Source organism: Microcoleus sp. D3_18_C4 (assembly GCF_036702355.1).
Taxonomy (GTDB): domain Bacteria; phylum Cyanobacteriota; class Cyanobacteriia; order Cyanobacteriales; family Microcoleaceae; genus Microcoleus.
The window spans coordinates 1-115,343 of sequence record NZ_JAUBTF010000015.1 but is presented as its reverse complement, the minus strand read 5'-3'; the positions used below and the strand labels follow the sequence as shown (position 1 = coordinate 115,343).

94 protein-coding genes and 2 pseudogenes (1 of these 96 running past the window's edge) are annotated in these 115,343 nt (G+C 45.1%); 47 read left to right on the top strand and 49 right to left on the bottom strand.

The features are described from left to right. Positions 1–230: the 5' end (the start) of a lipoyl(octanoyl) transferase LipB gene (lipB, locus tag QUA90_RS10455; RefSeq protein ID WP_333445329.1), read on the bottom strand. The gene continues 451 nt to the left of window position 1, outside the view; 230 of the gene's 681 nt are visible here — the first part of the coding sequence; it begins with the start codon at positions 228–230; its stop codon lies beyond the left edge, outside the window. A gap of 151 nt (positions 231–381) precedes the next feature. Between lipB and hpf the strand changes: the two genes are divergently transcribed. Beyond that, a complete protein-coding gene (gene hpf / locus QUA90_RS10450) occupies positions 382–1,035 on the top strand; it encodes a ribosome hibernation-promoting factor, HPF/YfiA family (RefSeq protein ID WP_333084202.1) in 654 nt (217 codons plus the stop codon). 453 nt (positions 1,036–1,488) lie between these two features. Next, entirely contained in the window at positions 1,489–1,920 is a 432-nt protein-coding gene (locus QUA90_RS10445) for a hypothetical protein (RefSeq protein ID WP_333445327.1), read from the top strand. A gap of 843 nt (positions 1,921–2,763) precedes the next feature. Here the strand turns inward: QUA90_RS10445 and QUA90_RS10440 are convergent. From QUA90_RS10440 to QUA90_RS10430, 3 genes are all read right to left on the bottom strand, one after another. Beyond that, complete coding sequence (locus tag QUA90_RS10440; RefSeq protein ID WP_333240128.1) at positions 2,764–3,222, bottom strand: peroxiredoxin; 459 nt, start codon at positions 3,220–3,222, stop codon at positions 2,764–2,766. Positions 3,223–3,513: 291 nt separating this feature from the next. Next, on the bottom strand, positions 3,514–4,410 hold the full coding sequence (locus tag QUA90_RS10435; RefSeq protein ID WP_333326183.1) for a metal ABC transporter permease: 897 nt from the start codon (positions 4,408–4,410) through the stop codon (positions 3,514–3,516). Between the two features lie 140 nt (positions 4,411–4,550). Then, positions 4,551–5,360, bottom strand: coding sequence for a metal ABC transporter ATP-binding protein (locus QUA90_RS10430; protein ID WP_333445325.1), 810 nt, complete (start codon positions 5,358–5,360; stop codon positions 4,551–4,553). A 102-nt stretch (positions 5,361–5,462) separates the two neighbouring features. Between QUA90_RS10430 and QUA90_RS10425 the strand changes: the two genes are divergently transcribed. After that, positions 5,463–6,698 (top strand): metal ABC transporter substrate-binding protein, encoded by a 1,236-nt coding sequence (locus QUA90_RS10425; RefSeq protein ID WP_445300099.1) that lies wholly within the window; start codon positions 5,463–5,465, stop codon positions 6,696–6,698. Between the two features lie 187 nt (positions 6,699–6,885). Here the strand turns inward: QUA90_RS10425 and QUA90_RS10420 are convergent, their stop codons facing one another. Genes QUA90_RS10420 through QUA90_RS10410 form a run of 3 tightly spaced genes read right to left on the bottom strand, consistent with a single transcriptional unit; the run spans position 6,886 to position 13,863 of the window. Next, on the bottom strand, positions 6,886–10,545 hold the full coding sequence (locus tag QUA90_RS10420; RefSeq protein ID WP_333445323.1) for a helicase-related protein: 3,660 nt from the start codon (positions 10,543–10,545) through the stop codon (positions 6,886–6,888). Next, complete coding sequence (locus QUA90_RS10415; RefSeq protein WP_333445321.1) at positions 10,542–13,580, bottom strand: hypothetical protein; 3,039 nt, start codon at positions 13,578–13,580, stop codon at positions 10,542–10,544. The genes QUA90_RS10420 and QUA90_RS10415 overlap by 4 nt, the downstream gene beginning before the upstream one ends. Before the next feature lie 13 nt (positions 13,581–13,593). Further along, positions 13,594–13,863 (bottom strand): YciI family protein, encoded by a 270-nt coding sequence (locus QUA90_RS10410; protein WP_333326192.1) that lies wholly within the window; start codon positions 13,861–13,863, stop codon positions 13,594–13,596. A gap of 163 nt (positions 13,864–14,026) precedes the next feature. On the opposite strand from QUA90_RS10410, the gene QUA90_RS10405 reads away from it, so the two are divergent. Then, on the top strand, positions 14,027–14,599 hold the full coding sequence (locus tag QUA90_RS10405) for a Uma2 family endonuclease (protein ID WP_333389776.1): 573 nt from the start codon (positions 14,027–14,029) through the stop codon (positions 14,597–14,599). A 258-nt stretch (positions 14,600–14,857) separates the two neighbouring features. On the opposite strand, the gene pheT is transcribed toward QUA90_RS10405, so the two are convergent. Next, positions 14,858–17,302 (bottom strand): phenylalanine--tRNA ligase subunit beta, encoded by a 2,445-nt coding sequence (gene pheT, locus QUA90_RS10400; protein ID WP_333445319.1) that lies wholly within the window; start codon positions 17,300–17,302, stop codon positions 14,858–14,860. Between the two features lie 533 nt (positions 17,303–17,835). On the opposite strand from pheT, the gene QUA90_RS10395 reads away from it, so the two are divergent. The 4 genes from QUA90_RS10395 (at position 17,836) to QUA90_RS10380 (ending at position 25,518) form a co-directional block, all read left to right on the top strand. Then, positions 17,836–19,467 carry a serine/threonine-protein kinase gene (locus QUA90_RS10395; protein WP_333326198.1) on the top strand — a complete coding sequence of 544 codons (1,632 nt, stop codon included), beginning with the start codon at positions 17,836–17,838 and terminating at the stop codon, positions 19,465–19,467. A gap of 230 nt (positions 19,468–19,697) precedes the next feature. Further along, positions 19,698–22,871, top strand: coding sequence for an MASE1 domain-containing protein (locus QUA90_RS10390; protein ID WP_333445317.1), 3,174 nt, complete (start codon positions 19,698–19,700; stop codon positions 22,869–22,871). 27 nt (positions 22,872–22,898) lie between these two features. Beyond that, on the top strand, positions 22,899–24,707 hold the full coding sequence (locus QUA90_RS10385; RefSeq protein ID WP_333326200.1) for a PAS domain-containing sensor histidine kinase: 1,809 nt from the start codon (positions 22,899–22,901) through the stop codon (positions 24,705–24,707). A 313-nt stretch (positions 24,708–25,020) separates the two neighbouring features. After that, entirely contained in the window at positions 25,021–25,518 is a 498-nt protein-coding gene (locus QUA90_RS10380) for a hypothetical protein (protein WP_333445315.1), read from the top strand. Between the two features lie 123 nt (positions 25,519–25,641). On the opposite strand, the gene QUA90_RS10375 is transcribed toward QUA90_RS10380, so the two are convergent. Next, positions 25,642–26,133: a WbuC family cupin fold metalloprotein gene (locus QUA90_RS10375; protein WP_333063677.1), complete on the bottom strand. Its 492-nt coding sequence runs from the start codon at positions 26,131–26,133 to the stop codon at positions 25,642–25,644. A 76-nt stretch (positions 26,134–26,209) separates the two neighbouring features. Here QUA90_RS10375 and QUA90_RS10370 point away from each other — a divergent pair, with 76 nt between their 5' ends. Then, positions 26,210–27,433: a tetratricopeptide repeat protein gene (locus tag QUA90_RS10370; RefSeq protein WP_333326207.1), complete on the top strand. Its 1,224-nt coding sequence runs from the start codon at positions 26,210–26,212 to the stop codon at positions 27,431–27,433. A gap of 131 nt (positions 27,434–27,564) precedes the next feature. On the opposite strand, the gene QUA90_RS10365 is transcribed toward QUA90_RS10370, so the two are convergent. Next, positions 27,565–28,437, bottom strand: coding sequence for an S-methyl-5'-thioadenosine phosphorylase (locus QUA90_RS10365; RefSeq protein WP_333326209.1), 873 nt, complete (start codon positions 28,435–28,437; stop codon positions 27,565–27,567). 209 nt (positions 28,438–28,646) lie between these two features. Between QUA90_RS10365 and QUA90_RS10360 the strand changes: the two genes are divergently transcribed. Continuing rightward, positions 28,647–28,853: a hypothetical protein gene (locus tag QUA90_RS10360; protein ID WP_015177188.1), complete on the top strand. Its 207-nt coding sequence runs from the start codon at positions 28,647–28,649 to the stop codon at positions 28,851–28,853. A 144-nt stretch (positions 28,854–28,997) separates the two neighbouring features. Here the strand turns inward: QUA90_RS10360 and QUA90_RS10355 are convergent, their stop codons facing one another. The 5 genes from QUA90_RS10355 to QUA90_RS10335 all read right to left on the bottom strand — a co-directional run bounded on the left by QUA90_RS10355 (position 28,998) and on the right by QUA90_RS10335 (position 32,445). Continuing rightward, complete coding sequence (locus QUA90_RS10355; RefSeq protein ID WP_333445313.1) at positions 28,998–29,837, bottom strand: Tab2/Atab2 family RNA-binding protein; 840 nt, start codon at positions 29,835–29,837, stop codon at positions 28,998–29,000. 269 nt (positions 29,838–30,106) lie between these two features. Next, positions 30,107–31,312, bottom strand: coding sequence for an adenylate/guanylate cyclase domain-containing protein (locus tag QUA90_RS10350; RefSeq protein ID WP_333326212.1), 1,206 nt, complete (start codon positions 31,310–31,312; stop codon positions 30,107–30,109). A gap of 21 nt (positions 31,313–31,333) precedes the next feature. Next, on the bottom strand, positions 31,334–31,876 hold the full coding sequence (locus QUA90_RS10345; protein ID WP_333326214.1) for a peroxidase-related enzyme: 543 nt from the start codon (positions 31,874–31,876) through the stop codon (positions 31,334–31,336). A 96-nt stretch (positions 31,877–31,972) separates the two neighbouring features. Beyond that, positions 31,973–32,200, bottom strand: a complete 228-nt coding sequence (locus tag QUA90_RS10340) for a hypothetical protein (protein WP_333326216.1) — start codon at positions 32,198–32,200, stop codon at positions 31,973–31,975. A gap of 32 nt (positions 32,201–32,232) precedes the next feature. Then, the gene (locus QUA90_RS10335; RefSeq protein WP_333326218.1) at positions 32,233–32,445 is read right to left on the bottom strand and encodes a hypothetical protein; all 213 of its coding nucleotides are present in this window, start codon (positions 32,443–32,445) and stop codon (positions 32,233–32,235) included. Between the two features lie 16 nt (positions 32,446–32,461). Here QUA90_RS10335 and QUA90_RS10330 point away from each other — a divergent pair, with 16 nt between their 5' ends. Beyond that, a complete protein-coding gene (locus QUA90_RS10330) occupies positions 32,462–33,739 on the top strand; it encodes a valine--pyruvate transaminase (protein ID WP_333445310.1) in 1,278 nt (425 codons plus the stop codon). A gap of 247 nt (positions 33,740–33,986) precedes the next feature. On the opposite strand, the gene QUA90_RS10325 is transcribed toward QUA90_RS10330, so the two are convergent. The 5 genes from QUA90_RS10325 to QUA90_RS10305 form a co-directional block, all read right to left on the bottom strand. After that, positions 33,987–36,158 (bottom strand): caspase family protein, encoded by a 2,172-nt coding sequence (locus tag QUA90_RS10325; protein ID WP_333445308.1) that lies wholly within the window; start codon positions 36,156–36,158, stop codon positions 33,987–33,989. Positions 36,159–36,365: 207 nt separating this feature from the next. Next, the gene (gene sat, locus QUA90_RS10320) at positions 36,366–37,547 is read right to left on the bottom strand and encodes a sulfate adenylyltransferase (protein ID WP_333389752.1); all 1,182 of its coding nucleotides are present in this window, start codon (positions 37,545–37,547) and stop codon (positions 36,366–36,368) included. A 162-nt stretch (positions 37,548–37,709) separates the two neighbouring features. Next, positions 37,710–38,780 (bottom strand): DUF6745 domain-containing protein, encoded by a 1,071-nt coding sequence (locus QUA90_RS10315; RefSeq protein ID WP_333389750.1) that lies wholly within the window; start codon positions 38,778–38,780, stop codon positions 37,710–37,712. A gap of 126 nt (positions 38,781–38,906) precedes the next feature. Further along, a complete protein-coding gene (locus QUA90_RS10310) occupies positions 38,907–39,506 on the bottom strand; it encodes a hypothetical protein (RefSeq protein WP_333445306.1) in 600 nt (199 codons plus the stop codon). A 335-nt stretch (positions 39,507–39,841) separates the two neighbouring features. Further along, positions 39,842–41,314, bottom strand: coding sequence for a site-2 protease family protein (locus QUA90_RS10305; RefSeq protein WP_333389839.1), 1,473 nt, complete (start codon positions 41,312–41,314; stop codon positions 39,842–39,844). Between the two features lie 33 nt (positions 41,315–41,347). Between QUA90_RS10305 and QUA90_RS10300 the strand changes: the two genes are divergently transcribed. From QUA90_RS10300 to QUA90_RS10285, 4 genes are all read left to right on the top strand, one after another. Next, complete coding sequence (locus tag QUA90_RS10300) at positions 41,348–42,022, top strand: MBL fold metallo-hydrolase (protein WP_333389837.1); 675 nt, start codon at positions 41,348–41,350, stop codon at positions 42,020–42,022. A 138-nt stretch (positions 42,023–42,160) separates the two neighbouring features. After that, entirely contained in the window at positions 42,161–42,721 is a 561-nt protein-coding gene (locus QUA90_RS10295; protein WP_333240075.1) for a sugar O-acetyltransferase, read from the top strand. A gap of 302 nt (positions 42,722–43,023) precedes the next feature. Then, entirely contained in the window at positions 43,024–43,488 is a 465-nt protein-coding gene (locus tag QUA90_RS10290; protein ID WP_333036242.1) for a hypothetical protein, read from the top strand. Positions 43,489–44,276: 788 nt separating this feature from the next. After that, positions 44,277–46,592, top strand: a complete 2,316-nt coding sequence (locus QUA90_RS10285) for a cache domain-containing protein (RefSeq protein ID WP_333445304.1) — start codon at positions 44,277–44,279, stop codon at positions 46,590–46,592. Between the two features lie 277 nt (positions 46,593–46,869). Here QUA90_RS10285 and QUA90_RS10280 read toward each other — a convergent pair whose 3' ends face one another. Beyond that, positions 46,870–47,469: a cytochrome b/b6 domain-containing protein gene (locus tag QUA90_RS10280; protein ID WP_333326241.1), complete on the bottom strand. Its 600-nt coding sequence runs from the start codon at positions 47,467–47,469 to the stop codon at positions 46,870–46,872. A 197-nt stretch (positions 47,470–47,666) separates the two neighbouring features. Here QUA90_RS10280 and QUA90_RS10275 point away from each other — a divergent pair, with 197 nt between their 5' ends. Then, complete coding sequence (locus QUA90_RS10275) at positions 47,667–48,248, top strand: manganese efflux pump MntP family protein (protein WP_333445302.1); 582 nt, start codon at positions 47,667–47,669, stop codon at positions 48,246–48,248. A gap of 179 nt (positions 48,249–48,427) precedes the next feature. Further along, on the top strand, positions 48,428–48,982 hold the full coding sequence (locus QUA90_RS10270; RefSeq protein ID WP_333445300.1) for a glutathione S-transferase family protein: 555 nt from the start codon (positions 48,428–48,430) through the stop codon (positions 48,980–48,982). Positions 48,983–49,153: 171 nt separating this feature from the next. Here the strand turns inward: QUA90_RS10270 and QUA90_RS10265 are convergent, their stop codons facing one another. From QUA90_RS10265 to QUA90_RS10255, 3 genes are all read right to left on the bottom strand, one after another. Next, positions 49,154–49,291 (bottom strand): photosystem II reaction center protein K, encoded by a 138-nt coding sequence (locus QUA90_RS10265; RefSeq protein ID WP_006634808.1) that lies wholly within the window; start codon positions 49,289–49,291, stop codon positions 49,154–49,156. A gap of 60 nt (positions 49,292–49,351) precedes the next feature. Then, entirely contained in the window at positions 49,352–50,482 is a 1,131-nt protein-coding gene (tgt, locus tag QUA90_RS10260; protein WP_333326248.1) for a tRNA guanosine(34) transglycosylase Tgt, read from the bottom strand. A gap of 228 nt (positions 50,483–50,710) precedes the next feature. Beyond that, entirely contained in the window at positions 50,711–51,160 is a 450-nt protein-coding gene (locus QUA90_RS10255; RefSeq protein ID WP_333085519.1) for a hypothetical protein, read from the bottom strand. A 259-nt stretch (positions 51,161–51,419) separates the two neighbouring features. Here QUA90_RS10255 and cobS point away from each other — a divergent pair, with 259 nt between their 5' ends. After that, positions 51,420–52,217, top strand: coding sequence for an adenosylcobinamide-GDP ribazoletransferase (cobS, locus tag QUA90_RS10250; RefSeq protein ID WP_242722367.1), 798 nt, complete (start codon positions 51,420–51,422; stop codon positions 52,215–52,217). Here cobS and QUA90_RS10245 read toward each other — a convergent pair. After that, positions 52,214–52,840, bottom strand: coding sequence for a hypothetical protein (locus QUA90_RS10245; RefSeq protein WP_333445298.1), 627 nt, complete (start codon positions 52,838–52,840; stop codon positions 52,214–52,216). The genes cobS and QUA90_RS10245 overlap by 4 nt on opposite strands. Before the next feature lie 662 nt (positions 52,841–53,502). Continuing rightward, the gene (locus QUA90_RS10240; RefSeq protein ID WP_333445297.1) at positions 53,503–55,251 is read right to left on the bottom strand and encodes a hypothetical protein; all 1,749 of its coding nucleotides are present in this window, start codon (positions 55,249–55,251) and stop codon (positions 53,503–53,505) included. A gap of 376 nt (positions 55,252–55,627) precedes the next feature. Between QUA90_RS10240 and QUA90_RS10235 the strand changes: the two genes are divergently transcribed. Both QUA90_RS10235 and QUA90_RS10230 read left to right on the top strand, forming a co-directional pair. Continuing rightward, entirely contained in the window at positions 55,628–55,858 is a 231-nt protein-coding gene (locus QUA90_RS10235; protein ID WP_333326252.1) for a hypothetical protein, read from the top strand. Positions 55,859–55,908: 50 nt separating this feature from the next. Beyond that, positions 55,909–56,121: a hypothetical protein gene (locus tag QUA90_RS10230; protein WP_333085419.1), complete on the top strand. Its 213-nt coding sequence runs from the start codon at positions 55,909–55,911 to the stop codon at positions 56,119–56,121. 1,060 nt (positions 56,122–57,181) lie between these two features. On the opposite strand, the gene QUA90_RS10225 is transcribed toward QUA90_RS10230, so the two are convergent. The 4 genes from QUA90_RS10225 to QUA90_RS10210 all read right to left on the bottom strand — a co-directional run bounded on the left by QUA90_RS10225 (position 57,182) and on the right by QUA90_RS10210 (position 59,996). Then, a complete protein-coding gene (locus QUA90_RS10225; RefSeq protein WP_333085418.1) occupies positions 57,182–57,583 on the bottom strand; it encodes an MgtC/SapB family protein in 402 nt (133 codons plus the stop codon). Positions 57,584–57,686: 103 nt separating this feature from the next. Next, complete coding sequence (locus tag QUA90_RS10220; protein ID WP_333160827.1) at positions 57,687–58,343, bottom strand: hypothetical protein; 657 nt, start codon at positions 58,341–58,343, stop codon at positions 57,687–57,689. 258 nt (positions 58,344–58,601) lie between these two features. Beyond that, positions 58,602–59,567, bottom strand: coding sequence for a BadF/BadG/BcrA/BcrD ATPase family protein (locus tag QUA90_RS10215; RefSeq protein ID WP_333445295.1), 966 nt, complete (start codon positions 59,565–59,567; stop codon positions 58,602–58,604). A 72-nt stretch (positions 59,568–59,639) separates the two neighbouring features. Continuing rightward, positions 59,640–59,996, bottom strand: coding sequence for a zinc ribbon domain-containing protein (locus QUA90_RS10210; protein ID WP_333326258.1), 357 nt, complete (start codon positions 59,994–59,996; stop codon positions 59,640–59,642). Between QUA90_RS10210 and QUA90_RS10205 the strand changes: the two genes are divergently transcribed. The 3 genes from QUA90_RS10205 (at position 59,907) to QUA90_RS10195 (ending at position 61,407) form a co-directional block, all read left to right on the top strand. Further along, positions 59,907–60,113, top strand: coding sequence for a hypothetical protein (locus QUA90_RS10205; protein ID WP_333326337.1), 207 nt, complete (start codon positions 59,907–59,909; stop codon positions 60,111–60,113). The genes QUA90_RS10210 and QUA90_RS10205 overlap by 90 nt on opposite strands. Positions 60,114–60,212: 99 nt before the next feature. Then, positions 60,213–60,539 (top strand): phasin family protein, encoded by a 327-nt coding sequence (locus QUA90_RS10200; protein WP_333053835.1) that lies wholly within the window; start codon positions 60,213–60,215, stop codon positions 60,537–60,539. A gap of 280 nt (positions 60,540–60,819) precedes the next feature. Next, complete coding sequence (locus tag QUA90_RS10195; protein WP_333311117.1) at positions 60,820–61,407, top strand: FKBP-type peptidyl-prolyl cis-trans isomerase; 588 nt, start codon at positions 60,820–60,822, stop codon at positions 61,405–61,407. A gap of 92 nt (positions 61,408–61,499) precedes the next feature. Here QUA90_RS10195 and dnaB read toward each other — a convergent pair whose 3' ends face one another. From dnaB to QUA90_RS10180, 3 genes are all read right to left on the bottom strand, one after another. After that, entirely contained in the window at positions 61,500–62,825 is a 1,326-nt protein-coding gene (gene dnaB, locus QUA90_RS10190) for a replicative DNA helicase (RefSeq protein ID WP_333162856.1), read from the bottom strand. Between the two features lie 199 nt (positions 62,826–63,024). Beyond that, positions 63,025–63,483, bottom strand: coding sequence for a 50S ribosomal protein L9 (rplI, locus tag QUA90_RS10185; RefSeq protein WP_006634794.1), 459 nt, complete (start codon positions 63,481–63,483; stop codon positions 63,025–63,027). Between the two features lie 255 nt (positions 63,484–63,738). Then, on the bottom strand, positions 63,739–68,838 hold the full coding sequence (locus QUA90_RS10180; protein ID WP_333445293.1) for a PAS domain-containing protein: 5,100 nt from the start codon (positions 68,836–68,838) through the stop codon (positions 63,739–63,741). 619 nt (positions 68,839–69,457) lie between these two features. Between QUA90_RS10180 and QUA90_RS10175 the strand changes: the two genes are divergently transcribed. Beyond that, entirely contained in the window at positions 69,458–70,297 is an 840-nt protein-coding gene (locus QUA90_RS10175) for a glycosyltransferase (RefSeq protein WP_333445291.1), read from the top strand. Between the two features lie 94 nt (positions 70,298–70,391). On the opposite strand, the gene gloB is transcribed toward QUA90_RS10175, so the two are convergent. After that, the gene (gloB, locus tag QUA90_RS10170) at positions 70,392–71,165 is read right to left on the bottom strand and encodes a hydroxyacylglutathione hydrolase (protein WP_333445289.1); all 774 of its coding nucleotides are present in this window, start codon (positions 71,163–71,165) and stop codon (positions 70,392–70,394) included. 629 nt (positions 71,166–71,794) lie between these two features. Here gloB and galE (QUA90_RS10165) point away from each other — a divergent pair. From galE (QUA90_RS10165) to QUA90_RS10095, 15 genes and pseudogenes are all read left to right on the top strand, one after another. Further along, positions 71,795–72,793 (top strand): UDP-glucose 4-epimerase GalE, encoded by a 999-nt coding sequence (galE, locus tag QUA90_RS10165; protein ID WP_333326270.1) that lies wholly within the window; start codon positions 71,795–71,797, stop codon positions 72,791–72,793. 196 nt (positions 72,794–72,989) lie between these two features. Then, positions 72,990–73,634 (top strand): hypothetical protein, encoded by a 645-nt coding sequence (locus tag QUA90_RS10160; protein ID WP_333445287.1) that lies wholly within the window; start codon positions 72,990–72,992, stop codon positions 73,632–73,634. Positions 73,635–73,808: 174 nt separating this feature from the next. After that, complete coding sequence (locus QUA90_RS10155) at positions 73,809–74,237, top strand: hypothetical protein (protein ID WP_333445285.1); 429 nt, start codon at positions 73,809–73,811, stop codon at positions 74,235–74,237. 16 nt (positions 74,238–74,253) lie between these two features. Further along, the gene (locus QUA90_RS10150; RefSeq protein ID WP_333391116.1) at positions 74,254–74,538 is read left to right on the top strand and encodes a hypothetical protein; all 285 of its coding nucleotides are present in this window, start codon (positions 74,254–74,256) and stop codon (positions 74,536–74,538) included. Then, positions 74,445–75,080 (top strand): annotated as a pseudogene (galE, locus tag QUA90_RS10145) (UDP-glucose 4-epimerase GalE); the annotation flags it as partial. The gene QUA90_RS10150 and the pseudogene galE (QUA90_RS10145), both read left to right, overlap by 94 nt. 188 nt (positions 75,081–75,268) lie before the next feature. Next, positions 75,269–76,111, top strand: a complete 843-nt coding sequence (locus QUA90_RS10140) for an alpha-1,2-fucosyltransferase (protein ID WP_333445283.1) — start codon at positions 75,269–75,271, stop codon at positions 76,109–76,111. 24 nt (positions 76,112–76,135) lie between these two features. Next, entirely contained in the window at positions 76,136–76,972 is an 837-nt protein-coding gene (locus tag QUA90_RS10135) for a hypothetical protein (RefSeq protein ID WP_333445281.1), read from the top strand. 281 nt (positions 76,973–77,253) lie between these two features. After that, positions 77,254–78,405 carry a glycosyltransferase family 4 protein gene (locus QUA90_RS10130; protein WP_333326282.1) on the top strand — a complete coding sequence of 384 codons (1,152 nt, stop codon included), beginning with the start codon at positions 77,254–77,256 and terminating at the stop codon, positions 78,403–78,405. Positions 78,406–78,497: 92 nt separating this feature from the next. After that, positions 78,498–80,501: an ABC transporter ATP-binding protein gene (locus QUA90_RS10125; RefSeq protein WP_333326284.1), complete on the top strand. Its 2,004-nt coding sequence runs from the start codon at positions 78,498–78,500 to the stop codon at positions 80,499–80,501. Between the two features lie 84 nt (positions 80,502–80,585). Next, the gene (locus QUA90_RS10120; protein WP_333445279.1) at positions 80,586–81,785 is read left to right on the top strand and encodes a glycosyltransferase family 4 protein; all 1,200 of its coding nucleotides are present in this window, start codon (positions 80,586–80,588) and stop codon (positions 81,783–81,785) included. Between the two features lie 118 nt (positions 81,786–81,903). Next, entirely contained in the window at positions 81,904–82,878 is a 975-nt protein-coding gene (locus QUA90_RS10115) for a glycosyltransferase family 10 domain-containing protein (protein ID WP_333445277.1), read from the top strand. A gap of 130 nt (positions 82,879–83,008) precedes the next feature. Beyond that, a complete protein-coding gene (locus QUA90_RS10110; RefSeq protein WP_333445275.1) occupies positions 83,009–84,043 on the top strand; it encodes a DUF2278 family protein in 1,035 nt (344 codons plus the stop codon). Between the two features lie 205 nt (positions 84,044–84,248). Then, the gene (locus QUA90_RS10105) at positions 84,249–85,223 is read left to right on the top strand and encodes an Npun_R2821/Npun_R2822 family protein (RefSeq protein ID WP_333389817.1); all 975 of its coding nucleotides are present in this window, start codon (positions 84,249–84,251) and stop codon (positions 85,221–85,223) included. After that, complete coding sequence (locus tag QUA90_RS10100; protein WP_333445273.1) at positions 85,220–86,152, top strand: Npun_R2821/Npun_R2822 family protein; 933 nt, start codon at positions 85,220–85,222, stop codon at positions 86,150–86,152. The genes QUA90_RS10105 and QUA90_RS10100 overlap by 4 nt, the downstream gene beginning before the upstream one ends. Positions 86,153–86,316: 164 nt before the next feature. Further along, a complete protein-coding gene (locus QUA90_RS10095; RefSeq protein WP_333389813.1) occupies positions 86,317–88,215 on the top strand; it encodes an Npun_R2821/Npun_R2822 family protein in 1,899 nt (632 codons plus the stop codon). Between the two features lie 128 nt (positions 88,216–88,343). On the opposite strand, the gene QUA90_RS10090 is transcribed toward QUA90_RS10095, so the two are convergent. From QUA90_RS10090 to QUA90_RS10075, 4 genes are all read right to left on the bottom strand, one after another. Continuing rightward, positions 88,344–89,294: an NAD-dependent epimerase/dehydratase family protein gene (locus QUA90_RS10090; RefSeq protein WP_333389811.1), complete on the bottom strand. Its 951-nt coding sequence runs from the start codon at positions 89,292–89,294 to the stop codon at positions 88,344–88,346. Positions 89,295–89,465: 171 nt separating this feature from the next. Next, positions 89,466–89,840, bottom strand: a complete 375-nt coding sequence (locus QUA90_RS10085; protein WP_333084848.1) for a hypothetical protein — start codon at positions 89,838–89,840, stop codon at positions 89,466–89,468. A 163-nt stretch (positions 89,841–90,003) separates the two neighbouring features. After that, on the bottom strand, positions 90,004–91,680 hold the full coding sequence (locus QUA90_RS10080; protein ID WP_333326299.1) for an AarF/ABC1/UbiB kinase family protein: 1,677 nt from the start codon (positions 91,678–91,680) through the stop codon (positions 90,004–90,006). Positions 91,681–92,097: 417 nt separating this feature from the next. Next, positions 92,098–93,255 (bottom strand): DegT/DnrJ/EryC1/StrS family aminotransferase, encoded by a 1,158-nt coding sequence (locus QUA90_RS10075; protein ID WP_333389809.1) that lies wholly within the window; start codon positions 93,253–93,255, stop codon positions 92,098–92,100. Between the two features lie 127 nt (positions 93,256–93,382). Between QUA90_RS10075 and QUA90_RS10070 the strand changes: the two genes are divergently transcribed. Then, on the top strand, positions 93,383–94,162 hold the full coding sequence (locus tag QUA90_RS10070; RefSeq protein WP_333326303.1) for an ABC transporter permease: 780 nt from the start codon (positions 93,383–93,385) through the stop codon (positions 94,160–94,162). Between the two features lie 206 nt (positions 94,163–94,368). Then, positions 94,369–95,007, top strand: a pseudogene (locus QUA90_RS10065) (Uma2 family endonuclease). A gap of 59 nt (positions 95,008–95,066) precedes the next feature. Here QUA90_RS10065 and QUA90_RS10060 read toward each other — a convergent pair. From QUA90_RS10060 to QUA90_RS10040, 5 genes are all read right to left on the bottom strand, one after another. After that, positions 95,067–96,956: a hypothetical protein gene (locus QUA90_RS10060; protein WP_333445270.1), complete on the bottom strand. Its 1,890-nt coding sequence runs from the start codon at positions 96,954–96,956 to the stop codon at positions 95,067–95,069. Positions 96,957–97,115: 159 nt separating this feature from the next. Beyond that, positions 97,116–97,790, bottom strand: coding sequence for a nitroreductase family protein (locus QUA90_RS10055; RefSeq protein WP_333084832.1), 675 nt, complete (start codon positions 97,788–97,790; stop codon positions 97,116–97,118). 127 nt (positions 97,791–97,917) lie between these two features. Continuing rightward, the gene (locus QUA90_RS10050; protein ID WP_333084831.1) at positions 97,918–98,901 is read right to left on the bottom strand and encodes a GntR family transcriptional regulator; all 984 of its coding nucleotides are present in this window, start codon (positions 98,899–98,901) and stop codon (positions 97,918–97,920) included. 208 nt (positions 98,902–99,109) lie between these two features. Continuing rightward, positions 99,110–100,672, bottom strand: coding sequence for an adenylate/guanylate cyclase domain-containing protein (locus tag QUA90_RS10045; RefSeq protein ID WP_333445268.1), 1,563 nt, complete (start codon positions 100,670–100,672; stop codon positions 99,110–99,112). 184 nt (positions 100,673–100,856) lie between these two features. Further along, a complete protein-coding gene (locus QUA90_RS10040; RefSeq protein WP_333445266.1) occupies positions 100,857–102,245 on the bottom strand; it encodes an aminopeptidase P family protein in 1,389 nt (462 codons plus the stop codon). A 396-nt stretch (positions 102,246–102,641) separates the two neighbouring features. Here QUA90_RS10040 and QUA90_RS10035 point away from each other — a divergent pair, with 396 nt between their 5' ends. Together QUA90_RS10035 and QUA90_RS10030 are read left to right on the top strand one after the other, a co-directional pair. Then, positions 102,642–103,085 (top strand): DUF4332 domain-containing protein, encoded by a 444-nt coding sequence (locus tag QUA90_RS10035; protein WP_333208691.1) that lies wholly within the window; start codon positions 102,642–102,644, stop codon positions 103,083–103,085. A gap of 96 nt (positions 103,086–103,181) precedes the next feature. Continuing rightward, positions 103,182–103,541, top strand: coding sequence for a Spx/MgsR family RNA polymerase-binding regulatory protein (locus tag QUA90_RS10030; protein ID WP_333326311.1), 360 nt, complete (start codon positions 103,182–103,184; stop codon positions 103,539–103,541). Between the two features lie 2 nt (positions 103,542–103,543). On the opposite strand, the gene QUA90_RS10025 is transcribed toward QUA90_RS10030, so the two are convergent. The 3 genes from QUA90_RS10025 to QUA90_RS10015 all read right to left on the bottom strand — a co-directional run bounded on the left by QUA90_RS10025 (position 103,544) and on the right by QUA90_RS10015 (position 106,390). Next, on the bottom strand, positions 103,544–103,960 hold the full coding sequence (locus tag QUA90_RS10025; protein ID WP_333326313.1) for a GNAT family N-acetyltransferase: 417 nt from the start codon (positions 103,958–103,960) through the stop codon (positions 103,544–103,546). A 105-nt stretch (positions 103,961–104,065) separates the two neighbouring features. After that, positions 104,066–104,665, bottom strand: coding sequence for a Uma2 family endonuclease (locus QUA90_RS10020; protein WP_333326315.1), 600 nt, complete (start codon positions 104,663–104,665; stop codon positions 104,066–104,068). Positions 104,666–104,818: 153 nt separating this feature from the next. Next, positions 104,819–106,390 carry an NAD(P)H-quinone oxidoreductase subunit N gene (locus tag QUA90_RS10015; RefSeq protein WP_333326317.1) on the bottom strand — a complete coding sequence of 524 codons (1,572 nt, stop codon included), beginning with the start codon at positions 106,388–106,390 and terminating at the stop codon, positions 104,819–104,821. A 41-nt stretch (positions 106,391–106,431) separates the two neighbouring features. Here QUA90_RS10015 and QUA90_RS10010 point away from each other — a divergent pair, with 41 nt between their 5' ends. From QUA90_RS10010 to QUA90_RS09995, 4 genes are all read left to right on the top strand, one after another. After that, complete coding sequence (locus QUA90_RS10010) at positions 106,432–106,641, top strand: hypothetical protein (RefSeq protein ID WP_333326319.1); 210 nt, start codon at positions 106,432–106,434, stop codon at positions 106,639–106,641. Between the two features lie 265 nt (positions 106,642–106,906). Further along, positions 106,907–107,899, top strand: a complete 993-nt coding sequence (locus QUA90_RS10005; protein ID WP_333326321.1) for an ABC transporter substrate-binding protein — start codon at positions 106,907–106,909, stop codon at positions 107,897–107,899. Beyond that, positions 107,896–109,992, top strand: a complete 2,097-nt coding sequence (locus QUA90_RS10000) for a SpoIIE family protein phosphatase (protein ID WP_333445263.1) — start codon at positions 107,896–107,898, stop codon at positions 109,990–109,992. The genes QUA90_RS10005 and QUA90_RS10000 overlap by 4 nt, the downstream gene beginning before the upstream one ends. Positions 109,993–110,142: 150 nt before the next feature. Beyond that, positions 110,143–110,244 carry a helix-turn-helix domain-containing protein gene (locus tag QUA90_RS09995; RefSeq protein ID WP_333445358.1) on the top strand — a complete coding sequence of 34 codons (102 nt, stop codon included), beginning with the start codon at positions 110,143–110,145 and terminating at the stop codon, positions 110,242–110,244. Between the two features lie 69 nt (positions 110,245–110,313). On the opposite strand, the gene QUA90_RS09990 is transcribed toward QUA90_RS09995, so the two are convergent. The 3 genes from QUA90_RS09990 to QUA90_RS09980 form a co-directional block, all read right to left on the bottom strand. Further along, positions 110,314–111,327, bottom strand: coding sequence for a poly(ethylene terephthalate) hydrolase family protein (locus QUA90_RS09990; RefSeq protein ID WP_333445261.1), 1,014 nt, complete (start codon positions 111,325–111,327; stop codon positions 110,314–110,316). Between the two features lie 222 nt (positions 111,328–111,549). Next, positions 111,550–112,926 (bottom strand): response regulator, encoded by a 1,377-nt coding sequence (locus QUA90_RS09985; RefSeq protein WP_333445259.1) that lies wholly within the window; start codon positions 112,924–112,926, stop codon positions 111,550–111,552. Next, the coding region (locus QUA90_RS09980) for a PAS domain S-box protein (protein ID WP_333445257.1) at positions 112,923–115,343 on the bottom strand (2,421 nt) is incomplete at its 5' end. The genes QUA90_RS09985 and QUA90_RS09980, both read right to left, overlap by 4 nt.

Genomic DNA, 115,343 nt, shown 5'->3' with positions numbered 1-115,343 from the left:
CCAGTTTGACTTGGGTCAAATTTCAGAAATTCCAGCTTTGCTCCCAGTCCCAAAGTGTAAACCGGCGGATGTTCCAGCAAAATCAGGACATCTGGTAAATCTGGTTTGTCGCGGCGGTCTTGCACGAGTTTTTGCTGGATTTCCCAAGCTTGGGAGTAGGGAACTTGTCCCCAATTGAGGAGCAAGCAGGGTTGTGCATTTAGTTGTTGAGGGATGAGAGGAGAAACCATGCAAAAAATCAATAGTATTTTTACGGAATATTGGCCTAGCTTAAATCAAGAATTGTCAACATATAATAAAAGATTTGGAAGATAAGTGTTTTCGAGAATACATAGTGCTACTGTATAAAATATACCCAAGTTACAGAAGGGAGGGAGCTCTATGAAGCTTGTTATCCAGGGTAAAAATATAGAAATCACCGATGCGATTCGCGAGTACGTCAATCAAAAGGTGGAAAAGGCAGTTAGCCATTTTCAAACTTTGACGACAGAAGTGGACATACATCTATCGGTGGCTCGTAACCCCAGGATCAATCCTAAGCAGACTGCTGAGGTGACAATTTATGCTAACGGCAGCGTGATTCGGGCTGAGGAAAGCACGGAAAGCCTGTATGCCAGCATAGATTTGGTTGCCGACAAGATAGCTCGTCAACTGCGGAAATTTAAGGAAAAACGTCACGACAACAAGACCCAGAGTAGTGCCAAAACGGTTACGGTAGTTGAGGAACATCCTGTAGTAGCGGATCTGATTGGCGATCGAACTCCCGAACTTCCTGCTGAGGTGGTACGGACTAAGTATTTTGCTATGCCTCCAATGACGGTGCAAGAAGCTTTGGAACAATTGCAGATTATCGATCACGATTTCTATATGTTCCGTAATGCGGAAACAGGCGAAATTAACGTACTCTACGAACGAAAGACTCACGGTGGCTATGGAGTTATCCAACCCCGCCACAGCAACGGTAACGGTAATAGCAAAAATGGCAAAACTGCCGAAAGCGCTACATCTGAAAAATCGAGTGTTGCGAAAAGCTAGATAATTGCTGAGTGCTAATTGTTAATGGCTGCAAGTCGTTAGCAAAAAAGGACTAAAGTCCTTACTACGAACCACGAGTTTTTAGTAAGGACTTTAGTCCTTTATTGTTTTTTAGAGAATCAGCACTGAGGTGTTCACTACGAACAAGTGGTAAAATCTTTCTTTACCAGCTAGCTGTATCTCGCGACTAAATCTTTCGCTGCTTGTCGGTGTTTTTCTACCAAACTCGGCGGGGAAAGCACTTGGGGGCTATCCATATATCTTTGCACCCACAGACTGAATTTGTTCAGGGAGCGATGGGGCAAATCTATCTGATAATTAACATACAGCAGCTTGCCAAAACTGTCCCTGGGCCCTTCCTTAATTTTTTGTCGCTGCTGTCGCCGATCTCCCTCTAGACTCCTTGCGCGGTCTGGGGTGTAGAATGGAGGTGAAACTAATTGAATGGAATGTATGCGGAAGTTAGTTTTCTCAGATACAGAAATGTTTTATCGTGAGCTAAAGACAGCCTTGGAGCAAAGTGAGCAAGTTGAAGTTATTACAGACTACGAGCGATATTCAGACCTTCCAGAGAAGTTAAAAACCATTTTTGAGTTACACAAGAACAAATCGGGAGAGTGGGTAAATATAGCTACAGGCGCATTCATCCCTTATTCTGCTGGGGTTACTACAATTAACTACTCTGCCCTCTATATTTTTGCTGGTGCAGGTGCAGGTGCTATTCTTGGATTTATAGTTGGTGGCCCTGTTGGAGCAGCAGTTGGCGGTGGTATCGGAGCCATAGTTGGAACTGTTGCTGTTGTGACATCAAGCGGAAGGCATCATGTAGATATAGAAATTGATGTGAATGGTAAACTCCGGCTTAAGATTAGCCCAATCCATTGAACAACGCGACACTCCTTACTCGCTGGGGAAACTAATTGAATGGGAAGTTTGTTAACTCTGGGGTCAAGTTTGATAATCTGTGTTGGTGCTCCCCACTCGCTGGGGAAACTAATTGGATGGAAACTGACCTGCATCGGCGCAAGGGTCGCACCAAATTTGTTGGCCCAACTCCCCACTCGCTGGCGAAACTAATTGAATGGAAACGCGTCGCCTGCACGACGAACTGCACATCACCCGCCTCCCCACTCGCTGGGGAAACTAATTGAATGGAAACTTAAAAAAGCAGCCAAGGTTTCCATCTTGACTGCTTTCAATTTTCCCATTCACTAGAAAAATACATGACTTACACACTCATACTAAAGAAACCGGGTTTTTTACCTAATAGGTGGGTTCCCAGCAAGGATTTTCGTAAAAAAACCCGGTTTCTGACTTCTCCTGCATCCTGGACTAAACTAATTGAACAGACACTCCCTACAAAAGCAAATCCAACAGCAATATAAACCCTGTCAATATATACTTTTTTTTGACTTTTGCTACAAACATTAACCTAACTCCTGGCCGGGCACGGCAATGCCGTTTCCCTACGGATGAGAACATCTAATTTCTATGTATCAATATTTTTCAGAATTAGTATAATATTTTCTCCTGTCAATCAAGCATCCCAGTCTCAGTCCAATATTCTTCAATAGACTTGAGCTAAAAAAGAGCGATTTATCAAAGCCTGTAAACAATAGATTGCGATTTCCGCGCCAATATCGAAGAAACCGGGTTTTTTAGATAATCTGCTAGATACAGCAAATCATTTTCGTAAAAAAAACCGATTTCTGGCCACCCGCGCGCCATCTAACTTTTGATGGTTTCTAAAGTTTTGAGTGCTTCTGCAACGTGTGCTTTGAAGTCTAACATGGAGTCAAAAATATGCTTGACAATGCCTTCTTTGTCAATGACATAAGTTACTCTACCGGGCATAATCCACAGTGTAGCTGGAACTCCATATAATTGCCGCACTTTGTTGCCAGTATCGCTCAGCAGTGTAAAGGGTAGCTGATATTTTGCCGAAAATTGCTGGTGCGATTGTTGCGAATCTTCGCTAATTCCTATGACTTCTGCACCTGCGTCTTTGAAGACTTCGTAACTATCTCGAAAAGCGCAAGCTTGGGTGGTGCATCCGGGTGTGTCGTCTTTGGGGTAAAAGTAGACTATGACGTTTTTTTTACCTTTAAAATCTTTGAGGCTGACTGATGTGCCAGTTTGAGATGGTAAGGTAAAATCGGGTGCGGTGTCTCCTACTTTGACGGTCATGTTTTTTTAACTTAGTAGAGCTGTTTGCGTGAAAATTTAACTTTTGTTATTGTACTGTCTTTTGTGACGAATAGTTCGTAGGTGCGATCGCCCGCTGCGACAGCCTCCCAGTTTTGCTTTCTCGCACTCAAACAAAAAACCCCTTTTGGCAACATCGGAATGATGTCGGCAATTCACAGTTACGCGGATTAATTCGAGAGGCTTTTTTGAACCGCAGATGAACGCTGATTAACGCAGATTGTTATTGAAAATTGGAGGGGCGGCCCTGAATCGTTAACACAAAGTTAATTGTTATCGGCCTTTAGTTAAATTTTTTAATTCCCGCCAGATTGGAGGAATTTGACCGGAGTGTGTGCGGGGCTGGGTGAGGATTCCTTGAGTCGGACTGAACAGCAAGGATAGCACAAAGAATCCAGATGCAACTAAAACTATTGCGGGCCCGGATGGCAAGTTATAAAAGTAGCTGAGATACATTCCGCTAATGCTGGAAATAACTCCGATTATTGCGCCTAAAATCATGACTTGGTGCAGGCGAGTGACTAGGAGATAGGCGGTACTTGCGGGTGTAATTAATAGGGACAAGACTAGCACTACGCCAACGGCTTTGAGGCTGGCAACTATGGTGAGGGCGATGAGTACCATCAATCCGAAGTTGAGCAGGTTTACTGGCAAACCTGTGGCTTGCGCTCCTAATGGATCGAATGTGTAAAATAGCAGTTCTTTGTAAAAGACTACTACAACTAATAAGACTACGGCGACTATGACGGCTGTGTCGATCGCATCTTCAGCCGTAACGCCGAGGATATTGCCGAAAAGAAAGTGGTTGAGGTCGATTTTGTTGTCTTTTTGGACGATCGTAATTAAGGTGATGCCGAGGGCGAAAAACGCTGAAAATACGATGCCCATTGCGGCGTCTTCTTTGATTGTCGATCGAGCTTTGATCCAAGCTATGATTACTGTACTCAAAACTCCGGCAATGAAAGCGCCGATAAAAATATTTGCTCCGAGGATAAATGCGATCGCCAATCCGGGCAAAACCGAGTGGCTGATGGCGTCTCCAAGCAAGGCCAGGCGCTGTACCATTAGGTAGCTGCCGACGATCGCGCAGACGATGCCGACGAGAATGGCAATTATGAGCGATCGCTGCATGAATCCGTACTGCAACGGCTCAATTAAGGTTTGTATCATAAAATTATAAAATCACAGTTAACGAATGACTAACAATCAAAGCAACCGGGTTTAATGGGAGATTGATCGTTGCCAAACCCAATATTACCCAAGAAACTGGCTTCAAAACCGTAACTCGTAGATTAATGACTGTTAGCTAATTAAGCGGCTTGTCCGGCAAAAAACATTACTTGTCCGCCGTAGGCGCGGTAAAGGTTTTCTTGGGTTAGCACTTCTTGGCGGGAACCAGCGGCAATCAATTCTGTATTCAGCAAAATTAAATCGTCAAAATTGGTAATTGATTCGCCTAAGTCGTGGTTGACTACTAAGACGATTTTTCCGGCATTTGCTAGTTGGTGGAAGATGTCAAAAATGATATTTTGAGTTTTTTGGTCAACGCCGACAAACGGCTCGTCAAAGCAGAAAATAGCGGCTTCTTGGGCTAATGCTCTCGCTAGAAATACTCGCTGTTGCTGTCCGCCGGAAAGTTGTCCGATCGGTCTGTCTTTGTAAGCACTCATGCCTACTCTTTCTAAGGCATCGGCAGCGGTGCGGCGGCTAGCTGCGGAGAAGCGGCGAAACCATCCGGCTTTTCTGACTCTTCCCATCATCACGACATCCCAAACGGTGGCGGGATAGTTCCAGTCAATTTGCGATCGCTGGGGCACGTAGGCTACTGTTTCGAGTCGATCGGCGATCGCTTCCTCGCCCCAGGTAACTGTGCCGCGATTTGCCGGAATTAAGCCCAACATTGCTTTAATCAGCGTGCTTTTGCCGGCACCGTTGGGCCCAATAATACCCGTCAGCCTTCCCGGTTTGACGGAAAGATTGATATCTCTGAGTGCCTCTACCGTGCGGTAGTTTACTGCTAAGTGCTTAACAGTGATAATTTCAGTGTCGGTAGCGCTGTCTTTGAGGTGGCAAACCATTTTAGACCAAGGATTCTCGTTGGGGAAGGCGGCGGTATTCATTGCGGTGACTCTATCTCCTTTTTATTAAGTTTACTGTAAAAATGAAAAGAATATGAAATCATCGGTAAATAGGAATAATCGGGAACGCACCAGAGGTAGATAATGCGACAGTCCAAGCTGGAAACCCCTCAAACTATAGGTTTGGCGGCGAAAATCTCAAGTCGGTTAAAACTCATATCTTCCACAATTCTCAATAACAGGCAAGATGCCTGTTCCACAAAGAGTGAGTTTTCTGGTGGGGTGGGCATCCTGCCCGCCCAGACAAGGGTTATTGAGAATGGTGTCAGATGTGAATTAAAAGCGAGTGCAATTGTGAAGCAATCCTATAAAGGAGAGTTTAGCAGTGAGTCGGCGATTGAAACCTCCCGCCCTGGATTGAACAAGTCCAAAGTATTTTTTATCAGAACTATTGCCTGCGGCATTTTGACTTTGGGCTTATTTAGTTGTACTCAAACCCAGGGCGATCGCCTCTCTCCACAGGCAGATGCTAAACCCAAGGTAGTTGCTACTAGCACAATTATTGAGGATTTGACCGATCGAGTAGCGGGTGGCGAAGTTCAGCTAACAGGAATTTTGCAGCCGGGAACCGATCCTCACGTTTACGAACCTGTACCAAAAGATTCTCAAGCTTTAGAACAAGCTAACTTAATTTTATATAACGGTTACAATTTGGAACCGGGATTAATTAGGATGATGAATGCCGCCGGAATTAAGGCGCGGAAATTAGCAGTGGGGGAAGTTGTCAAGCCTTTGCTACTGAATAAAGAAGGCAATACCGTACCCGATCCGCACGTTTGGGGAAATGTGGAAAATGTAGTTCAAATGGTGGAAGCCATTCGGGATGCGCTAATCGAACTATCGCCGGAAGATCGGGAGAAGTTTACGCAGAATGCTGTGAAACTTACTGAAGAGTTAAAACGTTTGGATAGTTGGATAGAACAAGAGATTAAAACCATCCCCGAAAATAAGCGCGCATTAGTAACAACTCACGATGCTTTTCAATATTACAGCCGCGCCTACGGATTGGGAAGTGCGGGAAGTTTGATCGGGATTAGTACGGAGGAACAGCCAAGCGCTCAAACGGTGCAGAAGTTAGTAGAATCCGTGAAAGCTGCAGGCGTTCCTGCTATTTTTGCCGAGACTACAATTAACCCGCAACTGATTAGAACAGTGGCGGAGGAAGCGGGGGTGAAATTGGCGGCGCAGCAACTTTATTCGGATTCGATTGGGGCCCCCGGAAGCGAGGGCGATTCTTATGTGAAAATGATGTCTGCTAATACTCGCACCATCGTCGAAGCTTTGGGGGGAAAATACACGCCGTTTGAAGTTAGCAAGTAGCAAGTATGGTGCCCCGGAAGAGTTTTATTTTCTCTGCGGGGTGACAGCTAGCTGACGCAGCCTACAAGTTTCAGTAGACTTGCATTGCATAAGTCTTTGATTTGTACAGAAACCGCAGATGCAAGGCAGATAAACGCAGATAAACGCAGATAAGTTCAGGATAGGAAAGCTTGGGAATGCAAGAGGTCTAGTTTACCTGCTTCGACAAAATTAAATTGAGCACGTTTAATTCGTTGGAACTTAAAAGATATTTATCTGTAAAAATCTTTTCTCGACTTTGCTCTAAACTGTAGCTTCTAAACACAATAAATGGGAAATCTCGATACTTGTGTCCGATCGGCATTACACTATCTACAGGGTAGATCGATCGCACATAAGCCGACAAAATATCCCGAAACCGCCTATCTTCCGGTTCTTCCAGCCTGCTGTCAGCAAAATACTCTTTCATTTCCTCAGCGCTGACAAAAGCAAACAGCGGTATGGCATAATAGCGATCGAACTGCTGACTCTGCTCTTCAAAATACTGAGTTTTCTCCACATCGCTGTTGAGAAACTGCAAAAGCTCGATCGCACCTCCTGTAATGGCCGATATTACATTCTCCGGGGACGAATCGCTATCCCTAATTAGACGCATTTTGTGCAGCAACTTCTTTTCTAGACATTCCTTGATTTCTCGATGAAGCCGTATCTGGTATGTTTCTACCAAAGTGCGATCGGCTAGAGGTACGATCAACAAACTACCGCAAACATGACCGAGTTCTAAATTATCATAGCTCAACAAACCATCCAGCGGATTACACTTCTCCAAAAACTTACGATTAAAATCCTCCCGCATTTCCAGATAGGAATCGCCCTTTTTACGAGACTTATCAGAATTTGTCAAAACAAACTCCCCGCGACCCAAAAGCTGTTCCAGGCTCGTATAAACCTCCTTAAACAACATATTTCCTCGCTGGCTCTCGCTCTTTAATGTTTTAATTAGAGCCGCCATTTTGCTGCTAAAAGTATCCCCGACTGCGGAAACCGACTTACCGCCGATGGGAATCATCAAAAACTTTTCCCTACCTAAATAACCGTATCCCGAAATCCGCGTCATCACCGCCGTCTTCAGAATTAGCAATAAATTCAACAAACTCAATTTGCTTTCTTGCAGGGAAAGTGCCGCATCATCAGCGTAATAAACTGCGGTATCAGATAGGTAAAAAACCAATTCTTTGTCTTCACCATCAAGGGTTTTACCGTTGTCATATTCTCCGCGTCCCCGATAAATCACCTGTATGACTTCCATCAGATTTTTCTCAATCTGGAAGTGAGCAATATCAACTAAAATATGCTTAGTTTTCGGGAAAGAAAGTCCACGACTTCCCGATGCAGTCATAAAGATTACTTTAGCTGTATTTTTGTATTCCTGTATTTTTTCTTTCTCATCTTCCGAGATATTCGCGTGAATTTCCAGATAATCGGTGAAAGGCTCAAAAATTTCGCGACTATCTTTAATTTTTTCAATTAATTCGGCTAATCTTTGCTTGTTTTGAATATATACTATAATTTGTTCCACACCGGGGATGGCTAATCGGTGGTTGATATCCTCAATTATTTCAGACTGTACCCGCTTTACTAAATTAGTATTCTGTTTTAAAGGCGCATTTTCACTGTATTTAACAGTTTCGACAAATACCTTATAAGTTATCTCTAAACTGCGCGCCGGGTAGGAATTCGCATTAATCACCTTTGCAGCTAGATTGTTAAATTTAAAAGGAATAACTTGTAAAGGTTGAATTTCTTCCGAATCTTTCGCTAACTTTTTAAAATAGATTTTGTCCGGTTCCGGTGACGTGTTATCAAGGTGTTGTTTAATGACATCAGTGTCAACTATCGAAGCATCTGCGACAATAATTTTAGTATTAAAGCCATGTTCCCGCTTGTGTAACTCATGTTTTTTGACAATCTTGGCAATTCCGGCTAAAAACTCAACGCCACCATCATCTCCCGTAATTTCATCTATCATAATGAAAATATGTTTGATGCGACTGGATATTTCTTGCATCTTAGCGGGAATGACCCGTTTGTCCCGTTTATTGTAAGTATCTTGAAATATTTTTTCTAAATGCTCTAGGGTATTTTGTCGGTTTTCTTTCATCTTCACCGATTGAATAGAAACGGTAGCTACGATATTACTAGATACCCGCTCATTTATCAGCGCGTATATACCTTCGCAAATGCTCTTGAGCACTCCATTTCCTTTGGAATTAACGGGTTTAATTACTGTTTCTCCCTTTTTTTCAAGTTCTGATTGATGATATTCCGTCCTCTTAATTTCTGAATCATCCTTGAGGAAGCGAACAGTTTTTTTTGTCAAATCTTCGCGATATTTATTCGATGCGTACTTGACGGTACAGTGTCCTGAATTGCTTTTGATGATATCGGCGTTAGTGTTGATACAAAATAATCGATCGTCGCACAGCAAACGAGTATTTTCATCTTTGAATTTTTCGATAATATCCAAGTTTACTTGCTTGCGGGGACTGACGTATAGGAATAAGAAACCGTCGTCGATATGGCTTTTGAGGAATTTGGCGATCGCAGTTGTTTTCCCAATTCCCGGATTCCCCGTCAAAAAGATATAAGTTTCATCAGATTGAAGCGCTTTCACAATCAATTCAGCGTGAGCATTTCGCAGGTCTAATCCGCGAGAAATTTGCAAGTCATCTGCCAGTTTATCTGATATAATATCTATGGAATTAACAAAATCGTCTATCCGTTCTGTATGAGGTACAGGTTCAGTGACATTTTTTCCAATTCCCAACAAAGAATCAACAAACTTTCGGCCGTCTTTGAAACTGCGAGCCGCGTTGAGTTGAATAACCTTTAAAACTTCGGTGCGAGCATCGCTAATCTCTTTACCTTTCGCTTCATTCTGGTAAATTTGGGAACAAGTTGCTAATAAGTTAATTTTGTCCTGGCGTAGGGAAATAGCGCTAATATTGCGATCGCCATAACCAACCACATTAAACAAAACCTCAGCATCACTTGAAATTATACCAGTTTGTTGTAGAAATCCATAGAAACTGTGAGCGTAGCTACCAGCCTGAATCAGCTTAGCGCTTTCCTTATCCTTATACTTAAAAGCTGTAAAAAAGCGTTTTAAATCCTCCGAGAAATCCACACCTAAAGTGCTGGTATCCATCCGCAGATTAGAAAACACGCTTTTCGATCGCAAATAGCTAATTTCCCTCATCAAATATTTTCGTATCACCTCTATTTCATTGATATCCTCCGGTTTTGGAGCTAGCGTCGGAGAAAACACAGACAAATCAACGCAGAGAATTCTAAAATCATTTCCATACTGTAACAGCATCAGCGTATCAGCCTGCAAAAACTCACCCTTTTTCGAGTAGCAGCGGATGTACGAGTTAATCTCATCATCTGATAAACTAAGTTTGGCAGTTTTTAACTGAGACAATAACTCTTTAAACGCTTCTTTATCACCCTTGTTATAGGTTCTGATACTGTTAGCATCACTAAAACTGCACTGACAATACACTATTTTCAACCGCTGCAAATTCCAGCCAGTAGATTTCACGTACTCCCGGAAAAAATTCAACCCACCCAAAAAGCCTTTTTGGACAAAGAACAAACTCCATTTTTCAACGATTTCAGCATCTAAACTAGCCAGGAGATTCGCTTCTCTAACGATTTCCGCCGTCATCTTCGGCAATTTGAGCCTCTGCAAATCCAGACGGTAGGCATCACCAAAATTGTGACTTAAATTTTCCCCCTGAATATATGCGAGAATCCCGATATTGAAGCCTACCTCAAACAGCCGCCCAAAATCTTCACTTATCATAATTGTGTACTTCCCTTAGTGACATTTAATACTTCTCTTACCTTATTCAAAAAAGCCAGGGAGTTAAACTCAGCATTCCCGCGCGGATGACTAAACACAGATACAGCACCAACGGATTCATCGCCGATAATCTGCTCGTAGGGGTCAAGTTTAAAACTCAGATCTTTTTTGCGAGCTTCATAGCGATAAAAGTGAAAAATTGTTAAATAATGTAGCAAAGTATCTTTAATTGCACCGTCGTAAATTAACCCTTGGTGAAGGTCTTGATCGTCCAGAATACCGTCGTATATATGCAACAAAGTAGAGTAGGAAATCACACCGTTATAAAAGTTTTTTTCCTCCTTTACCTTAAGCCCGTTAAACAAGTTAAAAAACATCACAGCTTGTTGACTGGTATCTGCAAACAAGCTCGAAAGCTCCATAGCATCCTGAATGTAAAAAGGTTTTCCCTTATCACCTAGGAAACTGCGGACATAGTATTTATCAAAAAACATCGGATAAATTTTGATATCTCGTCGCTCTCCTTTCAAAGTTCGGAGCAATTTTTTTGACATAAAAGACAATTCCTCGTCTTCCTCAGTCTTTGTAATATGCAGCGTACTCATGTAAGGTGCTTGCGAAATATATGCGAAATTCCGATATCCTTGCTGATAAAGCTGACTCATTGCATCTTCAAGGATTAACGGCTCAGTATAAAGGCGGCTGACACTGTAATTTTCGGAAAAAGTTTTCAGCACTTTGACTTCAATTGCATCATCTTCGAGGCGATTAATCCCGATAGCTTCTCCGATTAAACTAGCTGTTCTTTGGAAGCGGTTTTTATTACTTTTTTTAGCATCACTGTCGCGACTGGAAACAACAATGATTGCTAAATTATCCAACTCTGGAGATAACTTCACATTGTTAAATTTAAACCTTTTCGGTAGAATTGAATACATTGAACTCAAACCGTTATGAACTTTGTAACTATTGGGATATTCTCTAATACGAAATCCCTGAGAAGTTGAGCGTTGTTTTTCACTCAAAATGTGACATAATGTTTTGGAAACGTTAGCCATAAATTTTTCAGAGACCGAAGGGTATTTTTCGTCACCTTCATGGAGCCTCACCATCGGAATAAATAAGTTTTTTGCAGTATTTTCGAGTAAAACTCTCAGGCAGATATAAGACAGCAGCAACATGGTAAATTTATACACAAAAGCCGCTGCAGGTAGTAAACCTTTATCACCGCTGTCTAGTCGTTTGTCGTCATAAGGAAACAACACTAATTTTGTTGTTAAAAAATGCTGGTTGTATATTTTTCTAGAACGATCGGCTTTAGGTGCTGAAAGCATTGGCAAAATATCGACACCTTTGATATTGTATTCCATGCTGAAATTTTGGCGTTCATCAGTAGGAAAATAGCGGACATCTTCGATAGTAATATTTATCGGTAGCTGACAGATGGCTGTTTCATCAACACTAGGCTGTTCGACGACAATATAATGTAGTGTCTGCTTGTAATTTCGATCCAGAACTTCATTAAAAAATTTATCATTATTCAAAATATTTTCAATGTCTTCTAACAGACCTATTTTGAGGTTTACGTGTCGCGTTTCTGTACGGGTTGGCAAAATTGTTTGGCGTTCGAGAAAGCCTTTCAGCATTCTTTTAAGATGGTTAATTTTATGTTTAACATTAACCTCCTTAAAGCGTGTAACAAAATTTCGGAAAAGTCTTTTTTTGATTTCCTCATTATCACGATTTAATACATCTTTCATGAGTTGCTCAAAAGCCGGAATAGGATTAAATTCAAGTTCCAATTCTGGGTTGTAATTTTGCGATCCTGGAGTGTGGGGAGATGCAAACACACAGTGATACAAAAATGCTATTTTTAACACTTTGCGGACGAAGGTTTCGGTATTAGCATCTTCGGTAAGTTCTGCTTTGTGTTCTTCACTATCGGGATTTAGCAGATTCAAATGATATTCAAATACGTCCTTTCCACCGCGCGCTTGAACTGGGTTGTCCAATTTTAGTTTGAGACCAAAGATAAATTTACGTTCGTTCCGATGATTGTCCGTGCTTTCTCCCAAGTAACCTTCTACAAGAGGAATAATTGGCAGCGCATCTAAAAATTCCGAGCGCGCAAAAATTTCTCTGTAATTAACTCTAACACCAGCATAATTTGCAGCATACTCGCCATCGGCTTTACTGCTGTCGTTGATGTAATCTTCTATCAATCTGAGACGACGAATCAAATCTTTTAAATAGATGATTCCTACAGTATCTGTGCTGCTAGCAGTGATGTGTTCCAGCAGATACTCCAAATAAGTAATCTTGGCTTCTTTGTTAATTTTTCCTAGGGTTTCTTTGTCTACCAGTCGGATCAATTTATGAAAATCCGAGTATTCATTATTAACCATCTCATCAAGACGATGGTTAAGTTCTTGCTTATCGTCGCTATTCTCGGCATTTTCCCTAATATAGTTTTCTAAACCCTCCTTTAGCTGTTGTTGAAAAATATCCGTGTTTCGTACAGCAATAGTCAATTTATGCAGTTTTAAAGTCCCAGGACTTGCAGATATCTGGCGTTCCAAAGTTAGCTTTTCTTTTTCTAACGAAGTGTGGCGAGTACCAAAATCGTATTTGAGACCTAACTTTTTGCCGTCTCCCTGAAAAGAGGATGAATCTAAAGGACTGATTAAGCTAGCGACAAACTTTTCAATTGAAGTATTGTGTGGGAGCAATTTAGATGCTAAGTGCTGCCGCAAACACTCTTTAATCTGCCTGACTCGATCGCCAAAAAGCTCCTCAACTTCTGGCGGGAAATTGACAGTGGCAGCATCTGCTTGACGTTCAAAGGAACCCAAGGGTGTCCGCACTTGCATTTTTGCAACATCAGCAGCAATGGCATCAATATCGACGATCAGACGGCGGCGGTCATCTGATATATTAAACGGATTGTTTCCCTGCAAAACTTCTAAAATCTTTGCCAGCAAATCGCCATAGTCAACTGGAACTAAATCGCTGTCATCCAATCTTAAGATGTTCACCCTGTTAACCCCTTCAAAAAGCTTGAATCCACTCTTTCACGTCGTACTCAGTCCAAACCCCATTTACCCAATAAGGATCGGCTTCCACCAATTGTCGCACCTGCGCCTCATCTTCAGCTTCGTAAATTGCAAAAACTTTTGTTAAATCTTTCGTTGGCCCGATCGTACTTAACACACCCGATTCCTTCTGCTTAGCCAATCCTGCTAAATGAGCGTCTCGAAAGGGAGTGCGTTTTTCGAGAACGTCTTCGCAGTAACTTCCCCACATCACATATTTGGTCACGGTTTTGAGCCTTGGATAAATTTGTTTAAAAATAATTGTACAATAAGAGTAGCAGGATTTGACGAGTTTTTTTAGGATAAAATTGATTAACCGCAGAGGGCGCAGAGGTCGCTGAGGAAGAGAGGGAAGAAGAGAGAGGTTTGTTAGAAAGAAGGAGGTTACTATGACTTTATTAGATATTCGGCTGCTGACAGTTGAAGAATATGACCGGATGACGGAAATTGGTATTTTTGACGAAGATGAACGGGTAGAATTACTAGCAGGGCAGATAGTAAAGATGGCAGCGAAAGGAACAGCACACGGTGCGGCGATTGCGCGCACGAAGGTATTACTGGATAACCGTTTAGGAGAACAGATTTTGGTGCGGCTGCAAGACCCGGTTCGGATGAATAATTACTCGCAACCTGAACCGGATCTTTCTGTAGTTATACCAGATCCACTTTACTATGAAGACCACCATCCAATTCCTTCAGAAATTTATCTGATTATTGAAGTTGCGGATACTACGCTGAGAACGGATTGCGGGATTAAAGCGAAAATTTATGCTGAGTCGGGAATTACTGATTATTGGGTTTTGGATGTGAATAATCGGCAACTCCACGTTTTTCAAGAACCGAGTCAGGATGGTTATCAAAGTCGGGTGATTCTTGCGGATGGTGATAGTATTTCTCTTTTGCGGTTTCCTGATTGTTCTTTTTTTGTGCGGGAGATGTTGCGGCCCTTGGTGTCAATTTAAGGCTTTTTCCCTGAGTCCGGCAGGGGTTGAAACCCCCGCCTCAAAGCTGAAGTCCTCTCAAGAGGACTGAAGAGTTCATTAGTTAGCAATTATGCACTTTAGAGGGTTTTATTGCAAAAATTTGAGATTCTTCGCTTTGCTCAAAATGGCAAATTTACCTTGTAATCCGTAAGTCTTGTTAGTCCTCTTTAGAGGACTTTAGCTTTTAGCCAGGGAATTCATTCCCTGGCGGCCTCCATTGGTGAGTGACGGCCTATTTTAGCTTCTCAAACTAACGCCGAATTTCTCAACTAAAACATCGCGAACTTTTTGTTGGGCTGGTTCGACATCGGTTTCGCTCAAAGTTCGATCGCCCGCGCGGTAAACTAACCGAAAAGCCAAACTCCGCTGTCCCGCCGGCACGTTGTCGCCCCGATATTCGTCAAACAGTTCCACCGAATCCAGCAAACTACCCGCCGCCTTTTTCATCGCACTCTGCATCTCAACAACGGGAACTTCAACCGGTGCGAAAAATGCAATGTCTCTGTCAGAAGCGGGGAAACTCGAATAACCCGCGAATTTGCGAGTTAAGTTGTTCGATCGCCCTAACTCACCCAACAGCACGGCCAAATCTAATTGAAACACGTAAACCTGCTCAGGCAAATCCTTTTCTTGCTGCAATTGCGGGTGCAACTGTCCAAAAACTCCTAAATGTTTTCCGTTTAACGATAACGCAGCCGTGCGGCCCGGATGCAAGCGTGTATTCGAGGAATCGCTTTGATATTCTACCGACAAACCCAACTCCTGAAACGCGCTTTCCAAGATACCTTTTGCCTCAAACCAAGTCAAAGGTTGATCGCGCCCTCCCTGCTGCCATTTCCACACAGTCGGATCGCCGCCAATAATCCCCGCAACTGCATCGGCTTCCTTCATTGCATCCCCATCTTTCCAGAAAATGCGGCCGACTTCAAAACCGTTTAGCGCCCCATTTCCCTGTTCCAAATTGTACTGGAAAGCATCAATCAAACCCGACAGCATTTCTGTCCGCAAAGCCGAATACTCCACAAACAGCGGATTCGCCAGCACAACCTGATTGTCTCCCTCAGTTTTCACCAAAGAATAGTGCATCAACTCCGTCAACCCGGCCGCCCGAAAAGCCGATCGCACATTCCGAATTGCCGCATATTCCGGCGACAGATAACCCGGTTCCGTTTTACTAGGCAAAGTATCGCAGAAATTGTCATAACCGTGGAGTCTGGCAGCTTCTTCAATTAAGTCAATTTCCCTTTCTAAATCCCGGTAGCGGTAAGGAGGAACAGTCACATTCCAAACCCGCTCTTTTTCCGTTGGAACAACTTCGCATCCCAAGGCTGTGAGAATATTTTTCACCTCTTCCGGTTCCAGATATTTAGAACCGCCCGTTTCTCCTCTTTTCAACTGCCCTAAAACCAGATTAACTCGGTCTAAACGCAATTCGAGCGATCGCGAAAAACTCAAATCCTCGCCCGAACGCGACGTTTTCTGCACCGTCGCAGTGCCTCCAGCCAACTCCAAAATTAGGGCGACAGCGCGGTTGCAAGCAGTCGTCAAAGCCGCCTGATTCACCCCCCGCTCGTAGCGGATCGATGCCTCGCTCCGCAGGCCTTGAGCGCGCGCAGAACGGCGAATCGTTGCCTGGTCAAAAATCGCTGCTTCCAAGACTAAATTTTGCGTTCCTTCGTGAACTTCCGTGTCTTCGCCGCCCATTACCCCAGCTAAGGCAACAGGTTTGTCGCTAGCAGTAATTAACAGGTTTTGTGCTTGCAAATTGCGGTTTTGTCCGTCCAAGGTTTTGAAGGATTCCCCTGATGAAGCAAAGCGGACGCCGATGTTGATATCTTGAGTACCAGTGAAAGATTGTAGGCGATCGCGATCGAAAGCGTGCAGTGGCTGACCCCATTCCAATAAAATGTAATTAGTCACGTCAACCACATTATTGATCGGTCGCACTCCCGCCGCCTGCAACCGCTGCTGCAACCAAGCTGGAGAAGCAGCAATTTTCACACCTTCAATTGCCGTGCCGATGTAAATCGGGCATCCTTGCGGTTCCGATATTTCTACTGCCAAACCAGGACTTTCTTTGCCCTCAATCGCAACACCATTCGCTGCGGGAATTCTCAAACTCGCCCCAGTCAGCGCCGCCACTTCCCGCGCTACACCCACCATGCTCAAAGCGTCAGCCCGGTTGGCAGTTGCTGTTAAGTCTAAAATCACGTCATCTAAACCCAAAAGCGGGCGAATATCGCTGCCCAATTCGGGGTTTTCTAACTCGAAAATGTGAATCCCGGCTGACTCTTTAGATAGTCCCAATTCCGCCAGAGAGCAAATCATTCCTTCGGAAGGAACGCCCCGCAATTTAGCAGGTTTAATCTTTAAATCAATAGTCGATAAATAAGTGCCAACAACAGCGACAGGCACATAAATCTCTGCCCTAGCGTTCGGTGCGCCACAAACAATATTCAAAGCTTCTGAAGAGCCCACATCCACTTGACAAACTCTCAATTTGTCTGCATTCGGATGCTGTTCGCAGGCGATGATTTTGCCCAAAACTACGCCGTTTGCCCACGGGCGGCGGTCTTCAATTTCTTCAACTTCAAACCCAGCCATTGTCAGGGTTTCGGCTAATTCTTCCGGGGATATCGCCACATCCACCAATTCCCGGAGCCACTTTAGAGATATACGCATAATTTAGTCAGTAGTTAGTTGTCAGTGCTCGGTAGTTATTAGTCAAAAATCGTAGCCTGTCAGCACCGACTTTTGAGTCCCAGAATTTATTCTGGAAAGCTTTTCATAGCATACTAATTTAATTTTGTCAATACTGTTACGGTACACATCAGCAAAAACGAGGGATCTGCCCAAAGATAGATGTCTATTGGGGGATGAGTAGCATTCTCATTCAGAGAATGAGGTATGCTAGAGACATCTAAAAACGCAAAAAGCACTTAAGTTTAGAAAGACTTTACACAAAAAAGCACAACTTTAGCAAGTCTTTAAACTATCTTCAAGGATAATCAACCGAAAACACTCAAACCAACGAGATAATCAAAATAGGGAAAAGATATCGGCTTAAAAGACTTAGGTGCAATTCCAATTCGCGATCGAAGGCACGGCTTGCCGAAAACTGATAGATTAGTATGTCTACCAGAAGCAGGAACAGGCTATTTGTGCAGTCGAGCGACGCTGACAAGATCAGAACAACATAGGCAAACTCAATCAATATGAGCTACTGCGTAAATCCGGGCTGTCCCCATCCTCAAAACCCTGCTGACTCTATTCTTCAGTGTCAGACTTGCGGTGCGCGGTTATTGCTGCGCGCTCGCTACCGAGTCATTGAACCGTTAGGACAAGGAGGTTTTGGAGCTACATTTCTGGCAAAAGACATCTCATTGCCCGGTCAACCGAGTTGTGTAGTCAAGCAACTGCGACCCAGTAGTTCGTCGCCGCGAGTTTTAGAGATGGCGCGGGAATTATTCAAGCGAGAGGCGAAAACCCTCGGCCAACTGGGCGACCACCCGCAAGTACCGAGGCTACTAGACTATTTTGAAACAGAACAGCAATTTTACTTAGTTCAAGAGTATGTTAAAGGCTCGACTTTGAAACAAGAAGTCAAGCACTCAGGCCGTTTCAACGAATCGGATGTTAAAAATTTTCTATTAGAAATTCTGCCAGTAGTGCAATATATCCACAGCCAAGGAGTAATTCACCGAGACATCAAACCCGCAAATATTATTCGCCGAGTTCAAGACGGCCACTTAGTTCTGATTGACTTCGGAGCGGTAAAAGACCAAGTTAGTCAAACAATATTATTAGACCCCGCCGACCAAAGCGCCAACACGAAATTTTCAGTCGGCACATTTAGTTTTGCCCCCCCGGAACAAATGGCGCTGCGGCCGATATTTGCCAGCGACATCTACGCGGTGGGCATGACTTGCTTGTACTTGCTGACAGGAAAATCGCCCAAGGATTTAGATTTTGATGGAGTAACCGGCGAAATTGTTTGGCAGCCCCACGTTCAGGTAAGCCCAAATTTTGCGCGGATTCTCGAAAAAATGCTCAAGCCGATGGTTGGGCACCGCTTCCAATCGGCAGCAGATGTCCTCAGAGCTCTCTCTGGCCAATTTGAAGACCCAAGTCTTGTGGATGGCTTGGCAACTCAATTCAACGGCTCTTCTCGTACAGTTGAAGAACCGACAATATTTAATGACGAGGGTTCTTCGTGGTCACCGCCGAGGAGCAAAATCAATGAAGATTTGCGATCGAACCACACCCGCGCTGGTAGAACTTCCTTCAGCCAATCTGGGAACACGGGGATGCAGCCCAGAGTTTCCCGTACTCTGGCTGAGTCCGGCAGAACTTTCGGAACGGTTGGACATTCTAGCGACAATTTAGCAGTGTCAAAGCTATCGAAAGTTGCTCCTAAATGGGACACCAACAGCTTGCGAGCGGCATATTTTAAAGGCAAGCGCGATTTTGCTGACTGCGAACTGTCTGGCCTGCAACTGCAAAAATTGCAGTTAGCGGGGGGGAATTTTTATCAGGCTAGGTTGGTGAAGGCCAATTTGCAAGCAGCGGATTTGTCGGGCGCGAATTTGGGTCACGCGAGGTTAATTCAGGCAAATTTGCGAGATGCTAATTTGACTGAGGCTTATTGCAGCACTGCCAATTTTGAAGGCGCGGATTTCCGAGGTGCTGACTTGACGGGGGCTTATTTGACTAAGGCGAATTTGCGGGGAGCCAATTTGTGCGGGGCGAATCTTACCAACGCTACAGTTTCTGATGAACAACTGGCAATGGCAAAGACCAATTGGCTTACTATTAAGCCGGATGGTAAGCGGAGTTTTGGATTTTAAGAAGTCATTAGTCATTGGTCATTAGTCATTGGTCATTAGTCATTAGTCAGTAGTCATTAGTTAGTGGGTAGCTGCTACGAATAACAACAGTCAACAGTCAACAGTCAACAGTCAACAGTCAACAGTCAACTCCCCCTCCCCCAGTCAGGTGAGTCGTCAGGAGGAAGCTCGATCGCCCCAAAGCCGCCTAAATTAAAAACTAGGAATGGAGGATTCGATCGCACCTAAACATGAAACTGCTCAACCCCCGCACTCGAACGCTTCTGTACACCGGCATCCTGGCGCTGGCCTACTTTGTTACCGGAAAACTCGCAGTGTCGATGCTGGGACTGGTGAAAGCCGAACCCTCCCCCGTGTGGCCGCCCGCCGGTATTGCTCTAGCGGCACTGCTACTGCAAGGACGACGGATGTGGCCAGGAATTGTCCTCGGTTCGGTGCTGTTAAACTCTACCGGCGGTATACCGTCGGCTGTCATTGCCACATCGGCCTTTAGCGTCACCCTGCAAGCGCTGGCTGGAGAGGCTTTGCTGACTTGGAGCGGATTTTCTACCAAACTCGATCGATTGCGAGATGTTCTGGCTTTAGTGGCGGGCGCTGTCATCGGGTCTACTTTGGTCGGTTCTATCCTCGGCAACTTGGGTACGTGCATTTTTGGTTGGGCTCAGTGGAGCAATTTCTCTCGGAACTGGTGGACTACGTGGCTCGGAGACGGCATGGGAATTTTGATTGTGACGCCTGTGCTGCTGACTTTGAACCACGCCGTTAACAGTTTTAAATTTCCACTAAAACTTAGATGTTTCACTATTCTCAATTACTTGTTTAGGAACAGGCATATTGCCTGTTCCACAAGAGATGAATTTGATTGTGTAACAGGCATATTGCCTGTTATTGAAAAGGGTGTAACAGGTGAGGAAAAATCTCGAATTATTTCAAGTTTAAAAGCATTTTTTAACTGGAACAATAACCAATCACAAGTTACAAATTATTCAAGCAAATGGTCTGCAAGTGAAAACCGATATAATCTTCTATTTTTAATTATTAATTATTCAGAAATAGCGCTCTGGCTGACTCTCTTGCTGAGTGTGAGCTGGCTGTTTTTTTGCTCAAAAACACAAGCGGCGATCGCTCAGTATCCGCTGGAGTATCTGCCTTTTCCTCTGATAGTTTGGGCTGCCCTGCGGTTTCAATCGGCGGGAGCGATTTTTGCTTATTCGATCGTCTCTTACATCGCGATTTGGGGAGCAGTGCAGGGAGGTGGCCCGTTTTTGGCCAAAAGCGATAATCTCAAACAAGCGGTTTTATTTTTACAAGCTTTTACCGGTACGATCGCCCTTGTGGCTCTGATGTTGGCTGCCGCCGTAGCAGAACGCCAGCAAGCGCTGGTGGAGGTGCGCCGCACGGCGGCCATGCTGCGCGATCGCGAAGCTAGTTTAGCCAACGCTCAGCGCATCGCTCAGTTGGGAAATTGGGATTTAAATTGCGCCACCCTCACAGCAACTGACAACTCCGAAGAATCCGCAGAACATCATATATCCAATATCGAATTGCGGTGGTCAAACGAACTTTACCGCCTCTTGGGTTTTGCTCCGGGAACTGTCAAACCCACACCAGAAGTTTTTTTGCAGGCTGTACATCCAGAAGACCGAGAATTGGTGGCGCGATCGCAGCGCCAAGCTATGTTTGAGCGCACACCCTATTGCATTAACTACCGAATTGTGCTATCAGATGGCTCCGAACGCACTGTCTGCGAACAGTCGGCCATTCAGTCAGGGGCGATCGCCGCCACAGTTCAAGACGTTACCGAACGCCACCGCGCGGAAACCGCTTTGCGGGCGTCCTCCGATCGCGATCGCTTGCTCTCAGAAATCGCCCTGCGAATTCGCAACTCCCTCGACCTCGAAGAAATTCTCAACACTACTGTTGCCGAAGTCCGGCAATTTTTCAAGGCAGACCGCGCTTTCATCGGTATTGTGGACGCGGAGGGGGTAAATCTTCCTAACCCGGTATACGGTAAGGTTGTGGCCGAGTCTGTGGATGCCCAATGCCGTTCTCTTTTGGGATGGGTACTCGCTGACGAGAATCACCTCGAAAGCCAGAAAACTTTTTATGCTAACAACCGTGTCCGAACTATCTCCGATACTGCTAGCGTTCAACTCAACGTTCCTATTGCCCAATTGTACAGCGACTATCAAATTAGAGCGACGTTAAATGTGCCGATCGTCCTGGGCGATGAATTGTTCGGGATCTTGGCCGTCAACCAGTGCTCGGGGCCGCGCCAGTGGCAGGAATTTGAAATTGATTTGTTGGAAAAACTCGCTACCCAAGTGGCGATCGCTCTACAGCAAGCCCAACTTTTGCAGCAGGTAAAAGCTCTCAATGCCAACTTGGAATCTCAAGTCGAGGAACGCACCCGCCAACTACAGCAAAAAATGCACGAGTTGCAAGAAAGCAATCGGCTGAAAGACCTATTTTTGCACGCAGTTTCTCACAATCTCCGCACTCCTGTTATGGGAATGTTAATACTGTTGAAAAATTTGCTCAACAAATCGGCATCTGATTCTCTACAAGATGTTCCGGTTTCTCGATCGATTTTGCAGCGCATCGTTCAAGCGAGCGAACACCAGTTGACTATGGTGAATTCCCTGCTCGACGCTCACGCTAGCGAGGTGAAAGGTATTGTTCTCAATACTGTACCGCTAGATTTGCCGTCTTTAGCTTCAGCTATTGTTGCCGATTTAGAACCGATGCTGGCCAAAAATCAAGCAACTTTGACTCAGGAAATCCCGGCGGATTTGCCACAAGTCAAGGCCGACAGCAAACACTTGCAGCGGGTGCTAGAAAATCTGTTGACTAATGCTATTAAACACAATCCTCCGGGAGTCAACATCAATTTTAAAGCCGAGGTAATTGCAGTTGAAAAAGCGCTAAGTTATGAAGAAAATTCCCAGGCTTTAACATCTCAAACTACTCAGATCGCCCGCTGTATCGCTAACGGGATATCTGCTGCGGGCGATCGTCCTAGGATCGGCGAGACCACCCAGAAAAATCAGGAAACCGTGGCCAAATTCAACCTCGACGGCAGTTGCAAAATGCCCCGCTATCAGGGTCAAATTGGCAATAGCGGCAGCAAATTGCCCGGAGTCACCGTAAAAATGGTTCGCTGTACTGTAACAGATAATGGAGTGGGAATCAGCGCCAAACAGCGGGAATCTCTATTTGAACTTTACGTTCACGACCCTAATAGCCGACAATTAACAGGGCTGGGTTTGGGCTTGTACCTCTCCAAGCAAATTATCAAAGCTCACGGCGGCGAAATCGGCGTCGAAAGCACTCCCGGCGGTGGCTCGACTTTCTGGTTTTCGCTACCTGCTGTCAATTCGGACGATCGATCTTTCTCAATCTAAAATCTAAAATCTAAAATCTAAAATGGTATGAACTCTTTGGGCAAGGCAAAATCTGTTCAGGCGTTAACGGTTTACGAGGTGTGGCGCGATCGCTTCCTCCGAGATCGGCTGCGCCCTGCTGTCGGAATTGCCATCTTTTTTGCCTTCACAATAACGATCTATTTTCTGGGCGAAAGATTCTTCGCTCGCCAGGAGTTTAAAAGTGTTTATTTGTACACGAGCGCTGCTGTAGAATTGGGTTTGTTGACCTGTTTTGTGTTGCAGAAAACATCCTTCGGACAGCGCTATCCCGGTTTGCTCTTTTTGGGTTTTTCGTGGTCGCTGACGGTAGTTGTACAGGTTGGGCTAGCTGTCGCACAAGCCGGGGAATTACCAATTTTTACCTGGATTTTAGCGTTTCTGATCCAAGCTACGCTGATGCCCGTCCGCTGGCGCCTCCACCTGATCTCTCAACTCGGCGTTTTGTGTTGCCACGTCGGGATAAATTTGGTTTTAAATCTAAGTTTGGCTAAGTATACTCCTTTTAAGTTGACCGGGTTGTACTTATATTTGTTTTGGATTTGTTTGATTTGCGATTTGTCGGTTTATTGGTACGAATGTCTGCAACGGAAAGAGTTTAGTACCAGGCGTGAGTTGGAATCTGCTTACCAGCAGTTGGAGGTGGCGGAGGCGAAGTACCGCAGCATTTTTGAGAATGCGGGTGAGGGAATTTTTCAAAGCACTCCCGATGGCCGTTATATTACTGCAAATCCAGCTTTGGCGAGGATTTACGGCTGCGATTCCCCGGAAGAAGTGACGGCAAAGTTTACTGATATTGAACGACAGTTGTACGTCGATCCGGCTCGCAGAAATGAGTTTTTGCGATCGATCGAGGAAAGCGGCACAGTATCGGATTTTGAATCTAAAATTTACCGCTCAGACGGCAGTATTGTCTGGATTTCCGAGAAGGCGCGGGCGGTACGGGACAGCAGCGGCGCCGTGCTTTATTATGAGGGTTTAATTGAGGATATCACGCAGCGCAAACAGGCACAAGAATCGCTGCGGCTGTTTATTCACGCTCTTTCTCACGACTTGCGAAACCCGGTAGCGGGAATGTTAATGGTGCTGAAAAATTGGCAGACGAAACCTGGGGATTCGATCGCAATTCCCCGTTCTATTTTGGAGCGGATGATTCAAGGTAGCGAGCAGCAATTGCGCTTGATAAATTCGCTGTTGGAAGTTCACGCCGGGGAATTGCGTGGTTTGGTTTTGCACTGCGAATCGGTTAATTTGAGGGCGATAGTTGAAGCTGCTGCGACAGATTTGGAGCCTTTGATGAAGGAGGGTAAAGCTACTTTTAAAAATTTGGTGCCGGATGATTTGCCAGCCGTGAATGCGGACAAAACTCAGTTGTGGCGCGTCTTCTCTAATTTAATAGCTAATGCTTTGAAACACAATTTTCCGGGATTGAATTTAACAGTTTCGGCTCAAGTAATTAATGCGGAAAAATTAACTATAAATCAAAGCACAGCAAAACAAAACATCGACAAATTACCGATTACCAATCCACAATCCCCCATTACCAATTCCCAATCCCCAATCCCCAATCCCGGAAGTAGGATGATTTACTGTACCGTGGAAGATGACGGGGCGGGAATCTTGCCGGAACAGTGCGAACATCTTTTTGACCTTTACGTTAGGGGCGATCGATCCCGACACTCGGTTGGTTTGGGTTTGGGTCTCTATCTTTGTCGGCAAATTATTGGTGCTCACGGCGGCCAAATTGGGGTAATTAGCACTCCCGGTGCTGGGGCAAGTTTTTGGTTTACTTTGCCGCTGGCTGAGAATTTCCGGTGATTTTTTTGTATTTTTAATTACATTTAATCTAGCAATCTTGCCAGATCTTTAGAACGTTATTAATTGCTGAAACCCTTGCGAAATATGCTCTTCCTTCTGCCTGCGGCTATACTTTTGTTGTGCCGTCGCAGGTGCTTTTTGAGTGGCTCAAGCCAAATAAGTCGATCGGACTATTTCGATCGGACTATTGATATTAATTTAAAATCATGGTATACTTCGCAAAAGTTTTTAAAGGAAAAATAAATTTCCGATCTTCACATTTTCTTTAGAAACATCATTTAATCTAGAAAATCTCTAAAACTAGATAAAAAATATGCAATTTATGTTTATCGAGCAAAGCTCAGAAAATACAGCTAAAGACGATGCAGCTAAGTACGACTTAGCTAAATATAACGAGCGGTCGTTCTCAACTTTAATTCGGACGCTCCGTCTCTCCCAAGGTTACTTTTCTTTCGTTTTAGTTAACTGCAACTCGCTGGCTTTGCGGCAGCAAATAGTCGATCGGCTGCAAGTAAATTGTCCCGTGAAACCGCAGCAACTGTTTTTGCCCGAATCGGCGACAACTCTCTACAGGACAATCGCTGCCGAAATAGAGGGGGAACAGCCTCCAGCTTTAATGCTCCTCGGTTTGGAATCAGTGGAGGCGATCGATCGATTGCTCGTTTCTACCAACCTACTATGCAGCGAATTCAGCAAAACATTTTCGTTTCCCCTCGTATTTTGGGTGACGGATGAGCTCCTGAGAAAAATCATTCGCACCGCCCCGGATTTATACAATCGGATGACGACAATTAGATTCATCAGTCATTAGTAATCAGCCGATCGATTTTAGATTTTAGATTTTAGATTTTAGATTTTTAACAGTCAACATTCAACAGTGAACAGTTAACAGTCAACAGTTAACAGTCAACAGTTAATAGTCAACAGTCATTAGTCAAGTGTTAAATTCGGCTTCCCAAATCAGGACTAATTCTCGCGCCGCCGCAGTTCCCTCAGCAGGAAAACCTGCCAAAAAGTCTTTATCCGCCCCCACGTCGTAAGGCCCTTCCTTAAACTCCAAAATCACAGTATCCTGTGTCAAAGCTACTAACGTGTGAATAGTCCCCTCTGGCAGTTCGACAGCGCGAGTCGGGCCGGCCGCGCTGACTCGCAAGGATCGCAGGATTTGACCGTTTTCGTTCAAAATAACAATACCGACTTCTCCTTGAATCACCACAAAAAACTCAAAACCGTTAACTGCAGGCGGGCGGAGGTGTTGGTGAGGGCGGACGTAAGTGCCTGGTTGCAGCACGTTGACAAACCGCTGCACTTTTTCAGACAAATCATGGAAATTGTAGTTTTGTCGCTGGCGGGGACTGCGGCGGGAGGAAGCGGCAACTTCGTCTAGCAATTCTTGCGTCAGCAATTTGATCGGAGGGGACTGCACAACAGATATCCTGTATTTAATAGTTTTTGAACAAATGGGCTAGTCTGGGATCATCGTTATCAGCATCTCTTGACACATGGAAATCGCAACTCAGGTGCGTATCACTAAGGCAATGCGTTTGTCAAGTATCTTTAGAAAAAGTATTAGCCCGATCGCCCTTTTGACTATTCTAGTCTGCGCCAGTAGCGTTTTTGCATCTGAACCGACGGCGGCAATGTTACTTCAGCAGGAATTCCCACAGCAGCAACTTAAAGAAGAAATTCGCGATCGAGTTCAAGAAGAAGTTGACATTGCTTTCGGGCGCACGGCGGTACTGCTTAACGGACTGGTAATTGCCCTAACTTTGTTTCCGACAGCAGCCGGAGTCGGGGTTTGGTTTCTATTGAGAAAATTGTCCAAGCAGACAACAATTGCTCGCCAAGAAATTGAAAGTCTCCATTACGATACAATCTCTCAATTAAAACTATTAATTTCCGACGCTGAAACTATCTTAGGCGAAATTCAACACCAAAATCACTCGGCAGAGGCAGAAACAGACCTTTTATTCCCAGATGCCCAAATTCAAGAATTTGCTCCGGTTAACTATGGCAATTACCAACAGTTATTGACCGCCGGCGACTATGCTAAACAGGGAGATGCTTGTTTCTTTGAAAACCGTTATCAAGATGCGATCGCAGCTTACGATCAGGCCCTGCAAATTCAGCCGGATTTAGCCGATACTTGGAATAACCGAGGAGTAGTGCTCACGAGAATGCAGCGATATCCAGAGGCGATCGCTTCTTACGAACAAGCTACTACAATTCGCCCCAATTATCCCGATGCTTGGAACAATCGAGGCGTGGTATTGTTGGAGTTGCAGAAGTACCAGGAGGCGATCGACTGTTACGAACAAGCAATTCAAGCCAAACCCGATTATGCCGATGCTTGGAACAACCGAGGCGTTGCTTTTTCCAAAATGCAGGAGTACGAACAAGCAGTAATTTCTTACAATCAAGCCCTACAAGTTAAAAATGATTATACTGACGCTTGGAACAATCGAGGCGTTGCACTCTCCAAATTGCAAAAATACGAAGCTGCGATCGCTTCCTACGACAATGCTGCTAAAATCCGACCTGACTTTTACAGAATTTGGTACAACAAAGCCCGATGTTATGCCCTACAAGGTAAAATTGAATTAGCAATTGAAAATTTAAAGCGCGCCCTCAATCTCAATCCGAATGTGTGTAAAGAGTTGGCAAAAAGTGAAGCTGATTTAGAAAAAATTCGCGAACACGATGCGTTCAAGCAGTTGATAAGTTAATCCTTCAAAAATAATCGTCAACTATAGGATAACGAATAGGTCGTAAGATTAAATGAACCGCGAAGACGCTAAGGAAGAGAAAGAATGGAGGCCGTTTTTCCTTTGCGCTTTTTGCGTCTTCGCGGTTCGTTTTACAAATATTTCTGCAACAACAAACCCATTTTCTCCTTAGTGGCGGCCGGCACTTGATCCAGCCGAGTCAGAATTGCATATTTCAAAGCTGAATGTGCATCAGATACTGGGGGATTTTCTGTTAGTCTACGGACTGTTTCTTGAATGACTTTTTGAGCATTCTCTGCATTGCGGTGCAAATTTGCTATTACCATTTCTACTGTTACGCTGTCGTGTTCGGTATGCCAGCAGTCGTAGTCTGTGACTAAGGCTAAAGTTGCGTAGGCAATTTCTGCTTCTCTGGCTAATTTTGCTTCCGGCAAATTTGTCATCCCAATGACTGTGGCATCCCAACTGCGGTAAAGGTTTGATTCTGCTTTTGTGGAAAATGCGGGGCCTTCCATGCAGACGTAAGTGCCGCCCCGGTGCAGGTTAACGTCGGGGAGGTTCAAGGATTCGATCGCACTTGCTAACACTTTAGCCAATTCGCCGCAAACCGGATCGCCGAATGTGATGTGACCGACTATTCCTTCTCCAAAAAAGGTAGAAACTCGATTTTTTGTACGATCGATAAACTGATCGGGCACTACCATATCTAAAGGTTTCGCCTCTGTTTTCAGGGAACCAACCGCCGACGCTGAGATTAAATACTCAACTCCCAAACTCTTCATTGCATAAATATTGGCGCGATACGGCACTTCGGAGGGCAAAAAAGTGTGGTTGCGGCCGTGTCTAGCCAGAAATGCTACGGGCGTACCGTCCAATGTTCCCACAATTGCGGCATCCGATGGCGCTCCAAAAGGTGTATCAATTTTCACCTCTTCAATATCCTTGAGGGCCTCCATTTTATACAAACCGCTGCCGCCGATAATTCCGATTTTTGCTTGTGCCATTTTTACCCTCTGCTTGAGTTTTACCACCGTGATTCTATCGGGCCATCGTTAAGTTGGTGTAAAGATAATTAAAGATTTGGTGACAACAGTCACCCCACATACACTATTTTGTCACTAAAAATATGTGATCTTAATCACAAAGTAGCTTCACAAAATCTTTAAAAATAAAGGTACATAGTTCTGTTACTTATTTTTAGCGTGTTAAGACCATGACAGTCAGCTCTGCTAACCTCCCCAAAATCTCGATCGAGGCGATCGTCGAGCGCATCTTTGCTTTTCGCCAGATTACCCCCCTTGACAGACGGCTGCTGAAATCAGCAATGCTAGCCCAGAAAGGTCTGAACGAAAAAGACCAGTGTCACATCAACCGAGTTTGTCAGGGCATCCAAAACGGATTGATTTTAGTTGTAGAATAAATTTGCAGCACGATCTCTTGCGAGCTCAACAAGCTGTGTTAAAATTTGTGTCTGAGTTTGTATTTGCTAAAACTGCGTTCGGGCGCTGTTTTACTATTTTTCGCCGCGCGATTTATCAACATCACCAATAATATTATTTAAATCTTATCGCTCAAAATTCAACAGCCAAAAGCCTGTATAAGTCATGCCACTATCATCGGGCTGCACTAATAAAAAATGTAATCCTTTACTTAATTGCTTGCGCTGTTGGTAAATTTGGGCCGCGGCTTTCACCTCGCTATCTTCAAAAGTAGCCACAACCCACCTATCTACTAGCCCAGCTTCCAATATCAATCCGTCTGGTTCTCCAGCAATATAATTCAAAGCAAAAGGTTTGGCATCCTGAAGCCATCTAGCCAAGCGCATAGACTGGCGTCCGCCGTCAATCACCACTCCCGGTACGGGTACTGTTGAGGCCAAGCCCAAATTCAGCGGTAACAGCAATTCTGGCATTTCCAAAATTGGCAGGGGACGCCCTTGGAAAGCATCTTCAATGTCCCCGGCGGGTAGGGAAGCAAAACGCCAGCCATCGCCCCAGAGGTTTTCGGGTAAAGGCACGGGCGGCGGCGAGTCGAGGGCGATCGCGCTATAAGTTTCACCTGTATAATTAGGCATACTCGAATATTCTTTGGCGCGTTGTTGCAGCAGCAATTTCAGAGCCGCAGTGCGCCGAGTCGCTTCCACCTTGACACCCAAAACTTTGCCCGCAGCTTCGATTAAGCCCAGAGACTGAGGCCTAAATACTTGAATCAATTCGGGCAAATTTTGGGTTTGAGCTTGCTGCTGCAACTGCGAAGCTAGCCAATTAGAATTTGCATCCCCTTGGCGGCAAACAGCGCTAAATTGAAAACTGCCTTCCGAGTCGCAAATTAAGAGTTCCCACAGTGGTTTGCCAGTTTCGTCTTGGAGAGGGCGGCGGTAAAAATCGGCTTGCCAAATACGCATAAATAATTAAAATTTAAAATATACAACTCGATAATTTTAATATAGCTTGGTGACAATCCGATACAATACCGAACTTTTAAAAAAACTTCGAGCTATATATTCTCAGTTCATAGTCCAAAAAACGGCAACTGTAGGCCCGCGAGCCAAACCGTGAGAGTAATCACTCATGTCCTAATCAAAATCTAAAATTTAAAATCTAAAATCTACAATCTAAAATGGTATAAAGGCTCGCTTAGCCATTTTCCCTTAGCAATTAGCCCTTCCCAAAATCATTTAAGATAGCGAACCAAATACATATCCAATTCGCCCTTATTTTTAGCATAAATTTTTCCTCGGTATTCGCATTCAAAAAAATCTCTAACTAATTCAAAGGTTGTATGAGAAATATTGATATTTCCAGGTACGCCGGAAGATTCCATCCGAGATGCAGTATTAACTGTATCTCCCCAGACATCATAGGAAAACTTTTTATTGCCAATTACGCCAGCAAGTATTGGGCCTGAATGAATGCCAATGCGGATATCCCAATAAGGGATATTTTGTTGAGCTTTCTGTATTTTTCGCAGAGCCATGAACTGTCGAATTTCTATGGCAGCAAGTACAGCGTCAAAGGCGTGTGTTGGGCGAGGGGTAGGAATTCCCGCCGCGCACATATAGCTGTCGCCAATAGTTTTCAATTTTTCCATAGAGTATTTATCCATCACGCGATCGAAATAAGAAAAACAATAATCTAGTTCGTCAACCAACTCTCGCGGCGTCATGTTTTCAGATAACTGAGTAAAGCCTTTAAAGTCAGTAAATAAAACCGATACGCAATCATAATAAAGTGGTTCCACTTTGCCGTTATTTTTTAGTTCCTCGGCAATTTCCACCGGGAGCACATTCAACAGTAGCTGGTCAGATTTGTGCTTTTCGGCATCGAGTTCGGAATACAGGCTATTTATCTCTTTAAATCGTTCAGCATTGCGGATAGCTGAAGATAGTTGCAAAGCCAAAAGATAGCCAATCCGCAAGTCTTCTTGAGTGTAAGCCCCCGGCTTGGTTGTGGCAAAATTAATTGTTCCTAAAACTTTACCTTCGCTTTCCAAAGGAATGATAATTTGCGAAGCGTAGGGGGATAAAATAGCAGTAGCACCCGCTTCTTGAATTAATTGAGGTTGACGTGTTGTGAAAGCCTTGTGAATAGGGCCGCCCTCTGGGAGGGCTGCAATATCTACAGGAATATGCCGGCCAAATAAGGTCATGCAAGTGTTAGTGCTGTGCAGGCAAACGCTACAGTGTTCAAAGTCTAGCAACCATTTGGCTTGCTTGCCTAGTACCCGCAAAATCTGGCCCAGATCGAGGGTGCGGTTAATGGCATTGGCAACTTCGTTGACGGCGGAAATGCGGATGGAAAGCGCTTGAGCTTCTGCTAACAAACGGCGGGCTGTCAACAGAAGTTCTTCTCGATCTTGATCTTCTAGCCGATCGCCCATAATAGGGGTATACAATATAGATTACAAAGCATCTATTTCCAGGGCTATTGAATCGGTGTATCGGTTGACAAAGCTAAACAAGTCTGCTGTCGCAATAATCTCAAAGATTTCTGAATCATCAAGTCCTAAATCCCGCAGGTTTTGGTAATCAGTCTCTGTCATTTCCAGGGGTTTTGTAGCAGCCAGCAAGCCAAAAGTAATCACGGCTTTATCACGTTTTGGCAAAGGGCAGTTGGCAAAGTCAGAAACTAGGGTTCGCAATAGTTCTTCGCTCATCCCCAAGGCTGACAATCCGTGCAGATGAACTTGGAGAGCGTACTCGCTATTATTTGATTGGGAAATAGCGACGCCGACCATTTCTTTAAGCGTGCGGGGTAAATCTCCTTGCAGAATGGTTCCCCGGAATTTTTTCCAATTGGCTTCTAATATGTCAGGGTTGATTGCCATTGACTTGAACAGGTTGGGGACGATGCCAAACCCCAAGTCTGTCAATATTTCTTCGTACACTGCTTTGGCTTTAGGATCTGTAAGTTGCTCGTATTCTATAAGTGGAAAGTATGTCATTGTTGTGTTGAATTTTACGGCTGTTAATTGGGGTGGGAATTTACGTGTTTGTTATGTAATGCCACTCAAAGTGCGACCTTACGAGCTATCTTGGCTTTAGTCGGATTGATGATAAAATGCACCGCTGTCAGCAAACCGCGAATTATGAAAATGAGCTAGCAACAAATCTGATTCTTGAGGCTGGATTAAACCTGTAATTATAGCAGTAACAGCCGCCCATAAAATTCTGTTGCGATCTGGTTTTACGGCTAATTTTAGATTTTTCCAATGGTTGTTGTCAAGTATCGGCAATTCATCTGGCGCGACGGCGTGAAATCTTACCACAACTCTTGAATTAGATAATGCTGTTCCGTTCGCTAATTTTTAGGCAAAAAACACTGTTCGATCGCTCCGGCTCCACAAATGCCCTGAATCTTATGATCCGGTGCGCGCACAGGGGAAAAAACAAAATGCTGTGCGATCGAGTTTATTGAATTAGTCAGAGGCTCGATCGACAACCCATGCCCCAGATAAGCTAGGCTAACGCCTGCGACTGGAGTTATTATGGGTAAACTGTAAACTTCTATCATTGTCGCTGCATTTGCTATGAACCCTGCCCTGACTCAATTTGGCGCTCAGATGTCCCACCTCACGGGAGTTCGGGCAATTATGAAAGATATTATTGAAACTCTCAGAGCCGGCAGCGGGCAGGAGTTTATCAATTTGAGCGCCGGAAACCCGGTGATTTTGCCGGAAGTCGAGCAGTTGTGGCGCGACTGCACTGCGGAACTTTTGGCGGGCCCGGAATACGGCGAGGTGGTTTGTCGCTACGGTTCGAGTCAAGGTTATCAGCCGTTGATTGATGCGGTGCGGACGGATTTCAACCAGCGTTACGGATTGAATTTGACCGATCGCAATATTCTAATTACTCCCGGAAGTCAATCGATTTACTTCTACGCAGCCAACGCTTTCGGCGGCTACACTACCAGCAAACAGCTTAAAAATATTGTTTTACCGCTGAGCCCAGACTACACGGGTTACGGCGGCGTTAGCTTGATTCCCGAAGCGGTAGTCGCCTGCAAACCCACCCTCGATATTGATGCAGCCGCCCACAGGTTCAAATACCGCCCGGATTTCAGCCAATTGTCGATCGACCAAAGCACCGGTTGTGTCATTTTTTCTCGTCCTTGCAACCCCACCGGCAACGTTCTCAGCGACGACGAAGTTAAGAAAATTGCCGATTTAGCGGCCGCTTTCGACGTGCCGGTGTTCGTTGATTCCGCCTACGGCCCTCCGTTCCCGTCCTTGAATTTTACCGAAATGACGCCGATTTTTGGGGGCAATATTGTGCACTGTATGAGTTTGTCGAAAGCCGGATTACCGGGTGAAAGAATCGGAATTGCGATCGGCGATGAAAAACTCATTCAAGTATTAGAATGTTTTCAGACCAATATGTGCATTCATTCGCCGAGATACGGACAGGCGATCGCAACTCGTGCGATTACGTCCGGCGCTCTGGCCGACATCTCCATCAACGTAATTCGCCCGTACTATCAAAGCAAATTTGCGATCGTAGAAAGCACTCTAGAACAAGCAATGCCGAAGGATTTGCCGTGGTTTTTGCACCGGGGCGAAGGAGCAATTTTCGCGTGGTTGTGGCTGAAAGATTTGCCAATGACTGATTGGGAACTGTATCAAGAGTTGAAAAAAGTCGGCGTAATTGTCGTGCCAGGAAGTTCTTTCTTCCCCGGTTTGCGGGAAGATTGGCAGCACAAACATGAGTGTTTACGCATCAGTTTGACTGCAACAAATGATGAGATTGAAACTGCCATGAAACGCTTGGCTCAAATGGTAGAAAAGCTTTATCAGTCAGTTGACAGTTGACAGTTGACTGTTAACATTCCCAATACTTCGGGTACGCGGTTCCTGAGCGACTCGTGCTTATCGTAACCGGAGTAATAAGATGTTCTGCATTTAAATGGTCTGTAAAAAAAACAATCAAACTCTTGTGGGTTGGGCGTCCCGCCCGCATCTAACAGGCAATTTAAATGCGCGACAGCTTATCGATTTCGTACTCGGATAGATTCGGATTATAGGTTATAGAAAACATTCCCCAGTCCCCATTTTTCAATTAAACCACCCGATAAACAAAACTCAGAGTTGCCCAAACATTCACATCCAAAGCCAAATCATCCGTCGATATCCCCACTTTCTGCACCCCCGGAATGCTAGCCGCGTGCAAATCTTCGAGTACCGCCCGCGCCACATTTAAAGGATTCAACAACACTCGAATTGGCAGGGCATCCCTCGTTTGCTGCATTTCGGCTTCTATTGCAGCCAGAGTTTGAGCCAAGGGACTCTCACTAAATATAATCATAGTTTCCGCAAGTCCGATCGACCCCGATACCGCCCACCCGCTCCCCCCAGCCGCCGGCAGAGTCAAATTCTCCCCAGGAGCGATCGCCCGCGACATTGCCCCCACAGCGTCTTTGCCCTCAGCGCCGAGCACAGACAGCCGTCCCGCGCTGTCCGAGCCAAACACCGCAAAGTAAACCGGGCGATCGCTGTCGTTATACAATCTGTACCGAACTCGGCTGCCTTCGACTAAACTTAGTATATGAGGGCTTGCGGATTTCTCACTTTCCCCGTTCAGCGGTTCCAGCCGATAATCACCGCCGGCCCGCACCGGCTCTCGCTGCGCCACAGCCCGCGCTTGCGGTGCGGTAGTTGCCAGAATCGCCCGCACCTTCAGGCGCGAAGACCCCTCATTGGCTGTCAGCCGCAGCAACTTCCCAGCCTGCAGCGCTTTCAAGTGCGGAGTCAAGCGCTGCACCGCCACCTTGACTGCTTCTCCCCCGTCGCCCTGAGTATCGGGAATCAGCATTTGAGCCACAGAAAACAAACCGTAACGGCTTTGTATCACACCAGGCTCGTGAGCCGAGACTGTTTCGGCTAAAGTCGTTTCCGGGACTCTGCCGAACCGACAGTCAGCCAATTGCTCGCTGCCTACCGCCGAAACTTGCGGCACAGTCGCAAAGGCGCTGGTGGCGTCCACGCGCTCGATGCGTTCCAAACCTGAGTCCAAAGCTACTGTCAAACCGATGTTTCGCGGCAATACCCGAATTTCTTCCCTCACCACTTCGCCGACTGTTAATTGGCCGTTTGTTTGAGCAGACCCGTCTACAACTTGGGCTTTAGCAGAGAGGCCCGTGCGTCCCCGCAGCAAAAGCCTCGCGCCCTCGGAGGAATCCACAGCAAACACAGAACCCCCGGAGCACTCCAAAACGGAGGGCGACAAACCCCCCAGCCACAACTGCACAGTTTTGCCTCCGTCTTCCACGGCCGTCACAGCGCCGTCAGATGCAGGGGAATTCAAGATTAAATTTGAAAAATTCACCGCCGGCGCGGCTGTTAAATCGTGATTGAGAATTTGCGGTTGCTGCGATAACCCCGCGATTTGCTCGACATTACCTGCAGCGCGGCTGAAACTGACGCTGAAGCTGCTAGCGGGAGTTGCCCACCACAAAGTTTGGGTGAGGGCGTAGGTAAACAAACCTGCGGTAAATCCGTTCCACTCTTGTTCGGCGACGAGTTGGGAATCCGCACCGGCGGCAAGTACGGTGGCCGCAGGACGAAGATTTTTGCGGGTTCGGAGGTCTTGGGCAAACGTTAATTCTGCGAGGCCCGGCTCGCCGATGGTGGGGCGGGGGCGGGAGCGAATGCGAAAGTTGCCGTTTGTGGGGAAACCCCGATAGTGGTAGCTGGTGTCGAGGATGGCGATCGCATTTTCTGTCGCAAGCGATCGCATCAACAGCAACAGCGTTTCCTCTAAAATATCGTTCACCGCCCGGTTTGCTAACAACGGCAAAACATCATCCGCCGGCACCAAACTGTTTTGGATTTTTCCGGGAGACTCGCCCAAACTGACTCGGCTACCGCAGCCACTAAAGTGAAAAACTACCACGTCACCGGGTTTTGCTTGTTGAGTCAAGTGAGTGATAAAAGCCGTCTCGATATTCTCCCTCGTAGCTTGAGCGTCAGTCAAAGTCAAAATGTCCGACGGCACAAACCCAAACCGATGTATCAGTAGTTCCCGCTGCAATTCCACATCCGTGACGCAGCCGTGCAGGGGCGAGTCTGGATATTTGTCAACGCCCACCAACAAAGCCAATTTCCTGGCTGTCGGCTGCGCTAAGGCTTGGAGGTAGCCATCGCCCAACGGCAGCCACAGGGCCTCGCTGATGCCGATGGCGGCCAGCACCCGGCCAGCTTGCTGCAAAAATTCCCGCCGCTTGAGTCCCATTTTTAAATAGCTTTGAATTTTAAGTTTTGAATTTTAAGTTAAATTCCCCTCAATAATTTTAGGGGAATTAATTAGATTGTGACTGTTTAGTATGAAGGGAGTTTTTAAGTTTTAACTTTTGAGCTTTAAGTTGAAAATTTCCCATTTAAAACTCAAAACTCAAAATTCAAAACTCTTCAGAATGTCGCCGACACCCAAGTTCAAGATTTAAATCTCGTAATTGAAAATATTCATTGCCTTGGCTAATTCTGCAGCGACTTCCGGCCGGGAAAACTGCGGCGGAGGCAATTTTCCAGCGCGCAGCATTTCCCGAACTTTGGTTCCCGACAAATGCACCCGTTGTTCGGGAGTGCTTGGGCTTGTTTTAGTTGTAGCCATTTGTTCCGTCAGTTGGCAATAGAAAGCGTGCTCGAATTTCATCGGCACAATTCCCAATTCTCCCGGCTCAAATTCATCAAAAATATGTTGGGCATCGTAAGTGCCGTAATAATCGCCAACTCCAGCGTGATCGCGCCCCACGATAAAGTGAGTGCAGCCGTAGTTTTTGCGGATTAAAGCATGAAAAATTGCTTCTCGCGGCCCGGCGTAGCGCATCGCCGCCGGATTAATTGCCAAAATTACGCGATCTTTTGGATAATATTTTTCTAGCAGAATTTCGTAGCAGCGCATCCGCACGTCAGCGGCGATGTCGTCATCCTTAGTCGTCCCGACTAGCGGGTGCAGAAACAAGCCGTCTACTGTTTCTAAGGCGCATTTTTGAATGTATTCGTGTGCCCGGTGGATGGGGTTTCGGGTTTGGAAACCGACTATGGTTTTCCATCCTTTTTCTGTGAACAGCATTCTCGATTTCGCCGGGTCAATTTGGTATTGGGGAAAGCGGACATCTAGTTCGCGTTCCAGCAGCCAAATGTCGCCTGCGAGGTTAACGGGCCCGGATTTGTCTACTACTTGGACGCCCGGGTGTTTGAGGTCATCGGTGCGGTAGACGTTGAGGGCTTCTTCTTCTTTACTGTAGTGATATTTTTCTGCAAGTTCCAAGAGCCCGACAAATTTGCCTGCCGGCGAGTCTAGGCGCACTAAAGTTCCTGCTTTCAGGGGGGCGGCGACTTCTTCTGTTACCGAGAGGGTGATGGGAACCGACCACGGAAGGCCGTTGGAGAGGCGCATTTGTTTAACGACCGATCGATAATCAGCTTCGTTCATGAACCCTTTGAGGGGACTCAGGGCGCCGATGGCGATCATTTGCAGGTCGGAGATCGATCGATCCGACAACTGGACTCGCGGCAGGGACTCTGCTTTGTCGAAAAATTCTTGTCTTTGGTCTAGTGTGGCAATGCGGTGGACCAGGGTGCCGCCGTGAGGGGCAATGCGGTCTGAATGCTGGCTCATGTCGATTTGAAGTTGTGGGTTTTAGCTGCCAGAGTACATAGTATCAAGCGGTGGCTGCAATTCTACATTTTTTAATTGTTCTGGACTTGTGCAGAACGCTACTTTTGTGGCGCTGTAATTCTTTAACTCTAAACTCGCGCACTCAAAACTCCAAAGTTTCCCTCAAGTCTGGACTTGAAATTCTTCGGGATCTATTCCCCAATTTACCCAGCTAATCGCTTCTTTAGCCGATCGCACTTTTGGCGGCACTCGCAAAGCGTGAAGGTGTCCCGTACTCGCACAAGTCATCTTTAACAAATAAATTGGCTCTATGTCAATATTATTCTCAATTTTCAACAAAGTATATTCTTGCCAAGAATCCAATTCTATTGCTTGCAATTCTTGACAAATTCTTGGATAGCCGATCGCCTGAATCAAAACTCGCCGCACTTCGGCATTATGTTCTGTTAACAGCCATGAAGCTTGCCAAGACTGCGGCGGAACTTGACCGATTATTTCCGGTAGTCGGACGCCACGATAAGAGTATACACTGAACTTGTCAGCAAATTCAACCGCTGGTTGACATAAAGCGTGGAGCAAATATTCACTATCAAAATGAAGTTGGATCGGGCGATCGCACACAAAGCACTTTTTCTCAAACGGGTAAATCCAGCCACAGTTTTCCACTAAAGATTTAAAGGCTGAGTATAAAGAGCGATCGTACTCCAAATTTAACACGCCAATACAAAAATCCACCCAACTTCCGTGACAGGCTGACAGTTCGGAAACTATGTTGTTATTATGATAAACCTGATCGATCAGAAATCTCTGAAATCTCCCGCCCAACTTCCTTGCTAATTTGACGTAAACTTCGTCTTTAACATGAAGGTGGAGTTGATTCATCAGTTGAGCGTACAGCGGATTATAGAGTTGGCTGTAAATCTTATTTTCTAATTTCCTGCCGAGTTGACTTCTTAATATATCGTACAATTCATTATGAATTTTGTTTCTGATTTCGCTGGCCATTCCCAGACCAGAATCGCGTATCCTTAGCGGTTCAATAGCTTCCAAAGCTATGTAAGGGCTGTCACAGAAAATAATTTCCGGTTCAGGACAGCCGATGATGTTGTAGGCGGTGTTGATGGCCGCTGTAGCTTGCGGGCGATCGACTGGTTCTATCGAAAGTCCAATTTGTCGCCACTTCTCGCGATAGATCGGAATTAGCGCTATTTGTTCGGGAGTAATTGCGATCATTTGTACAGCTAGATTATTTAATTGGCGGTAAAACTTTTTTGCTCTCGCATCCGGCAAAAAAATATCATTAAGTTTGTAATAACAACATAATTTTACCTGCCTACCTATTTTATTAGAGTCGTTAAATTATTTGTATGAATTAACAATTGTTTGCAAAATACCTAAAATCATAGGAACATTATCGACACAATAAACATCAGCATCAATAATTAAATTATTTCCATCTAATTTCAGAAACCGCCAGACAACGCCAGTAGTTACGCAGCCATATACTGCAGGTATGGAATTGTGTTCGCGTTCGTTAAATAGCTGAGCCGCTACCATTTGTGCTGCACACTGCGGCAGACAAGATTCTATTTCTGGGCCTTTCGTTTCTCTCAATGCAAAAACCGGAACTTTAATTTCAAAATCAAACGGCACGGAAGACAATAGAAAGTCGCATTGCCCATTCAATCCCTGCTCAACATCTACATCAAACGACCAACCAGAAAAAATAGAAAATTGTCTGTTGTTCCTTTCTCTAAATTCTAACAGAAGAGGAGAAATAATCCGTTCCGAACGTTCTTTGGCAGTTGTAACAGCAGTGTTAGAACTAATTTCGAGGGTTCTCCAAAACCATTCGGAGGGTTCTACAGGAACAACCTTGGCACTCCAAATAGGACTGAGTGACGGTTCCAATCCAAATCGATCTTTTAATTGTTGGAAAGTAAAGGATTTGTAAGACATATTTCTCAGATAAGTCGCTGAAACTCTAGATTACTGGGAGAGAGAAAGCGAATTGACCGACGCTAAACTCGTTTGTATACAGGACTTACGCCTTAGAAACCCGGTTTCTGGGAGAAATCGTGGTTTTGTAGAGAAGTATCTAGGAAGAAACCGGGTTCTCACCGCGTAAGTCCTAATATAGCAACCCTTGCAGAAGTGGTAAACCTCTCTTTTCTTCCTTCTTTCCTCTTCTTTCTCTCGCCCGATCACTCAATCCTTCTGCCCTCTTTATTGTTTCTTTTTTTTCTATCCGTTACATCCGTTACATAATCCGTTGCCGAACTTCCTTCTTCCTTCTAAACATTTAACCACTCAAGGAGTACCCTGGGCGCCGGCAACAAAATCATTAACAAAAGCCCGATCGCCACCAACCCCAAAAAATCCCGCCGATTATCCAATTCGCTAACATCATTCAGCGCAGGTTCGTCGTTTAGTGGCGTGAAAAACAAAATAATCGCCCACAGCAGCAAACCCTGTTCCAAAAAAGAAAGCAGCAGCATACAAAGTCTAGCAAATTGCCCGATCGCCATACTCGCTCGCTGGCCGAACATCGCGTGTACAATGTGCCCGCCGTCGAGTTGTCCCACCGGCATCAAATTAAACGCTGTCACGATCAAACCCAAATAACCCGCCACCGCTACCGGATGCAAATCGATCGCAGTTTCCGCATTCAAAGCGCCACCCAAGGTTAACTTGCTCAACAAAGTCATCAGCAGCGAAAAACTGGGTTTGAAAGAGTCAAAATTTAACATTCCCGACTTGTCAGACAGCGGTACAATAGTCGAATGATTCAAACCCCAAATTAATAATGGCACTGTCGCCACTAAACCCGCCAGGGGGCCGGCAATGCTAACATCAAATAAAGCTCGGCGGTTGGGAATTGGACTCCGTATTTGAATGAAAGCCCCAAAAGTTCCTAAGAAAAAAGGAATCGGGATAAAATAAGGCAAAGTCGTGCGAATTTTGTAGAATCTGGCAGCTAAATAGTGGCCGGATTCGTGAATTGCTAAAATTGTAATTAGAGCCAGCGAGTAAGCCAAACCCTGGAGCAATATTGACGGGTTGGACTGCAAAGCTTGTTCAGTAACTCCGGCAAGTCGCGTCCCGACCAGCGTAGTCGTAAACACCGTGATCAGCAGCAAAGCTAATGCGAAAAATGGCCGGGTTACAGATTCGGATTTGACAGGAGTTTCCCCTGATTGGTGGCTGGGATTGGGAACTATGGCAAAAAAAGGTTGACCGCTCAAGCTGTTTTGAAATACTACTAAAAAGCGATCGCCAAAAAGCCTCTCCACATTCTCCCGAATCGCCTGATAAGCCGCCTCCGGGTTCGTCCGCAACTGTCCGCGACAAATTACAGCCTGCGGCCGAAATTCCAAATCTCGCAAAAAGTAAATTGACCAAGGAAAACAATCGCGCAAACTCGCTTCTTCCGCTGCATCGATCGGGCGCACGGGCGGTTTTGGCTTTGCAGGTTCAGTCGCAGAGTCTGCTACCTGCTGTGCAGTTTCGGCGGTAATTTTCTTGCGCCCCAACTGTACCAAAAACCAATACAAAAAAGGGCAAACCAGAAAAGGTATAATTACCAACTCCGGCGGTACAGTTTTGCTTGTGCCGTAAACTAAAATCCAACCAGCCCAAATCAGCGCGGGCGCCATCATTACCAGCCACAGCAGCCATATCGGAGTCCTGGTGATTCGGCTGGTGCCATTCTGCAACAAGTAGTACGATATCAGCCCCAATACGAACAACCATAGTAAAAAGAACATAATATTTATCCCATTCCCTTCTGAAATACTTCCTTGAAACAACAGAGTTTAGTCTCCAAACAACCCAGGCCCGTGCTCGACAATATCCTGGCTTTCCCGCCTAACCGGGATACCCTGGGTGCAACAGCCTATTTCATTGTAGAAAACCAAACTAACATCCTGGTGGATTGTCCCGCTTGGGATGAGATTAACCAAACATTTTTGCGGGAACACGGCGGCGTGCGACTGCTGTTTCTCACCCACCGTGGCGCTATCGCCAAGGCGCGGGAGATTCAGGAAGCCACGGGGTGCGAGATCCTGATTCAAGAACAGGAAGCTTATTTACTGCCGGGTTTGAAGGTTACGGTTTTTGAGCGAGAATTTGTTGTGAGCGATCGAATGAAAGCATTTTGGACTCCTGGCCATTCTCCTGGTTCCTCTTGCCTTTATCATAATGGCAGCGGTGGAGTGCTGTTTTCGGGTAGGCACTTGCTCCCCAACCGAGAAGCCGCCCCAGTACCGCTGTGGACGCCAAAAACTTTTCACTGGCCTAGGCAAATTAACAGCGTGAAGTCAATTATCGATCGATTTTCGCCGGAAACTTTACAGTATATTTGTCCCGGTGCAAATACTGGTTTTTTGCGGGGAAAAGGATCGATCGATCGAGCTTTTGAGCAATTAGCCAATCTGGATTTAGCTGTTTGTTTGCAGTCAAAAGCTGAACCCTAAATGTATGCTGCAACATCAAAAAATGATCTGACGCGCTAATTATAGCGGTAAGGTGCGCCTAGCGCACCCTACATTATTCTTCAGTCTGTTAAAGAGCGAGGAAAGTTTGTATAGTGGCCGTTACAACTGCCTATTCTTATGGAAAAAACTGAAAAACAAAAAATGCTCGCCGGCGAATTGTATTTAGCTGCTGATGAGCAATTAATTTTAGAGCGCCAACGAGCTCGCCGCCTCGCCAGAACTTACAATTCTACCCGCGAAGACGAACCAGACAAACGGTTAGAAATTCTCGCAGAATGGTTCGGTGCAGTTGGGCCAAAAGTTGAAATCGAGCCACCTTTCTACTGCGACTATGGCAGCAATATTTATGCGGGAAACGGATTGTACATGAATTTTGGTTGCGTGATTCTCGACTGCAATCGAGTTAACATTGGCGAAAATTTACTGTGCGGGCCCAACGTACAAATTTACACCGCTCTTCACCCCACAGACCCGGAAATTAGACTTTCTGGCCGAGAACTCGCCGCTGAAATTAATATTGGCAATAATGTTTGGATTGGCGGGGGCAGTATTATTTGTCCAGGAGTCACTATTGGCGACAATAGCACGATCGGCGCAGGCAGTGTTGTTGTCAAAGATATTCCCGCAAACGTCGTGGCGGCGGGGAATCCTTGCCGAATCATCCGGCATCTACCTTGATGTGGTACGATCGACACAATCGTGCGATCGGCTCCTTGGAGCTTAACCCAAAAATTTTAGGTATTAGAACAGCCGGTTTAAGATTTTTTACGTAAAATCCCCGAAAAAAACCGTGCAATAAATCTCAAATCTAAAATCTAAAATCGCTTAATATCAAATCCGTTAGCATCGGAATAGTAAATTCGAGTTGACTGTTGACTGTTGACTGCTCACGGTCAACAGTCAACAGTCAACATCATTCCGGTGTAACCGGAAATGATATAATTTCTCGTTCCCGGTTTCCACACTACCAAGCTTTTCTTATGACGACTGCAACAGTTTATCCCAACGCTCCCGATCTCTGCACCGACGACTACATAGCAGTCGGTGTAGCTACCTGCTTCATCAAAGAAGAAGGCGAAGTTTTTGAAGTGCAAGTAATCGAAGCTATTCCCTCAGCAGCTTTGGAAGCAATTTTGAAGGGAATTCCCACATCCTATTTAATGATTTGCGGGACGACTTTGGGAGCAGTGCTCGACGGCGAAACACCCAAAATGTTGCCAGAATTCCCGACATCAGCTCAGTTTAGCGAAGAATTTGGCTTTCGGGCGATCGCCGCTGCCCGCACTTACAAAATCCGCCCCCAAGCTCAACTTCACATTCCCTTGGGAACAGTTCGCAACGACTTTACTTATTCCTTAGAACGCAAAAGAGTGCTCAACTCCGAGCGCGTCATTCGCACTGAAGACAATGTGAAACAGCACGAACACACTCACAAGGTTCTTTAAACAAATCCCGCAACTGGGGCAATTTAACAGTGCCTCAGCCAGCGGCTGCACCGAAAATACTTTTAAGTGTTGAGATATAAATTAAAGAGTTAACAAGTTTTTCCTTCATTAATAATGAACGAAAAACTTTTAATATTTCGTTATTAAGCAATACTGCGGACAGTTTTTGATTACCAACTGTATAATAAGGGTTTCAAGACAATTCGGAAATCGAACTATCCACGGAAGATCTAGGGTTTTAGAGTAGGAAATAAAAGCAGTCTGGACTATTGATTAAGACACACACCAAACATCTCAACCTAAAAAGTCTACTGCTCGCATCACCTAAATAACATCAATTATTAACGACTGTAAAAAAGAATTAAGTAGTTGATGATTTTTTTTAAGTGATCAAAAATGTGGTATGATATTATTCCTGTTTAACTAAAGTGATATCAAATCGGTAGCCTCGGAATTAATATTACCCACCCCTTTCGACACGGCAGTGCCGTGTCCCTACAATTAATCTGGGTATGGAAACGGCACTGCCGTTTCCTTTAGATCATAAGGAGTGCAACCGGAAACGATAGGAGCCGCTGGGCGGGAAAAAATTAAAAAATCCCCGCAATTATGGAATTCTAGTAGTTTAAGACTACTGGCAGGCGGGCGAGTATATCGTAGGTGAGCTAAGGATTTCAATCTCACAAATTGGTCAAACCATGCGAAGCTTTGCGAGAGTAAAGTGGTGGAAATTAACTCGACTATTGCCAGCCGAATTACAGGGCAAATACCATCTTAGGTATCAAACTGTGCTCTTAATTTTGGGGGTAATAATTCTGACAGCTAGCATCACTGGTTGTATTAGCTATCACAGCGTTCGCCGCTTGATTATCACCAAAAGCGAGCGAAATGCTTTGTTAGAAGTTAGGGAGCGCGCCCACAAGATCGATCGCTGGCTGGGCACGAGAAAGGCTGAGATCGAAATCCTCGCCAATACTACTCCCGTTCGTTCGATGAATTGGTCAGTGGCAGAGCCTTATTTAAAATCGGAAGTAAATCGACTACAAAAATTCCAATACTTGGCATTAATTGATCCCGACGGTTCTTATTTCACCACAAAAGTGGGCCGAGCGTTGATTAATGTTAGCGACCGCCAACACTTTAAAAAGGCAATGGCTGGGGAAGTCTATGTTTCAGATCCTACCATTTCTCGCACGCTCAAAAGACAAAGGATTGTTCCCATTTCGGCTCCGGTGTGGTCAAGTTCGGTAAATTCTCTTGGTAAAACAGCACAAAAGCCGATCGGAGTAATGAACGGCGTCATTAGCATCGACCGCATTGCCCAAGTAGTAAGAAAGCTGGAATATGGCCCCGGAACTTACGCTTTTGTTCTCAATTCTCAAGGAGTGCCGATTGTGCATCCCGACGCTCGATTAATCGGGAATATCGACAATTCTGCTCCTAGTCTTTTAGAGTCTGCAGATGCTAATTTGGCAAATGTAGCCAGGGAGATGGTTTATCAAAAAACGGGCATTGTGCTGACTCAAATCAACGGCGCCAGAGTTTATGTTGCCTATCTTCCTTTAGAACAAGCTGAATGGTCGATCGCCCTCGTAATTCCCCGCGACAATCTCGAAAAAGAACTTTTTCCTTTCAAGATACTAGCAGTAGCCGCCGGCGTACTTGCCACCGCAGCTATTCTCGCAGCAATTGTGGCGCTCAAGCTGTTTGCCCTAAATTGCATTCGCAGTCGCACAGAAGGCCTTCTCCACCGCTTCACCGGCCGCATTCGCGCTTCCTTGCACCTCGATCGCATCCTCCAAACTACAGTAGACGAACTCGGTACTTTACTTAAGCTCGATCGAGCAATTTTCGCATGGTACGATCCCCGACAAGATACTTTAGAATTTGGCTGGGAATATTGCCGGGAAGGTTTGCCGACGCGCTTGGGAATCTTTGGTGTTCCAGGAGGGCCCTCTGGAGATTTAGCTGCACGGCTTCACCGCTGCGAAACGATACTGCTACATAAAACGGGCGCCCCTGATGCCACAGCGTCTGAGGAACACACCCATATCGAACTCAGAAATAGTCACTACGCAGCAGTACCCGTACTAACTGAGAATCATCGGCTTGGATATCTGTTCGCCTGTGCAAACCGCCGATTTGCGACTCCCGACGAGGTGCAAGTTTTGGAAGCAATTGCAGACTCACTGGCGATCGCAATTTCCCAATCCCAACTCCACGGGCAAATTCAAGAAGAACTCAAACTTTTGGAAGAAGTATTAGCCAAACTCAGAATCACCGAAGAGCAGTTAGTACAAAGCGAAAAAATTAGAATGGTGGGTCAACTAGCCGCCGAAGTTGCCCAGGAAATTAATAACCCGATTAACTTTATTTACGGCCGCCTGATTCACCTCAACGATTATATCAAAGATTTGCTCCATATAATTCGCCTCTATCGAGAACAATATCCCGAACCTGTGCCACGAATTGCCAAAAAAATAGAGAGTTGCGACCTAGATTTTATCAGCCAAGAGTTGCCACAAATCCTCAATTTTTTGAAAATAGGAGCCGATGGCATTCGCCAGATAGTCCTGGCTTTGAGGAAATTCTCACTTCCTGACGAAGCCAACAAAGAACACGCCAACGTTAATGAGAGCATCGACAATATTTTGCTGTTGCTGGCTCACAGACTGGAGCAAAAAATATTAGTAGTCAAGGAGTACAACAACCTGCCGCCAATTTTGTGTTATCCCGGTCAACTGAGCCAGGTGTTTGCGAGTCTGATTATCAATGCTATAGATGCAGTTAAAACTATTGAAAATTCCGCTCAAATTATTACAATAAAAACCGATATTTGGGATGATTATACAGGGAGATTTATTGTTGTATCGATTGCCCACAACGGCTCCCGAATTCCGCCGGAAATTCAACACAGAATATTTGAGGAGTTTAGTTCTACTAAATCATTGAAAAATTTTACAGGATTGGAGTTGTCGGTTTGCTATAAAATTATTGTAGAATTGCACGGCGGCCGCCTTACAGTTGAATCTCCAGTGCAATCTCCAATTACATCTCAAAGTGGGGGCGGTGCTGAGTTTATGGTAAAATTGCCGATCGTTTGATATCGCATCTTGCCGCGAGGGAAACCCGTCGCGCAGCTTGCTAGCAAGCTGCGCGAAAAGCTTAATTTCGGTTGTACTGAAGACTTTAGTCGTCAGAAAACAGAGGGCTGAAGATCCTCACTACAAACCCATGATCATTTGTTAACCCAAATTGCTATGATAGGATTAGGGAAATAATAAAGGTGCAACCACAGCAAACAACCAGCCTCCCATTACCAAGACTTCCGCAACAATTAATAAAATATTTCTGTTCATTTTCAAATTAAGCATTTTCACATTAAGAGCGATCGACCAAAGAGCGAATTTTCTTCCACCAAGCCGTCGGCGAATCCTCCGGGCGATATGCGGTATCAAACATCGACAAAATTAGCGGCGAACCCCCCACCTTCGCACTCATCAACAAGTGCATTGCCAGACAAAATACCAATACCACCCAACCCGAAGCGTGTAAATAATACCAAACCTGCGTCAATTCCCCAGCCGGCAACCATTCTTCCTTAACCATACTGCCAGAAGCTAGCGAAAAAGTCAGTGCCAGCAACATCAACGTATTCACAATCCGGTGCAAACTGTACCACCAAATGGGTTTTCCCAACTGCGTTAGTTTCCCAAACGAATCCGGCTGCACCAAGCGTTTTTGGCCTGCGTGGAAACTGTACAATGCAAAAGCCGGCATTATTCCTAACAGCAACATCTTGCCAAAAGTGCCGTGAATCCCGATAATATCTGCAATCTGAGGCACGGGGACTTTGCCAAACCGCCCATCGTAGGTGTTGTAAACCAGAAATGCGCTCAAAATTGCTAAAAGGGCGATCGCAGCGTTAACCCCATGCAGTAATCTGAGCAGCAATGGCTGGTAGGGTCTAGATGGCGGCATAGTCAATTCTGCTACTTGATCAATAATCTTTTAGAGAATACAGCTAAGCGCTGATTTTTTCAACCCTTGCCAATTGTGAAATAAATGTGAGTCAAAAATGAATAGATTATGATAAAAACGCACTTATCTCATAATTTAGTGTAAACTAAAACAGTCAAGAGGAATACTTTATTTATAATACCTAACATTTTACAAAAATGGATGCAGCCACTACCGTTTTACTTTCATTAGGACTAGCAGCCGATGCTTTTGCTGTTGCTGTTTCGAGCGGTTTAGCAATCAAACACATGAAAATCAATAAAGCTTTAAAAATCGCCTTATTTTTCGGAGGTTTTCAAGCTTTAATGCCCGTAATAGGATGGCTCATCGGTCTTAGTTTTAGTTTTTTGATAACACCGATCGACCATTGGATCGCTTTTGGGCTTTTGAGTTTCATTGGCGGGAGAATGATTTATGAATCGCTGCAAAACGAAGAATGCGAGAAAAAGTTCAATCCCTTAGATACGGGGACTTTGATAACGCTGTCGGTGGCGACGAGTATCGATGCCCTCGCAGTTGGCCTCGGATTTGCTGTCCTGAAAGATTCTATTGCTCCTGCGGTGACTGCGATCGGATTTATTACTTTCTTTTTAGCCTTTGCAGGCGTGTTTATCGGTCACAAATGCGGCAACTTGTTTGCAAATAAAATTGAGATACTGGGCGGATCAATTTTGATTTTTATTGGCTGCAGAATCTTGTTTATGCACCTGACAGAGGTGCCATTAGTTATGGGTAATTAGTCATTAGTCATCAGTCAGTAGTGATTGGCAAAAAGATAATTGGCAAAAAGGTAATTGGCAAAAAGGTAATTGGGAATTTTCCCCAATGACAACTGACAACTGCTTTCCTAACAACTGACAACTGACAACTGACCCAAAAATGCTATAACAGCAATATTGCGTTAAAGGATAAAAATTTCGTGCTGAAACTTTACGGCGGAGCCCGCAGCAGGGCGTCAATTGTCAAGTGGTATCTAGAAGAAATAGGGATTCCCTACGAATTTGTCCTGCTGGATATGCAAGCAGGGGAACACTTGCAGCCAGAGTATCTGGAAATTAACCCGATCGGCAAAGTACCCGCGATCGCCGACGGAGATTTTAAACTTTGGGAATCCGGCGCAATTCTGCTGTATTTAGCTCAAAAATATGGTAAAATGCCAGACACTTTGGAGCAGCAAGCTCAAATCGTGCAGTGGGTCACCTTTGCTAACGCCACCTTGGGGCCGGGAATATTTACAGAAGCAAGTCGCGATCGCGAAACTCCCAAGTTGTTAAAACCGTTAAATGAAATCTTCGAGAAACAGCCATTTTTAATGGGTGATGAATTCGGCGTAGCCGACGCAGCAGTCGGCTCAATGTTGGCTTACATTCCGATGATGCTAAAACTAGACCTCAGTGCTTATCCGGCCGTTGTAGATTACATCAAGCGGATCTCAGAAAGGCCGGCTTTCAAAAGTGCGATCGGCGGTAGCTGAAGGAAGGCACTACACGGATTTTGACACGGATACACGGATGAATTATTGAGGGTGAGTCAGGAGTCAGGAGTCAGGAGTCAGGAGTCAGGAGTCAGAGGGCCTAGGAATAAAACTTAACATCTAAAAGCAGAGGCAATTTGTGAATTGCCCCTGCTTTTGATGAAATCAAACTTATCTAAATCCGACAGCCGCCTGCCAAACAAAAGCCAGCAGCAAGAAAAACACGGGAATGACCGGCAAAACATTCACCAAAGGCTCAAAAATCGAATAAGCTTCGGGCAGTTTTGCTAAGAGTAATGCAGCTTCCATGAATCAACCTACCTATCCAACACAATTTTCATAATTGTCGCATATCTTCACCCAAGGCAATCATGATTGATCGACTCTCGGTGCAAGCCAGTAGGCAAACTCTTCAGTAAATCGATCGGCCAAAATCGCCTCCCGCATCCTCCCAGTAAAGCGAATCAACTCCGTCACGTTGTGCAGCGCCAGCAAAGTATACCCCAGCACTTCGTTAGCCCGCGCCAAATGGGCCAAATAAGCCCGACTGAATTTTTGGCAGGTATAACAAGGACAAGACTCATCCAGCGGCGCAAAATCCTCCCGGAACCGAGCATTTTTCAAATTCCAGCGTTCCCCACCAACAAAAGCCGTCCCGTGGCGGGCCAGCCGAGTTGGAATCACGCAGTCAAACATATCTACGCCACTCGCCACCGCCAGCGCCATTTCCCGATAAGTCCCAATCCCCATCAAATAACGCGGTTTATTTGCCGGCAACAGAGGCGCAGTCACCTTTACAATCTCTGCGATCAAATCCCCCGATTCCCCCACACTAACCCCGCCGATGGCGTAGCCTGGTAAATCCAAATCTACCAACTGGTTCGCCGCGCGCGATCGCAAATCGGGGAAAACGCCCCCCTGGACGATTCCGAACAAAGCTTGATCCGGGCGCGAGTGAGCTTGCATGCAGCGTTGCAGCCAGCGGTAAGTGCGATTTGTCGCCGCCTCCACCTCTTCCCGCGTAGCGGGGTAAGGCGGACACTCGTCAAAGGCCATAATCACATCAGCGCCCAACTCATTCTGAATTTCGATCGATCGTTCCGGCGTCAAATTAATCATGCGGCCATCGCGGGGAGAACGAAAAGTCACCCCATTCTCAGAAATAGTCCGCATTTGGCTCAAGCTAAACACCTGAAAGCCACCCGAATCCGTCAGCATCGGGCCTGGCCAAGCCATAAATTTATGCAATCCGCCCGCGCCAGCGACAATTGCTTCCCCCGGCTGCAAGTGCAAGTGATAAGTATTTGCCAAAACCATTTGAGAACCCGCCGCCTCAAGATGTGCCGGTGTCAAAGTTTTGACATTAGCTAGTGTCCCTACCGGCATAAATTTAGGCGTTTCCACAACACCGTGGGGAGTAGCAAAAACCCCTGCACGCGCTTGGGTATGGCTGCAATTAGCCTGACATTTAAAAGAAAATTTCGCCTTGTCCTCAGTCATTAGTCCCCGATGCTCGTTAACCGCTACTCGGCCGTCCGTGTTATTTAATCTATTGTTGATGACATCGCGACAAAAAAAACCATGACCCCGCCCAAAAACGGAGACAAGTTTCCGACAATCGTCGTGGAGGGCAAAAAATTTTAGACCTTAGTTCTAACTCCCAGATTCACGGCGCTGCAAGTAAATCTAAAATCTAAAATCTAAAATCTAAAATCGACTGACTGACGATTAAAACGGGGAATCATCGTCGTCCAATTGTAGATCCCAGTTGCCTGAGAGAACCTGATCGACAACCGCATCCAAAGCCGCAGCATTTAAATTCCGGGCGAATTGCTCTTGCAAAGGATTGGAGAGGGGAATTAACCGCAACTGCCGTCCATCTTGAATCAGGTCAAAATAAGCACCATCTTCAGGGGACTGTTTCAGTTCCAGGTAATCAAAACTATACACGTTCAAATAAAGGGCATGGTTGGCAATCAGGGTAGAACGGTGGGGGTTGGCGAAGACTTCGAGTACATAACCTTCCCCTTCGCTATAAATCTGGCCATCTTGTATGTGAAGGTAGCGGACACGTCCTAAATCAAACAGCAATCTTTTGATATCGCGTTTGTTGACGACAATCCCTGTATCGATGATGCAAGGAGCAACTACCCTGTTATTCAATTGATCGTGACTCATGGAGTAAAAGCCTCTGTTGTAGTATTTTCCCGTCTTGAACATCAGGGAGTTAGCTAGAATTCTTGGGAAGGGAAACGCGGATCTTGAGTTTAGTCATTTTAGATAGGGAGCTTGGGGATCGCTGCCGACAGAGGTTTTCCGGGGAAAAGAGCGGGCGACAGGAGGAATGCTCGATCCAAAAAACTAGGGTGTTACAGTCCAATTCTGGCACACGCTAATCGATTGACAACTGCATACCAGATGAAAAATTTTCTATCTTATGGTGCATGATAAATGGGTTCGCTCTACGATCGACTTTTTCCGGAATCAAGGCGCTGCCATCGCAGCCGCAGTCGCTTTTTATACTTGTTTGCCGGTACCGGTGTCTTGGACTTTGGAGTTTCGGGGCATTGCTCGCTTGGCACCGGCGATCGGGCTTTTGATAGGGGGGATGGTGGGACTGGCGGATGTTGGGTTGCAGTTGTTGGGAATGCCTGCTCTGACTCGATCGGCCTTGGTGGTAGTCTTGGGCATCGCCGTGACTGGCGGGCTGCACCTAGACGGGGCAATGGACGCGGCGGACGGGCTGGCTGTACCCGACCCGGTACGCAGGCTGGAAGTCATGCGGGACAGCGTTACAGGAGCCTTTGGGGCGATGGCTGCGATCGCGATCGTGCTGCTGAAAACTGCCGCTCTCTCGGACTTGAATAACTATCGGTGGCTGGCTTTGATGGGTGTCGCGGGTTGGGGGAGGTGGGCCCAACTGGTGGCGATCGCCCGCTATCCCTATCTGCGGGCCGAGGGTAAGGGAGCTTTTCACAAGGAATCAATTTATTCTCCTTTTGATTTTATACCGGGAGTGCTGTTGCTGCTTAGTTTGAGCGTGGTGCAAGTTGTCTTGGAGGGCGATCGGTGGCTGTTGGCGGTGGGGATGGCTTTGGGGGGAAGTGCGATCGGAATTTTTGCCGGAGCCTGGTTTAACCACCGTTTGGGGGGCCACACGGGCGATACTTACGGTGCCGTAGTCGAGTGGACGGAGGCTTTGTTGCTGTGTCTTTTGGCAGCATTGGAAGGTTAAATTGTTTCTGAGTTAACGGCACCATTCTGCATCATCCAAACGAAAAAGCTGAGGATTTGCTCGACTGGGGGCAAAGGATAGACGGATAAGTCGATCGTCACAGTTTGATTTTCGAGTTTGATAAATTGCCATTGAATGCCATTACTCACGCTCCCATAGATGATGGGGATGTTTTTTTCTTTGGCTTGATTAAAGCGTTGAGCGGCAACCATTTCGGCAATACACTGACCCAATCCGCTTTTGAGGTCGGTCTTTTTAGCTTCGACAATCACAACGGCGGGGGCTTCAATTTCTAGCACTTCGGACGATCGCGTCAGCAGAAAATCAAACACTCCATTCAGTCCGACAGCTTCGTCGATGGTGAAGTCTTCGCCGGAGAAAAGGCTAATTTGGCGATCGAGAATCCGCCTCACTTCCAGCAGTACGGGATAGATGATTCCTTCCGATCGCGCTTTTTCACTTCCCGATGTAGCGACGATGGGGAGGCTATCTTTGAGAGTACCGCTGAGAATGTCTGAGGGTGCGATCGGGTTTAGCGGCGGTATAAAGCGAGATCCTTCTTGGACTGTGAGATCGAAGGCTTGTTTCGCTTTGGCGATCGTAGTAAATTGACTGTATGGCATAATTTTTTCTAGTTGAGCATTATAGGTTTTGTTTCGCTATTAATTACTGTAAATGATATTAATCGCGGCTACAATTCTCCTCGAACGGTACGGTGTTGCAAGAGAAATAAGTTATCGAGTTGAGTGACGGATTATTGGTCGGGTTGTCCAGTTTTGTCGAGTACATTGCGAATCGAAACTCTACCCAACAAAAACTGGCCTTGCTGATTTACGGTATGAAGGGCTAAATATGCAAGTCATAGAAACCACTATCCACAAAGCTTCGGGATTTTTAACTGATTTTTTTCATACCCTGATTAAGCAACGCCGACCCGTTTAATATACAAAATTTGATTAAACTTAACTATTGTTTTTGAAGCTTTTACCTATTGTTCAAGCATTATTTTCAACCAATTTAACCAATAGTAGTGAGATTAGCGTGCGCCAAGACTTTGCAGGTGACGAGAAACCGGGTTTCTGCGACAAATTTCGGTTGAGTACGAAAAATACACTCAGAAACCGGGTTTCTGAGATTAGCGTGCGCTATAATTCCTGTCGTTGGGTGGCGATAAACCGGATTTTTTCACCTCATACCCCTGACTGTCATGGCATATTTTGGTGAAAAAATCCGGTGTTAAATGAAGGGAAAATGCAACGGCAAATTTTCCATTCATTCTCAATTTTTACGCTTTCGGCTCAACCCAAACAGTCATCCCCTCAACCCTCAAACCTTTGCCACGAGTGCCGCAATATTGACCGTTAGCAGTAACAGGAGTATCGCCCACATTCTGGATGTGAGCCGTATAAAATACGTCGTATTTATCAGCTTGCGGCCCTGTCAGGCGGGCGGCAAATCCCTCAATGCGCTTGGCTTTGCCCCGGAATCCAGCTAACTCTCCTTCCGAGATCCAAGCAGTGTCGCCCACTCCTTCAACGTGAGCCATGTACTGCAAATTTAAACCGGCGACGGGAGGCTCTATTTTAATTTGAAATCCTTCCACGCGGCGGCCTTGAGCTTTAGTACCCGCATATTCTTGATCGCTAAAAGTTCGATCGCCAATTCCTTGAATATGCGCCAACACTTTTAAACCCACAGGCGCCACAACTTGGGAACTCGCAGACGGCGCGATCCAAACTTTGATGCCCTCAATTCTCAAAGCTTTGCCGCGAGTGCCGCAATATTCGCCGTTGGAGGACACGTCGGTGTCGCTGATATTCTGAATGTGAGCGCTATAAAATACGTCGTACTTATCAGCTTGCGGCCCGCTCAACCGCACCGCAAATCCTTCAATTCGTTTCGCTTGACCCCGAAAACCCGCCAATTCTCCCTCGCTAAGCCAAGGAGTATCGCCAACACCTTCGACGTGAGCCATGTACTCGACATTTAAGCCGGGAATTGGCGGATCGATATTAATCGCAAATCCTTCGACGCGCAGCCCCCGCCCCTTAGAACCCGCGTATTCTTGAGCACCGAAAGTTCGATCGCCAATTCCCTGAATGTGCACCAAAACTTTGATTCCCAAACCGCCCTCTACAGGAGCTTGTTGAATATTCCGGGGTGCCCCAAAAACAATGTTCCCGGAACCGGTTGTCTGAAGAGACTTAGGTACTTCCACGCTGGGAACAATAATTACCTCGTGCATCGGGGCAGAAGGTGCGGGGGATTCCAAAATCTGGATCTGTGGCGCAACTGTTACTTGTTTCGGTGCCACATTTCCTGACGGGATGACAATCACTTCTGGCAAAGGTTCGGCGCTGATTTTTTGTTCTGGCGCTGCTTTAAATGCGGGTTCGACTTTTGCAGGTGTGGCTTTTACCATCTCAGCAATGGTTAATTTGCCTCTGGAAATAGCTACGGCTATTTGTTTGCCAAAAGCGGCGCTGACTGTTTCTTCGAGAATGACCCACTGTTCGTCATCTAATTTGTCTTGCTGTTCCACCAGGGCGAGCACTGCTGAAACTGGGTGTTTGCCGCTGACTAAGGATTCTGCGTCGGAATGCAGTTGAGTTGGGGTTGATTCGGAAATCGCGCGTTGCAGTTCGCGGGCTTTGGCATGAACTGATTGTAAGGGTGCGAAGTCGCTTTGTTCGCGGTGGGCGATCGCCAATACTCGATCGATCACTTTCAATGCTGCATCGCGAATTTCTGCTTTACCTTCAGAAGCTGCGGCAGTCTCGACTAAGTTTTTAATGTCTTTGAGGGAAGCAATTTCCCCCGGTGCGATCGCGGATTTGTTGAGTTCGAGAGCTTGTTTTTGGACTGCGGCAAAGTTGCGGCTGTAGGCTGCTACTTCTTGCAGCAAGCTGTCAGAGGGAGGCAGGCCAGAGTCTTGCAGTTGTTTTGCTGCTTGGGATAGGCGATCGGCCAAATTAGCATAAGTTTCCGATAGTCGGGCTATTTGTTGTAGCAAATCTTTATGAGCTAATTCCATATGGGTCTTGCAGTAAATATTTAACTTGCTGATTATAGACGTTGAGCGTCTTCTGAAGGTAGAAGGCAGTAGTCATCAGTGATTAGTCCCAGGGAAAAAGAAAAATGCTCCCCCTCTCCGACTCCTCCACTCGGACACTCTCCGACTCCCCCACCCAGACACCCGGACACTCTCCGACTCCCCACTCTCCGACTCATCCTCTGGCATCCCCCGCGTGATCTCCGTCACAACAGTGCAAATACTTAGTCACACTCTGCGACTCCGGCTGTCACGAGTGGCCCGTAACAATGTCACACCTATCGAGCAATAGCCGTCACTGCTGATTCTGTGAAAACAGTTGATACTTAGGCTTGAACCAATAAAATCCCGAAGTGTTATGGTACTAATTCGCGATCTCGCCCAGCAAGCTCTGGCTCTAGGCTATCTAACCATTGAAGCCGAAAATCAACTGCGGCGGATGTTAACTACCACTCAGTATGACTTGGAAGACTTAAATGCTTTTATGGCTTTGCAACTAGCAGCTATGTCCGGAGGAGTGAAACAAGAGTCTCGCGAGCTAAAAAAGTTTGAAATCTTTGGCGAGACGGCTTCCGAAACTTCTTGTTAGTAATTAGTTGGCTTTTGATTCGTTAAAATTTAGTAAGGGACATTTCTACCGTGCAGGTTCGTGAAGTTGTAAAACAAGCTATTGCCGCTGGATATCTGAGTTTGGAAGCGGAAAATGAAATGCAGAAGATTTTTTCCTCAGCCAAGTGTGATTTGGAAGATTTGAATGCTTTTATGAGCTTGCAGTTAGCTGCGATGGCGGGTCGGGTGAGGCAAGAGTCTTTGGAATTAATAAAAATGCCAAATTTTGCGGATAGAAATTAATTTTTCCTACAATTATCTGGCAAGTTAAGTATTAACTTTTATCCTCAAAAACCGCGGAAAAGCTATAATTATTTGGATGACTTATCTACTAATTAAATAAAAAAATATTGGTATTTTGGTTCAATGGGTGTTGAGCAAATTAAATAAAATTGAAATAAATATTAAAATGAATATTTAAGTGGAGAGTGAGGACTTGACTCGTCAAAGGTCAGGCTTGGATGACTAGACCTGTCAAGGTGTAGTCAAAGTGTTTGCTTCGTAACAGTTGAGCATTCTGCTTGAAAAGTTATGTATTGTTAATTCTCTATCAAAGGGAGAATATTTATCGATCGCCCCAAGCAGAGATTTCAAGCGTTTGAGCCACTTTTTAGGCATTGCATAATTGCAGGGTGATTTTGATTGTTTTTTGTGGAATGGGCTGTCGTAGCCCGAAGGGGTGTATTTTCACACCAGGGGGAACACCCCAAAATATATTAGGATCGCGAATTAAATAACTTACAATTTTAATTGTTATTGTGGGATGGGCGTCCCCCCCGTCTTTTTTGGACGGGGGGGACGCCCATCCCACAAACTTGTGGAAGTTATTTAATTCTCATTCCTTAGTGTCAACTTAAGCTTTTAGTCCGCTAGTCCTCCCGCTCACCCGGAAGTCCGCCAGGGAATGAATTCCCTGTCTCATAGCTAAAGTCCTCTCAAAGAGGACTGAAGAACTCATTAGTCCTCATAGCGAGGACTTGAGCTTTGAGGCTCTTGTTGAAACAAGAGCCGGAATGACGGTTTAACGTGTTTGTTGACACCAATGCCCACAATAATCATCCTCAAATTGTGTAAGACCCCTTTTTCACCATCGGGACAGGTATGCCTGGGATGAGGGCAAACAATTTATGATCAATGATTAACTGCACTTGGTATGAAACAGCTAATATTATTTCCCCTCCATCGACCGCAATAAAGTTAGTTCGTAGTGAGGAGTTTAACCCTCATAAAACTCGCTGGTACTTCCGTCGTCACTACAAACGTTGCAACGGCTATTTTACCAAATTTTATATACTCAATAAGACTATTTCCTACGACTCCGACGCTCTAACTCTTTAATTACTCTCAGAACAAACAACGACATTAAAGCGCCAATTAATGCCAGTTGCCACAACCCACATCCGGCAGCAGTTCCTAAAGCTGCTGACACCCAAATAGCGGCGGCAGATGTGAGTCCGTGAACTTCAACTTTACCTCTTTCCTGGTGATTTTGCCGCAGGATTTCTCCGCCTCCCAAAAACCCAATCCCGGCAGCAATGCCTTGAATTACCCGCGCTACAGCATCTCCTCCGTTTTCGTTTTTCCCCATTGCTAGCGGCATTAAAACAAACAGTGCACAACCCATGCTAACTAGCATATGAGTTCTCAATCCCGCTGGTTTGTTTCTGAGTTGGCGCTCCCATCCAATAATTCCGCCAACAAACATGGCTAGGCACAACCTTAACAGTATGCCTAGCCAATGATCGGGAGACCACAAGTTAGCGATCGACAATGTTTTACTGCAAATAATTAATCCGAAGATTCCAATATTAGCGGAGTACGATGTCCGATCGCAATCTCACTGCTAAATCTTGTTCCGGGCGAATCACAAGCACGTCAACACTGCGCCGCCCCAACAAGACTCCAGCTAAAGCGCCGATCCCAGCGCCTCCTAATACTTCTTCAGTCGCGATCGCTTTGTCGCCGGTAATGCCTGCGAGTGCGGCTGCGGCTGCTGCACCCAAGGCTGCACCTTGGGCTACTGAACCTGTGCCAGCACCTTTTTGGACTCTTTCGGTTCGGGTAATAATTCCTGAATTTCCGTCAATCCGATAGCGTTGGCGGCGGCTGATAATTAACTCTCTGGCAACAAATTGAGTACCACTTTGATTGCCTCTTCTGACAGGTTGCAGTGCCCCGACTATCTGGCTGCCTCTGGGGATTAATACTCTGCCTTGAGGTGTGCGGATGTCTTGCGCTACAGTTAAAGTTAAAGGTGCAGTTTCTTCGCGGGTGACAACTATTTTGTCTTTTTCATAGCTAACTGGAATTACACTGCCCGACGGAATTCGGATGCTATCAAATTGGGAAATTCGTTGTTGAGCTTCTGCGGGAGTAGCTACCACCAGCGGGGCGCTGGTTCCAACTGTAATGCCCAGTGCGAGGATTGCTGCTGTTGCTGAACGCCATTTTTGAGAAGTAATCATATAAATTGTCTCCTTGCTTCGGTTTTTGTTTACTTAGGAACGCACTACTGCTAAATTTGTTTCTTGTTTCGCATTCATCTGATGTTTTGATTATGGCAGGCTGGAATTCTACCAGTTGGGAAGATAAGGTTGATAATCCAGAAGTTGAAAATTTGGAAAAATTGAGAAAATCCGCAAGACAGGGGCGATCGGGAAGATAAGGAAGATAGTCAACAGTCAACAGTCAACATTCAACAATCAACAGTCAACAGTCAACAATTAATTGTTGAGAGCGTTTAAGGCTAATAATCCAGCACCGAAAGCTGGTTCGTATCGGGGCGAAATAACCTGAGCTGTTGGGGCGATCGCACTTATGGCTGCTTCAAACCGACCTCGGCAATTTGCCTCTCCACCCCACACACCTCCTACAATCACAATTTCAAATTCTTCTGTTTGGTTAAATAGCGCTGAAATGGCTATTTTGGTTGAATAGGTTAATTCTGCTACAGCATTATTGATAATGCAGTCAGCGACGCGATCGCCCTCTGCTGCGGCTCGATCAACAATCGGCGCTAAAGCTGCAATTTCTTTGACTCCCCAACCGCGCCCGTAAACAACTTCTACTAATTCTTCTAGGTTATTGAGGCCTAAATGCGTTTGAAGTTTTTCCGCAAGCGTGGTAAAATCTTCGCGTCCGTCATAGAACTTCAAAGCAGCTTGCAAACCCTGAAGGGCGATGTTATATCCGCTGCCTTCATCGCCTAAAATATATCCCCAACCGCCGACTCGTTTAGTTTTCCCTTGACGGTTTTGCCCGAAAACAATGGAACCGGTTCCTGAAATAACGGCGATACCCACTGGATGACCTGTACCGCCAGCAAGTGCGATCGCGCAGTCGCTGCAAATTACGATATTCCTGGGCAGGAACGATCGGGTTACTGGTAAAGTATTTGTCAACTGCAAGTTCTGCACTACAAATTGCACTATTTCACGATCTTTGGGACGCCCGACTCCTGCTAGTCCCAGACCAATTGCTTCTATGTTGAGATTGCTATTCGTCTCGATTTTAGCGGACAGAACTGCTCGTTCGATCGCCAATTGGATGGATTGTTTTGCTGTCTCAATTCCCAGGGTTTGATAATTTGACGGCCCTGCTTCACCCCGTCCTAAAACAAGGTGGTTGTCATCCATTAAAAGGCAGATAGTTTTAGTGCCGCCACCGTCGATGCCGAATACGTAGCTCATGAATAATTTAGAGAATAATAGAGCAACCCAGATTAACAGAGATATCTCTATTCTACGCTTTGTACAATCCGATTAAATCGACAGAGCAATGCTAATAATAATTAAACCTAATAATGCTAACCAAACCAGATGGCGCTGACACCAATTTTTGATTGATTGCATCCAGCCGCCGCTGATGTAACGGCTCGTCTGTGGTACAAGCGGCTCAGCTTGATTGTGATAAAGCGTGCATTCTTTTGCAAAGGGACGCTGCGGGTAGTTGCAAGTGTCGTCTGCGTGATAAATACAGGTAGTGCACAGAAATTCTTCGGGTTTTGATCTATAAAGAGGGATACCCGGATGACCGAAAGCTTTGAGGGGGATTTTGCAGTGTGGACAGGCGAGCGCTTGGGCGTCTACAGGTTGGTGACAGCGGGGGCAATCAGGCATAGACAGCAGGGTGATGGGGTAATGTGGTGGGTAGGCTCATTAGCGGGTTTTCCGAACGCCGAGAATGCGCGATCGCCTCGCCATCAGGCCGCTGGATGCTCCAAAATAGAAAGGTAGGTGTGCGCTGATGTAACTTTAAGTTTACAGATAGTTTCGCAGCGACAGCAGGCGACCTGAGCCGATCGGGTATGAAAGGGCAAACATTAGGAAAAATCTATGGATAACAATAGCAACTTACTCAAACAACTGGTAATGCTGGGCATTGGTACTACCTCCCTGGTGGCAGAGAAATTGCAGGAAGTCAGCGAGCAATGGGTCAAAGATGGCAAAATCAATCCTGAGCAAGCCAAAACCTTTGTCGATGACATGACGGAGCATATCAAGTCTGAACAGGGTAATTGGGAGACGCAGTTGCAGCGGCAACTACGGAATATGCTGCAAGATATGGGAGTCCCCCGACAGTCCGAAATGGATGAGTTGCGGGGAAGGCTTGATCGTTTGGAACGTCAGATGCGGGATTTAGAAAACCGTAACTGGCGCTGAGTTCGATCCTCTTCTGCAAGCTTCGCTAACGCCCGCGAGAAGTTCGCTGCTATCTTGTGATAAGATTGTCACCCGAAGGCAGAAGGCTAAAAAAAGGCACTTATGTAGAAGCCATTTATGTAGAATAACAAACATTTTGACTTCATACTTTGGCCTGGAAAATTATCTGGTACCTGCCGTTCTTTGGTGGAAAAGTTCAGATAAAATTTGGTAGTTCTTGTTGTACTAGATGTCTTAGATATCTGAGATATCGCGGTTAAAAGTATTAGGAGGATTAATTTTGCGAGGAGTTCTAGTCAGCTTGGGAGTAATGCTGGTTTGCTTTTTGTTTTTGATAGTCGCTCAAATGGGCGGTTCTGGGTCCCAAGCAGTTGCAGCCGAATTGAACAATCTTTTACCCGAGACTGCTATTGAGAAGTTGTCAGCGCAGTCTTTGAATGAAAATAGCTTGCTAGTAGCTGATGCTACTTTACCAGAGGTACCAGCTACTATCGCTGGCAATGACATGACTGATAATACTGAGAAAACTGTCACCACAGATTCCGGTCTGAAATATGTTGAATTAAAAGAGGGTAATGGGGCGACTCCAAAAACCGGGCAGAAGGTGGTGGTGCACTACACTGGAACTTTGGAGGATGGCACGAAGTTTGACAGTTCGCGCGATCGCAATTCTCCTTTTGAGTTCCAAATTGGCGTGGGTCAAGTAATTAAGGGTTGGGATGAAGGTGTCGGTACGATGAAAGTTGGAGACCGCCGCAAGTTGATTATTCCCCCTGAACTCGGTTACGGTGCTCGCGGTGCGGGCGGGGTGATTCCTCCTAATGCTACGCTGATTTTTGATGTGGAATTGTTGAGAATCGCTGGCTAGGTAGCTCAATCTAATTCAACGTATAACTTTTACGGTGTTTAGAAACCCGGTTTTTTTTAAGAAACCGGGTTTCTGTGTATGTTCTGGTTGATTTACGATCGCTTCGGAGATGCGAGATTGCGGAAGCAGGTAAATTGGGCGTCAAATAATAGTTTGATGATTCCTGTGGGCCCGTTTCTGTGTTTGGTAATAATTACTTCTGCAATTCCGCGATCGGGCGAATCAGGATTGTAATATTCATCGCGGTAGAGCATAATTACTAAATCCGCGTCTTGCTCTATTGATCCACTTTCTCTCAAATCAGACATCATCGGCCGCTTGTTTGTCCTCGCTTCCACACCCCGACTCAACTGAGATAAGGCAATAATTGGCACGTTGAGTTCGCGGGCTAAACCTTTAAGACTTCTGGTAATTCGAGATAGTTCTTGCACGCGGTTGTCGCTGGTACCTTCCATTAATTGCAGGTAATCTAGCAAGACTAATCCTAGGGTTCCGCCTTGTTCTGCTTGGAGGCGGCGGACTTTCGATCGTATTTCTGTGACGGTAATATTGGGAGTATCGTCAATAAATAGTGGCAGTTCTGATAAATTGCCAATGGCTGTACTGATTGGTTCCCATTCGTTTTGACTGATTCTACCCGATCGCAACCTGTTACTTTCTATTTTGGCTTCACTGGACAGGATACGCTGCACTAGCTGTTCTTTCGACATTTCTAAGCTGAAAACGGCAACCGGCAATTTTTGCTGTCCGGCGGCGATGTGGTGGGCGATGTTGGTACAAAAGGCTGTTTTGCCCATCGCCGGCCTAGCTGCAACGATGATTAAATCCGATCGCTGAAAGCCTCCTGTCATAGCATCTAAGTCATAGAAACCGCAGGGAATACCGGGAAGTGTCAGGCCTTCATTGCGATTTTCTAGGTCTTGAAATGTTTGGTTTAGCGTTTCGCCGATCGACACTAAATCCTGTTGTGGGCGTTCTTGAGTTATGCTGAAAATTTCTTGTTCGGCGCGGTCTAAGACTGTTTCTAGTGGTGTTGCCGTCTCGTAACCTAATTGTACTATGTTGTTGCCAGCTTCGATTAATTTCCGGCGCTGATATTTGTCTTCAACTAAAACTGCATATTGGTCGATGTTGACTGCGGAAACTGTGCGATCGACTAATTGTGCTAATTTAGTTAGTCCTCCTACTTGCTCTAACTGGTTGCGGTCGGTTAGGGAAGTTGTTACCGTCATTAAATCGGTAGGTTGACCCTGTAAAAATAGGCCTAATGCCGATCGATAAATGACTTGATGAGCGGTGATGGCAAAAAACTCCGGTCGCAGCAGTTCGGCAATTCGGGAAATAGCTTCGGGGTCAATTAAAATCCCGCCCAAAATTGCTTCTTCTGCCTCTATATTTGTCGGCATCAAATCGCTCATTAGTCAATAGTCCTCAGTCATTAGTCCGCAGTCATTAGTTATTAGTTGTCAGTGATTAGTCGTCAGTTTTGAATCCTTAGTTAGCAGTCCTCAGTCCTTAGTTAGCGGTACTCAGTTCTTAGCTAATGACTAATGACTAACAACTAATGACTGATGACTAATGGCTAACAACTAATAACTGATGACTGATGACTCTTAATTACATCGGAACAACTTGAATATCAACTTCGGCGGTAACTTCTGCGTGTAGTTTGATTTCAGCTTTGTATGTACCAGTTTGGCGAATTTCGGGCAGAGTGATGCCGCGCCGATCGACTTCTTGACTGGTAGAGTTGAAAATCAGTTCTGCTACTTCTTGGTTGGTAACAGTACCAAAAATCGCGTCTGCTTCGCCAACTTGCTTGGAGATGATGAAAGGCCCAGCCGATTGGAGGGCGGTTTTGCGGACTTCAGCTTGCTGCTTGAGCTCTAGCTGGCGCAGTCTTTCTTCTTCACGGCGCCGCTCTGCTTGCTTGAGAATGCCGGGAGTGGCTCTAAATCCCATTCCTTGGGGTACTAGGTAGTTGCGGGCATAGCCTGGGGCTACTTCTACTACGTCGCCAGCTTTGCCGAGTTTGCTGACATCTTTATTTAAAACTAATTGGACGCGCTTGGCCATGATCGTGGGTTGTGGGGTTTTAACTGCAACTTTTTATAATAGCGAAGTTTGAGGGGCGATCGCAAGGAAGTTCGGCAACGGATTTGGTAGCGGATGTAACGGATGTAACGGATTTAACGGATGGATGTTGAGATTCGAGGTTCGAGGGAAGAAACAGGGATAATATTTTTAACGGGCAAATTCAGTTGGAAATTACGCAAAACAGGGGTGCTGTAATGAGCAAAATCAACTACAGTACAATGTGTTATCGAGAACTCAGGGTTTATTTTCAAGGCGCTGGGCGACGATCGATCGCGCTACAGTAGTAACTAACTGGGTCGAATTGATCGGCTTGGCTAAGTGTTGATCAAATCCGGCTTGTAAAACTTGACGCTCGTTCCCTTCTCCAGCATAGGCGGTTAAGGCGATCGCCAACAACTGCCGATACTCAGGCGCAAGCTGAGTGCGGATGCGATTTATCAACATATACCCGTCCATCTGGGGCATTCCAATGTCGCTGACGAGCAAATCCGGTGCAGTTTGTTCTATCGACTCTAGCGCCTCAGCAGCAGATGACAGAGAAATCACCTCTGCACCCGCTTCCTCAAGCACAAAAGCGACAAAATCTCGCGAGTCGAGTTCATCATCTACCACCAAAATTCTCAATCCAGCTAGCGGCAAGGATGAGAGATCGGGACAAGCAGCCCCATGACGTTCTTCCTCCTCCTGCCTTCTAGAATCATCATTTAATAGCGGTAATCTCACCGTAAACGTCGCTCCTTGACCTTCTCCGGCGCTTTCTGCAAACACCGTTCCGCCGTGCAGTTCGATCAGTTGGCGGACGATCGCCAATCCCAATCCCAAGCCGCCAAATTTGCGAGTTGTTGCGCCGTCTTCTTGTCGGAAATGGTCAAAAACATAAGGCAAGAAATCGGGAATAATGCCTTTACCAGTATCTATGACTTGAATTTGAGCTTGGTGTTCGACTTGCTCTAATCGAACTTCTACTCGACCGCCTTCGGGCGTAAATTTCACAGCATTTGATAACAAATTCCACACAATTTGTTGCAAGCGACTTGTATCGCCCAGAACTTGCCCGACATCGGAATTTAAAATTGTTTGAATTTGAATTTTTTTAGCTTCGGCTGCTAATTGCACGGTTTCCACAGCAGATGGAATAATGGTTGCCAGATTCATCGGAGCAACATTCAATCTGAGTTTTCCTTGCAGAATCCGAGACACGTCAAGCAAGTCTTCGATTAATTGAGATTGCAGTCTGGCGTTGCGCTCAATTGTCTCAAAAGCCTTGGCACTTTGACTCGCGTTCAGCTTGCCGCCGACGAGCAGTTGCGACCAGCCTAAAATCGGATTCAGGGGCGATCGCAACTCGTGAGAAAGCACAGCCAGAAACTCGTCTTTAATGCGGTTAGCTCGCTCGGCTTCCGTGCGGGCAGTTTGTTCTAATTGGAGAACTATATCACGCTCGGTTTCCACTTGTTTGCGTTCTGTAATGTCGATTACAGAGCCGATATAACCCTCAAATTGTCCGCTTTCGGAAAATCTGGGAGCTGCAGCATCTATCGCCCAAGAATATCCGCCATCCTTGCGCCCGACGCGATATTCCACGCTGTACCGTTCCTGGCGTTCCTTGGCGGTCAAAAATGCCTTCTTTACCTGTTCTCGGTCTTCTGGATGCAGCGCGTTTATCCAACCCAATCCCAAACCTGTTTCCTCAGTTTGACCTGTGAATTCATACCAGGTTTCGCTCAAGAAAGTGCAATAGCCTGTGGAGTCTGTTACCCATACCATAAAAGGAGCGTTGTTAGCCATAGTGCGGAATCGTTCTTCGCTTTCTTGCAGCGCTGCTTCTGCTTGTTTGCGTTCTGTGATATCCCGACAGACAATCACTCCGCCTTGGATTTCGTTGCTAGTATCAACTACTGGATAACCGCTGATACTGATCCAGCGATCTTCGGAATCTTCGCGGCGGACAAATACCTCTACATCATTGACATATTCACCTTTGATTGCTCGGACTAGAGGTAGTTCAGCGGCGGGGAAGAGGGTTTTTTTATCTGCCAAAAATAGTCCGTAAGTGCTCGACCATTCCTCACAAGATTTTTCATTCGATAGCTGACCGAATACCCCCACTGCGGCTTGGTTAAACAACACAAACTCCCCTTGTTGATTTGCCAAAATTAAACCATCGCCAATGCTGTCAATGATGACTTGCAGTAACTTAGTTTGTTCTTGCATGGCGACTTCTGCTCGTTTGCGATTTGTGATTTCGCTAGAGATGCCAATCAGGCCGATGACTTCTCCCGCTTGATTGCGGTATGGAGCTTTCATTACCAGAAATGTCCGAATGCCATCGTGAGATTCTTCGAGGACTTCTGTTTGTCCAGACTCCATAATGCGCCGATCGTTTTCCGTGACTGTGACTGCAAGTTCTGTTACTGGGTATAAATCGATATCGCGACCACCAATTACTTCAGAAGCAGATTTGCCCATTATTTCCAGCGTGGCTGGATTTGCATAAATAATCTGTCCTTCTCGATTTTTGACAAAAATTGGCGTGGGCGCTGACTCGTTAATTACGTTCAAAATCGCATTCTTTTGGCGCAGTTCTTCTTCAGTGCGTTTGCGATCGCTAATATCGCTCCAATAAACGGTAAGTCCTTCGGCCGCAGGATAGGCGCTCACTTCTATATAGATCTGGAGCGAAGGCGAGAACTCTTCAAACTTGACAGAAACTTGTTCGGAAACAACTCGATGAAATTCTTGATATGCCCTTGAATTGGATTCTTTCTCGGCAGGGAATACCTCCCAGATCGATCGACCTAGTAAGTCGTTTCTCGATCGAGAAAGCAGTTTTTCTGCTGTGGCATTAACGTAGGTATAGCGCCATTGTGCATCGATCGCCATAAAGGCATCGGTAATACTTTCTAGAATATTGCTGACTTGCTGGGAGGCCACTTGCACCGCGAGTTCAGCGTTTTTGCGCTCGGTGATGATTTCGGAAAAAATCATGATACCGCCAATCTCATTGGTGTTGGTTCGCCAAGGGTGAATTTCCCAGCGCACCCAGTCGATTAAGGCATCAGGGCGGGGAAACCGATCTTCTTGGCAGATTTCAACTGCTCCCGCCAGACAGCGCTGGTGGACTTGTCTCCAATGATCGGGCAAATTGGGAAAGATGTCGTAGTGCGATCGGCCCACAATGTTTTGAGTGCCGAGCCCGTAACTTGACAGCCAGCGGTCGCTCACCAGCATATACCGCATCTGGCGGTCAAACATCGCCACCCCCGCAGGCGAATGTTTGACGAACAGCCGCAGTTGCTCTTCCTGTTGCCGCAGGAGATTTTCGGATTGTTTGCGATCAGTGATTTCTTGGAAAAGTATGGCGACTTGTCGGCTCTGCGGCTCAGGAGTGCGGAACGCCAAAACGTCGAACCAGCGGTTCATGACTTCCGAGCCGTGCTCGAAGCGCAAGGGTTCCCCCGTCAGGGCGACTTTGCCGTACATCTCAAACCAATAATCTTCGATATCTGGAACGAGCTGGCGCGCCGTTTTACCCGCAGCTTGTTCAAGTCCGGTTTGTTTCAAGAAAGCCGGATTGACTTCCAAAAAGCGGTAATCGATCGGCTTTTCGTTTTTGTCAAACAGCATTTCGATGATGCAAAAGCCTTCGTCTAGGCACTCAAACAAAGTGCGATAGCGTTCCTCAGAGTGGCGCAAAGCAGCAAGAGCTTGTTTGCGATCGCTAATATCCATAAAGGCTGCCACACAGCCACGAACGGCACCCTGCTCGTCAAATAACGGCACCGCATTCACCAACCAATCAAAGGCCACCCCGTCCTCGCGCACCATTTGAATTTCCACATCTCGCACTTCGACGCCCGAAGCCACGGCTAGTTGCATGGGCAGTTGTTCTCCCGGAATTTCTTCTCCGTTGCGGAATCGTCTAAACGGAAGGGCTGCGGCTTGCTCTCCGGTTCCAGAAACATTGGTATCGGGTGGCACTATCAACATCGACTGGGCAAATCGGTTAGCGCGAATTACTTTACACTGTGGGTCGTCTGCGATCGTAATACCGACGGGTACAGCATCAAGTATCGATTCGAGTTCATTGACTCGTCGCTCTAATTCTTGGTTGAGCCGTTCAATTTCTTTTTTGGTAGCTTTGCGATCGGTAATTTCATGCACCGTCACATTCACTCCCAGGACGCGATCGTCCTCGGCTTTCAGGGGATAGAGACTCAATAGCCAATCCTGTTCGACTCCCGGCTGTGCTGAGTTCGTCCTGCGAATTTCGAGCTGTTTGAGTGGAACTTTAGTTTCAATAACTTTTCGGTAAAGTGGCTCTAAATCATCTGCCATTTCTGGCAAGATTTCGCGCAATGTTTTGCCGATGTGGGCGGCGGCTGGAACTCCGTTAATTTCTGCTAGCCAATCGTTGATGCGGACAAAGCGCAACTCAGTATCGAGGAAGCAAAGTCCGATCGGCGCACTAGCATAAATCGCCTCGATTTCTGCTAGTTGTTGGTGTGCCGTTTGCGCTTGTTGAATAAAAACAGCCCGATCCGCCTTCTGCTGAGTCACATCTTGAAAATAAACGGCAAGCCCCGATGGTATCGGATAGGCTCGTACCGCATACCAAGCATTGAGTGGCGGATAAAAAGATTCAAAACTAACCGTAACTTGGAAGGTGGCGGCGTGGCGATATTCCTGTTCAAACAAACTGCCCACAGATTCTGGAAACTCTTCCCAAATGCTGTTGCCAATCACCTCTTGCGGGAGTCGATTCAGCCACCGCGCCGCTTGCAAATTGAGGTAGGTAAATCGCCAGTCTCGATCCAAAGCAAAGAACCCATTTGAAATACTTTCGAGGGTGTCTGAGATTTGGGGCGCGGGCGCGTTACAGACTGGTTCGGGCTGAGGTTGAGCGATCTCCGTGAAGGTTGTAACTACCGCGTAGGGAGTCGATCGATCTCCCTGAAATAAAGGTTGAGAATTGAGCGTCAACCAAATCAATTCTCCCTGTGGCCGATAAAAGCCCATGATGACATTTGAGCATGGTTGCCCGGTTTGTAGCGCCACCATCGCCGGATGTGTTTCACCAGGAAAATCCGAGCCATCTTCACGCAGAGTCTGCCAGCGACTGTTGATTGAAGTGCATAACAGCATCTGTTCTGCTGTCATCCCCAACAGCTCTTGGGCGTGAGAATTGCACCCCTGAATGCTACCATCTGCCAATTGCAGAACCATCCCGACATCAGTTGGCAAAGGCGCGACTGGGTAGAACGCTTTGTTAGAATCCGTTGAAACAAAGGGGTCGATTTTTGCTTGGGGTTCAGTATTGCGTGGGTTTTGCATCGGTTTCTAACAACGCTCATTTTACTTTGGGCAAAGCAAATCGCGCTCAATAATAGGGAAATAACCAGAGGAACTTTTGACTTGAGCAGGGTGACACTTCAAACCTAAGATGGATGTCGATCGTTCTGCGGTAATATCGATATCTAGACAATTTATTTTATCGTAGAGTCCCACGTCTGAACCAGTTGCGGGATTCAGCACAGGCGACGGGGAATTTTCTGGCTGTTTCAAATGCGAGGTCAGTCCCTCTCATTATTTTTCGGGTTGCTGCATATTACCCATGGCTGTTACTCGTTTTCGGGTGCGAACAGATGGCACTTGCACACAGATAAATAAGTAGATGAAGCTTGAAAATACGTCACCCCTCTCTCGCTGCGAGTGAAACGAAGCAATTGCTCTTGTTCTGCCCGCCTTACATTCTGTTACATAGTAAACTTTATTTGCGCCTACCTACTTAGAAACCCCGTTTCTTGGTGTAAATCTAACCGGAAATTTAGGCAAGATAATGTTCGTCTCAACGGTAAACGGGCGATCGCATTTACCTCAATACAGGGTCGCCTGCTTCCTCCAGTCCCAACGTTTGTGTCACGTTTGCCGTTCATCTCACAAACTTAATCCTATGCACATATTCACAGCCGCCGATCGCACCTATATTCTGGGGTTAGCAGCACTTCTCAAGTCTCTAGATCTAAATGTTAGCGAATCTGGGGAGGAGCAGGTCAAAATTACCGTTGTATCTACCAGGATATATTCACCGCAAAAGGAACAGTTACAGAATTGCTGCAAATACCAGATTGAATGGCAAGAATTGCAATCTAATTACGACCAACTTCTTTCGGTATCTGGTTCTAAACTGCCTTACGTTAAATTGGAGCCGCGAAAATATACTAAAGAAACAGAAAGGCTGATTTGGCTCGACAGCGATACGATCGTTATGGGCAGCTTAAAGCCGCTGTGGAACCTAGATTTTGAAACTCTGCCGATAGCAGCCGCAGCCAACACCTGGGGAAATCCCAACAATTATCAAGCTCGAAACCCTTATTTCAATAGTGGTGTTTTAGTTTACAACATGAAGCTTTGGGAGGAAGAGCAACTGTCGGAAAAGTTGCTCCAAAATGCTAGAACCCACGTTTGGGGCGATCGCGATCAAGGTGCATTAAATTCAGTTTTAGTTGGAAGGTGGAAGCAACTAGACCAAATATGGAACAACCACAAGACTGATGATATGTCAAGTAAAGTGATGCACTTTATGTCAAGACCGAAACCGTGGGAAAGCTCCGCCCCCAATCAATTATGGCTTGATATGTTGTCTCAGACACCGTTTAAGGACGAACTGGAAAAAATTCCAAATAAGTTGAAGGGGCTATCGAGCTTTCACGTAAAATACACAAGACTTGACAGGTGGTTGAGCGAACCGATACTCAAGTTTAAGAGCTACCTGAAAAAACAAAAACGTTAAGGTCAATCGATTTTAGATTTTAGATTTTAGATTAAAGAATTGAAGCATTGACCCCACGGATGAATCCGGGGGCTTGTATCCTGGATGCTTTGGGTCAAAATTGGTCTTTCATGCCGCGCAATCGAGCGAAGGTTTGCACTGGATCGGAGGTGTTGGCGGCTGATTGGATGTTGGGAAAATCCCAGCGCAAAAATGGGTTTGTCCTTTTTTCGAGGCCGATCGATGATGGTATTGTAGGTTGCGATCGACTGCGCGCTTCCTTAACTTCGGCGAAGCGCTGCTGTAAATCGGGATTGTCGCCATCCACACTCAAGGCAAATTGCAGGTTGTTCAGCGTGTATTCGTGGGCGCACCAGACTCTCGTACGATCAGGCAAATTTCGCAGTTGCCCCAGAGAAGCTAACATTTGGGCGGGAGTGCCTTCTTTGAGCCGGCCGCAGCCTCCAGCAAATAAGGTGTCACCGCAAAACAACTCGCCGGTTTCGCTGGGATTGCTGGGGGGGAAATAGTAGGCGATGTGAGCTTTTGTGTGGCCGGGTAGGAAGAAGACTTCGGCGGTTCTGTTGGCGAAAGAAACTCGATCGCCCGCTTGTAAAAACACTTGCTGTCCGGGTATTCTGCCTCGGTCTTCTGCGCCACCGTAAACTTTAATATGGGGAAAGCGATCAATCAGTTCCTGATTGCCGCCTATGTGGTCGCGGTGGTGGTGGGTATTGAAAATTGCGGTTAATTCGGCTCCGAGTGCTTGGAGTTGCTCTAATACTGGCTGCGATCGTGCTGGATCGACGACGGCTGCTGTGTGGCGATCGGGGTCGTGCAGCAAGAAAATGTAATTGTCGGACAGTACCGGAAGCCGATAAACCTGCATAGAAAAGTGCCTCTCTAGGAAAAATATTATATAATTAAATTAGTTCTGAACCCTATCCGAAGGCTGACTGCAGATTTATTAAGTCCGCGTATCTATCTTGGGAAGTAAAACTCTGATACGTTATTTCTGCTGTTGAGCAAAGTGATTTAAGGTCGGGTACGCACCATTTTTGGGTCAATAAGTGCAATCGGCTTTAATTATTTTAGCATACAAGCGATCGAATAAATGCGAACATCTCACAACAAATCGAACTTAACAATTTCTCAAAAAGTCGATCGGATTGTAGCCTCTGGCAAGATCAGTCGCAGGGAACACTTAGTTTTGACTTCGGCTATCCTATCAGATGATAAAATTTCAGAAGAGGATCGACATCAGATTAATCGGATATTTGATTATATCCAAATTGGTCGCCTCAAGTTTATCGATTGAACAGAAAGACTTGCTCCCTCAGCATCGGTCTGGAGTTTAAAAAGCGTTTTTTAGGAGTGCGATCGTCCCGTCGGGCACAGCAAAGCCTAGATATTTAGCTTGAATTCTCCGGCTTACGCGGAGTGTGAAAGCCTCAGATGTGGAAGTCTCAAATTAACAAGGCTCTTGGCAATCCCAGCTACAAAAACAGGCAGAAGAAAATGAGTGCAGACAAACAAACTATTTTGGTGACGGGTGGAGCTGGATATATTGGCTCTCACGCTGTATTAGCGCTGAAAAACGCCGGTTACGGTGTGGTGATTTTGGATAATTTAGTTTACGGTCACAGAGATATAGTAGATCGGGCTTTGCAGGTGGAGTTAGTAGTTGGCGACACGAACGATCGCACTCTTCTAGACAACTTGTTTGCTACGCACAAGATTGATGCTGTAATGCACTTTTCTGCTTACGCTTACGTGGGCGAATCTGTTACCGATCCCGCTAAATATTATCGTAACAATGTCATCGGCACTATTACCCTTTTGGAAGCAATGATCGCTGCTGGGGTGAAGAAATTTGTGTTTTCTTCTACTTGCGCGACTTACGGTGTACCGCACAAAATTCCGCTCACAGAAGACCACCCACAAAATCCGATCAATCCCTACGGTGCTACTAAGTTAATGGTAGAACGGATTTTGTCGGATTTTGACGCTGCGTATGATTTCAAGTCTGTTTGTTTTCGCTATTTTAACGCGGCTGGGGCCGATCCGAACGGGTTGTTAGGAGAGGATCACAATCCAGAAACTCACCTGATCCCACTGGTGTTGTTCGCAGCTTTGGGTAAACGAGATTCAATCTCGATTTTTGGCACGGATTACGAGACTCCTGACGGTACTTGCATTCGGGATTACATTCACGTTAACGATTTGGCATCGGCTCACATTTTGGGATTAGAATATTTGTTAAATGGTGGCAAATCTGATTTCTTTAATTTGGGCAATGGCGGCGGCTTTTCGGTGAAAGAGGTGATAGAAACGGCTCGCCAAGTGACTGGAAAAGAGATTAAGGCTGTTGAGTGCGATCGGCGTCCGGGCGACCCGCCTGCTTTGGTTGGCAGCAGCAAAAAGGCGATCGAAACCTTGGGCTGGTCTCCAGAATATCCAGACATCAAGAATATTATATCCCATGCTTGGCAGTGGCATCAAAAGCGTCACAGTTAGCATTAACTCAAATAAAACAAGTGCAAAAATAGAGTCTTAAATAATGTTAAACAGTCACAAAGATTTTTGTTTTTGCACCTTAGCTTTTGGGAAAAAGTATCGCGAATTAGCCAAACAACTAGCAGCAGACTTAGAAACTCATTCTCTAGGGACGATGCTAGTTGTTTGTACTGACAACCCAAATGACTTTCAGGATTTGACGAATGTTTTCGCCTTTAAAAAAAGTCGCGAAGGTGTAGATTATTGTTATAATGATAAACGATTTGCACTAAAAAAAGCCTTAGAATTATGCCGAGTGACAATTTTTGTGGATGCAGATACAAGAATCATAGGAAAAGTGCCGGAGAGAGAATGGATGCCAGGAATTACTTGTAAAGGGTTTATTCCCATTCTAGAACATCCACCAAATCAATCCTTGCCGGGAAGAAAAGAGGCAATTCACAAATTAGCAAAAAAGCTAGAAATTCCATTGAAAAATGTAAGTTTTGTTCCAGAAAATTTGTTCGTAATTGCGAGAGACAATGGGAAAGAAATTCAGTTTATTCAAGAATGGGGAAAGATTGGAAGATTTTTTGAAGTGCAAAAAGTCAAAACAAAAGACGGTAATCCCATTGGGTTAGCAACTGCTAAAGTTGGGTGGAATATTCGTAATGACGGGTGGCAGGAACTCGCTCAAATTAGGGAGCATTCTTTGGCTCATTGGGACTGGCAAAAAAATCAAGTAAGAACCTTTTGGGATAAGGTTTGGGATAAATTGCAGTTTGAGCATTGGCAATATCTCTATCGGTTATTAAAAACACAGTTAATTGCCTTATTAAATTTCGATTTTTACTATCGTTAGAGAAAAGATATGGATAGAGGATTTATCACCATTTTAATTGGATTGTAATCATTTCAATACTGCATACATTTTCTAGCTTCAGTCAGGAAGTTTCACCGCGAACCAATTATTATTTTAATAGATAGAGTCCCTCGATTTTTATATCCCTTACTTTTGGTGTTGGGAAATGTGAGATTGCAGGCCGCACCGAAACACGAAAATCCTGTTTTAGCATCGCCACAAGCTAAGCTGGCTTTGTATCAACAATCTCCTTTTGAGAAAACTATTTATCTGGACTGCGATATTTGTTTGCTATCGCCAATATATGAAGTTTTTGACTATCTTGATGAAGTAGATTTGCTGATAACAGAAGACGGGCCGCCTGCGATTGCTAAAGCGGCAAATTTATTAAGAGTTAAGCAGGATATTCTGTCAACTTTGCAGTCTGTCGGGTTGCCGCTAAATGAAAATAGGATTCAATACAATGGCGGATTTATCGCTTTTACGAAAAGCAGTAACACTCAGGAATTGTTTATCAACTTTAAGAAATATTTCGAGATGGTAGTGGCGCATCAAAATGTGCTACTCTTGAAAGATTCAGGGCGTTTTTGCGGCTGCTGTTGAATCAGTGAAACCGAAAATGACAACTTTGTCCCCCGTTTACAACTACTTGGATAAGTGGAAAGATGTTTATACGATCGACAAACCGATTAAAGTAATGCACTGCACTTATCCTTACCGCCCTCAGTACGCGAAGAACGTGACGCGATCGCTCTTTACTAGAATAGTCGATCGCACGGCTACAATATTTTTACCAAATCAACTTAACAATCCCTTTGCGCGACTTACGGTGTACCTGAGAAAATTCCGCTCACAGAAGACAACCCGCAAAACCCAATCAATCCCTACGGTGCTACTAAGTTAATGGTAGAACGGATTTTGTCGGATTTTGACGCTGCGTACGATTTCAAGTCTGTTTGTTTCCGCTATTTTAACGCGGCTGGGGCTGACCCTAACTGGTTGTTAGGAGAGGATCACAATCCAGAAACTCACCTGATCCCACTGGTGTTGTTCGCAGCTTTGGGTAAACGAGATTCAATCGCGATTTTTGGCACGGATTACGATACTCATGACGGTACTTGCATTCGGGATTACATTCACGTTAACGATTTGGCATCGGCTCACATTTTGGGATTAGAATATTTGCTCAATGGTGGCAAATCTGATTTCTTTAATTTGGGCAATGGCGGCGGCTTTTCGGTGAAAGAGGTGATAGAAACGGCTCGCCAAGTGACTGGAAAAGAGATTAAGGCTGTTGAGTGCGCTCGGCGTCCGGGCGACCCGCCTGCTTTGGTTGGCAGCAGCAAAAAGGCGATCGACACCTTGGGCTGGTCTCCAGAATATCCAGACATCAAGGATATTATCTCCCATGCTTGGCAGTGGCATCAAAAGTGTCACCACTCTTAGTATGTAGCGTGCTTATAGCGCACCTTACCATTACAGCAAAATTTGATTGAATTCTTGTGGAGAGTAGGGGTTGGGCGTCCCGCCCGCCCCAAAAATACAATATGCTAATAATATCTGCTAAATCGGGACAACTCGGCAACCGACTGCTGCTTTTTGCTAATTTCATTGCTTGGGCGAGCGAGCATAATTTGACTGTTCTCAATCCGGCTTTTGAGGAATATGCAGAATTCTTTGTGGGAACCGCAGGGGATTTTTTGTGTTCTTATCCTCCTCCATATTTTACCGTAGGAGGTAACAAGTTGGTCAGAAGCAAATATTATAATTTTATTAAATATTTAAGCAAGCAAAAATTATTAAAAACGCAAGAAATAACCCGAAAAAAACCTTTTAGTTGGCTTACATATCAGGATATCGCACAAATCAAGAACGGTTCAATTGTTTGTTTTCAAGGCTGGCTATTTCGAGATGGCTGGTTTGTAGAAGATCTCCCCTATTTACACAAGTACGCCGACCAGATTAGAGCCTACTTTGCACCATTAGAGCGATATAGAATCAATGTAGATCGTTTGATATTGAATTTAAAAGATAACTCTGATATGCTAGTCGGAATTCACATCCGTCAAGGGGATTATGCTCAGCATCAAAAGGGGAGATACTTTTACACTACTCAGCAATATTTAGAAGTCATGAATTCTGTGGTAAGGCTATTTGAGGGCAAAAAAATCAAGTTTTTGATTTGTTCTAATATTCCACAAAATCCTAGTTTATTTGATAATTTTAACTGTGGATTTGGCAGCGGTCATTTAATTGAAGATATGTATGCTTTCGCTGAGTGCGACTATGTTGTCGGGCCGCCTAGCAGTTATACTATGTGGGCTTCTTTTTATGGAGATCAACCTCTTTATATGATCCGCGATGTCAATAAAACAATTAACCTGAAAGATTTTGTACATTTTTATGAATGGCAAGGAATTTTTCACGAACGAGATGACTGGAGTGAGAGCTTTTGGGAGTGGACACACGCTCGGTAAATAAGTAAATCAATAAGTAAATTAATGAATTCAAATAAATTAGCAGTCAAGGGATTTATTACTATATTAACTGGTCTTTACTCTTTCCAGGATTGCGTTCATTTTCTGGCGTCTGTCAGGAAGTTTCACCGGGAACCAATTATTATTTTAATAGATAGAGTTCCTCTAATTTTATATCCTTTACTTCAGGTGTTCGGAAATGTCATATTGAAACCTGCACCCTCTAATGAAAATCCTGTTTTAGCATCGCGACAAGCTAAGCTGGCTTTGTACGGGGAATCTTTGTTTGAGAAAACTATTTATATGGACTGCGATATTTGTTTGCTGTCGCCAATAGATGAGGTTTTTGATTTTCTTGATGGGGTAGATTTGTTGGTGACGGAAGATGTGCAGCCTGCGATTGCTAAAGCGGCAAATTTATTAAGAGTTAAGCAGGATATTCTGTCAACTTTGCAGTCTGTTGGGTTGCCGCTAAATGCAAATAGCATTCAATACAATGGCGGATTTATCGCTTTTACGAAAAGCAGTAAAACTCAGGAATTGTTTATCAACTTTAAGAAATATTTCGAGATGGTAGTGGCGCATCAAAATGTGCTACTCTTGAAAGACCAGGGCGCTTTTGCGGCTGCTGTTGAATCGGTGAAACCGAAAATGACAACTTTGTCCCCCGTTTACAACTACTTGGATAAGTGGAAAGATGTTTATACGATCGACAAACCGATTAAAGTAATGCACTGCACTTATCCTTACCGCCCTCAGTACGCCAAGAACGTGACGCGATCGCTCTTTACTAGAATAGTCGATCGCACGGCTACAATATTTTTACCAAATCAACTTAACAATCCCTGGCGTTTAAAATAATTAAAGTTTGTTGGCAAACTGCATCAAAAACAACAAAATTCAGCCCAAAATAAAAAAAAATTAGCCTCAACATACCCGAAAATTTACCTAGAAGAATTATTGCTGGCTGGAATAACAGTCTTGGGTGCATCACTGGTTTGTTTTTACCAAAAGACGCGTTGCTGCCCTTTGCCCTGGTTAAAAACCCGGTTGCTTTGGTCGGGAGTGCGTGAGTCCGCATCGCCTTGACAAAAGCTCGGTTAAGCAGGAAAATTAAAAAAATGTTTTAAACAAAATACTCAGTGAAAGTTTCATTAGTAGTGAGCGATTTGTCAGGAGGAGGTGCAATTCGTGCTTTTTTATTAGCTCAAGTCTTGATAGAGCTTAAATGTGATGTAGAAGTTGTTGGATTTCAGTTTGGCAAGGAATTGTACGCTACTCCTCCCAGAGACATCCCGGTATGTGCGATACCGGGTAAAAATTATCCGGGGTTTTTGATGGATGCTCAAAAACTTTGGAAAAAAATAGATGGGGATATTATTTATGCAGTCAAACCTAAACCTACAAGCTTTGGGTTATCACTGCTAAAAAAACTGGCGAATCGCCACTTTATAATTTTAGATATAGACGACTGGGAACTGAGCTGGTACGGCGGAGATGAATGGAAATACCGTCCCTCTTTTAAACAACTTTATCGAGATATTTTTAAACACAACGGTCAATTGAGAGAACCAGATAATCCGCTCTATCTCAAGTGGATGGAAAGTCTAATTCACCGTGCTGATGCAGTCACCATTGATACTGAGTTTTTAAAAGAGCGTTTTGGTGGTGTATATTTGCCTAATGGTAAGGATACTGCAATGTTCGACCCTGCTAAATACAATCCTGAATTGAGCAGACAGCGTTACGGCTTGTCCGGGTATAGAGTTCTGATGTTTCCGGGGGCACCGCGACCTCATAAAGGCGTGGAGGATGTTTTGATGGCCCTCGAACTGTTAAATGATCCCGATTTAAAATTAGCGATCGTCGGCGGCAGTCCTTATGATGATTATGATGATAAACTTGTGAAACAATGGGGGCGTTGGATTATTAAACTGCCAAGGTTTCCAGTGGAGACGATGCCGTCCGTTGTAGCGGCGGCTCATGTTGTCGTTGTTCCTCAGCGAGAAACTCTCGCAGCCGTGGCTCAGTTTCCGCTCAAGCTGACAGATGGTATGGCAATGGCTAAGCCTGTTTTGTCTACGCGAGTGGGGGATATTCCAGCAATTTTAGGGGGAACGGGTTATTTAGTCGATCCGAGTTCTCCCGCTCAAATTTCACAAAAAATTCAATGGATATTTCAAAATTTGACAGCGGCTAATTTACAAGGAATGAAAGCTCGGGAAAGATGTGTGAAAAAATATAGTATTCAAGCAATGAAACCGATACTTTCAGAGATAATCGCAGGTATGTAAATGTTATTTTAAAACTACTCAATGGAGGAAGAAAAGCTGGCTGTTATTAAAGAATATTTTGAGATGCCGTACTGTTTAGCTGGGAATGCTTCATGTCTGCCAATAAGCTACTCCTAAAATTTGCCAGACGATATCCCGGCAGGATTTTCTTAACTGTGATGCTGGGCTTTTCTGGCGCTTTATTCAACGGTATCAGCACTACTCTGATTGTACCAGTGCTTTTAAGTTTTTTAGAGGAAACTATCGAGCTGCGTGGTGCTCCACCTCTAATTAAAACTTTGATGTATCCCTTTGAGGGAATGCCCGGAAATCAGCGTTTAATGTTGATGACCGGGGCGATTGTGCTGGCAATTTTTTTAAAAAATGTTGCGAGTTATATCAATACTTTAGTAGCTACTTCTCTGACGCGATCTCTGACTTTTGATTTGCGAGAAGCAGGTTTGCGTTTGTTGTTAGAAGTAGATTTAGATTTTTACTCTAAAACTAAAGTCGGGGATTTAATTAATAGATTGGGCGGAGAGATTGGTCGGACTGCTAGTGCAGTTGGTACGGCCATCGGAATGTTTACTACCTCAATCACGGTTTTGGTTTTTGTGGGTTTGCTACTTTCTATCTCGTGGAAACTGACGGTGACAGCTACAGTTTTGCTGTCGTTAGTTGCTTGGACAAATCAATATATTATTAACCGTTCCAAGCATTTTGGCCACCTGCTTTCTGAAATGTCGAAAGATTATTCGGTTAGGGTACTGGAAACGATTAGTGGGATTCGGCTGGTCAAGTCAACGGGGAACGAGGAAAGAGAGTATCAGCGGATCAAGCATTTAATTCAAAGGCGAGAACAAGCGGATTTTCAGGCTCAGGTAAATTATGCCGCGATCGCCCCAATTAACGAAGTTGTTAATTTGATAGTTATAATTTTGATTGTATTTATAGGTCGCACAATATTTGCGAATGAGATAGAGTCTATTGCTACAATTTTATTAACCTATTTATTGGTACTGTTTCGATTAATCCCTTTGATTTCACAGTTGAATAGCGGCCGCAGTCAATTTGCTAATACGTCGGCTAGTGTAGAGGTGGTTAATGATTTTTTGAGCTGCGAGGACAAGCCATTTATGCTGAACGGTTCTGTGCCTTACACTCATTTGCGATCGGGAATTCATTTTAATAAAATATCTTTTAGTTATCCTAACCACAAAAATTTAGTTTTGCAAGGAATTGATTTATTTCTACCTCATGGCACTACTTTGGCTTTGGTAGGAACTTCGGGTTCTGGTAAGTCAACTTTGGCAGACTTACTGCCGAGATTTTACGATCCTACTGAAGGTAATATCTCGATCGATGGCAGGGATTTGCGCGAATTTGACTTGAAAAGTCTGAGACAAGCGATGGGTATTGTTAGCCAAGATACGTTTTTGTTTAATGCTTCAGTGCGCGAAAATATTGCTTATGCTAGACCCCAAGCGACTGAGGAAGAAATTGTGGAAGCGGCGAAGGGGGCGAATGCTTATGAGTTTATCCAACTGTTGCCGGAGGGGTTGGATACTCAAATTGGCGATCGGGGGGTGATATTATCGGGAGGGCAGCGTCAGAGAATTTCAATTGCTAGAGCCCTACTGCAAAACCCGGAAATCTTAATTTTAGATGAGGCAACGAGTTCGCTGGATACGGTTTCGGAAAGGTACGTGCAAGCGGCGATTGAGAAATTGAGTTGCGATCGCACAACGTTGGTAATCGCCCACCGCCTCTCCACAGTCCAAAAAGCCAACAAAATCGCCGTGATCGATCGCGGACAAGTAGTAGAAATGGGTTCCCACGAAGAATTGCTAGCAAAAGGAGGTTACTACACTCGCTTGTATTCAGTGCAATTTGCCGAAGAAACCGCTCGCGATGAAGCTCTCATTCGAGGTTCTTACGAAATTCGCACTCGCCTGACTCCCATGATAGCTTACCTCAAAATGCTAGTAGATGAAATGGTAGACTCTCCCGAAGAAAGAGACGAGTTAATCAGAGAATCATTTCACTCTGCTGCTAATATTTTCACTACTTTAGAATTTATAGAAAATACTATTAAGCGTCAGGCTGTTAAAAAGTAGTCAGTTGGCAGTAGCCAGTTGTCAGTTGTCAGTTGTCCACTGTCTACAGAGTTAACAATTACCAATTACCAACTACCAATTACGATGTCTAAATATTATGTATTTTTTACCAGAAATATCTTACCGCAACCCAATGTAGCGAGCTTAGTTCAAGTTGCACACTCTGCAAATGCCGCAGCAAATCTCGGTTTACCAGCAGTTTTGGTATATCTCCGCAAAGGCTGGAGTGCTTTGAATCCGGTTGATTTGCTTTTTCCTTTTCAACCCAGGAAACCAGATGACAAACTTGCCAATATTTACAATATTCAAGATAAATTAAAAGTAGCAGATTTACCGATGCCGTGGCCGATCGACCTTTTGGACAGCAAGTGGACGAGTTCCAGTACAATAGTCTCAAAATACTACTTACCGATTCACCTGCTTAAATCCACTAAAATTGTCCACACCCGCGACTGGAACTTTGTCAAAGCAGCAGTTAAAAACGGTATTCCCGCTATCTACGAACAGCACCACCATGAAAACAAGCAATTTGAATCAGAAATTGTCCGCAATCCTCTGTTTCAGATTTCCGTAACTGTTGCCGATACAGTCCGAGACAGCATGATTTTGAATGGGATGCCGCCGGAAAAAGTAATTACGTTGCACAACGGTTTTAACCATTTGTTTATCGCCAGACAAACAGAAGCTGCCCAGAATTGGCGACAGCAATTATTAGAAGATGAGAGACAGCATTTAGCAGTTTATGCGGGCGGACTTTACCCGTTTAAAGGTGTGGATATGTTGGTGGATGTGGCTCAGGAATTGCCGCTGGTTCAATTTGCGATCGCCGGCGGTGATTCATCCCAAGTAACAGCCTACCAGCAGTTAGCCAAATCCAAGCAAGTTAACAACATTAAATTTCTCGGCTACCTGCCTCAAAATCAACTAGCTAGCTTGCTGCAAGCAGCCGATGTTTTGACTCACCCGCACTGTTTGACAGAGGCTGCGACGTTCACATCTCCTTTAAAATTCTTTGATTACATGGCATCGGGAACTCCGATTGTAGCGACGGAGATTGCATCTTTAATGGAATTTAAATCGGGAAATATAGCAGCAACTTGGTGCCAACCCGATAACCCGCACCATTTCGCGCAAAGCATTCGAGATTGTTTAACTAAATATCCGAGGAAAAGCGAAGGCTATGCAGAAACAATGGATTTTGTCAAGCAATTTTCCTGGGAAAATAGGATAGAGAGAATTTTAAGTTATGTGGATCAGCAAGTGCGATCGCAAATCATTCATTAATCCTCATCCGATAATTTTCAAATCCTCCGGGGCGAGTTTTACCAACAATCATCGCCTAAAATTAATAATCTCATAAACCCGCCCCGCCCACACGCAAAAACCAGATTTATTATTAGATATGAACCCAAAAATCATCGGCACAATCACCACCTACTCAGGCATGAACCAAAGCGACTGGCTGTGGCAACAAACCCCCCAAAACTTCGGCAAATGGGGAAACATTCAAATGCTCGCAAATCACCCAAAACCCGACTTTTTACTGATGTATCAATTCGACTTTCCCCAACCGCCCAAAAAGCAATCCTGGGTTGATAAAATACGTCGCTACAGGCATCAAAACCCAGAAAACGAAATTCAAGAAAAATTGCGCGGTGTCCCCAATGAACGCATAATTTACCTGATACGCGAGCCACCATTACCCGAAGTTATTGAAATTACCAAAGCCAACTACGAACAAGCCAAACTTTATTGCGGTTACGTTTCCGGGCCCGACGACTTCGCACCAAAACCCGATTATATGCCCGCGATTTGGTATCACTCTAACTCGTTTCGAGAACTAGATGAAATGCCTGCGCCGCCGAAAACTAAATCCTGTTCTTGGATTACTTCAGGTGTTAGCCGCACCGCCAATCACCGACGCCGATTAGATTTTATCAAATTCCTGCGATCGCAAGAATTGGATTTTGACCTTTACGGGCGAAACTTGCCAACTTGGGCGCGCGGGAATGGCACTATGAACAATAAATGGCACGCCGTCGCACCATACTATTACAACTTAGCTATTGAAAATTATGCAGAAAACGATTGGTATGTCAGCGAGAAGCTTTGGGATGCTTTGTTAGCTTGGTGTTTGCCGATTTATTACGGCGGTTCGGCGGCCGATAAGTTGTTGCCGGCAGGGAGTTTTCTGCGGCTGCCCAGTCTGGATGAGAAAGGAGTAGAATTTATTAAAGAGGTTGTAGCTACTGCGGATTATTGGCATGAAGCCAGGGATAAAATTGCCGAAGCCAGACAAATCATTCTCCACGAATTGAACTTGCTCAATTGGCTGTCTAAGTTTGTATCTCAGGAAATAAATTTTAATGATTCGTAAAAGCAAAAATCCCGATTTCTATGAGAAGTTTTTGGGGGGAGGGGTGACAAGATGAAGGGGCGGCTTGACTGGCCAGTACGATCGCTCCTGTAGATTATGTTGTATATTTTGAAGTACCGAGGAGAAGCTTGTGGCTTTAAAGAATTACGGTGTTTTAAAAGGTCGTCCTGTGGGACGGCGTTTGGCGATTACGTCTAATGCTCATTACCAAGTTCACTTAGTTTCGGAAGATACAGACTACCGAATTGCTATCAACGTCAAATCGAAGCTAGAACCGTCGGAATTAGAGTATTTGGTTGATGAAAATTTCTCTTATCCCATTTTGGCAGATTTGGCAGATTTGCCTTTGGGGTTCAAGGAACTGAAGAGAAAGCCCGGTGGTTTGGCACTTGATTTTATTCGCGGTAATTTGTTCGATCGCACTAAAATGATACCTCTACCCTTCGATGTACCTGGTGCGGATAATGACTTAAACGAGAAAATTGACAAATACGTGCAGCGGGCAATGTCGGATGAATCAGCTCATATCTATGCTTTCGGCGAGAAATGGGGGCCGGAAAGAATCAAAGACAAAATCTTCGGCTTTTTGCCCGGTAACGGCATTCACGACATCCACATGAATCAGGGGAATGCCGGCAAGTTTGCCAAAGATAACGGCGTTTGGCAAGACGGCGCAATGCTGCTACACTTCCCGTCAGAGAACCGCTGGATAGGCATTTTCCTGAAGTTTCAATCGCAAACTTGGCATTCTGACGACGATTTGGGACACCGCATCGACACTCTACCCTCACCCATTATCGGCAAACCTGCTGTCAAATCTGTCGAAGCAGCTACAGTTGAACCTGACTATATTGTCAGAATTGTGGCGGCGTTAGTAAGTCCTGTGGGTGAAGCTGCTGGGAAGGAAACCGTAACACTGCTGAATGCTTCACCGGATGCAATCGATTTGACTGGATGGTCGATCGCAGATAAGTTAAAAAACAAGCATAGCCTTTCCGGTACGGTTGCTGCTGGTGCTTCTCTGGTCGTTACCTTGCCACCAAACGTGCAACTGAGTAAAAAAGGTGGCTTGATTACGCTGCTAAATCAAGAAGGTTTGAAAGTTGACGGCGTGTCGTACACTGAGCAACAAGCACAGCGCGAAGGTTGGACGATCGTGTTTTAATTATACGACTTACGCACGGGTCAGAAACCGGGTTTTTTGCGAGGATACTTGGTTACAGCAGACAGAAACAGCAAAAAACCCGGTTTCTTTGATAGTTGTAGACGCACAGGCGGTCAGCCCTTGTAGGGTGCGTCGCTACAAACAATTCTCGCTACTTACAAATATGCGACACGCGACGCACCCTACCACAATTTATTCACTAAATATGAATGGAATTTGCACGCTTGGCAACGATACAGTTTACGACCAACTAATTGCCTTACTCAACAGTATTGAAGTTATCTTAGGCTCAAATATTCCCGTCTGTATTTATCCTTTCGACGACCAAATAGAGCAAATCAAAGCTGAAATTGTTAACCGTCCCAACGTCTTTATTTATGAAGATAGCGCATCTATTCAGCGATGGGACAACTTCATGCAAGCAGCCGCACCAGAGCGTTTGAACCGCAAAAAATTTCGGCTTTACGGCGCACATCGGCGCTTTTGCGCTTTCGACGGCCCGTTTGACAAGTTTATCTACATGGATGCCGATACTTTGGTGATGAATTCCCTTGATGCGGTTTTTCAGAAGTTAGAGGAATCGGATTTTGTAGTTTATGATTTTCAATTTCGCGATCCAACTAAAGTCTACAATATTCAGTCACCAAAACTTCTCGAAGTTTTTGATCAAAATCGGATAGACTCGGAAATATTTTGTTCGGGATTTTACGCTAGCAAGCAAGGATTGTTTGATCAAAATACTAGGGAATGGCTGTTAGCTCAACTGCAATCTGGCGAGGCGGAAATTCTCTATGAAGGGGCGGGAGAACAGCCGTTGCTCAATTATATGGTGATGAAAACGGGGATGAATAGCTATAATTTTGCTTACAGTCTCCCGGATGGCGAAAAAACGGGATGCAGTGTCACTTCCAAACATTTTGAAGAGCAAGATCAGATTTTGTACGACAAGGGAAACCGACTTACTTACATTCATTATATTGGTGTGCCGCCGGATTTAATTCGGAGAGTTTGTGCGGGCGAAAATATTGAGTTTCCCTATCGCGATTTGTTCCTGCATTACCGCTATCTCCGCGAACCCTCCAAGCGCCCGGTTTTTGCCCAAGCGCCAAAGTCTTATACTGAGGTTTCTGGGGCGAATTTGTTAACCAGGGTATTGAGAAGGTTGAGGATAAGTTTATGAATCGCGGTATTTATATTGTTGCGAATGATAAGGTGATCGAAAGTGCGATCGCCCTTTTAAACAGCATACGTCTGTATAATTGTCAAGTACCAATTTTTTTGATTCCCTTCGACGACAATTATCAGCAAGTCGCAGCCGCACTCAGCATTCTCCACGACGTGCGATTGTTCCCCAATCTGGAGTTTGTGGAACAGTTTACCAGAGAAATTGGCCAAATGTTCGATCGCAACTTTTTAGCCCTCCCCAACAAAATGCGAAAACTCGCCACCTGGTTTGGCCCCCTCGACGAATTTCTGTACATCGATACCGATATCATCGTCTTTGAAGACATCGCAGCCAACTTAAACAAACTATCAGAAGTAGACTTTTTTTGCTGCGACTACCACCACCTCAGCGAAAAACTGCGAAATGTATTTTCACCTGCTGTACAACAACAGAATATCTTTACCGACTCCCAGCTTCAAGATGTATTCAACAGCGGTTTTTGGGCATCCAGAAAAGGAACTATTACAGAATCACAAATGTATGAGATTTTGCGAGAATGTTCGCAGCATCGAGAATATTTTGACTTTACTCAAAATGTCACAGACCAACCTATACTAAATTATATCATTCTTAAGCTGATTCCCAAGCGCTGCAATCTTGTTAAAGATTCAGCAACCGAACCAGGAAGCTGGGCTGGTTCCAAGCATTTTCAAGAAATAGATTATGTTCTTTATGACAAAGGCAAAAGGTTAAAATATATTCACTGGGCTGGAATACCAATTAAATCCGGTAGTCCTTATTGGAAACTGTGGAAACATTATCGTTATCTCAATGAGGAACCACCAAATTTAGTGCAAAAAATATTTCGCTCTTTGCATGGTGTGTTGAGCGCTGTTATAATATGCGATATTGTATGGTGTGTTGGGCGCTGTTATAATATTTGATAAAGCCGAGATATCTGCCAGGAGCCAACGCACCTTGGGCGAGAATTTCGGTGCATTGGGCGCTGTTTTGATCTTCGATAAATTCGATAAAGCAGAGATGATCCCCCAGTGCCCAACACACCCTAGCGGAATATTTAGTAAAGGATTTAAAAAACTTAAAAATTATGACAAATGGTATTTATATTCTAGCAAACGATGTGGTTTTCGACCACTTAGTCGCTTTGTTAAATAGTCTCGAAGTCAATGGGGCAAAAGATATTCCCGTTTGTATCATTCCCTATGATGATAGACTGAAAAAAGTGCGAGGAGAAATTGCAATTCGTCCTAATGTCACCCTCTTTGACAACACCGATTCAATTCATTTCTGGGAAGACTTTGCAACTCAAGCTTGGACATCTCACGCCAAAGCTCAAAAAGTTTGGCAAGCTAAAGGTTTGAAATCAGTTCACTGTTTGACCAGGCATCGGAAATTATGCTGTTTTGACGGGCCTTTTGACAAATTTGTATATTTTGACGCGGACACTCTGTTAATGGGTTGTCTGGATTATATTTATCAAAAACTCGATCGAGTTGATTGGGTAGCCAACGATTTTCAATACAAATCAGACCTCAACTATGTATTTGACTTATCCTCAGATAAATTGCCACATATTTTCAATATTGACCAACTGCCCTCTCATACTTTTTGTACAGGTTTGTTTGCTTCCAAAAAAGAAATATTTAATAGAGAAAATTCAGTCCAACTGTTAGATAACTTAACATCAGGAGAAGCGGAAACTATGTGTTTGAGTGCATCTGACCAATCTTTACTTAACTATTTAGTCGCCCGCAGCAAAATCTCTTTTTACAACTTTGCATATGCTCAACCCGAACAGGTAACGGGAAATCATTGGTCTTCTCAATTTGATGTGATAGATAATGTTTTATATGATAAAGGACGGCGACTTACTTATTTGCATTACATGAGTATTTCGGCTGCAAAAATTAATCAATTGTGTGCTGGTGAAGATGTTGAAATTCCCTACCGAGATGTATTTCTGCACTACCGCTATTTGAAGTCGCCGGAAAAATGCCCCAAACTCAAATCCCCAAGTTTGCTAGTGCGCGGATACAGAAATGCCAAAACCTTTGTCAGGCAAAAAAATATCAACTTTAGGTATAGATTGGCAAATACAGAAATGAATATTTTGCGAAAAGCTGGCAGAAAAATTCGCAGTTTACAACTCGAAAATAAAGTTTACCAAGAGTATTACAAAATTATGATGGACTTGCGGACAAGCCTTCTAGGCGTTCGCTTAATTTCAATTCGGCGTCCGTCTGTGGCTAACAGAAGTAAAATATCTCTAGCTATTACGCATTTTAACCGTTCTAGTTTGGTTGTAGGTGCATTGTGCAATGCTTTGTATGACGATCGTATTGATGATATTATTATTTACGATGATGCTTCCTCTCCCGAAGAGTTTTCTAGGATGCAAGCAAATATAGCAAACTTGTCACCTAAGATTTCTATCCGCCGAGGTGAGAAAAATTTTGGTGCGTATAAAAGCAAAATTATGGCTATTTCCCACTGCAAAAATGAGTGGGCAATTATTCTTGACTCTGACAATGCGTTGAGCGAAACTTATGTCGATCGACTCTACCACATAACTGCATGGAATCCTAAGCTAATTTACTGTCCGACATCCGCCAATCCCTACTTTAATTTTAAATTATATTCTGAGACAGAAATCAATCTTGAAAAAGCACGAGAATTAATTCTAAATAATCCCAACCCTAAATTATTTCGCAATTTTATTAATGATGGCAACTACTTCGTCAATGTACAGAAATACCTGGATTGTGCCGAGGATAATCAAGATATTTGCGTGCAAGCTTCCGATGTCGCCGCTTTCAATTATTTGTGGTTGAAAAGTGGCGGCAGCTTGTATGCGGTGAGTAATTTAAGTTATTATCATCGGCAACATTCAGGCAGTTATTGGCTCAGTACAATGACTGATTCTAAAAAAGTTTTGAATAAAATTATCGAAGCCATTACTAATCACAAAAACTGCGATTTTTTCTAAAAATTAATGGTATAATCGCAGCATTTCGCTGACAGAGAAACCTCAAAAGTTGGGTAATTCAAAAAATTAACAATCTTCAATTTAAGTTGCGGAATTTCTGGGATAGATAGATAGCATCTAACTGTACTCTAACCGTACACAGACTGAATCCACTCCCATTCGCGCCTTAAACCTTCTTCTAAAGCAACCTGCGGCTGATAACCTAAGATTTTCTGGGCTTTAGACACATCCGCGCTAGTGTGCCGCGCGTCTCCCCTCGCAGCTTCGGTAAAATCTATCCGAATAGGTCGATCGACAATCCTTTGTATTGTATCAATAACTTCTTTTAAAACTACCCGACTTCCCCCACCAATATTAAAAACTTCCCCCGCAGCTTCCGCAACCTCAGCCGCCGCTAAATTCGCCGCCACGCAATCGCTGATAAACGTAAAATCTCGCGTTTGCAATCCGTCGCCGAAAATTGAAATCGCCTCGTCAAACAAAATCGACTTAAAAAACTTGTGAAAAGCCATATCGGGGCGCTGTCTGGGCCCGTAAACGGTAAAATAGCGCAGCGAAGTAGTCGGAAGACCAAAATTTTTGTAATAAAGCCCGCACAAACGTTCACCAGCTAATTTCGTAATTCCGTAGGGAGAAACTGGCTGGGGACAAGCGTTTTCATTCGTGGGAAAAGATTCAGCATTGCCGTAAATTGAAGAAGAAGAAGCATAGACAAACTTTTTCAATCTGGGCGCATCTTTTGCCGCTTCTAACAATACTTGAGTGCTGTTAATATTGCGATCGGTATAGCTGCGAAAACCGTCGCCCCAGCTAGCACGAACTCCTGCTTGCGCCGCCTGATGAAATATTACCTTAGCATCGGATAAAAGCGATCGCCAATTTAGAGACAAAATATCGCCTTCCACCAATTCAAAACCCGGATACTTTTCAAATCGTGCAATATTTTTGCGCTTGAGATCCGGATCGTAATAATCGTTGAACTCATCAACACCAATCACCGTCTCGCCTCGATTTAAAAGAGTTTCTACTAAGTTAGATCCAATAAATCCCGCCGCGCCCGTAACAATTAAAATACTCATTCGATTTTCGATTTTAGATTGTAAAAAAAAATACACAAATTATTGCCTAAGCTGTCATCTTCTTCTTTCTCTTCCTCTGCGTTCTCTGCGGTTCAAAAAGCATCAAATTAGGATAATCCTCGATCACTATCAACCCCCTTGCTTCTCACAAAAGAGGTTGATAGTTAACTTTCATTGTTCAAAAGAATCTAAATCCAGTGCTTGGGAACCTCCGCGTTCTAACTCGATCAAAAGCTTACCTAACTGAGTCCAAACTAGCCAGCCTGTGAGTAGCGTCAGTGGCAAAGCTAGGGCATAACAAAGTAGTTTTGGGAAGCCAAAAATCTCCATTCCAGAAGCTAAAAATACGCAAATACCGCCAGCCATTCCCAGAAAAGGTATGACCAATTGCAGCCTTGGCAGGTTAGCCAGGGTGCGAGTAGAACGATTTTTAGACCACTGTTGTACGGATTGTTTGAGAGTTGCTTCAAATGCTACACCGGAGGCCATCCCTGCTAGCAGTCCAGCCGACATTAAAAAATAGGGAGGTTCTGGAAAATAATACACGAATAATTCCTTAATTTGGGTAATTGGAAATGGGGCATTGGCCAAACAGGACATTGGCCAAACAGGGCATTGGGCATTGGGTATGGGGAATTAGTTATTAGAACCAACAACTAACAACCAACAAATAACCAATGACTAATGACTAATGACCAATGACTAATGACTAAAATCGAGTTAGCGCGGCTGCTCCTGCTGTGGAAAACTCCGTCAAAGCGCCTAGAGCAACGTTGAACAGGCGACCGGGCTGCAAATCTTCCTTGACTAAGTTCCACAGGCTGCGAACTTCTTCGGTGTGGATTCGATCGTCCTCAATCAAAGCTAACATTAGCTGCCGTCTCAAAAACGACCCTTCCTCTGACAGCAAAAATTGCAAGCCTAGTTGTGCTGTGGGGAGCAAGTCGAAACTACGATCGGATCGGGCGATCGCGATCATGTCCTCTAACCTGTTCCACTGGAATTTGCCATCTTTGAATAATACCTCAATCAGACGCCGCCGCAGTGCCGGAGATTCTCCATTCAACAAACGCCGCGCTACATAAGGATACGCTACCTCGACTATCTTGAAATTCGGATTCAGCGTCAGGGCCAAACCTTCTTCTGTCACCAGAGAGCGAATAATTAAGGCAAATTTCGCCGGCACCCGGAAAGGATAATCGTACATCAACTCCGAAAACTGGTCTGTAATCGTCTTGAAGTTAAAATCTGACACCTTTTCCCCGACGATATCACCCAGTACAGATTCCAACGCCGGGACGATCGGCATAATATCTGTATCTGGCGTCAAAAAGCCAAGTTTGACAAAATCCTTGGCTAATTGTAAGTAATCTTTGTTGATCAAATGAACGACAGAATCAACCAAAGTTTCTTTAGTTGTTTCTTCCATCTGATCCATCATCCCAAAATCAATGTAAGCCATGCGGCCGTCCGCTAAGGCAAACAGATTTCCCGGATGGGGGTCAGCATGAAAAAATCCATGTTCCAGCAACTGCCGCAAACCGCTGCGGACTCCGACTTCAATTAAACTATCGGTATCCAAACCTGCGGCTTTAACACTTGCCATATCTGTCAGCTTGATGCCCTCAATCCATTCGAGAGTGAGAACGCAATTTGAAGTATAGCGCCAGTAAATACTCGGAACTTTTACTGTCGGGTCGTCGGCAAAATTTGTCGCAAATTTCTCGGCGTTGCGGCCTTCATTGATATAATCAATTTCCTCGAACAATTTGATACCGAATTCATCCACGATCAAACAGAGGTCGTGACCGAGATTCAGCGGCAGCAACGGGCCCAACCATCCAGCGGCCCAGCGCATTAAGTAAAGGTCAAGGCTCAAGACTGGCAGCAAATTCGGTCGCTGAACCTTGACTGCTACTGCTTCCCCGGTGAGGAGGCGAGCTCGGTAGACTTGACCAAGACTTGCCGCGGCGACAGGTTCGGGGGAGATTTCGCTGTAGGTTTCGCTAATTTTGCGATCGAGTTCCGCTTCAATAATCTCGAAAGCGCGCACCGAGTCAAACGGCGGCAATTGATCCTGAAGTTTGATCAATTCTTCGAGAAAGTCTTTGCGGATCAAATCCGGTCTGGTAGAAAGGGCTTGACCGACTTTAATGAAAGTGGGGCCCAAGCGAGTAAGTATTTGTCGTAGGTGGGTGGCCCGTTCCGGCTGGTGTGCTGCGACTTCGTGCTGCCAACTGTCCCACAGCATCCCCAGTACAAAGCCCGCAAAAGACCAAATAACGGTAATTGCGCGCCAAATTGCTTTCCAAGGACGTTTGCGGTAATACTGAGCGATCGCTTGTGGATCGTAGCGTCTAGCCTGAGTGAATTGATACTGAGGCACTCGTTTATTTTCCTCTTATCTTCTGAAAATTACAGGTTAAATTGAGAATTGGGCATCGGCCATCGGGCATCGGGCATTAGTTATCAGGTATCGGGAATGGGAAGTCGAAAGTTCAAATATTATTTAGTTTTCGTTCTTGGTTCTTCCTTCTTCGTTCTTCCCTCTTCCCTCTTCCTTCTTCCTTCTTCATCATTGACCGATCGCATTTCAAGTTTTAGGCGAGCGGAAAATGCACCCGTGCGAGGCGGATTGCTAGCCTAAATTTGTTTCTTTTCATTAAATATAGTACATAAAAGTACAAGTGATCGGTCAAAATACTTAACAGCTCTCCCTCAACCCTGCACATTCTCACAGCACTGCAACCCTGCAATTCTTTTCTCCTCCTGCATTTCCCTCGCTGATGCCATCGCGCCAAAGCTACCGGATGCGATCGGCCTTTGCCAAGCAATCTTTCAGACCATAAATCGTCCGCTCTTGTTGATCCCTCGACAGTTCCGGGAACATCGGCAAAGACAAGACTTCGCGACAAACTTGCTCAGCCTTTGGCAATTGACCGGCAGCATAGCCCAAAGATTTGTAAACAGGTTGCAGGTGCAAAGGTAACGGATAGTAAACCATCGAACCGATGCCAGCTTCCTGCAACTGAGCCCGCATCCAATCTCGAAAATCGCCAGAGGGATTTTGCGCGTCTTCTGGACTTGTCAGCCGGATCGTGTATTGATTCCAAACTCCTTTTGCGAACGGCAACTCTTTGGGGACGGCAACTCCGGGCACGCGGGAGAGAAATTCGCTGTAAAGTGTGGCGTGAGAACGTCGCTGGGCGTTCCAACTGTCGAGATACCGCAATTTAATGCTGAGAATCACCGCTTGCAGGGCATCTAAACGGCTGTTGTAGCCGATTTCTTCGTAGAAATACCTAGAAGACTGTCCGTGTTCTTTGAGCACTCGCATCGAAGCTGCCAGGGCAGGATCATTTGTCGTCACCGCGCCACCGTCACCGCAAGCGCCTAAGTTTTTGGTTGGATAAAAACTGAAGCAGCCGACATGACCGATGCTGCCGACTTTTCGAGATTGCCACTCGGCCCCGACAGATTGGGCGCAATCTTCAATTACGGCTAAATTGTGCCGAGTCGCAATTTCCATCAGCCGAGTCATGTCTACCGGTTGGCCGAAGATGTGGACTGGCATAATTGCCTTGGTTTTTTCGGTAATTGCCGCTTCGAGGAGCTCCACATCCAGATTAAAAGTCTCGCTGTCAATATCGACAAATACTGGAGTGGCGCCGACGGCGCTAATTGTCTCAGCGGAAGCAAAAAAGGTAAAAGGAGTGGTAATCACTTCATCGCCGGGGCCAATTTTGAGAGCTCGCAAGGCCAAAATCAGGGCATCGGTGCCGGAGTTGCAGCCTACGCACTCGGAAACGCCGATGTAGTCGGCGAACTCTCGTTCAAAACTCTTTACGGCTGGGCCGCCTACGTAGCCGCCAGAGGCAAGCACTTTTTGCACTGCAGCGGTTATCTCGTCGCCAATCTGCGCGTATTGGCGGGTTAAGTCGAGGGGGGGAACATTATTCACTCTTCACACCATAAATTTCAAGCATTATCAAAGCAAATTCTTGCAGCAAAACTGTTTCTCAGAAACCTTTATTGCAATATCTTATATTTGGACAGGCAAACAATCACATTATCGAAAGGGTGGGCCGGTGTTAATTCTGCTAGATTTGACAGATTTGGGTTGGGCTTTGGGGATGGTGGCGATCGCGATCGGGCTTTCGGCGTGGCAGGGATTGGGGCTGGAGGGGGCGATCGCGATCGCCGCAGGGCGCACCCTGATCCAGCTAATCTTAGTCGGGTACGTACTCGCAGTCATATTTGACCCGGAGGGGAAAAATCCTTGGCTGGTTTTAGCAGTTTTAGCAATCATGCTGACAACAGCTAGCATGGTTGCCAGCAACCGCATCAGCAAAAAAATCAAGAACTTACTGCCGTTAGTTTGGGGTTCAATTTTTATCAGTACGGCCTTGACTCTCGCCTATACAAACTTGCTAATTTTGCAACCTGACCCTTGGTACGAACCACAATACCTGATTCCTTTAGCGGGTATGATTTTGGGCAATGCCATGAACTCCGGGGCGATCGCGGGCGAAAGACTTGTGAGTACAGTTAATAGCAGTCAGTTAGAAATAGAAACCCATTTAAGTTTAGGTTCGACGCCGCAGCAAGCAGTAAAACAGTACCGCAAAGATGCGATCAAAGCTGGATTAATCCCGCTCTTAAATACAATGACAGTGGTAGGAATCGTGACTTTACCGGGAATGATGACAGGTCAAATGCTGAGCGGTGTCAGTCCTCTCGATGCAGCATCTTACCAGATTTTGATTATGTTTGTGTTAGCGCTGGCAACTGTAATTGCAACTCTGCTTTTGACTGAGGGATTGTCCCGGAAGTTTTTTAATCAAGATGCACAATTGATAAAATGGTAATTGGGCATTGGGAATTAGGAATTGGGAATTGGGCATTGGCCAAACAGGGCATTGGGCATTGGGTCGAAGAGAATTGGGAATATAATATCGGTAGGAACTTGCATTTGCCTTTATTTTATTGAACAGGCAAGATGCCTGTTCCACAAGAGTTCACTTTTTGTGGGGTGGGCTTCTAGCCCGCCCGCCCATAATTCAGGAGAATAACCATGATTCAAATAGCAACTAAAACGCTAACTTTTGAAGAATTTGCGGAATGGAAGCCATAAAATGGACGTTATGAACTGCACAATGGAGAGATTGTTGAAATGTCACAGCCATTAGGAGACCATGAAGAAGTTATCGGTTTTTTAGCAAGAAAATTGACCGTCGAATTCGATCGCCTAAACCTGCCGTACTTCATCCCCAAACAAGCATTAGTTAAGCCGCCGGAAAACGAATCAGCTTATTCGCCCTATATTCCGATCTTAAATCGCCCCAACTTAGCATCAGAACCTTTGTGGCAAAAATTCTCAACTGTGACTCAAGGGGCATCAATTCCGCTGGTTATTGAAGTAGTTAGCACCAACTGGCAAGATGACTACATCAGAAAAGTAGGGGAATACGAACTAATCGGGATTCCTGAATACTGGATTGTGGATTATCTCGGTTTGGGCGGCCGTCGGTTTATTGGCAACCCAAAACAACCGACTATTTCTATTTATCGGTTGGTTGATGGTGAGTATGAAGTTAGTCAATTTCGGGGAGAGGACAACATCGAATCCGCAGCTTTTCCCGAGTTAAATTTGACGGCACAACAAGTTTTTCAAGCGGGATTGACGGTGGATGAAATTGCTGGGGGTGCGTGAGTGTAAATATTGCGATCGTTCAGACAGATTTTTTGCCCTCACGCACCCTACAACTACAACTACTTCGGTTCGTGACTCCCAATCCGCTTGCCTTCACCATCGTACACCTGCATCGGGATTTTGGCGTTTTCGGCGATCGCCTCCAAAGCTTTTTGCAACGTTTGAACGTGCTTTTCTACAGCTTGGCGAGACTTCACAGCATTGTTATTGTTTGCTTGAATGAAAGTTTGTTGCAATTTCTGCACGTAACCTGGAGTCATCTGCACCGCAATCAAATCTTTGCTAACAGTATAGTCGCAAATCTTGGGGTTGCCTTTGCAAGTTCTATCTAAATCGGTGCGGGCTTTTTGCAGGTTCCTTTCTTCCTGCAACTTTACTTCTGCTTGCTGCAATGAAGTTTTGTAGGAAGCGATCAGCGGTTGGGCTTTCTGAGAATAGGCAGTTGCCGCCGGCACTTGCTCCGCGTAACTCAAAGCTCTTCGCCAGGATTCAGATGCTTTAAACCAGGCGTTTTTGCCTTCAAAAATTTGAGCTTCCGCTGCTAAAGTCACAGCTTGAGTATAGGCATTTTCGGAAATTCCTTCGACATTTTTGCGCTCGCGAGCTTCTGAAAGTTTGGTTTCGTATTTGGGAACTAGCAGTTTAGCTTGTTGGTAAGATGTCGTGCTCGTGGGAATTTCTGATAGGATGTCGAGGGATTCTTCCCAACCTGATTGCACTTGAGCCCAAGTCTCGGCTGTCTGAGCTACTGCTTCGCGAGCTTCTGCTATTTGGGCTGTACTTTTGGCCGCGAGCAGCGTTTTTTCCGCTTTTTTCTCTGTGCTTAACTGCCGATTTCCAGTTGCTACATTCTTCCCGTATTCTTTTGTCTTTCTCTGAGCAAACGGATAAACTGGGCTGTCTGTGGGGATTTCTCCGAGTTCGGCGATCGCACTTTGCCACAGAGCTTGCGCTTCCTGCCCGTCCTCGGCAGAATAAGGCGGATTTTGGGTTTTCTGGGCTGCTGACTGTGCGAGGCGCGCTGCATCGATCGCAGAGTTTAAATTCTGATTTTGCGAACGGTAGCTTTCCAGAGCGCTTTGAGCTTCACCGCGATGAATTGACCATGAGGGAATCGGTTCCAAAAGGGCGATCGCCTGTTTTAACTGTCGCTGGGCTTCTTGGGGGCTGTTGGCAACTTTTGACGTTTTTAGAGTCTTCGTCGAATTCTCGCTCAACTGTTTGGCATTAGCTAAAGCACTACATCCTCCGATGACGCAGGGCCGGCTCAGCATATAATAACCGCCTGCCAAAACTAGCGCGGCGACACTGATGATTCCTGCTGCAGCCAGCATCGCAAACGGTGAATGCTTGGGTTTTTGGGCAACTGTTACCGCTTCCATATCCAGCGGATTGAAGGGATTATCTCCAATATCTGCCGGGATTGCAGCTACCCTAAAGGCGATCGGATCGGAATTGCTCGAACTCTCAGACAAATTGGGGAAATATTCTTCATCCCACGCATCTTTCCCATCCGTTTCTAACGGTATCTCCTCCTCTACCTCCGCCGTCTGGGCCACATTTTCTGTTATGACTATCCCGGTTTCTTCTGCGGGGATATTCTCGGTTTTTTTGAACACCTGCACTGTTTTTGGTCTTGACAAAACAGGGTTGTGCATGGTAAAAGAATGGAAAGCATAAGGCTGTTTTTGCCCGGTAATTTTTAGGCAAAGTCCAATCTGTTGAATAGATTCTGGTTCTATTTCAAGAATTGCTGCTTCTAACACCGCAAAAGTCGGTTTGGCTTTGAGAACTAAACTGCGCGGGTGTTCTCCCACAACCGTTAAAGATTCATCTCGAAAATCGCAACTAATATAAAGCGGTAAGTTTTTAAATCCGGCTGCTTGCAAGTGTTGCTGCAATTTTACTTCTAGAATTTGTGCGTTGCTTTGTCGCGTTGCTATTGTCATATTTTTTCCTCTGTCTGATCTCACCACTTGCGATTTTAGATTGGGAATTTTAGATGTTAGATTGGAGAACAGTCGGCTTTTTTGATTTGTTTGAACTTGAGCACCGATTCGTTCCAATTCTTAACTCTAAAAATTAAAGTTGCAACAAAATCTTAACTCTCAAATCTCAGCTTGCAAAGCCTGTCCATAACTTTCGCTGTAATAAACTTGAGTCACGTCAAAACGTCCGCCATATTGTTTGAAAGGTTCTGCTGCATAACCAAGCGGCAGCAAACAGCAAACATCTACTTCTTCTGGAATTTGAAAGGCTTCTTTCACCTTAGCGCTGACAAAACCTTCCATCGGACAACTATCTAGCCCAAAACTTTTAGCTGCAATCATTAAGTGAGCTACTGCGAGCATTGTATGTCTGTTTGTCCAAGTTTCTAGGGAATCGAAGCAGGGACGGTTCTCGAACAATTGCGGGATTGCTTGTCGCATATAACCAGCTAAATTGTCATTCATTGCGCCTGCTGCTTTGCCCAATTCGATGACGGCTTCGGTATTTTCGGGGCCGGCGGCGCGTCGATCGCCACAGCAAATTAATACTGTTGGGGCTTCTACCACTTGGCGCTGATCGAAGGCGCAAGCTTTTAATTTTTGTTTGCTCGCTGGGTCTTGAAGTACGATAAACCGCCAAGGCTGCAAGTTGTAACCAGAGGGTGATCGCACTCCCAACCGCAAAATCTCTGCCAATATGGCTGGGGGAATCGGATCTGGTTTGAAGCTGCGGGCGGCGCGGCGGCTTTCGATCGCCGTTTTAACATTAATTGAAGGTTGGATTTCAATTGTCATGGATAATTGGTAATTGGTAATGGTAATTGGTTATTGGTAATCGAGAATTGAGAATTGGTTATTGGAAATTAGAACAACAACTATCAACTGTCAACTGTCAACTGTCAACTGTCAACTGTCAACTGACTTATCCCAAGCCCAACTCGCGCTTGAGCAAATTAATCGACTTAGATCCGATGTAATTTTCGGAGCATATCAGTTGCGGGGGACGAATAATATCTTCTCTAGCCGCATTGATGGCAGCTTTTACTGTAGCAAAACTCGGTTGGTCGCAAAAAATTGTTCTAGCCGATCGCACGATCGAGTTAATCTTGTACTCGTCTGACACCAAGGCCGTCATCACCAGCAAATCCTCTCCCCGGATGCTGTGGATGATGACTTCGGTCGATCGTAGCATTCCCGGACTCAGGCTGACGAGACCCAAATAACTGTCTTTGGGCAAACTCCCCACTAGCTGGATTTCCTGGCTGTAGTCGTAGATGTCTACGGGAATAACTCGCACAGAACGCGGTGCCGAAATCGATTCTGCTTCTCCGATAAAATATCGACTCGTGATCACAGTTCCCGAAGAGATTTGATCCAAAAAAGTACCTAGCTGTTCCATCGGCACTAACTGTATGGGAATGCGAAGAGCTTGTTCGAGTTCTTTCGCCATCAGTTCACCCACGCCGATGTCTTCTGTGGGGGCTGTGACGACCACGCGGGCGCTGCACCTGAGCCGCCAGTCAATTTCTGCCAAAAATAATTCCCTCGCTTGGTTGAGCGTACAGCCCTGTCCCAGCAGTTGATCGATACTTCCTTGCACTATTTTGTTGGCAAGGGGATATTCTTCGAGGATCGGAGATTTGAGTTTGTTGCCGTGTTCGTTGCCTAGGGCGCGGACGTAAATGCCCGATCCTGCTTGGGCTTCTACGAGTCCGGTATTTTCGAGCTGTCGGTATACTTTGCTGATGGTGTTGCGGTGCAAACCTGTCTGCATGGCTAGCTGTCTGGTGCTGGGCAAGCGGTGTCCGGGCGGAAATTGTCGCGAGGCGATCGCAAACCTGATTTGATTGAATAGTTGGGTGGATGCTGGAATATCGCTATCTGTTTGAATATGAAATTGAACCATTATTAAAGGCTCCGACGACTTCAACTTAGTATTTATATAACCTCGAGTACCGCGCATAGAATTGCTCGGATATCTCTGTCTATAGCATAATCTTATTTGGTTGATCTGCAGCAGCCGTTCTACCACAGGACGATCGCGCCGAAGAAGCGATTAATCGCAGACTCCGGCATTTTCTCAAAAATCAGGTACTTTCCAGTCTTAGTTTTATTTACTCCGCAATTTTGAGATCGCTTGCTGTTTTTCTCCCGGTCAGCAAATAAGTCCGCATTTCCCCCTTACCTTTAATCTCGATCTCGCCACGATCTTCAAATTCATATTTATCCTGGAGTAACTCATAAGTATAGTGGCTGACTTGAATGCGACCTGGTATGCCGTGAGATTCCATGCGGCTGGCTGTATTCACGGCATTTCCCCACAAATCGTAAATGAATTTTTTAGTGCCGATTACCCCCGCTACCACCGGGCCGCTATTAATCCCGATGCGGAGGTCAAATTTCGCGTCTAGCTTTACATTTAATTCTTTAATTGCTGCTAGCATATCCAGCCCCATTTCGGCGATCGCCTCTGCATGGTCTGGACGTTCAATGGGAAGACCGGCTGCTACCATGTAAGCATCCCCGATCGTCTTAATTTTTTCTAAGCCGTGCTTCTCACTCAGTTGGTCAAAAGCTGAGAAAATTTCATTCAGTAAGTATACTAATTTAGTGGCGGACATGGTAGTAGAAATTTGGGTAAAATTCACCAAGTCAGCAAAAAGAATTGTGGCTTTTTCAAACTTGTCTGCAATTACCCCCGGTTCGTGCTTCAACCGATCGACGATCGGTTCGGGCAAAATATTTAGCAGTAAACTTTCAGTTTTTTTCTGTTCTTTCCTGAGTGCAGATTCCATCTGCCTGCGCTTAGTTATATCATGAAAAAACACAGAAATGCCGTCGTGAGAAGGAAAAACCCGGACTTCCAACCACACTTTTAAGGGACGATAATATTTTTCAAAAGCCACTCCAATTTGTTTGGCTACAGCTTCATGATACTCTTTATAAAAATCAGAATTTACGAATTCAGGAAACTCTTCCCAAAAATTTTTACCATAAAGTTCTTCCTGCGAGCGCTTCAAAAATTGGGACCCTTTGTAATTGATGTAAGTAAATCGCCACTGGGTGTCGAAAGCAAAAAAAGCATCGCTCATTCCTTCTAAAAAATTGACAATTTGCTCGTCGGTAGAACGGAGTTTCTCTTCTACTTGTTTGTTCTTGATCTGTGCGCGCTTTAATTTAGTCAGATTTATTCGCAACTCCATGTGGTTGATAATTTGCCGTCCTAAAGTCCGCAGCGCTTCTAGCTGTTCTGGGGTGAGATTACGAGGAACTGTATCTATCGCGCACAAAGTGCCGATCGGATAACCGTCAGGAGTTACTAGGGGGGCTCCAGCATAGAATCGAATATTGGGATCAGAAGTTACTAGCGGATTGCCGACAAAGCGATCGTCATCTAAAGCATTGGGTACCACTAGCAATTCGTTGGGATTTAAAATAGCGTGGGCGCAAAAAGCTGACTCTCTCGGAGTTTCGGGCGCTTCCAGACCCACTTTGGATTTAAACCACTGTCGGTTAGAATCTATTAAGCTTACTAAAGCAATAGGAGTGCCACAAATATAAGATGCTAAAGCTGTTAGATCATCAAAAGCGGCTTCAGCTTCTGTGTCGAGAATGTTGTAGCGGTGAAGTGCTTCTAGCCTCTCTTCTTCGTTGCTGGGCAAAGGTGCAGCTTGCATGGGAGGCCGCGAGGATATAGGTTTACGAACACTGCGTGGAAGTATTATTGCTGCGAATTTTCTGACTTGCGAGAGCACTTTTTTAACTAATATCAAAAGACTTGTTGGCCAATCTTTATTCATCTTTATTTATTGTTTTTCACCCCTGATGGAACTGCGTATGTGTGATCGAAGTAGGCTATACTTACGTATTTACCGCAACTAACTCCTCAATCTCCGGAGCTTTTGTGGGCAATTTCCCTGTCAATACTTCTCTACCGTCATTGATGACAAGTATATCATCTTCTATGCGTATCCCCCGCACATCTGCAAATTTTTCCAAATCCTCCCAGTTTACGAAATATTCATATTTAGCGCGGTTTTCTGGGTTATTTAAGATTGCCGGAACTTGATAAAATCCCGGTTCGATCGATACCAGCATTCCGGGACGCAAAACTCGATTCAACCGCAAAAATCCCAACCCAAACCGACTGCTTCTGGTTCTTCCTTCTTCATAGCCAGCCAAATCGCCTAAATCTTCCATATCGTGAACATCCAAACCGATTAAATGTCCGATACCATGTACAAAAAACAGCGCGTGAGCATCCATCTCTACCAAATCTTCAACATTGCCGCGCAAGATGCCCAAATCAACTAATCCTTCCGCCATAATTCTAGCAGCTAACAGGTGAATATCTTGATATTCCACCCCCGGACTAATTTTATCAATACAAGCATCGTGTGCTGCCAAAACTACATCATAAATCGCTCTTTGAGTCGGAGAAAACTTGCCAGAAACCGGCCAAGTGCGAGTCACATCAGCCGCCCATCCCGTCGATGTTTCCGCACCAAGATCTGCTAACAGCAAATCTCCGGTTTGTAGGGGATTGTGATAATGTTCGCTGTGCAGGACTTCTCCATGTACTGTAACGATACTGGGATAGGCATAGGTCATATTTTTGGAGATGATGACACTTTCCATTGCAGCGCGCACCCCTGCTTCAATTTGAGCATTTCGAGTTGCGGCCATACCCGCTTTATGAGCTTCTACAGTAACAGCGGCAGCTTGACGCAATTCGACCAAACTGGCTGCGTCGTGGCTCAGGCGCAGAGATACGATCGCCTTGGTTAATTCTAGGTCGATTCCGGTTGGCGAATTGGGCGGTGCCAGAGGGCGATCTAGAATTTGAGACTGTTGCAACTGAGTCCAAGAATCCTGAACTGCGATCGTTGCTGCATTTGTAGATCGCGATTTCAATGCGGTCATTGGGAAAGCAGCATCAGCCCCAATTAGTTCGGCAATTTCTGCTCTTTTCGGCATTTCTCCGTGCCAAAGCGTGCTGCTAGCAGGTGCGTCATCTAAGAACAATTCTAATTTGCCCGATTCTAAGCGAATGGCAGCATTTTCTAAGGGCAAACCAGCAAAATATAAAAAGTGACTGCTGGCACGAAATGGATAAGTAAGTGCCGGATAATTGCGAGGAATGCTGCGTCCCGACCATAAAATTACCGGAAAATTAATTAAACTAGCCAGTTGTTGCCGCCGTTGCTGTAAAGTATTAGTTAACAAATCATCACCTTGTGTAATTGTCATGGGTAAAAACCTATAATTTTGAGTTGGGTTTGCAGTCAGCCACAAGTTTTTGCATTCTCAGCATTAAAGAACTAAAATTCGGACTGCCAACTTGGCAGGCATTTTTGATAAAATCCTCATCGGTCACTTCTTTTTTGCTAGCATTTATAGGCTGTCTTTTTTATAGTCTTTCTCGTCATCGCCGGGATGATTTGGTTAAACAGTAAGCCTGATCGCCACTCAGTAAAACCAGGCTGAAAGTGCTACTCTGCAAGCAATTAGCAAAAATGTCACAACACCCGCAATTAGTCAAATTCCTTGGTCTGGTTTTTGTTGATTGGGTGACGTGAGCGAGATCCTCTATTGACTGTTTGATATATGAGACTTTAAAGTATAAGTAAAATTAACTGAAAAAACATGAAAATTTCTCATAAAGCTCCTCAAACTTCTGTGCAAGTACGCGACTGGCCGATCTCACATTTACCGGGATTGAGCAAGGAAAACCAATCTCAACTGGAAGAGTGCAGCATCACCACAACCGGACAACTAATTCGCATGACGAAAACGCAGGCGGCGAAAGTGTTGCTAGCCCATCAATTACAGATTAACATTCAATATGTTAATAAATGGGTAGCGATGGCTAATTTGGCTCGAATTCCGAGTGTAGGCTGTCAGTATTGCGGGCTGTTACTGCACGCGGGTGTTGCTTCGCCGGCTCAATTGGCTCAAATGCCCGTGGAAAGATTGCATCAACAAGTTTTAAGGCTGCACGTAGCGACGATGCAGCGCAATGACTTGACTCCTTCAGTTGATCGCGTGCAAAAATGGGTTCAACAAGCTAGATTAGTCAGTAGTCATTAGTCAGTAGTCAGTTGTCAGTTGTTAGTTGTTATTAGCCAACAGTCAGCAGTCAACAGTCAACAGTCAACAGTCAACAGTCAACAGTCAACAGTCATTATGTCAATTCAAGTTTACGGAATCCCCAATTGCGGAACCTGCAAAAAAGCTTTCCAGTGGCTCAAAGATAGCGATGTTAATTACGAGTTTATTAACACAAAAGAACACCCGCCGACTCGCGAAACAATTCAAAGCTGGGTAGCTGCTTTGGGTTTTCAACCCATGCGAAATACTTCTGGTCAATCTTACCGCGCTTTAGGCGATGACAAGAAAAATTGGACTAGCGAACAGTGGGTAGAGGCTTTTGCTAAGGATGCTATGCTGCTGAAACGTCCTCTTTTCGTTAAAGATGGAACGGCTGTTTTAGTAGGTTTCAAAGAAGACGCAATTAGAGAAAAACTGGAGCTTTCAACAACCTGAGTTCAGCCTGTTGTTCGCCGCAAAAACTTAAGTTCCCCCATATCATCACTGAAACTCCAACGCTCGTAAAACGGCATCATGTGCGGCAAACAATTAAGATAAAAATGCTCGACAGCTTGCAGTTCAGGATGACTTAAAACTGCATCCATCAACTTCGCACCCAGTCCCATCTTTCTGTGTGTCGGCTTGATGATGACATCAAAAATCATGGCTCTGTAGACAAAATCGGTAATGACGCGGGAAATGCCAATTAGTCGATCGCTCTCATCGACAAAACCAATGATAACATCAGTAGAAGCCAGCATTTTCACCACATCCTCCCGCGTCCGCTTGTCGCTCCAAAACTCGTTTTTGTACAAATCCATCAAGTCTGAAACCTGGCTGTCAGTCAAAGTTTCGACAATTCGGTAGTTAACCATATCTTCCCTCATAAAAATTAGAAGACTCAAGTCCTGACCACCAACCAACTTATTATTGTTTTACTGTTACCAAGCTAGACATTGCATCACCCCATAGCATGAATTTTACTGCTGCACTTCCGTTTCCTGGCTTTCAAATACCACTTTTGCATAAATCTCGCTCATCGACATTTGCACTCCCAAGGAAGCAAAAGAAACGGTTGCTGTCTCTCCCTCATATTCCCGAAATAACCATTCATTCGATTCTGTTTTAATATATTGTGCGACTAAAAACTCAGATTGATTGACTAACACATATTCACAGAATTCAGGGATAGATCGATAAAACCGAAACTTATCCTCTCGATCAAAATCTTTGGTAGACTTAGAAAGCACTTCCACGATGAGCATCGGATTGAGGATCTCATCACTGCGTCCCTCGGTAAAAACTGGCTCCCCTTCAATCACCATCACATCCGGGTAAGTTCCCCGTCTGTACCGAGGAATCCACAACCGCAAATCGTTGTGAAAAAGCTCATAGCGCTGCCCCTCAAGCAAATTTCCCAAGACTCTACTCAAATTTCGGATAATCCGGCTGTCATTAATACTACCACCACTCATTTGTACAATTTTTCCATCGCGGTATTCATTTCTAAACTCAGCAGTTTCCTCTAACTCCCGGTACTCATCTGGAGTATAAAACTTTCCCTTACTTTGTACTAACATTGTTGCCTCTGTACTAACTTTTATCTGCGTTAATCTGCGTTAATCTGGCTACATCTGCGGTTAAAAATCATAATTAACAGTATATCACAACAAAAAAGAAACGCCCAACTGCAAAGAGTCAGGCGTTTTCCACTATTTCACAAACAGGAAAAATTAATCCCGGCGAGACACCAAATTCGATTCAATTTTCGCACCCACAACAGGTTGCACCTGACTCAAAGCCGACTGCAACATGGGAGTTTTGGTAACAGCATCATTAGCCAAATTAAACAAAGGGTTCGACAAAATTCCCGCCAATGTTGTCGCAACCAAAGTGAGTACAACGCTGACTTGCAAAGGCCGCATTCCCTGAAGGTTCCAGCGAACTTCGGGATAATTTTTTACCGCGTCTGACATTTCTTGAGGTTCTTTTACTACCATCATCTTGACAACGCGGATGTAGTAGTAAATCGAAACTACGCTGGTAATTAATCCCAGAATAACTAAGCCGTAAAGTCCTGCTTGCCAGCCGGCCCAGAACAGATAGATTTTGCCGAAAAATCCAGCCAGGGGCGGAATTCCACCGAGAGAAAGCAGGCAAATACTTAAGGCTAAAGTTAACAGCGGGTCTTTTTGGTACAAACCTGAGTATTCGCTAATTTGGTCGGTTCCAGTCCGCAGCGAGAACAGGATGATGCAGGCGAAAGCACCCAAGTTCATAAACAGGTAAACCAACAGATAAAATATCATGCTGGAGTAACCCGCTTCTGTTCCTGCAATCAAACCCAGCATCACAAAACCGGCTTGGGCGATCGACGAATAAGCCAAAAGCCGCTTCATGCTAGTCTGGGCGAGGGCAACCACATTTCCTAACACCATGCTGAGAATGGCTAAGGCCGTGAACACGAAGTGCCACTGTTCGATAAGTGCGGGGAAAGCAGTTGTTAACAAGCGGATTGCTAGGGCAAAACCGGCTGCTTTGGAACCGACAGAAAGGAAGGCAACAACGGGTGTAGGAGAACCTTCGTAAACGTCAGGAGTCCATTGGTGGAAGGGAACGGCAGAGATTTTGAAGGCGATGCCGGCGATCGCAAAAACCAAAGCAATCACCAAACCGAGAGATTGACCTTCATTGACAGTAGAAAGGTTAGCCGCGATCGCACTTAACTGAGTTTCGCCGCCCGACAACCCGTACAGCAGCGAAAGCCCGTAGAGAAACACTGCCGAAGAAGAAGCCCCAATTAACAAATATTTCAAAGCAGCTTCATTGGAACGCGGGTCGCGTTTTGTGTAACCCGTCAGCAAATAAGACGAGATACTCAGAGTTTCCAACGAAATAAAAATCGTCACCAATTCATCAGCGCCGCTGAGGAACATTCCCCCCAAAGTAGCGGTGAGTAAAATGCCGATGAATTCCGCTAAAGCAGTACCAGTTTGCAGTACATAGCGGACGGATATCAAAATAGTGACAGCCGCAGTCAAAGCGATAATGCCACGAAACACTAAACTCAAGGCATCGCTGTTAAAACCGCCTAGAAACGAGATGGTATCAACGTTATCCCACTGCAAACACAAGGCAGCGACGGCGGCCAACAAACCCGCAACGGCAACGTAGGGAGTCCAACCCGAGGAACTGCGGCCTACGATTAAATCGCCGACGAGAACCACCAAGAGGGTGATGATGACAATTCCCTCTGGCAAGATAGTTCCAGCATTTAGCTGGGCAGCAAGAGTAGCAAAATCCATATTTTCAGGCAGGTTGGGTAGTACAAGCCGCAAAGGCTGTAATGGGCTGTGAACTTGTAAAAATTCTTTACCAAACACAGATTGTAGCGGATTACAGCTTCGCGATCCCAATTGGGCGGGTGTTTGTTGCCGAAGAGTTGATACTCGGTAGCGGTTTTGCATACATGGGCGGGCATTGTAGAGATTGCCGGCTGATGTCACCTGCGCGGAGAGTCGCGATCGACCTTAACTGGCACAATGTAGAAAGTTAAACCAGTAATGTGGCATGACTGACTCGCTAAGTGCCTACAAACCGCAGATTCTCAATGACTTCAACAACCGCCCCGACTAGGAAAATGAATTTCACAAACAAGCTGCAACTCGGTTAGTAGAATTGGTCAAAGTGCGATCAAGCCAGCTTGTTCTAGATATTGCCACCGGAACAGGTTTAGCGGCGATTGTCGACGATGCACTTAGGTCGATCGGGTGCAAGCAAATATGAGTCGCCTTTTCTACACCAGGAATTCTCTAGATAGTATGTCTAAACTACTCTCTTACATCTGTATATTTATTATTACCGGCTGGCTGCTGTTTGCTTGTCATTCCCCGGAAGCCCTAAAAGTAAAACGTCCTCCCCTAAAAGTATCTTTTGTCCCTTTTGTTAGCTATACACCTCTCATCATTGCTCAAGAGAAAGGATTCTTCAAAGCGCAAGGGATAGACGTGGAACTGAGCTATGTAGACTACTCACAATTGCAAGACGCGGATTTCAGTGCAGGGAAGTATGATGCGATCGGATTGACCTTGGGCGATTTGGTGATATTGAGTGCCACAAATCCTGATATGCAAGCTGTGATGGTTTTGGATGAATCGACAGGTGCAGATGTGGTAGTCGCACAATCGGAGATTAAAACAATTCTTAACTTAAAACGAAAAAAGCTTGGTGCAAATCTAGGCAGCTTTAGCGAGGTTTTCGTTACTGAGATGTTGAAAACCTTTAAACTGACGAGCGATGATGTTAGCCTGGTTCAAGTCGAGGCTTTAGAAGTTCCCGATCGCTTACAAAACAATGCTATCCAAGCAGGACACACTTGGGAACCGTATCTTTCTGAAGCATTAAAATTAGGGGCGCATATCCTGTTTACAAGCAAACAAACCCCAGGCTTAATTTTAGATTTGGTCGCATTTCGGGGTGAGGTGATACGCGATCGCCCCGAAGATATTCGCGCCTTTGTGCGAGGCTGGCTTCAAGGCTTGTCATATTGGGAAGCAAATATTCCCGAAGGAAAGGAGATCGTGAGCAAAGCGCTGAATATTCCCATCAAGACAATCTCTTTCGAGGGAATAGACTTTACTGACCTGGCAACAAATCAAAACTTCTTTCAATCAGACAGTCCTAATTATATATACAAAACCGCCAAAAAATATGCGGACTTTTTTATTCGCACAGGCAATGTGACGCGCCTTCCCAATCTAGAAAACTTGTTCAATTCTTCTTTTTTAACCCCCCCTCGTAGTCGGAAACCATGAAGCGCTCTTTCTTCAAAAGCATTCGTACAAAGTTAATCCTGTCGTTTCTCCTCGTTGCTCTGATTCCATTACTGCTGTTAGCATTTATTAACAAGCAGACAACTGAAAAGGCATTGACCGACAACGCACGACAAGCCCTATCTGCGGCGGCTAACGAAACCGCTTACAGAATAGATGGGTTTATCGATGGGAATCTCAATGCCGTGCGCGTAGAAGCGCTTTTACCAGGTTTGGCTACCTATCTGAGCCTACCTCCAGAACGGCGAAATGGTAGTCCCCAAGAGATGTTAGCGACTGAAACCTTAAGCCGCCTTAGTCGCAAAGATATGCTTAATATTATCTCCTATGCCTTGCTCAACTTAAAGGGACAGAATGTACTCGATACGAAGACATCGGGTGTTGGACGAGATGAATCCGGTCAAGATTACTTCCAAGAACCCCTCAAAACTCAACTACCTTTTGTTTCTAGTATTAGGCAATCGACGACAATTCCCAACCTCGCTACGCTTTTTTTTAGCAGTCCTGTTCGCGATGCAAAGAAAAATATATTGGGTGTATTGCGGGTGACATACAATGCCACATCTGTCCAGCAGTTGGTGACTCGGGAAACTGAACGCGCAGGTGCGAAATCCTTAGCAGTTCTTTTAGATGAAAACTATATCCATCTGGCACATAGCACTACACCTGAACTCCTTTTCAAATCGATTGTGCCTTTGTCACCCAATGTTGTAGCGAAACTGCAACGCGAAGGGCGTTTGCCTAAGACTCTCACGAAAGAACTTGCAATCAATTTGCCCGACCTCAAGCAAGCTTTAGACACTAAACAGCCTTATCTAACCACACGATTGGCAGCTACGGGTAATAATGAGTTGAGCCTCTTAGCGATCGCCCGCCTGAAATATAAACCTTGGTCAGTTCTTTTCGCACAACCCATTGCCGTTGCCCTAGCACCTGTAGAAAAACAAATACAGGATGCACTTCTTTTATTAGCAATCATCGCCACAATTGTAACTATCATCGCTTTGGCGATCGCACAACTATTAACAAAGCCTGTGATTTACCTCACCCAAGCCGTTGCCCAGTTTACGGCGGGTCACTTAGATATGCGTGTGAAGATGCGATCGCGAGACGAAATCGGGCTGCTGGCACGATCCTTCAACAGCATGGCGAGGCAAATTCAAGAATCCTTTGAAACCCTCGAAGACAAAGTTAAAGAACGAACAGCAGAACTCGCTAATGCTAATCAGGAAATCATTACCCTCAACGAAAAACTCAAAGTAGACAACCTCCGTTTAGGTGCAGAATTGAATGTGGCGCGTCAGATCCAGCAAATGATTTTGCCCAACCCCGAGGAATTGGAAATTGACGGACTAGATATCGCCGCATATATGGAATCCGCCGATGAAGTAGGAGGCGACTACTACGACGTGCTACAGATCGATGGTGTGGTCACACTGGCGATCGGTGATGTCACCGGACATGGCCTGGAGAGTGGCATTCTGATGCTGATGGCGCAAACCTCAGTTCGCACCCTGCAAGAGATTCGTGGACTAGACCCCGTTCGATTCCTGGATGTACTCAACCGTACCCTCTACAAAAACGTAAAGCGCATGAATTCTGAGAAAAGTCTGACGCTGGCGATTTTGAGCTACTCCGAAGGACTGATTAGCATCAGCGGTCAGCATGAAGAAACGCTAGTGGTGCGAAAAAATGGAGAAGTTGAGCGCATCGACACGATGGATTTAGGTTTCCCGATCGCTTTAGATGATGATATCGCAGGCTTCATCAGTCACATCCTGATAGAGCTAGAACCTGGAGATGGCGTGGTGCTATATACTGATGGCATTCCAGAAGCCTATAACATCGGCAAAAAGCAGTATGGACTTAAGCAACTGTGTGAAGTGATTAGTCAAAATTGGCACAAGTCGGCTGCTGAAGTTAAGGAGGCGGTGATTGTAGATGTACGGCAATATATCGGTAAGCAGAAAGTGTTTGATGATATTACGTTGCTAGTCTTTAAGCGGCAGGCTGAGGTTACTGAAAAGGGAAATTTAGTTAACAATAATATTATACCAAATGAAATCCTAAAATGAAGAACCAAGTTTGAGGAATACTTTATGAAAGTAAACTACTAAGAAAGAATTGATTTAACCGCAGACGAGTTAAAAATAATTTTTTCAGAGCAGCGGACTCTACCTAATAAACCAAAAATTTAGGCACTTTATTGGTTAAAAAATGGAGCGATTCAAAGCCTTACAGATGTAGCTGAACGTTTAGGTGTACATAGAATTACTGTACATAGATGCTTAAAACAATATAGTGCTCGCGGTCTGTCAGATAAGTGATGCCAAATAATAAAAATGTAGGCACACTATCTATTAGCCTTAATCTATCTTACGTTTTTTTAGGTGGAGCTACTTAGAAAATGGTTTTGGAACTGCAACGGTGGTAACACGGACATTCGGATCGAGGGCGTCACCTTGAGAGTAAATATAATCAAATGCCGATCGATCTTTAAGCATATGTGCTCGCAAAAATAGCGCGCTCCAACGGGCGATCGTTTCAATACCCACGGCTCGCTCTAAGGTAGCAGTATTGCGATCGGGGTTCGCACCCGCAGGGTTATTAACATTAGTGATGCTAAAGTGATTTGCACCCATAACAGTAATCAAAGCTTTGGGTGGTGTTTGAATTTGGTCAAAGGTGCTTTGAGATCGATCGGGCAGGGCGACACCATCGATATCGCCTTGAATCAACGCCACTGCAATGCCATCATTAGCGATGGGTACAAATTCATTAGCAATGGGATTCCGCAAGTTAGCTCCAAAAAATGCACCCGCTAATAATTCTTTCGGGCGCGTAAATGGCTCTTGACACAAATACAATTCTGGGAGGCATTTATTAGCAATCACGGATAACCCCACTGCACCACCAAAAGAATGACCTAATAAACCAAGGCGCTGCGTATCGATAACAGACGCGATCGGAGATGTGGGCTTTTTGTTTTCGATCGCCATTTGCGACAAAACCGCCGCAATTTGCGAAGTTTCCGACGCCAAATTAGGGGGTGAACTGGGATTGAAGGGCGAAGGGCGCAAATGGTTCGGAACGACTACCACAAAGCCGTACCGCGCCACGTGGCTAGCGTAATCTGAATAAAATGATTTATCTACAAGCGCACCTTGCAATAAAAGTACAATGGGGAAAGAGTAATTACCCGAATTAAGAGCCGATGGTTTAGGATAATAAATGTCAGCTAAATCGTTATTACCAGATATCGTCGTACTGTAAAAGCTAGTTTCTTTAAATGGCGGTGCATAATCGATTGTTGTGGCAAAAACTTTGCTAGCAATGACAACAAACGCAGCAATTGCACAAACAATTGCTAGAGTTTTTGCCGAAAAACAATGAGGGTAGAAATTCATCATTATTTTGGGTTTGAGAGTGCGTGCATAAGCTACGGAAAAAAAACAAGTCGGCGAGCTTTGGGAATTTAAGGAGCGTTGCCGGAAAAGGTTTCGGACTCTGTGACTAAGAGTATCAAATTGTGATTAATAGAAATTTGTGTAAAACTTGCAAATAAACTGACTCATAAATAAACACGATTCCTGATTTTACACCCTTTTTGACTACTTGGATTTTAGTGTGGCTTATAAGCCGACCAAATTTTCTTTAGAAAAACATTTTTTAGAGTATTGAATCGGAATTTCGATGGCTAATGTCGCTCCTTGATCCGGTATCGAAAAACAACGGAGTTGCCCGCCGTGGTCGTCCACTACAATAGCATAGCTAAGCGATAACCCCAAACCCTTTCCTTTGCCCACTTGCTTCGTTGTAAAAAATGGCTCAAATATGCGTTGTTGAATATCTTCGGTTATGCCCGGCCCATTATCAGTAATATAAATACCCACTCGAAAATCGGAGAGTAACTTCGTGCAAATAGTGATAGTAGGGATTGGGCTGTTATCATCTGCCTCTTTGGCCCAACTTTTTTGTGACTGCAACGCATCAATCGCATTGCTCAGGATGTTCATAAAAACCTGATTCATTTGCCCCGCATAACATTCTATCTTTGGCAGATCCTCATACTCTTTTACCACTTTAATTATCCTTTGGTCTACTTCATCTTTCAGCCGATGCTGCAAAATCATCAGCGTACTTTCCAGCCCTTCATGGATATCCACCGCTTTCAACTCAGATTCATCGAGTCGGGAAAAATTCCGCAGCGATTGCACTATTTCTCCGATTCTGTCAGCTCCTATTCTCATAGAAGCAATTAGCTTCGGCAAGTCATTCCTGAGAAAAGTGAAATCGATTGCCTCCAGTTGTTCCTGGATAGCGGCTGTGGGATTGGGAAAATCTTCTGCGTAGAGTTGCACCAGCCTCAGCAAATCTTGAGTGTACTCCGTTACCGGAGAGAGGTTCCCTTTAATGAAGCTAATCGGATTGTTAATTTCGTGAGCTACCCCTGCTACGACATTCCCTAAACTTGACATTTTCTCGCTTTGGATGAGTTGAGCTTGTGCATTTTGTAACTGTTGTAGAGCCAGCTCTAGTTGTTGGGATTTCTTCCGCTCTTTAGCCTCGGACTCCTGCAATCGCGCATTTTGCTCGTACAATTTTTTTTGCAAACGCTGAATAGTTAGTTGATTTTCGACACGAGCTAAAACTTCTTCTAAATGAAATGGCTTGGTGATGTAGTCTACTCCTCCCACAGCAAATGCTTTGACTTTATCCAAAACTCGATCTAGGGCGCTCAAGAAAATAACTGGAATACCCGAAGTTCTGCCATCCGCTTTTAAATGTTGGCAAACTTCATAGCCGTTCATCTGGGGCATCGTGATGTCCAGTAAAATCAAATCTGGCGGGGTGGAACGCGCTGCTTTTAATGCCATTTCCCCGTTGATTACCCCCCTAACTTTATATCCTTTGTCGCTCAACATAGTCGATAAAAGACGCAGGTTGTCGGGGGTATCGTCAACCACTAAAAGATTTGCAACATGAGATGCTAATTGCTGGCTGTTCATGGGATAATTTGTTCGGTTAAGTCAGTAATTTTATCAAATCGAAAATTATGAATCCAATCGGTGAGAATCTCCGCAGAAAAAGTATCGGATTCAGGGATTGTGGATACTAAACTTAAAATCAGGCCGGCATCAGCATCGATAGCTCCATGATGTAACTGTCTCACCCAATCCGTAGGCATTGTCGCCAAAGTTGTCCTTAAAGTTTCAGTTTTTTCTCCTTCTTTTACACTCAAGTCTTGACCCTCAAGCTGAGATAATGTAAAGTTCGGTAAATCTTCATAAATATACTGTACCCCTAAATGTTCAGCCATTTTGGCAAAAATAACTTCTTCTTGGAAAGGCTTGCTCACAAAATCGTCACAGCCTGATGATAAAACAATGGCTCGCTCTTCCTCAAAAGCGCTAGCGGTCAACGCAACAATCGGGGTAGCCTCATCTTGAATCTTGGCTTTAATTTGTCTGGTAGCCTCATACCCGTCTATCACAGGCATTTGCATATCCATCCAAATTAGGTGAGGTTTCCAAGTTTCCCAGATTGTAATAGCTTCTTGACCATTTTCCGCTTCGCGCACCTCCAAGCCAAGCGGTTCGAGAAGATTAACCAATAGCAAACGACTCTCCCATTTATCATCAACCACCAAGATGCGATATGAGGGTTGGTTGGGTTCTAAACCAATTACCCGCCTTCTTGATTGTCGAGGTTGAACTTCAGCCATCTCAGGGGAGCTAATGTGGATATCAAAACTAAAAATTGTTCCTCGATTCAAGGTACTGCTGACGGTAATATCTCCTCCCATCAGTTGTACGAATTGTCGGCTGATGGGTAAACCCAAGCCAGTTCCTTCTTGAGATTTCCGACCCGCGTCAGTTTGTACAAAAGCCTTAAATAGAGAGCCTATCTCAGTAGGAGCAATGCCGTGGCCAGTGTCTTCCACTTCAAACGTAATAGTCCGTGGTTCGTTGTCTGTTGGGGACTTTTGTTTCTCAATTGCTGTAACCCGAAGTGTCACACTTCCCTTCGTAGTAAACTTGATCGCATTTCCTAGCAGATTAATTAAGACTTGACGCAATTTGCTTTCGTCAGTTTTTACATACTGAGGAATGTTAGAATTGATGTGCCAACTGAGCTGTAAATCTTTAGAATCAGCTTTGAGTTTGAGCATTTCTTGGAGAGAATGGAGCAAATGATACAGGTCAAAGCTAGTAGGATTTAATGTAATCCGACCTGCCTCGATTTTAGACATTTCCAGAACGTCATTAATCAGCGTCAGCAAATGCTCGCCAGAACGACTAATGATGGCGATCTGTTCCTGCTGTATGTGAGAAAGGGATGGGTCGCGTCCCAGCACTTGGGTAAAGCCGAGAATTGCATTGAGGGGAGTTCGCAATTCGTGACTCATTTTTGATAAAAATTCGCTTTTAGCCTTGTTAGCCGCATCTGCAACTTCTTTGGCTTGTTGTAAGGCTGCCTCTGCTTTTTTGTCCTCCGTAATATCGCTGGCTGTGCCAGTTATTCCTAGAATATTTCCCTCGGAATCCCGCACTACAAGTGAATTAAACCGGAGATTGATAGGTCTACTATCTTTAGCTAATTGTATGGTTTCATACTGAAATACGGACTCTCCATTCAGCATACGTTGGAATATCTCGTTATCTTTGGGAAGTTGTTCAGGTATCTGAAACTCACTGAATTTTCGCCCTATCATTTCTTCAGGGCTGTAGCCAAAAATCTGTTGGACGGCAGCGTTGACGAATGTATAACGCCCTTCAACATCAACTGACCAAATCATATCCTGCGATGTTTCAACTAAGTCACGGTATTTAGCCTCGCTTTCTTTGAGCGCTTCTTCTGCCCTTTGACGATCGGTAATGTCGTTAGTGACTAAGAGAATACACGCTTCTCCACCCAGCTCAATAATATCTGCTGATACCAGCATCTTCCTCACCTCGCCTGATGAAGTACGACAATCGAATTCCTGATTGCGAACCACTCCTGATTCTTGCAATAGTTGTCTGTATCTGTCACGTTCTTCTAAATTAACCCAAAGATTCAAATCCCTTGCTGTAAAACCAATTACCTGTTCGCGAGAGTAACTAAAAGTGCTGAGGAAACTGTCGTTCACTTCGATGTAGCGTCCATCTGCGAATCGGGCGATCGCGATCGGGTTAGGACTGGAACGAAAGGCTGTAGAAAACTTTTCCTCAGACTGGCCCAAGGCTATTTCTGTTTGCATTCTGACAGCCATTTCCTGTTCCAATTCTTGCGTTCTTTCTATAACCTTACGTTCCAGCGTTCGCGAGTATTCCCCTAATTGCTCGTAAAGTTGAGCATTCTCAATGGAAATAGCAATTTGGGCAGATAAAAGTTTTAACAACTCCAGGCGATCGGTAGTAAAAGCCCCCTCAGTCAAATTATT

Coding starts and splice junctions, on each gene's coding strand:
- sat (WP_333389752.1), bottom strand. CDS start 37,547: ATGAGCCAGCATTCAGACCGCATTGCCCCTCACGGCGGCACCCTGGTC.
- QUA90_RS10135 (WP_333445281.1), top strand. CDS start 76,136: ATGAATTCAAATAAATTAGCAGTCAAGGGATTTATTACTATATTAACT.
- QUA90_RS10175 (WP_333445291.1), top strand. CDS start 69,458: ATGCACATATTCACAGCCGCCGATCGCACCTATATTCTGGGGTTAGCA.
- QUA90_RS10330 (WP_333445310.1), top strand. CDS start 32,462: ATGAACCCTGCCCTGACTCAATTTGGCGCTCAGATGTCCCACCTCACG.
- QUA90_RS10305 (WP_333389839.1), bottom strand. CDS start 41,314: ATGTTCTTTTTACTATGGTTGTTCGTATTGGGGCTGATATCGTACTAC.
- QUA90_RS10200 (WP_333053835.1), top strand. CDS start 60,213: ATGGATAACAATAGCAACTTACTCAAACAACTGGTAATGCTGGGCATT.
- QUA90_RS10050 (WP_333084831.1), bottom strand. CDS start 98,901: ATGGTTCAATTTCATATTCAAACAGATAGCGATATTCCAGCATCCACC.
- QUA90_RS10275 (WP_333445302.1), top strand. CDS start 47,667: ATGGATGCAGCCACTACCGTTTTACTTTCATTAGGACTAGCAGCCGAT.
- QUA90_RS10350 (WP_333326212.1), bottom strand. CDS start 31,312: ATGGGCGATCGGCTAGAAGATCAAGATCGAGAAGAACTTCTGTTGACA.
- QUA90_RS10120 (WP_333445279.1), top strand. CDS start 80,586: ATGTCTAAATATTATGTATTTTTTACCAGAAATATCTTACCGCAACCC.
- QUA90_RS10425 (WP_445300099.1), top strand. CDS start 5,463: ATGCGACAGTCCAAGCTGGAAACCCCTCAAACTATAGGTTTGGCGGCG.
- QUA90_RS10020 (WP_333326315.1), bottom strand. CDS start 104,665: ATGTTAGTACAAAGTAAGGGAAAGTTTTATACTCCAGATGAGTACCGG.
- tgt (WP_333326248.1), bottom strand. CDS start 50,482: ATGACTGAGGACAAGGCGAAATTTTCTTTTAAATGTCAGGCTAATTGC.
- QUA90_RS10335 (WP_333326218.1), bottom strand. CDS start 32,445: ATGATAGAAGTTTACAGTTTACCCATAATAACTCCAGTCGCAGGCGTT.
- QUA90_RS10430 (WP_333445325.1), bottom strand. CDS start 5,360: ATGAATACCGCCGCCTTCCCCAACGAGAATCCTTGGTCTAAAATGGTT.
- QUA90_RS10150 (WP_333391116.1), top strand. CDS start 74,254: ATGACAACTTTGTCCCCCGTTTACAACTACTTGGATAAGTGGAAAGAT.
- QUA90_RS09990 (WP_333445261.1), bottom strand. CDS start 111,327: ATGATGAATTTCTACCCTCATTGTTTTTCGGCAAAAACTCTAGCAATT.
- dnaB (WP_333162856.1), bottom strand. CDS start 62,825: ATGAGCGATTTGATGCCGACAAATATAGAGGCAGAAGAAGCAATTTTG.
- QUA90_RS10390 (WP_333445317.1), top strand. CDS start 19,698: ATGAAACTGCTCAACCCCCGCACTCGAACGCTTCTGTACACCGGCATC.
- QUA90_RS10290 (WP_333036242.1), top strand. CDS start 43,024: ATGACGACTGCAACAGTTTATCCCAACGCTCCCGATCTCTGCACCGAC.
- QUA90_RS10030 (WP_333326311.1), top strand. CDS start 103,182: ATGTCAATTCAAGTTTACGGAATCCCCAATTGCGGAACCTGCAAAAAA.
- QUA90_RS10440 (WP_333240128.1), bottom strand. CDS start 3,222: ATGACCGTCAAAGTAGGAGACACCGCACCCGATTTTACCTTACCATCT.
- QUA90_RS10220 (WP_333160827.1), bottom strand. CDS start 58,343: ATGATTACTTCTCAAAAATGGCGTTCAGCAACAGCAGCAATCCTCGCA.
- QUA90_RS10395 (WP_333326198.1), top strand. CDS start 17,836: ATGAGCTACTGCGTAAATCCGGGCTGTCCCCATCCTCAAAACCCTGCT.
- QUA90_RS10370 (WP_333326207.1), top strand. CDS start 26,210: ATGGAAATCGCAACTCAGGTGCGTATCACTAAGGCAATGCGTTTGTCA.
- QUA90_RS10355 (WP_333445313.1), bottom strand. CDS start 29,837: ATGCGTATTTGGCAAGCCGATTTTTACCGCCGCCCTCTCCAAGACGAA.
- QUA90_RS10180 (WP_333445293.1), bottom strand. CDS start 68,838: ATGCAAAACCCACGCAATACTGAACCCCAAGCAAAAATCGACCCCTTT.
- QUA90_RS10225 (WP_333085418.1), bottom strand. CDS start 57,583: ATGTTTGTTGGCGGAATTATTGGATGGGAGCGCCAACTCAGAAACAAA.
- QUA90_RS10115 (WP_333445277.1), top strand. CDS start 81,904: ATGAACCCAAAAATCATCGGCACAATCACCACCTACTCAGGCATGAAC.
- QUA90_RS10055 (WP_333084832.1), bottom strand. CDS start 97,790: ATGACAATTGAAATCCAACCTTCAATTAATGTTAAAACGGCGATCGAA.
- gloB (WP_333445289.1), bottom strand. CDS start 71,165: ATGCAGGTTTATCGGCTTCCGGTACTGTCCGACAATTACATTTTCTTG.
- QUA90_RS10090 (WP_333389811.1), bottom strand. CDS start 89,294: ATGAGTATTTTAATTGTTACGGGCGCGGCGGGATTTATTGGATCTAAC.
- QUA90_RS10345 (WP_333326214.1), bottom strand. CDS start 31,876: ATGACATACTTTCCACTTATAGAATACGAGCAACTTACAGATCCTAAA.
- QUA90_RS10095 (WP_333389813.1), top strand. CDS start 86,317: ATGACAAATGGTATTTATATTCTAGCAAACGATGTGGTTTTCGACCAC.
- QUA90_RS10420 (WP_333445323.1), bottom strand. CDS start 10,545: ATGATAAGTGAAGATTTTGGGCGGCTGTTTGAGGTAGGCTTCAATATC.
- QUA90_RS10215 (WP_333445295.1), bottom strand. CDS start 59,567: ATGAGCTACGTATTCGGCATCGACGGTGGCGGCACTAAAACTATCTGC.
- QUA90_RS10015 (WP_333326317.1), bottom strand. CDS start 106,390: ATGGATTTTGCTACTCTTGCTGCCCAGCTAAATGCTGGAACTATCTTG.
- QUA90_RS10295 (WP_333240075.1), top strand. CDS start 42,161: ATGGAAAAAACTGAAAAACAAAAAATGCTCGCCGGCGAATTGTATTTA.
- QUA90_RS10385 (WP_333326200.1), top strand. CDS start 22,899: ATGAACTCTTTGGGCAAGGCAAAATCTGTTCAGGCGTTAACGGTTTAC.
- QUA90_RS10255 (WP_333085519.1), bottom strand. CDS start 51,160: ATGAGTCACGATCAATTGAATAACAGGGTAGTTGCTCCTTGCATCATC.
- QUA90_RS10360 (WP_015177188.1), top strand. CDS start 28,647: ATGACAGTCAGCTCTGCTAACCTCCCCAAAATCTCGATCGAGGCGATC.
- QUA90_RS10380 (WP_333445315.1), top strand. CDS start 25,021: ATGCAATTTATGTTTATCGAGCAAAGCTCAGAAAATACAGCTAAAGAC.
- QUA90_RS10315 (WP_333389750.1), bottom strand. CDS start 38,780: ATGATCGCAATTACTCCCGAACAAATAGCGCTAATTCCGATCTATCGC.
- QUA90_RS10245 (WP_333445298.1), bottom strand. CDS start 52,840: ATGCCATACAGTCAATTTACTACGATCGCCAAAGCGAAACAAGCCTTC.
- pheT (WP_333445319.1), bottom strand. CDS start 17,302: ATGCGTATATCTCTAAAGTGGCTCCGGGAATTGGTGGATGTGGCGATA.
- galE (WP_333326270.1), top strand. CDS start 71,795: ATGAGTGCAGACAAACAAACTATTTTGGTGACGGGTGGAGCTGGATAT.
- QUA90_RS10325 (WP_333445308.1), bottom strand. CDS start 36,158: ATGGGACTCAAGCGGCGGGAATTTTTGCAGCAAGCTGGCCGGGTGCTG.
- QUA90_RS10100 (WP_333445273.1), top strand. CDS start 85,220: ATGAATCGCGGTATTTATATTGTTGCGAATGATAAGGTGATCGAAAGT.
- QUA90_RS10205 (WP_333326337.1), top strand. CDS start 59,907: ATGACCGAAAGCTTTGAGGGGGATTTTGCAGTGTGGACAGGCGAGCGC.
- QUA90_RS10310 (WP_333445306.1), bottom strand. CDS start 39,506: ATGTCTTACAAATCCTTTACTTTCCAACAATTAAAAGATCGATTTGGA.
- QUA90_RS10240 (WP_333445297.1), bottom strand. CDS start 55,251: ATGGAATTAGCTCATAAAGATTTGCTACAACAAATAGCCCGACTATCG.
- QUA90_RS10035 (WP_333208691.1), top strand. CDS start 102,642: ATGAAAATTTCTCATAAAGCTCCTCAAACTTCTGTGCAAGTACGCGAC.
- QUA90_RS10125 (WP_333326284.1), top strand. CDS start 78,498: ATGTCTGCCAATAAGCTACTCCTAAAATTTGCCAGACGATATCCCGGC.
- QUA90_RS10445 (WP_333445327.1), top strand. CDS start 1,489: ATGCGGAAGTTAGTTTTCTCAGATACAGAAATGTTTTATCGTGAGCTA.
- QUA90_RS10000 (WP_333445263.1), top strand. CDS start 107,896: ATGAAGCGCTCTTTCTTCAAAAGCATTCGTACAAAGTTAATCCTGTCG.
- QUA90_RS10435 (WP_333326183.1), bottom strand. CDS start 4,410: ATGATACAAACCTTAATTGAGCCGTTGCAGTACGGATTCATGCAGCGA.
- QUA90_RS10105 (WP_333389817.1), top strand. CDS start 84,249: ATGAATGGAATTTGCACGCTTGGCAACGATACAGTTTACGACCAACTA.
- QUA90_RS10365 (WP_333326209.1), bottom strand. CDS start 28,437: ATGGCACAAGCAAAAATCGGAATTATCGGCGGCAGCGGTTTGTATAAA.
- QUA90_RS10005 (WP_333326321.1), top strand. CDS start 106,907: ATGTCTAAACTACTCTCTTACATCTGTATATTTATTATTACCGGCTGG.
- QUA90_RS10265 (WP_006634808.1), bottom strand. CDS start 49,291: ATGGAAGCTGCATTACTCTTAGCAAAACTGCCCGAAGCTTATTCGATT.
- QUA90_RS10235 (WP_333326252.1), top strand. CDS start 55,628: ATGGTACTAATTCGCGATCTCGCCCAGCAAGCTCTGGCTCTAGGCTAT.
- QUA90_RS10280 (WP_333326241.1), bottom strand. CDS start 47,469: ATGCCGCCATCTAGACCCTACCAGCCATTGCTGCTCAGATTACTGCAT.
- QUA90_RS10025 (WP_333326313.1), bottom strand. CDS start 103,960: ATGGTTAACTACCGAATTGTCGAAACTTTGACTGACAGCCAGGTTTCA.
- QUA90_RS10045 (WP_333445268.1), bottom strand. CDS start 100,672: ATGCAAGCTGCACCTTTGCCCAGCAACGAAGAAGAGAGGCTAGAAGCA.
- QUA90_RS10010 (WP_333326319.1), top strand. CDS start 106,432: ATGGGCTGTGAACTTGTAAAAATTCTTTACCAAACACAGATTGTAGCG.
- cobS (WP_242722367.1), top strand. CDS start 51,420: ATGGTGCATGATAAATGGGTTCGCTCTACGATCGACTTTTTCCGGAAT.
- QUA90_RS10060 (WP_333445270.1), bottom strand. CDS start 96,956: ATGACAATAGCAACGCGACAAAGCAACGCACAAATTCTAGAAGTAAAA.
- QUA90_RS09985 (WP_333445259.1), bottom strand. CDS start 112,926: ATGAACAGCCAGCAATTAGCATCTCATGTTGCAAATCTTTTAGTGGTT.
- QUA90_RS10405 (WP_333389776.1), top strand. CDS start 14,027: ATGACTTTATTAGATATTCGGCTGCTGACAGTTGAAGAATATGACCGG.
- rplI (WP_006634794.1), bottom strand. CDS start 63,483: ATGGCCAAGCGCGTCCAATTAGTTTTAAATAAAGATGTCAGCAAACTC.
- hpf (WP_333084202.1), top strand. CDS start 382: ATGAAGCTTGTTATCCAGGGTAAAAATATAGAAATCACCGATGCGATT.
- QUA90_RS10210 (WP_333326258.1), bottom strand. CDS start 59,996: ATGCCTGATTGCCCCCGCTGTCACCAACCTGTAGACGCCCAAGCGCTC.
- QUA90_RS10040 (WP_333445266.1), bottom strand. CDS start 102,245: ATGACAATTACACAAGGTGATGATTTGTTAACTAATACTTTACAGCAA.